At 70.5% G+C, this 115,343-nt stretch carries 90 protein-coding genes and 12 pseudogenes (1 of these 102 running past the window's edge); 50 read left to right on the top strand and 52 right to left on the bottom strand.

Annotated elements, in window-relative coordinates; genetic code table 11:
* Both ACZ42A_RS24270 and ACZ42A_RS24275 read left to right on the top strand, forming a co-directional pair.
* The coding region (locus ACZ42A_RS24270; RefSeq protein ID WP_468529348.1) for a sensor histidine kinase at positions 1-1,110 on the top strand (1,110 nt) is incomplete at its 5' end.
* A gap of 169 nt (positions 1,111-1,279) precedes the next feature.
* Positions 1,280-1,930, top strand: a pseudogene (locus tag ACZ42A_RS24275) (hypothetical protein).
* A gap of 46 nt (positions 1,931-1,976) precedes the next feature.
* Here ACZ42A_RS24275 and ACZ42A_RS24280 read toward each other — a convergent pair.
* The 3 genes from ACZ42A_RS24280 to tap form a co-directional block, all read right to left on the bottom strand.
* Complete coding sequence (locus ACZ42A_RS24280; protein WP_468529349.1) at positions 1,977-2,501, bottom strand: hypothetical protein; 525 nt, start codon at positions 2,499-2,501, stop codon at positions 1,977-1,979.
* 83 nt (positions 2,502-2,584) lie between these two features.
* On the bottom strand, positions 2,585-3,142 hold the full coding sequence (tpg, locus tag ACZ42A_RS24285; protein ID WP_468529350.1) for a telomere-protecting terminal protein Tpg: 558 nt from the start codon (positions 3,140-3,142) through the stop codon (positions 2,585-2,587).
* Positions 3,143-3,151: 9 nt separating this feature from the next.
* Positions 3,152-5,410, bottom strand: coding sequence for a telomere-associated protein Tap (gene tap, locus ACZ42A_RS24290; RefSeq protein ID WP_468529351.1), 2,259 nt, complete (start codon positions 5,408-5,410; stop codon positions 3,152-3,154).
* A gap of 321 nt (positions 5,411-5,731) precedes the next feature.
* Between tap and ACZ42A_RS24295 the strand changes: the two are divergent.
* Positions 5,732-6,178, top strand: a pseudogene (locus ACZ42A_RS24295) (PAS domain-containing protein); the annotation flags it as partial.
* Positions 6,179-6,226: 48 nt separating this feature from the next.
* Here the strand turns inward: ACZ42A_RS24295 and ACZ42A_RS24300 are convergent.
* From ACZ42A_RS24300 to ACZ42A_RS24310, 3 genes and pseudogenes are all read right to left on the bottom strand, one after another.
* Entirely contained in the window at positions 6,227-6,682 is a 456-nt protein-coding gene (locus tag ACZ42A_RS24300) for an nSTAND1 domain-containing NTPase (protein WP_468529352.1), read from the bottom strand.
* 55 nt (positions 6,683-6,737) lie between these two features.
* Positions 6,738-6,905, bottom strand: a pseudogene (locus tag ACZ42A_RS24305) (nSTAND1 domain-containing NTPase); the annotation flags it as partial.
* Positions 6,906-7,022: 117 nt separating this feature from the next.
* The gene (locus ACZ42A_RS24310; RefSeq protein WP_468529353.1) at positions 7,023-7,898 is read right to left on the bottom strand and encodes an alpha/beta fold hydrolase; all 876 of its coding nucleotides are present in this window, start codon (positions 7,896-7,898) and stop codon (positions 7,023-7,025) included.
* A 991-nt stretch (positions 7,899-8,889) separates the two neighbouring features.
* Between ACZ42A_RS24310 and ACZ42A_RS24315 the strand changes: the two genes are divergently transcribed.
* Positions 8,890-9,213 (top strand): hypothetical protein, encoded by a 324-nt coding sequence (locus ACZ42A_RS24315; RefSeq protein ID WP_468529354.1) that lies wholly within the window; start codon positions 8,890-8,892, stop codon positions 9,211-9,213.
* 926 nt (positions 9,214-10,139) lie between these two features.
* Positions 10,140-10,406: pseudogene (locus ACZ42A_RS24320) on the top strand (alcohol dehydrogenase catalytic domain-containing protein); the annotation flags it as partial.
* A 110-nt stretch (positions 10,407-10,516) separates the two neighbouring features.
* On the opposite strand, the gene ACZ42A_RS24325 reads toward ACZ42A_RS24320, so the two are convergent.
* The 4 genes from ACZ42A_RS24325 to ACZ42A_RS24340 all read right to left on the bottom strand — a co-directional run bounded on the left by ACZ42A_RS24325 (position 10,517) and on the right by ACZ42A_RS24340 (position 14,288).
* Positions 10,517-11,662 carry an RNA polymerase sigma factor gene (locus ACZ42A_RS24325; protein ID WP_468529355.1) on the bottom strand — a complete coding sequence of 382 codons (1,146 nt, stop codon included), beginning with the start codon at positions 11,660-11,662 and terminating at the stop codon, positions 10,517-10,519.
* Positions 11,659-12,078, bottom strand: coding sequence for a YciI family protein (locus ACZ42A_RS24330; protein ID WP_468529356.1), 420 nt, complete (start codon positions 12,076-12,078; stop codon positions 11,659-11,661). Before ACZ42A_RS24330 ends, ACZ42A_RS24325 begins: the two co-directional genes overlap by 4 nt.
* Positions 12,079-12,608: 530 nt before the next feature.
* A complete protein-coding gene (locus tag ACZ42A_RS24335) occupies positions 12,609-13,613 on the bottom strand; it encodes a MerR family transcriptional regulator (protein ID WP_468529357.1) in 1,005 nt (334 codons plus the stop codon).
* A gap of 3 nt (positions 13,614-13,616) precedes the next feature.
* Positions 13,617-14,288 (bottom strand): HEAT repeat domain-containing protein, encoded by a 672-nt coding sequence (locus ACZ42A_RS24340; RefSeq protein ID WP_468529609.1) that lies wholly within the window; start codon positions 14,286-14,288, stop codon positions 13,617-13,619.
* Positions 14,289-14,999: 711 nt separating this feature from the next.
* Between ACZ42A_RS24340 and ACZ42A_RS24345 the strand changes: the two genes are divergently transcribed.
* From ACZ42A_RS24345 to ACZ42A_RS24385, 9 genes are all read left to right on the top strand, one after another.
* Positions 15,000-15,530, top strand: a complete 531-nt coding sequence (locus ACZ42A_RS24345; protein WP_390629419.1) for a GNAT family N-acetyltransferase — start codon at positions 15,000-15,002, stop codon at positions 15,528-15,530.
* A gap of 1,006 nt (positions 15,531-16,536) precedes the next feature.
* Complete coding sequence (locus ACZ42A_RS24350) at positions 16,537-17,919, top strand: M64 family metallopeptidase (RefSeq protein WP_468529358.1); 1,383 nt, start codon at positions 16,537-16,539, stop codon at positions 17,917-17,919.
* A 374-nt stretch (positions 17,920-18,293) separates the two neighbouring features.
* Positions 18,294-18,728, top strand: a complete 435-nt coding sequence (locus ACZ42A_RS24355; RefSeq protein WP_468529359.1) for a hypothetical protein — start codon at positions 18,294-18,296, stop codon at positions 18,726-18,728.
* Positions 18,729-19,321: 593 nt separating this feature from the next.
* The gene (locus ACZ42A_RS24360) at positions 19,322-20,539 is read left to right on the top strand and encodes an NAD(P)/FAD-dependent oxidoreductase (RefSeq protein ID WP_468529360.1); all 1,218 of its coding nucleotides are present in this window, start codon (positions 19,322-19,324) and stop codon (positions 20,537-20,539) included.
* Positions 20,540-20,631: 92 nt separating this feature from the next.
* Entirely contained in the window at positions 20,632-21,528 is an 897-nt protein-coding gene (locus tag ACZ42A_RS24365; RefSeq protein ID WP_468529361.1) for an RNA polymerase sigma-70 factor, read from the top strand.
* A gap of 108 nt (positions 21,529-21,636) precedes the next feature.
* On the top strand, positions 21,637-22,704 hold the full coding sequence (locus ACZ42A_RS24370) for an NADP-dependent oxidoreductase (RefSeq protein WP_468529362.1): 1,068 nt from the start codon (positions 21,637-21,639) through the stop codon (positions 22,702-22,704).
* A gap of 853 nt (positions 22,705-23,557) precedes the next feature.
* A complete protein-coding gene (locus ACZ42A_RS24375; RefSeq protein WP_468529363.1) occupies positions 23,558-23,860 on the top strand; it encodes a hypothetical protein in 303 nt (100 codons plus the stop codon).
* A gap of 1,061 nt (positions 23,861-24,921) precedes the next feature.
* Complete coding sequence (locus tag ACZ42A_RS24380) at positions 24,922-25,704, top strand: polysaccharide deacetylase family protein (protein ID WP_468529364.1); 783 nt, start codon at positions 24,922-24,924, stop codon at positions 25,702-25,704.
* Between the two features lie 118 nt (positions 25,705-25,822).
* Positions 25,823-26,251 (top strand): VOC family protein, encoded by a 429-nt coding sequence (locus tag ACZ42A_RS24385; RefSeq protein WP_468529365.1) that lies wholly within the window; start codon positions 25,823-25,825, stop codon positions 26,249-26,251.
* Positions 26,252-26,269: 18 nt separating this feature from the next.
* Here the strand turns inward: ACZ42A_RS24385 and ACZ42A_RS24390 are convergent.
* Positions 26,270-26,484 (bottom strand): annotated as a pseudogene (locus ACZ42A_RS24390) (transposase); the annotation flags it as partial.
* A 54-nt stretch (positions 26,485-26,538) separates the two neighbouring features.
* Positions 26,539-28,467, bottom strand: coding sequence for a hypothetical protein (locus ACZ42A_RS24395; protein ID WP_468529366.1), 1,929 nt, complete (start codon positions 28,465-28,467; stop codon positions 26,539-26,541).
* A 630-nt stretch (positions 28,468-29,097) separates the two neighbouring features.
* Here ACZ42A_RS24395 and ACZ42A_RS24400 point away from each other — a divergent pair.
* The 3 genes from ACZ42A_RS24400 (at position 29,098) to ACZ42A_RS24410 (ending at position 30,519) form a co-directional block, all read left to right on the top strand.
* On the top strand, positions 29,098-30,015 hold the full coding sequence (locus ACZ42A_RS24400; RefSeq protein ID WP_468529367.1) for an alpha/beta hydrolase: 918 nt from the start codon (positions 29,098-29,100) through the stop codon (positions 30,013-30,015).
* Between the two features lie 211 nt (positions 30,016-30,226).
* Positions 30,227-30,349, top strand: coding sequence for a hypothetical protein (locus ACZ42A_RS24405; protein WP_468529368.1), 123 nt, complete (start codon positions 30,227-30,229; stop codon positions 30,347-30,349).
* A 5-nt stretch (positions 30,350-30,354) separates the two neighbouring features.
* Positions 30,355-30,519 carry a DUF6069 family protein gene (locus tag ACZ42A_RS24410; RefSeq protein ID WP_468529610.1) on the top strand — a complete coding sequence of 55 codons (165 nt, stop codon included), beginning with the start codon at positions 30,355-30,357 and terminating at the stop codon, positions 30,517-30,519.
* Between the two features lie 164 nt (positions 30,520-30,683).
* On the opposite strand, the gene ACZ42A_RS24415 is transcribed toward ACZ42A_RS24410, so the two are convergent.
* Positions 30,684-31,235 carry a DUF4232 domain-containing protein gene (locus ACZ42A_RS24415; RefSeq protein WP_468529369.1) on the bottom strand — a complete coding sequence of 184 codons (552 nt, stop codon included), beginning with the start codon at positions 31,233-31,235 and terminating at the stop codon, positions 30,684-30,686.
* 685 nt (positions 31,236-31,920) lie between these two features.
* Between ACZ42A_RS24415 and ACZ42A_RS24420 the strand changes: the two genes are divergently transcribed.
* On the top strand, positions 31,921-34,053 hold the full coding sequence (locus tag ACZ42A_RS24420; RefSeq protein WP_468529370.1) for a cellulose binding domain-containing protein: 2,133 nt from the start codon (positions 31,921-31,923) through the stop codon (positions 34,051-34,053).
* 88 nt (positions 34,054-34,141) lie between these two features.
* On the opposite strand, the gene ACZ42A_RS24425 is transcribed toward ACZ42A_RS24420, so the two are convergent.
* Positions 34,142-34,477: a hypothetical protein gene (locus ACZ42A_RS24425; RefSeq protein WP_468529371.1), complete on the bottom strand. Its 336-nt coding sequence runs from the start codon at positions 34,475-34,477 to the stop codon at positions 34,142-34,144.
* A gap of 405 nt (positions 34,478-34,882) precedes the next feature.
* Complete coding sequence (locus ACZ42A_RS24430; protein WP_468529372.1) at positions 34,883-35,413, bottom strand: hypothetical protein; 531 nt, start codon at positions 35,411-35,413, stop codon at positions 34,883-34,885.
* Positions 35,414-35,505: 92 nt separating this feature from the next.
* Between ACZ42A_RS24430 and ACZ42A_RS24435 the strand changes: the two are divergent.
* The 3 genes and pseudogenes from ACZ42A_RS24435 to ACZ42A_RS24445 all read left to right on the top strand — a co-directional run.
* Positions 35,506-36,291: pseudogene (locus ACZ42A_RS24435) on the top strand (aminomethyl transferase family protein); the annotation flags it as partial.
* Positions 36,281-36,874 (top strand): sarcosine oxidase subunit gamma, encoded by a 594-nt coding sequence (locus tag ACZ42A_RS24440; protein ID WP_468529373.1) that lies wholly within the window; start codon positions 36,281-36,283, stop codon positions 36,872-36,874. The pseudogene ACZ42A_RS24435 and the gene ACZ42A_RS24440, both read left to right, overlap by 11 nt.
* A gap of 49 nt (positions 36,875-36,923) precedes the next feature.
* Positions 36,924-37,478 (top strand): annotated as a pseudogene (locus ACZ42A_RS24445) (formyltetrahydrofolate deformylase); the annotation flags it as partial.
* A 71-nt stretch (positions 37,479-37,549) separates the two neighbouring features.
* Here the strand turns inward: ACZ42A_RS24445 and ACZ42A_RS24450 are convergent.
* Both ACZ42A_RS24450 and ACZ42A_RS24455 read right to left on the bottom strand, forming a co-directional pair.
* Complete coding sequence (locus ACZ42A_RS24450) at positions 37,550-37,942, bottom strand: VOC family protein (RefSeq protein ID WP_468529374.1); 393 nt, start codon at positions 37,940-37,942, stop codon at positions 37,550-37,552.
* Positions 37,939-38,241 (bottom strand): ArsR/SmtB family transcription factor, encoded by a 303-nt coding sequence (locus ACZ42A_RS24455; protein ID WP_468529375.1) that lies wholly within the window; start codon positions 38,239-38,241, stop codon positions 37,939-37,941. Before ACZ42A_RS24455 ends, ACZ42A_RS24450 begins: the two co-directional genes overlap by 4 nt.
* A 166-nt stretch (positions 38,242-38,407) precedes the next feature.
* Between ACZ42A_RS24455 and ACZ42A_RS24460 the strand changes: the two genes are divergently transcribed.
* Positions 38,408-38,815 (top strand): hypothetical protein, encoded by a 408-nt coding sequence (locus ACZ42A_RS24460; RefSeq protein ID WP_468529376.1) that lies wholly within the window; start codon positions 38,408-38,410, stop codon positions 38,813-38,815.
* A complete protein-coding gene (locus ACZ42A_RS24465; RefSeq protein ID WP_468529377.1) occupies positions 38,812-42,612 on the top strand; it encodes a type VII secretion system-associated protein in 3,801 nt (1,266 codons plus the stop codon). The genes ACZ42A_RS24460 and ACZ42A_RS24465 overlap by 4 nt, the downstream gene beginning before the upstream one ends.
* A 70-nt stretch (positions 42,613-42,682) precedes the next feature.
* On the opposite strand, the gene ACZ42A_RS24470 is transcribed toward ACZ42A_RS24465, so the two are convergent.
* A complete protein-coding gene (locus tag ACZ42A_RS24470; RefSeq protein ID WP_468529378.1) occupies positions 42,683-43,705 on the bottom strand; it encodes a trypsin-like serine peptidase in 1,023 nt (340 codons plus the stop codon).
* Positions 43,706-43,957: 252 nt separating this feature from the next.
* Between ACZ42A_RS24470 and ACZ42A_RS24475 the strand changes: the two genes are divergently transcribed.
* Together ACZ42A_RS24475 and ACZ42A_RS24480 are read left to right on the top strand one after the other, a co-directional pair.
* A complete protein-coding gene (locus ACZ42A_RS24475) occupies positions 43,958-44,980 on the top strand; it encodes a hypothetical protein (RefSeq protein ID WP_468529379.1) in 1,023 nt (340 codons plus the stop codon).
* A gap of 3 nt (positions 44,981-44,983) precedes the next feature.
* Complete coding sequence (locus ACZ42A_RS24480) at positions 44,984-45,517, top strand: hypothetical protein (protein ID WP_468529380.1); 534 nt, start codon at positions 44,984-44,986, stop codon at positions 45,515-45,517.
* Between the two features lie 30 nt (positions 45,518-45,547).
* On the opposite strand, the gene ACZ42A_RS24485 is transcribed toward ACZ42A_RS24480, so the two are convergent.
* Together ACZ42A_RS24485 and ACZ42A_RS24490 are read right to left on the bottom strand one after the other, a co-directional pair.
* Complete coding sequence (locus tag ACZ42A_RS24485) at positions 45,548-46,387, bottom strand: class I SAM-dependent methyltransferase (protein ID WP_468529381.1); 840 nt, start codon at positions 46,385-46,387, stop codon at positions 45,548-45,550.
* Positions 46,388-46,416: 29 nt separating this feature from the next.
* Positions 46,417-46,845 (bottom strand): winged helix-turn-helix transcriptional regulator, encoded by a 429-nt coding sequence (locus ACZ42A_RS24490; protein ID WP_468529382.1) that lies wholly within the window; start codon positions 46,843-46,845, stop codon positions 46,417-46,419.
* Positions 46,846-46,903: 58 nt separating this feature from the next.
* Between ACZ42A_RS24490 and ACZ42A_RS24495 the strand changes: the two genes are divergently transcribed.
* The 3 genes from ACZ42A_RS24495 to ACZ42A_RS24505 all read left to right on the top strand — a co-directional run bounded on the left by ACZ42A_RS24495 (position 46,904) and on the right by ACZ42A_RS24505 (position 50,584).
* On the top strand, positions 46,904-47,839 hold the full coding sequence (locus tag ACZ42A_RS24495; protein ID WP_468529383.1) for an MBL fold metallo-hydrolase: 936 nt from the start codon (positions 46,904-46,906) through the stop codon (positions 47,837-47,839).
* 89 nt (positions 47,840-47,928) lie between these two features.
* The gene (locus ACZ42A_RS24500) at positions 47,929-49,212 is read left to right on the top strand and encodes a serine hydrolase domain-containing protein (RefSeq protein WP_468529384.1); all 1,284 of its coding nucleotides are present in this window, start codon (positions 47,929-47,931) and stop codon (positions 49,210-49,212) included.
* Positions 49,213-49,591: 379 nt separating this feature from the next.
* On the top strand, positions 49,592-50,584 hold the full coding sequence (locus ACZ42A_RS24505) for a serine/threonine-protein kinase (protein ID WP_468529385.1): 993 nt from the start codon (positions 49,592-49,594) through the stop codon (positions 50,582-50,584).
* A gap of 61 nt (positions 50,585-50,645) precedes the next feature.
* Here ACZ42A_RS24505 and ACZ42A_RS24510 read toward each other — a convergent pair whose 3' ends face one another.
* From ACZ42A_RS24510 to ACZ42A_RS24530, 5 genes are all read right to left on the bottom strand, one after another.
* A complete protein-coding gene (locus ACZ42A_RS24510) occupies positions 50,646-50,888 on the bottom strand; it encodes a response regulator transcription factor (protein WP_468529386.1) in 243 nt (80 codons plus the stop codon).
* A gap of 166 nt (positions 50,889-51,054) precedes the next feature.
* The gene (locus ACZ42A_RS24515; protein ID WP_468529387.1) at positions 51,055-53,484 is read right to left on the bottom strand and encodes a SpoIIE family protein phosphatase; all 2,430 of its coding nucleotides are present in this window, start codon (positions 53,482-53,484) and stop codon (positions 51,055-51,057) included.
* 114 nt (positions 53,485-53,598) lie between these two features.
* Positions 53,599-54,294, bottom strand: a complete 696-nt coding sequence (locus ACZ42A_RS24520; RefSeq protein ID WP_468529388.1) for a 4'-phosphopantetheinyl transferase family protein — start codon at positions 54,292-54,294, stop codon at positions 53,599-53,601.
* Positions 54,295-54,304: 10 nt separating this feature from the next.
* The gene (locus ACZ42A_RS24525) at positions 54,305-58,900 is read right to left on the bottom strand and encodes a type I polyketide synthase (protein ID WP_468529389.1); all 4,596 of its coding nucleotides are present in this window, start codon (positions 58,898-58,900) and stop codon (positions 54,305-54,307) included.
* On the bottom strand, positions 58,897-61,197 hold the full coding sequence (locus ACZ42A_RS24530) for an MMPL family transporter (protein ID WP_468529390.1): 2,301 nt from the start codon (positions 61,195-61,197) through the stop codon (positions 58,897-58,899). Before ACZ42A_RS24530 ends, ACZ42A_RS24525 begins: the two co-directional genes overlap by 4 nt.
* 373 nt (positions 61,198-61,570) lie before the next feature.
* Here ACZ42A_RS24530 and ACZ42A_RS24535 point away from each other — a divergent pair, with 373 nt between their 5' ends.
* The gene (locus tag ACZ42A_RS24535; protein ID WP_468529391.1) at positions 61,571-61,990 is read left to right on the top strand and encodes a hypothetical protein; all 420 of its coding nucleotides are present in this window, start codon (positions 61,571-61,573) and stop codon (positions 61,988-61,990) included.
* Positions 61,991-62,096: 106 nt separating this feature from the next.
* Here the strand turns inward: ACZ42A_RS24535 and ACZ42A_RS24540 are convergent, their stop codons facing one another.
* On the bottom strand, positions 62,097-62,867 hold the full coding sequence (locus tag ACZ42A_RS24540; RefSeq protein WP_468529392.1) for a hypothetical protein: 771 nt from the start codon (positions 62,865-62,867) through the stop codon (positions 62,097-62,099).
* 444 nt (positions 62,868-63,311) lie between these two features.
* Between ACZ42A_RS24540 and ACZ42A_RS24545 the strand changes: the two genes are divergently transcribed.
* Positions 63,312-63,731: a hypothetical protein gene (locus ACZ42A_RS24545; RefSeq protein WP_468529393.1), complete on the top strand. Its 420-nt coding sequence runs from the start codon at positions 63,312-63,314 to the stop codon at positions 63,729-63,731.
* 122 nt (positions 63,732-63,853) lie between these two features.
* Here the strand turns inward: ACZ42A_RS24545 and ACZ42A_RS24550 are convergent, their stop codons facing one another.
* The 3 genes from ACZ42A_RS24550 to ACZ42A_RS24560 form a co-directional block, all read right to left on the bottom strand.
* A complete protein-coding gene (locus ACZ42A_RS24550; protein WP_468529394.1) occupies positions 63,854-65,674 on the bottom strand; it encodes a DUF6777 domain-containing protein in 1,821 nt (606 codons plus the stop codon).
* A 363-nt stretch (positions 65,675-66,037) separates the two neighbouring features.
* Positions 66,038-66,655, bottom strand: a complete 618-nt coding sequence (locus ACZ42A_RS24555) for a hypothetical protein (RefSeq protein ID WP_468529395.1) — start codon at positions 66,653-66,655, stop codon at positions 66,038-66,040.
* 14 nt (positions 66,656-66,669) lie between these two features.
* The gene (locus ACZ42A_RS24560; protein ID WP_468529396.1) at positions 66,670-66,822 is read right to left on the bottom strand and encodes a hypothetical protein; all 153 of its coding nucleotides are present in this window, start codon (positions 66,820-66,822) and stop codon (positions 66,670-66,672) included.
* A gap of 187 nt (positions 66,823-67,009) precedes the next feature.
* Here ACZ42A_RS24560 and ACZ42A_RS24565 point away from each other — a divergent pair, with 187 nt between their 5' ends.
* Positions 67,010-69,070 (top strand): flavin monoamine oxidase family protein, encoded by a 2,061-nt coding sequence (locus ACZ42A_RS24565; RefSeq protein ID WP_468529397.1) that lies wholly within the window; start codon positions 67,010-67,012, stop codon positions 69,068-69,070.
* Between the two features lie 107 nt (positions 69,071-69,177).
* On the opposite strand, the gene ACZ42A_RS24570 is transcribed toward ACZ42A_RS24565, so the two are convergent.
* A complete protein-coding gene (locus tag ACZ42A_RS24570; RefSeq protein ID WP_468529398.1) occupies positions 69,178-69,462 on the bottom strand; it encodes a transposase in 285 nt (94 codons plus the stop codon).
* 58 nt (positions 69,463-69,520) lie between these two features.
* Here ACZ42A_RS24570 and ACZ42A_RS24575 point away from each other — a divergent pair, with 58 nt between their 5' ends.
* Positions 69,521-70,213 (top strand): hypothetical protein, encoded by a 693-nt coding sequence (locus ACZ42A_RS24575; RefSeq protein WP_468529399.1) that lies wholly within the window; start codon positions 69,521-69,523, stop codon positions 70,211-70,213.
* Between the two features lie 281 nt (positions 70,214-70,494).
* Positions 70,495-71,898, top strand: coding sequence for an FAD-binding oxidoreductase (locus tag ACZ42A_RS24580; protein WP_468529400.1), 1,404 nt, complete (start codon positions 70,495-70,497; stop codon positions 71,896-71,898).
* A 267-nt stretch (positions 71,899-72,165) separates the two neighbouring features.
* Here ACZ42A_RS24580 and ACZ42A_RS24585 read toward each other — a convergent pair whose 3' ends face one another.
* The 8 genes and pseudogenes from ACZ42A_RS24585 to ACZ42A_RS24620 form a co-directional block, all read right to left on the bottom strand.
* Positions 72,166-72,639 carry a hypothetical protein gene (locus tag ACZ42A_RS24585; RefSeq protein WP_468529401.1) on the bottom strand — a complete coding sequence of 158 codons (474 nt, stop codon included), beginning with the start codon at positions 72,637-72,639 and terminating at the stop codon, positions 72,166-72,168.
* Between the two features lie 77 nt (positions 72,640-72,716).
* A complete protein-coding gene (locus ACZ42A_RS24590; RefSeq protein WP_468529402.1) occupies positions 72,717-73,658 on the bottom strand; it encodes a GNAT family N-acetyltransferase in 942 nt (313 codons plus the stop codon).
* A gap of 116 nt (positions 73,659-73,774) precedes the next feature.
* Positions 73,775-74,455, bottom strand: a pseudogene (locus tag ACZ42A_RS24595) (polysaccharide deacetylase family protein); the annotation flags it as partial.
* 53 nt (positions 74,456-74,508) lie between these two features.
* On the bottom strand, positions 74,509-75,198 hold the full coding sequence (locus ACZ42A_RS24600) for a glycoside hydrolase family 11 protein (RefSeq protein WP_468529403.1): 690 nt from the start codon (positions 75,196-75,198) through the stop codon (positions 74,509-74,511).
* 430 nt (positions 75,199-75,628) lie between these two features.
* Positions 75,629-76,186, bottom strand: a pseudogene (locus ACZ42A_RS24605) (TetR/AcrR family transcriptional regulator).
* Between the two features lie 10 nt (positions 76,187-76,196).
* The gene (locus ACZ42A_RS24610) at positions 76,197-76,778 is read right to left on the bottom strand and encodes a sugar O-acetyltransferase (RefSeq protein WP_468529404.1); all 582 of its coding nucleotides are present in this window, start codon (positions 76,776-76,778) and stop codon (positions 76,197-76,199) included.
* Positions 76,779-77,161: 383 nt separating this feature from the next.
* Positions 77,162-78,151, bottom strand: a complete 990-nt coding sequence (locus ACZ42A_RS24615) for a pirin family protein (RefSeq protein WP_468529405.1) — start codon at positions 78,149-78,151, stop codon at positions 77,162-77,164.
* 134 nt (positions 78,152-78,285) lie between these two features.
* Positions 78,286-78,753 (bottom strand): MarR family winged helix-turn-helix transcriptional regulator, encoded by a 468-nt coding sequence (locus tag ACZ42A_RS24620; protein WP_468529406.1) that lies wholly within the window; start codon positions 78,751-78,753, stop codon positions 78,286-78,288.
* Between the two features lie 194 nt (positions 78,754-78,947).
* On the opposite strand from ACZ42A_RS24620, the gene ACZ42A_RS24625 reads away from it, so the two are divergent.
* Positions 78,948-79,325, top strand: coding sequence for a DoxX family protein (locus ACZ42A_RS24625; RefSeq protein WP_468529407.1), 378 nt, complete (start codon positions 78,948-78,950; stop codon positions 79,323-79,325).
* 29 nt (positions 79,326-79,354) lie between these two features.
* Positions 79,355-80,326: a pirin family protein gene (locus ACZ42A_RS24630; protein ID WP_468529408.1), complete on the top strand. Its 972-nt coding sequence runs from the start codon at positions 79,355-79,357 to the stop codon at positions 80,324-80,326.
* A 74-nt stretch (positions 80,327-80,400) separates the two neighbouring features.
* Here ACZ42A_RS24630 and ACZ42A_RS24635 read toward each other — a convergent pair whose 3' ends face one another.
* Together ACZ42A_RS24635 and ACZ42A_RS24640 are read right to left on the bottom strand one after the other, a co-directional pair.
* Entirely contained in the window at positions 80,401-81,111 is a 711-nt protein-coding gene (locus tag ACZ42A_RS24635) for a GntR family transcriptional regulator (RefSeq protein ID WP_468529409.1), read from the bottom strand.
* A 71-nt stretch (positions 81,112-81,182) separates the two neighbouring features.
* Positions 81,183-81,650 carry a LysR substrate-binding domain-containing protein gene (locus tag ACZ42A_RS24640; protein ID WP_468529410.1) on the bottom strand — a complete coding sequence of 156 codons (468 nt, stop codon included), beginning with the start codon at positions 81,648-81,650 and terminating at the stop codon, positions 81,183-81,185.
* Positions 81,651-81,716: 66 nt separating this feature from the next.
* Here ACZ42A_RS24640 and ACZ42A_RS24645 point away from each other — a divergent pair, with 66 nt between their 5' ends.
* The 3 genes and pseudogenes from ACZ42A_RS24645 to ACZ42A_RS24655 all read left to right on the top strand — a co-directional run bounded on the left by ACZ42A_RS24645 (position 81,717) and on the right by ACZ42A_RS24655 (position 83,499).
* Positions 81,717-82,313 carry a short chain dehydrogenase gene (locus ACZ42A_RS24645; protein WP_468529611.1) on the top strand — a complete coding sequence of 199 codons (597 nt, stop codon included), beginning with the start codon at positions 81,717-81,719 and terminating at the stop codon, positions 82,311-82,313.
* A gap of 33 nt (positions 82,314-82,346) precedes the next feature.
* Positions 82,347-82,802 (top strand): annotated as a pseudogene (locus ACZ42A_RS24650) (amino acid permease); the annotation flags it as partial.
* Between the two features lie 289 nt (positions 82,803-83,091).
* On the top strand, positions 83,092-83,499 hold the full coding sequence (locus tag ACZ42A_RS24655) for a hypothetical protein (protein ID WP_468529411.1): 408 nt from the start codon (positions 83,092-83,094) through the stop codon (positions 83,497-83,499).
* 41 nt (positions 83,500-83,540) lie between these two features.
* Here the strand turns inward: ACZ42A_RS24655 and ACZ42A_RS24660 are convergent.
* The 3 genes and pseudogenes from ACZ42A_RS24660 to ACZ42A_RS24670 form a co-directional block, all read right to left on the bottom strand.
* A pseudogene (locus tag ACZ42A_RS24660) lies at positions 83,541-84,019 on the bottom strand (SDR family oxidoreductase).
* 107 nt (positions 84,020-84,126) lie between these two features.
* Positions 84,127-85,077, bottom strand: a complete 951-nt coding sequence (locus ACZ42A_RS24665; protein WP_468529412.1) for an NmrA/HSCARG family protein — start codon at positions 85,075-85,077, stop codon at positions 84,127-84,129.
* A gap of 540 nt (positions 85,078-85,617) precedes the next feature.
* Positions 85,618-86,007 carry a VOC family protein gene (locus ACZ42A_RS24670; RefSeq protein WP_468529413.1) on the bottom strand — a complete coding sequence of 130 codons (390 nt, stop codon included), beginning with the start codon at positions 86,005-86,007 and terminating at the stop codon, positions 85,618-85,620.
* Between the two features lie 267 nt (positions 86,008-86,274).
* Between ACZ42A_RS24670 and ACZ42A_RS24675 the strand changes: the two genes are divergently transcribed.
* Positions 86,275-87,141 carry an AraC family transcriptional regulator gene (locus tag ACZ42A_RS24675; protein ID WP_468529414.1) on the top strand — a complete coding sequence of 289 codons (867 nt, stop codon included), beginning with the start codon at positions 86,275-86,277 and terminating at the stop codon, positions 87,139-87,141.
* Between the two features lie 140 nt (positions 87,142-87,281).
* Entirely contained in the window at positions 87,282-88,583 is a 1,302-nt protein-coding gene (locus ACZ42A_RS24680; protein WP_468529415.1) for an SgcJ/EcaC family oxidoreductase, read from the top strand.
* Between the two features lie 10 nt (positions 88,584-88,593).
* On the opposite strand, the gene ACZ42A_RS24685 is transcribed toward ACZ42A_RS24680, so the two are convergent.
* Positions 88,594-89,259, bottom strand: coding sequence for a TetR/AcrR family transcriptional regulator (locus tag ACZ42A_RS24685; protein ID WP_468529416.1), 666 nt, complete (start codon positions 89,257-89,259; stop codon positions 88,594-88,596).
* A gap of 71 nt (positions 89,260-89,330) precedes the next feature.
* On the opposite strand from ACZ42A_RS24685, the gene ACZ42A_RS24690 reads away from it, so the two are divergent.
* The gene (locus ACZ42A_RS24690; protein ID WP_468529417.1) at positions 89,331-91,505 is read left to right on the top strand and encodes an MMPL family transporter; all 2,175 of its coding nucleotides are present in this window, start codon (positions 89,331-89,333) and stop codon (positions 91,503-91,505) included.
* 38 nt (positions 91,506-91,543) lie between these two features.
* Here the strand turns inward: ACZ42A_RS24690 and ACZ42A_RS24695 are convergent, their stop codons facing one another.
* Positions 91,544-94,285: a hypothetical protein gene (locus ACZ42A_RS24695; protein ID WP_468529418.1), complete on the bottom strand. Its 2,742-nt coding sequence runs from the start codon at positions 94,283-94,285 to the stop codon at positions 91,544-91,546.
* A gap of 318 nt (positions 94,286-94,603) precedes the next feature.
* On the opposite strand from ACZ42A_RS24695, the gene katG reads away from it, so the two are divergent.
* Positions 94,604-96,793, top strand: a complete 2,190-nt coding sequence (katG, locus tag ACZ42A_RS24700) for a catalase/peroxidase HPI (protein WP_468529419.1) — start codon at positions 94,604-94,606, stop codon at positions 96,791-96,793.
* A gap of 164 nt (positions 96,794-96,957) precedes the next feature.
* Positions 96,958-98,049 (top strand): DUF2235 domain-containing protein, encoded by a 1,092-nt coding sequence (locus ACZ42A_RS24705; RefSeq protein WP_468529420.1) that lies wholly within the window; start codon positions 96,958-96,960, stop codon positions 98,047-98,049.
* On the opposite strand, the gene ACZ42A_RS24710 is transcribed toward ACZ42A_RS24705, so the two are convergent.
* Entirely contained in the window at positions 98,030-98,356 is a 327-nt protein-coding gene (locus ACZ42A_RS24710; protein WP_468529421.1) for a DUF5958 family protein, read from the bottom strand. The genes ACZ42A_RS24705 and ACZ42A_RS24710 overlap by 20 nt on opposite strands.
* Before the next feature lie 288 nt (positions 98,357-98,644).
* On the opposite strand from ACZ42A_RS24710, the gene ACZ42A_RS24715 reads away from it, so the two are divergent.
* The 3 genes from ACZ42A_RS24715 to ACZ42A_RS24725 all read left to right on the top strand — a co-directional run bounded on the left by ACZ42A_RS24715 (position 98,645) and on the right by ACZ42A_RS24725 (position 102,704).
* A complete protein-coding gene (locus ACZ42A_RS24715; protein ID WP_468529422.1) occupies positions 98,645-100,099 on the top strand; it encodes a hypothetical protein in 1,455 nt (484 codons plus the stop codon).
* A 49-nt stretch (positions 100,100-100,148) separates the two neighbouring features.
* On the top strand, positions 100,149-101,531 hold the full coding sequence (locus tag ACZ42A_RS24720; RefSeq protein WP_468529423.1) for an FG-GAP-like repeat-containing protein: 1,383 nt from the start codon (positions 100,149-100,151) through the stop codon (positions 101,529-101,531).
* A 603-nt stretch (positions 101,532-102,134) separates the two neighbouring features.
* Entirely contained in the window at positions 102,135-102,704 is a 570-nt protein-coding gene (locus tag ACZ42A_RS24725) for a cysteine hydrolase family protein (protein WP_468529612.1), read from the top strand.
* A gap of 506 nt (positions 102,705-103,210) precedes the next feature.
* On the opposite strand, the gene ACZ42A_RS24730 is transcribed toward ACZ42A_RS24725, so the two are convergent.
* The 5 genes from ACZ42A_RS24730 to ACZ42A_RS24750 form a co-directional block, all read right to left on the bottom strand.
* A complete protein-coding gene (locus ACZ42A_RS24730) occupies positions 103,211-104,644 on the bottom strand; it encodes an FAD-dependent oxidoreductase (RefSeq protein WP_468529424.1) in 1,434 nt (477 codons plus the stop codon).
* Positions 104,645-104,763: 119 nt separating this feature from the next.
* Complete coding sequence (locus ACZ42A_RS24735) at positions 104,764-106,803, bottom strand: ATP-binding protein (protein ID WP_468529425.1); 2,040 nt, start codon at positions 106,801-106,803, stop codon at positions 104,764-104,766.
* 111 nt (positions 106,804-106,914) lie between these two features.
* Positions 106,915-107,379, bottom strand: a complete 465-nt coding sequence (locus ACZ42A_RS24740; protein WP_468529426.1) for an SRPBCC family protein — start codon at positions 107,377-107,379, stop codon at positions 106,915-106,917.
* Positions 107,380-107,434: 55 nt separating this feature from the next.
* Positions 107,435-108,778 carry a carotenoid oxygenase family protein gene (locus ACZ42A_RS24745; protein ID WP_468529427.1) on the bottom strand — a complete coding sequence of 448 codons (1,344 nt, stop codon included), beginning with the start codon at positions 108,776-108,778 and terminating at the stop codon, positions 107,435-107,437.
* Entirely contained in the window at positions 108,775-110,193 is a 1,419-nt protein-coding gene (locus ACZ42A_RS24750) for an MFS transporter (RefSeq protein WP_468529428.1), read from the bottom strand. Before ACZ42A_RS24750 ends, ACZ42A_RS24745 begins: the two co-directional genes overlap by 4 nt.
* 250 nt (positions 110,194-110,443) lie before the next feature.
* On the opposite strand from ACZ42A_RS24750, the gene ACZ42A_RS24755 reads away from it, so the two are divergent.
* Positions 110,444-112,495, top strand: a complete 2,052-nt coding sequence (locus ACZ42A_RS24755; RefSeq protein WP_468529429.1) for an ATP-binding protein — start codon at positions 110,444-110,446, stop codon at positions 112,493-112,495.
* Between the two features lie 65 nt (positions 112,496-112,560).
* Here the strand turns inward: ACZ42A_RS24755 and ACZ42A_RS24760 are convergent.
* Positions 112,561-113,064 (bottom strand): annotated as a pseudogene (locus tag ACZ42A_RS24760) (transposase); the annotation flags it as partial.
* Positions 113,065-113,268: 204 nt separating this feature from the next.
* Between ACZ42A_RS24760 and ACZ42A_RS24765 the strand changes: the two are divergent.
* From ACZ42A_RS24765 to ACZ42A_RS24775, 3 genes are all read left to right on the top strand, one after another.
* Positions 113,269-113,970: a type 1 glutamine amidotransferase domain-containing protein gene (locus ACZ42A_RS24765; protein WP_468529430.1), complete on the top strand. Its 702-nt coding sequence runs from the start codon at positions 113,269-113,271 to the stop codon at positions 113,968-113,970.
* A 116-nt stretch (positions 113,971-114,086) separates the two neighbouring features.
* The gene (locus ACZ42A_RS24770) at positions 114,087-114,569 is read left to right on the top strand and encodes a VOC family protein (protein WP_468529431.1); all 483 of its coding nucleotides are present in this window, start codon (positions 114,087-114,089) and stop codon (positions 114,567-114,569) included.
* A protein-coding gene (locus tag ACZ42A_RS24775) for a YncE family protein (RefSeq protein ID WP_468529432.1) crosses the window boundary here: on the top strand, positions 114,566-115,343 show its 5' portion. 251 nt of this gene lie beyond the right edge of the window; only the first 778 of its 1,029 coding nucleotides appear in the window; its start codon is at positions 114,566-114,568; the stop codon falls past the right edge of the window. The genes ACZ42A_RS24770 and ACZ42A_RS24775 overlap by 4 nt, the downstream gene beginning before the upstream one ends.

Genomic DNA, 115,343 nt, shown 5'->3' on the forward strand with positions numbered 1-115,343 from the left:
GCGCAAGATGACCCCGGCGGCGGTAGCGACCGGACCGCCGGTCAGAAGGCAATCGATCCGACCCTCGAACGCGGCGCCTTGCTCACCGTCGGAGGCGCCTGGGCGGGGCGGGCGGCCGCGCTGGCCGCGGCCGTACTGATCGCTGTCACCTTCGGATGGGGCCCGGGCGCCACGCAGGACGAGTCCGTCCCGCTCTTCGCGGCGGCGACGGCACTCGTGGTGCTGCAGGCCGCCGCGTTCCGGTGGGCGCCGCGCCGGGAAGCGGCCGTGGGCATCGGCCTTGCGGCGGTGGCGCTCACGCTGTGGCCCCAGCCGCTGGTGCCCGCCGCGTCGATCTACGAACGGGTCGGCATGGGCGCCTTCTGGTTCCTGCCCACCCTGGGAGCAGCCGCCGTGGGCGGATACCCCCGGCTGATGGAACACCGCAGACGCCAGGCCGTCCGGGAAGCCCGCCACAGCCAGCAGCTCGAACTCGCCCACGACCTCCACGACTTCGTCGCCCACGACATCAGCGGCATCGTGGCACAGGCCCAGGCCGCCCGCTTCGTGGCCGAACAGCATCCGCAGGCGGTGACCGGGGCACTGGAACGGATCGAACGGGCCGGCCTCGCAGCACTGGCTTCCATCGACCGCACGATCCACATGCTGCGGGACTCGGGCCACGAGGCCGGCGGCACATCCCTCCCAAGCACGGGCCAACTCACCGAACTCGTAAGGCGGTTCGACGAGACCGGCCACACCCGGGCCCGCATCCACATCGCCCCCGAAGCAGAGACCGCCCTGTCCCGCGAGACCGCCGCCACCGTCCACCGCGTCGTGACGGAAGCACTCACGAACGTCCGCCGCCACGCCCCCGACGCAACCCGCGTCGAAGTAGCCCTCACACTCGCCGACAAGACCGTCCAGCTCAGCGTCACCAACAACACCGGCCGCAACCATACCCGCACACGCCAACACAGCAGGACCGGCCAGACCGGCAGAACCGGCGGAACGGGACTATTCGCCGTCACCGAACGCGTCCGCGTCATGAACGGAACCCTCCACACCACCCGGCGTCACGGCACCTGGCGCCTCACCGTCACCCTCCCCGCCACCGGAGACACGGCATGACCACCACCCGCATCCTGATCGCCGACGACCAGGACGACATCCGCAGCGGCTTCCGGCTGATCCTCAACTCACAACCCGACATGACCGTCGTCGGCGAAGCCGCCAACGGCGGTCCGTGGCCGCCGACGGCGCCACCGCCATCAGCCTCGCCCGTACCCTGCGCCCCGACATCGTCCTCGCCGACATCCGCATGCCACGCCTCGACGGCCTCGAAGTCACCCGCCAACTCGCCGCCACCACCCGAGTCGTGGTCGTCACCACCTTCGACCTGTCCGTGTTCCGCTTCCTGGAGATCCGCCGCAGCCGCGAGCCGGTCCCGGCCGACTTCGTCCACGGTTTCGGCGCGCTGATCGCCCGCACCCTCTCCGACCTCACCCCCGCGGAGCGGCACGTGCTGCGCTCGATCAGCCTGCTGGACTCCTTCGACCTGACCCTCGCCACCGCCGGCCTCGTCCACGAGGCCCCCGTCCAGCGGCTGATCGAGCGGCCCTTCGTCCGCGAGAACCCCTTCGGGCTGGGGCCCCTATCAGCTGCACGGCCTGATCCGCAGCGCCGACGACGCCACCGACGACCGCTGGACCGACCGCGACTGGCACCAAGCCGCCGAGCGCGCCCTGCACAGCCTCGGCGCCCAATGGACAGCCACCGAGGCCACCGGCCGGGACCGGAGGCGGCCACGACCGCAAAGAGCCGAAGGCAAGAGCCGCAAGCAGGTTGTCCTCGCCCTTGCTCGCCGCCGCCTCGATGTCCTGTGGGCCTCATCCGTGATCAACAGACCTTCGCGGCCCAGCCACCTCGGCACCATCTCGCTGCCTGCTGATCCTGCTGTCGTGAAGGACTCCTGTCGGCTGCCACCATGACGCGTCTCAGCCCTTGAAGAGAGGATCGTAGGGCTCGCCCTGCGGCGTGAAGATGAGGACGAAGTCCTTTCCGATTCCGAGCACCACCTCCCGCAAGCGGGCCAAGACGTCCTCTTCGGTGGCAAGGGCAAGGCCAAGGGCCGCGGCGGCACGGTCCCGTCGGGCCACGAGGTCTGGCATGTCCTCCAGGTACTCGGCTGCGAGCTTGCGACTCTCCTCCGCGGTGAACGCTTGGCAGCCGCGCCACCATGGGGCGACCAGCAGGAGCCGCAGGAGTTCGGGCAGGCCGATCGCGATCAGCGCCGCACTTCCTTCGGAGTCCGCGTACAGGACAGGACGTTCCTCGCCACCTTCGCCGCAGAAGAAGAAGGTGCCCCCGGCGCCGTCGCCGGCGAATCCCTCTAGCGCGGCGCCCGAGGCGAGGGGGACCTCCTCGATATGGTCGCCTCGGTGCAGGTCGAAATCGCCCGGCCAAGCGAGGAAACGGGCAGCCTTCTCCTGCTCGCGGACGGCCGTGATCAACGATTTCATGCGCGGAACCTGACGCCCGCCCGTTGACAAGCATCATTGGGAATCAGTCACACCGGGCTCGCAGGCTGTTCGGGGCACGCCCGCTACAGCTCGAACTCCAGGTGCTCGATGTCCGTGAAGCGGACCTCCTCCAGTTGGCCTGCGCGGCGGCCGTTGTCCTGGAAGTAGATCTCCTTGAGCGCTTCGGCGGCGATCTTCTTGAGTTCTTGTTCGCTGGCGTCGGCCTCGTGGGCATCGAAGAGGCGGGCGGCGAACCGCGGCGGCAGCGCCACCGTGAGATGGCGGAGTCGGGCGTCGTCCGTCGTGCCGACCGGCGCGGTGTAGCCGATCCGGGCGAAGGTGTCGATGACGATGCCGCCGGTCGTCGCCGCCTTCTGCCGCGCCCTGGCGCGGATCTGCGGCTGCCACCGCTTCCTCACCTCACGCTCCAGGCGCGCGGCGAGGTCCGGGCGCGGCTTCTTGATCTGGTTCTTCACGTACCGTTCGACGGTGCGCTGGGAGATGCGCAGCATCTGGGCGACCGGCTTGGTGCCCTTCAACTGCTTGACCAGGTACCTCATCTGGGCACCCGCGCTCTTGGGCGCCGGGCGAGTGAACGCCTTCTGCACCGCGGCGTCCAGGCCGTCCCCGAACAGGTCCATCGCCCTCTCCTACTCCCCGTTGTCGACGCCGGTGACGGTGCCGTCCTTGATGTACCGGGCGAGGTTGAGCTCCGGGGCGTTGAACCGCTCGCGGACCTCTTCACCCCACAGGACGGTCTGGGTGCCCTCCCACTTCACCAGGCCCGGGTTCACTCCGAGCTTGAAGCCGCCGGGCAGCGGCTTGCCGTCCCGGTACGGCAGGAAGTCCAGCGGCGATTCGCCGTTGGCCGCGTACACGACGCAGTCGGACAGGATCGCGATCGGGTACTGGCCGGTGAACGCCGCGTGGCGCACGATCTTGCGGTGCAGGTTGACCCGCGTGCGCGAGATGACCGCCGCGCGGATGTCCGGCCGCCACGTCGGCCGGGACAGCGCCCGCCACGGCTCGCCCGGCCGCCAGCCCTCGCCGCGCGGGCGCTCGCGCAGCTTGCCCAGGCCACCCTTGACCGTCGCCTTGATCGCCGAGACTACGATCGCCAGCTGCGGGTCACGCTCCTTATAGCCGTCCATCGCCGCCAGGAAGTCGGCCGGCGCCATATCCGCGTGCACGCCGAGGTCGGCCATCGTGGCTAGGTAGGCGTCGCGCAGCCGGTTGTACCAGCCGTCCAGGTAGCGGCCGTTCTCGTAGCGGACGTACGCCGCGATCGGCGCGACGTCGTAGCCCAGCTCCACCGCGTACGCGACCGTCGGCGTGGCGTACCAGGCCGGGCCCTCGGGGCGCTCGCCGGTCGGGGTGAACGGGCTGGGCAGCAGCGAGCCGTCCAGCCCCACCCACTCTTTGCCGGCCTTCACGCGGGACAGGTCGACGTGGGACAGGTCCACCAGCCACGACCCGGGCAGCTTCGGGTCGAACACGGGGTTCTCGACGTGGGTGGGCGCGCCGAGACCGACGATGAGGCCGTTGGCGCCGGCGGCGAAGGCCATGTTCACGTCGATGCCGACCAGGTGCCGCAGGGTGCACTCGCCGTCGGTCATCGGCCGCGCCCAGTCGTACGCCTCCTCGAACAGCTTCTCGCCGGGGCCGCGGACGTGGAAGCGCGGCAGGTCCGCCAGGAGCGGGTGGCCGTCGGGGGCCTCGCAGGGGGCGCAGTCCACCGGGTCCTTGCCCAGCGAGCCGGGGTTGTGCTCGGAGTGCCGTCGGCCGTCGGCGTCGGGCTCGGAGGCGCGGGTCGGCGGGTGCAGCGCGGTCATCAGCTCCAGGCCGGTGACGGCGGTGGAGCCGCGCGGAGTGATCACCCGGTACGCGTACACGCCCAGGAGCCGGGCGAGTTCCACCGACGGGAGCTGTGCGGCGTTGCCCCAGTGGCGGGAGTCGAGCGCGTGCCAGGACGGGATGCACAACTGCACGCAGGAACGCTCCGAGCCGGTGGCCGGGCGGTAGATCCGCGCCCACGGCCCGAACCCGCGCTTCGTCAGCTTCCAGTCGGCGCGTGCCAGTTGCTTGACGACCTTGTGGCCCTCCGGGATTCGCCCGGCGAGCCGCTCCTCGTCGGTGAGGGCGACCGGCAGGCCGTAGCGCTTCAGCGCGGCCTCGGTGAGTACGAGCAGCGGGTCGGCGTCCTTGCCCGGGCCGGACAGCTTCGGCTGCCCGAGCTTGGCCTCGGTGAGCGTCCACTCCACCAGGGCCGGGATGCTCTTGGCGGGCACGTCCAGGACAAGGCCGCCGGTGCAGTACGCCAGGACCTGGCCGTCGGCGTCGACGTCGATGACCGCGAGCGGCCCGTTGGCGAAGCGGGGGTCGGTGCCGCGCGCCGGGGTGCCGGCGGGGACCTTCTTCGCGCTCGCGCGGCGCGACGTCGATGACGAGCTGGACGACCTGGTGGTGTGTGCCGGACCCGCCGCAGCGGCCGGGGCGGGAACGGCGGCGGGACGGGATTGGGTGGTCTCAGCAGTAGTCATGGCCGCGGCCTCGGACGTCTGCCCTGTGGACAGAGTCCGCGCTTGTGGTGCCGGGGCTGCTGTGCTGGTGAGCGTCTCGGGCACCGCCGTGTCCTGCGCGGGCTGGGCGGGGTTGGCGTCGACGGGGAATCGCTCCGCCCAGGCGTCGAGGAGTCGCTGGTATGCCTGGCGGCGCGGGGGGCGCGGCTCGGAGCGGCCGGCCTCCCAGTTCTTCACGGTCTGCGTTGTCGTCTGCAGTGCCTGCGCGAGCCGGGCCTGAGTGACTCCTGCCGCTTCGCGCAGTCGTGTCCGCTCGGCGGGCTCGGGCAGCTCCGGCTCTCCCGCGAGCAGTGCGTCCACGGCTGCGAACAGCTCATCTTCCGTCGGCATGCTCCACCTCCATCTGGACCCTACCGCAACTTACCCTTAGATTTGCGCTTGATTTGACCTTGAATTTTCCCTCAGCTTTGTAATCAAGGTTGGGGAGGTCGGTAACCGAAGCCGAAGCCGCTTCGTAATGTGATCTCTCGCATCGAAGGTTGAGCATTCTCAGCGAAGGTTGGGCGCCGATTCGTGAGCGGCCGGACAGACGGAGGCTGGGTGAGGCCCCGCAGGCCTCAAGGCCTGCGATGTGCCCCGCTGTCTCAACCTCGTGGCTGACGCTCAGCCTCACATGAGAGGTCACGCCATCGAGGGGCGCGGCAGCTTGTCGAGGGGACCTTGGCCCTCATCGTCGTTCTCGACGCGCAGCTGCGCCATCTGTATGTGAACCCGGCATGGGTCCGGGTCAGTGGCGTGCCCGCCACCGCGTTCCTGGGACGAACGCTCGGGGAAGTACTGCCGGACCTCCAGAGCCCGGACGACGCCCCGTACGAGGTACTCGCGGACGGGCAACCTCGGGAGGCAACCATCGCCGGAACGACGAGGGTCTCCTCGCCGCTGGGGCAGAGGCTCTGGCGAGCGGTCTACCACCGAGTGGATCTTCCGGGACAGGATGCGTGTCTGTGCGGGATCAGCGTGGAGATCAGTAGCCTGCGCCGCTACCTGGACGACCTGGAGACGGCGCATCAGCGGCTTGCCTGCTGGATGCCGCGGCCACGCGCATCGGCACCACCCTCGACATCGAAACCACGTGCCAGGAGCTGGTCGATTTCCTGACCCCCGCGCTGGCCGACACGGCCGCGGTGGGAATCGTCGAAGAGGAGTTCACCGGTGCTCCCCCACCTCCACCCCCATCGTCCAAGAAGCGCCGGTCAAGTCCGGGGTCGTACTCAACCGCCGGAGGGGCTTGAGCGGTTCGGTGATGACGGCGTGCAGCTGGTCCTGGGTCATGGGCGTGAGCGGAAGTGTCGCGCCGCGCTTGAGCGCGGGGCCCAGGTGCGGGTGGCTCAGTGCGTCGTCCATGAGGTCGGCGCGCAGGGTGACGAGGACCCGCAGACCGGCCTGCCGCTGCTTCGGGAACAGTAGCTCGAGGGCATCGAGGATCTCGGGTTCCGGGCGGTTCAGCAGTGCTTCGGCCTGGTCGAGTACGACCAGCAGCCGTTCCGCCGGCCGCCCTGTGACCCGGTGGAAGGCATCCGCGAGCCCTAACTCGCCCAGGCGGTGGTCTACTTGGTCGACGTTCTGCGTGCGCAATGGGCCGTGCTCTCCCGACGTCGCCATCTCGAACAGTGTCGGTGGCGAGCGCTGCCGGCAGGGACGAGAATCGTGTGGCGTTCGCCGACAGAATCCGGTAGCCGTCCTTTCTCATCCTGGGCACCACACCGGCCAGTGCGAGCGAGGACTTGCCGCAGCCCGGCGGCCCGTACACCGTCACCGTGGGCTGATCGCCCCGCAGGGCGGTGACGACTCGCTCGATGTCGTCGCCCCGGCGGAAGAAGACATCGGCTTCATGAGAGTTGAGCGGCGGATGTTCACAGCTTCAGGAGGCGCCGGCGCAGAGCGCTGTTCGATTCCCGGTCCAGCCGGTTGGTCGCAGCTGGGCTGCTCGATTTCGCCATCGTCACCGGATGTGGGCCAGCAGGGTGCGCAGGACGGCCTCCGCGTGTGTCCAGAGCAAGGATCCCGCGGCGGCGGGAAGCAGGTGCCGTGTCGCCGTCGGGATCATCTCAGTGAGCGATTCACCCAGATCCGGAGAGTGGACCGGGCTGGTGTCCTGCTGTCCGTACCAGAGGTCGACCGGGACGGCGATGTCGGCGGGGTCGAATGGCCAGCGGTCCATCGTCAGGACCGTGTCGCGGGCATAGCCTGCCGGGCCCTGGCTGAATGCCTCCTCCATCGCGCGCCGGAACGCGTGCTGGAAGACTGGGTTGGTGTATACGGCTCGATCTGTCTCGGGGCTTGTTGTGGTGATCAGATCCCATAGTGTGTCGGCGCTGCCGAAGTCGGCGAATGAGGCCTCAGCAGCTTCGGGGTCGGCCGCGACGGTGTCCACCATGTCCTTTACCTGCGGGCTCAGCGTGTGGGTGAAGCGAGGGTGGGCGAGTTCGTCGCTGCCGGATACCACGGCCACCGCGTTCACCAGATCGTTGGCCGCCAGGGCGAGGGCGAAGGGTGCTCCCTGCGAGAAGCCCACCGCCGCCGGCGCTCGCAGGGCCCGCTTTTGGATGAGGTGCCCGATGTCGGTGGCCCAGCTGGTCAGAGTTCGGGCAGGTGCTGGGTCGGAGGCGCCGAGGCCGGGCCGGTCCACGCTGATGAGCCGGATTCCGGCCGAGTCCACGACACCGCCGCCGAAACCGAGCCACCTGCTGGTGGCCGCCCCTGGGCACACCAGTACCGGGGTGCCGTCGGCCGGTCCCCATTCCGCCCAGCCCAGGAGTCGACCATCCAGCAGTCGGGTCTGCCCGAGCCGCGCTGGTTCCCACACTCCGTAGTCCATGATCCGTATTATCTCCTGCCTGCATCCACGCAGTGGCGGCCCCCAACAGGCTGCGGCAGGGAGAAAGGGAGCAGCGCTCGGCGCTGCGGAGTCCATACTGTTTGCTGAGGGCGGATGGACGTGACGGAAGTTGCCCGGAAACGACTGTTGGCTACGGCGGTTGGGGCGACAGTACTGGGCCGTTGAAGAGCGTGCTCCGGCTGGAGGAGCTGTTAATTTCTCGTCGGTCGCGGACATCGCGGTGCTGTCGGTCGACACGAACGTCGGGGCGATGCGCGTTGACGCGCAGCCGCGGCGGGCGCCGAGTGTCCGGGGTGCGGAGCGTGGTCCGGTCGTGTTCGCGGCTTCTACCTCCGGTTTCCCACTGATGTACCCAGCAGCGGAGGAAGCGTTGTCGTCCGGCTGTGGGTGCGTCGGTTTCGTCTGCTGGAACACCGCATGCGCGCGTCGTACCTTCGTCGAACAGATACCTGGCTGACTCGCAGACACGGTCAGCGGACCGAGCGGCTGCGTTCCCCCCTGGCCGCGGTGGAGCTCGCCTTGGCGGGCCGGGCGGGCGCCCGCCCGGCCCGCGTTATCGGGTGTCTGTCAGCCGCAGCACGGTCCTTCGCCTGATCGACGCTCTTCGGCAAGCCCGATGTGCCCGTGGCAGGGGGTGGTGGGTGTCGACGAGTACGCCACCCACAAGGGACGCCACTGCGGCACTGTCCTGGTGGACGTCGAAACCCGTCGTCCCGTCGATCTGCTGCCCGACCAGGAGGCGTCCAGCCTGGCTAGCGCAGCGGCCTGGTGCCGACGTTGTGCCGCGATCACGCCCCCCTTCCTCGCCGAGGGCGCTGCGATCGGGGCCCGCAGGCGACCGACCTGGTTGGGGAGTCGGAACAAATCCTATGAACGTGCCCGCTGGCGAGGGGGTGGGAAATAGGCTTGGCAGCGCGGTCGTCGGGCATAGACCGCTGCGCTTGTGCTGTCGCCATTGATGGGAGCCGGAATGGGCTATTTAGACGGCATAGAACCACGCCTCAGGAAGACGTTGGAGCTTCGCAGACTCTCCCTCCACGAGCGGGCAGACAGGAGGGACTACTTCGACGTGTACTGGAATGACGGCCTCAAGTACGCTCCCAACGACCGGGGACTCCCTGTCGGGGTCCTAAGCGTGTCCGCCTTGCGCCCCCGCGGCTTCATGCAGCGCAAGGTTGAGTTCTGGTGGGTCACCGTTTCGACGCCCGTGGTCCATGAGGTCGCCAGCAGGCTTCCTGACATCAACGAAGCCATCCGCGTGTTTCTTCTCCATCTCCCTGACCGATACTCCTGAACCAACCACTGGCGGTGGCCTTGGAGTCCCCTGCGGGTCCGGCGCGCCGACGGGAGGGTGGATGAGGCGTGCTGGACGTGCTTGACGGGCAGCACCGGGCAGGACACGACTGGGTGTTGGACAGACACCATCTGCTGTCCCTGCCACAGGTACGGCCGGCCAAGGCGCTGGGCCTGGGGGAGTCTGTTGAGTTCGTCGACCGTTACGAGCGGGGGTGTCCGTGCTGCCGGGCGGTCTGGTGCGATGGGCGGCCCGCCGCCCCACCCGCACACGCTTGAGTGCAGCCTGCGCGCCGGGCTCCGCTCGCCGGGTGGGCAGGGTCCGGCTCTGGGCTGTGCGCGGTCAGGGGCACCGGACGTGCGGTGACACCGATCGTGGCCGGTCGTTCACGGGGCATGCTCAATCGACGCACCACGGCCACGGCCCTCCCCCCGGGCACCGCCCTCGCCACAGCCGCCCCTGCCGCGGCCGGTGGCATCCTGCCGATCGGCTCCCCGCCTTCGGCACCTCCCGCGCCAGCCATCACACCGGCGCCTGCGCCGACGGCGTCGCCACCCACGGCACCGGGGCCCGCCGACGGCAACCTCGCCGGCCCTCCCCCTCGGCTGCGCTCTCGACCAGTGCGGCGGCGCTGGCTTGCTCGTGCTGAACGACGAGTGCGCGGCGGCTTGGGCTGAAGAAGTAGAGGGCGTGAACGAACTGACGCTGGAGCAACGAGAAGGCGTTCTCTTCGACCAGGTTGTGTCATGCGTTTTCGATTCCGGCCCCCTGAGCGGACGGCTCCGTGTAGGTCGTCGGCGTCGAGACACTGGGCAGAGAAGCGGAGACTGCTCAGCCTTCGGATGAGGGCACCTGGTCGAGTTGAGGTCGTTCCGCAGGCGGAGTAGCGGACCGGGTGGCGGTGGCGGCCCGCGGCGGGCGAGGTCCGCGTCCGAGTGCGCGCTGGCGGTGTGAACCCGGCCGACGTCACGCTGCGCGACGGTTTGCTCGCTGACCGGTCCAAGGAACTCGTGCCGCTGTTCATCCCCGGCATGGACGTCGCCAGCACGCTCGATGAGCCCGGCCCCGACCTGCCGGATGGCTTCCCGCTGCCGGTGGGAGACGTTGTCGTCGCTGTGGTCGGCAATCATCACGGCGGTCACGGCGGCTACAGGCCCTACGTCGTGGTCCCGGCCGCCTCGGTCACCGCGTAACCCGCGGGAGTCGGCTACCCGCAGGCAGCGTCGTTTCCGATGAACGCGCTGCACGCCGCTGTGGCCATTGGGCCGCGTCGTGTGCTGCGGGGAGTTCCGGGCGGGAGCTGTCAGCGGCGTCGTTGGGCGTTGAGCCGGGCGGCCTGGCGTGTCAGGTGGTCGCGTTCGGCGAGGTTGGGGGCCTTTCGGGCCGCCTCGGCGTAGAGCCGTGCCGCTGTCGCCAGGTCGCCGTCGCGCTCGTGGAGGTAGGCGGCCACCGCGGCGTGGCGGGGCAGTGAGGCGTCCAGGGCCGCGAGCGCGGCCAGGCCGGCGCGTGGTCCGTCGGCTTCGCCGACGGCGACGGCGCGGTTGAGGCGGACGACCGGGCTGTCGGTCAGGCGTGCGAGTTCGTCGTACCACTCGACGATCTGTACCCAGTCGGTCTCGTCGGCGGTTGGGGCGTCGGCGTGGAGGGCGGCGATGGCGGCCTGGGCCTGAAACTCGCCCAGCCGGTCGCGCGCGAGGGCGGCCTGCAGGATCTCGATGCCCTCGGCGATCAGGTTGGTGTCCCACCGGCTGCGGTCCTGTTCGGCGAGGGGGACCAGGCTGCCGTCGGGTGCGGTGCGGGCGGCGCGCCGGGCGTGGTGGAGGAGCATGAGGGCGAGCAGTCCGGCCACCTCGGGGTGGCCGATCTGGGTGGCGAGCTGCCGGGTGAGGCGGATGGCTTCGGCGGCGAGGTCGACGTCGCCGGAGTAACCCTCGTTGAAGACCAGGTAGAGGACGCGCAGCACGGTGGCGACGTCGCCGGGCTGGTCGAAGCGCACGCCGGCCACGGTGCGCTTGGCACGGCTGATGCGCTGGGCCATGGTGGCCTCGGGCACCAGGTAGGCCTGGGCGATCTGGCGGGTGGTGAGCCCGCCGACGGCGCGCAGGGTGAGTGCGATGGCGGACGCCGGGGTCAGTGACGGGTGGGCACACAGGAAGTAGAGCTGGAGCGTGTCGTCCGCTGAGGGTCCGGCTCCGGGCGCCGGCTGCTCGTCGACGAGGTCCTCACGGCGGCGGCGGGCAGCGTCGGAGCGGGCCTGGTCGAGGAACTTGCGCCAGGCCACGGTGACCAGCCAGCCCTTGGCGTCTCGCGGCGGGTCGGCGGGCCAGACGCGGACCGCCTCGAGAAGCGCGTCCTGTACGGCGTCCTCGGCCGCCGCGAAGTCGGCTCCGCGGCGGACGAGGATGGTGAGCACGCTCGGTGTGAGGCTGCGGAGCAGGGCCTCGTTCATCGGTGGGGGCACTCCGTGGTGGTGGGCGAGGCGGTGAGGAAGGGGCGCACTTCGAGCCATTCGTGGATGGGCTTGCCGCCCGCTCCGGGGGCGGCCGACAGTTCCCCGGCCAGTTCGATGGCGCGCTCGTAGCTGTCGACGTCGATCACCATCCAGCCGGCGATGAGGTCCTTGGTCTCGGCGAAGGGTCCGTCGGTGACCGGCGGGCGGCCCTCGCCGTCGTAGCGGACCCATGTCCCCTCGGGGGCGAGCGCCTGGCCGTCGACGAATTCGCCGGTCTTCTCCAGCCGGGCCGCGAAGTCGTTCATGTACTGCACGTGGGCGGAGATCTCCTCCGGCGTCCACTGGTCCATGGGGACGTCGTTCACCGGAGCCGGGGCACCGCGGTAGTGCTTGAGCAGCAGGTACTTGGCCATCGTGTGTCTCCTCGGTGCTGGTGCGACCCATTGTGGTCGCGTTCACCTCGGGGACGGAGCCAGTCATGGGTTCTCGACATCGCCGTGGCGATTTTTTTGGCTCTCGTGGATGAGCCTGGGTGAGCCGTTTCGCGGTGTCCGGGTCCACGGCGGGCGTGGCGCGAGGGCGAGACGGGGTGAGGCCTTCCAAGGTCAGCAGCGGCCAGGCATCGGATCGTGGTGGATGCCGATCCATTCGGCGGAGCGGTTCGTCGCTGTTCAGCCGTTGTCGTCGACTCGGGTTCTCGGGCGTGGCCCGGTGTTGCGGAGGTTGTATTCGGCGAGGCCGGCCTGGTCGTCGGTGGTGGTGTAGGGAGGGCCGCGCCGATGGTCAGTGCGAACAGGTCGCAGATGCGGCGGGGATTGCCTCCGGTGGCCTCGGCTTCGTGAAGGAGGTGGTCCTCGCGGAGGCGGCGCTGGGGATGCCGAGCACGTCGTTGATCCAGATGTGGCTGACGGGTTCTATGCCCTTGTCACCTTCTACGCCCTTGTCACCGTGCGTCGCGTAGCAGAAGAAGGTACGCCGCAGTCAGCGCAACAGCACGGTCGACATCATGCGACAGCTCGACCAGGGCACGTGACGCCCTCGTCCCCGGGATGCCCGCCAGCGCCTGGGTCAGCCGTCCGCGTGCAGGCGCTTCTGTAGTGTCGTGGGCGAGGCGGTCGACGAGCCTGCTCGCGATCTCATCCGCCGCCGCGGTGTCGCTCACCAGGACGCTCAGTGCATCGGCTGCATCGGTGTCGTTCCTGCCCTCCACGATCATGTCGATGAGCGTCGGGACCGCATCGGCCACACCACGTGTCCCGAGCGCCACAGCCGCATACCCACGGACCACGACGTCGGGGTGCGCGAGGGCATCCCGCAGCTGCGCGGCAGCCTCCCCGCCCGGCATCTCCACCAGGCACTGAACGGCATGTTCCCGCACCGCGGCCACCGGTGAGCCGAGGCCCTCCGCCAGCAGTGCCGTGGCGCCATCACCCAATCGCGCCAGCGCCCATCGAAGGGCTCCGGCCACGTTCGGGTCTGTCTCGCTCAGTACCGCCTCGACCAGCGCCTCCACCGGCACCGGAACCGTGTCGACCGAGGAAAGGGCCGCACGCTGGCGCGCGTCGGCGCTCTTCGACTCCAGTGCCTGCAGCAGCGCAACGACCTGGAGGACGTCCTCCCAGCCGGCGGGGTCTGCGGCATCGATCCGGCGCAGCCGCGTGAGCAGGTCGGTCTCCGCAGCGATGCGTTCGCGCGTCTGACGGATGAGGTCGCCGACGAGCGTCGAGGGCGTGAAGCCGGGATCGTCAAGCGCACATCCGATCTCACGCAGCGACAGCCCGAGCGACCGCAGGCTCTCGATATGGAAGATCCGCTGGATGTCCTCCCCGGAGTACTCCCGATAGCCGGAGCCCGTACGACCCGAAGGTCGCACCAGACCGAGCGACTCATAATGCCGCAGCATGCGGGCACTGACCCCGGACCGTCGCGCCACCTCGCCAATCAGCACGCCCTATCGTCCCTCCCGGCCGGACCCGCCGAGGGCCACGACGCGCTTCGCCTCCTCGATCGCGAACCCGAATCCGGCGTCCGGGTCGCGCAGCAGCCGTTGCGTCGCGAGCGCGTGCGCGCGTATGCGCAGGTCAGGAGCCGTCGCCGCAGCAAGCAGAGCCGGCACACTCACTTCACCCAGCGCGACCAGCGCCCGGCTCAGACTCAGCTGCGTCTCCCGCCCACCACGCCCGAGCTGCGTCACCAGCACCGTGGCCAACGCGGCCTCCTCACCTTCCGGTACGAGCACGACGGCGGCCCGCCAGGCGCTCCGCGCGACCTCGTCGTCGGCGTCGGACAGAAGCGTCCGTGTGATCGCCGGCCACGCCTGCCGGTCCCCGATCTTGGACAGCGTGTGCAGCGCCTGGCTCCGTGCCTGCGCACACTCCGAGCGGACTTCGCGGAGCAGCCCCGGAAGCGTCACGGACACCGGGTGGCGAGTGAGCGCCCAGGTCAGCATGTCACGGACGAAGAATTCAGGCTCGACCGCGCATCGCTCGATGAGCTTGCCGACGAAGCGCGGGTCAGGCGCCGTGCCGACCGCCAGAGTAGCCCGCAGGCGCACGGACGCGCGGCCGTCCTCCAGCCCGTGGAGCGCTCGAACCGCATCCGTGTCCTGTCTCGTGATCGTCATCAAGACCACCTCCTCGGCACACAGTGAAGACCCTGTCACCGTGTCAAGGTCAAACAGAGCCCGTCGCGCGAGCACCAGTCACCTGCTGCGTCCCGAGCCTGGCCATTGAGCGTCGTGTAGTTGCCGAACCCAAGGAGGTGACCCGCCAGTTATCCACGTAGGCGAAGCGTGCTCAACCGGATCCCGGACGGCCGCGAACACCCCGCCCCGCTCTGGAAAGCCCAGTTCAGCGGCGCCTTCACCGCCCTGCACGCCAACACGATGCTCCGCAGTCCCAACAGCGGCGGTGATCTCGGACTGCCGCGAGGAGCCTGGACCGGGGGCCGGGGGGGCGACCGAACACCGCGGCGGGAGAGGGTTGTTCGTGCACCGTGCAGGGCTGCCGATGCCGTGCACGGGACGTCGGCTGCACGTCGGTCCATGGCGAGACCACCGCCCTCCCCTGCCCTCTGCGGGGAACGGCCCTGCCGCCTCGCCATCCCCGGCCGCCAAATGCCGCCGCTGTGCGCGTCCGGGGTGTCTGAGCAGGTGTCAATCGTCATTTACTGTTGGCCGTTGAGCCTGATACGGACCCGGTCAGGCGGCTGTGGGCGCGTGCGTAGTGGGGCGAAGCGGGTGTTGCGACGACCGTTGATCAGCCCGGGGTGTTTGATGTGCGGTGCTCAGGATATTCGCTGGTCGCCGCTTGCTGGTGGTGTTCATACTGCCGCAATGGATCCGGTGACTCTTGAGACCGACCGTCTGGTGCTACGGGCCTTCACACCTGCCGACGTGGATGCGGTGTACGAAGCCTGCCAGGACGAGGACATCCAGTTCTACACCCCGGTGCCGGTGCCGTACCGGCGTGCGGACGCGGAGAAGCTCGTCGGCGAGAAGCTGCCCGCTCAGTGGGCCGAGGACAGGGACTACACCCTCGGCGCGTTCCGCAAGGACACCGGCGCCCTGGTCGGCTCGTACTGCCTGACCCTCATCAGCCGCGGCGTCTGGGAGCTCGGCTACTGGGCGGTCAAGGAGCAGCGCGGCCGCGGGTACTCGGTGGAGGCCGCTCGGGCCCTGTGCGACTGGGGCTGGGCCACGCTCGACGTGCACCGCATCGAGTGGTGGGCCATGGCCGGGAACACCGGCTCGCGTGCCGTCGCCGAGAAACTTGGCTTCACCGTCGAAGGGACACTGCGCAATCGCGGCATCGCCAACGATGGCAAGCCGCACGACTGGTGGGTGGGCGGACTGCTGAGGCCCTGATGCTCGGGCCGATGCTTCGCCGGCTGCGTTGGCTCTTCTGCAGGGAGGTTCCCAGTTCGGACAGTTCCCGCAGAAGAGCCACACCATTGATCATCGGCGGGCAGCCGTGACGTGGCGGTGGCCGCACGGGTTCTTCGAGCGTGACCCACGCACCGGGCTCCCGCACGCCGCGCCCACCGAGCTGTACGGCATCGCCCGCTCCACGATCTCCCGCGCCATCGGGGAGATCCGCCCGTCGTTGGCCGTGCGTGGCTTCGCAGTCCCCGACGACTCCCGCGTACGACTTCGGACCCTGGCGGACGTGTTCTCCTACGCCGAGGCCGCGGGGATCCGGTTGCGGATCGATGGCGCCGAGACCCAGGTTCGCCGCCCGAAGGCAGGCAGGCCCGGACGGCGGGCCTTTGTCTCCGGCGAGAAGAAGCAGACGAGGGCTACCGAGGGCTGGCCAACGGGTTCCCCGACCAGATCAGCGCCCCGTCGAAGAAGCCGAAGGGGACGCGCCGCTCGGCCAGCGGTACGTCTGGCGGGAGATGCGCCGACGGCAGTCCTCAGAGCGGATCTGCGTCGAGCACGCCACGCCGAATTGCGGCAGTGGCGCCCGCTCCAGCGCTACACCGGCCCACGCGAGGACCACGCCGAGACCCACCCGGCGATCGCTTCGCTGGTTTCGGACCGTTCGGCTCGCCGACCGACCCGCCGCAAGCCGAGCACCGAGCTCGTGCTCGCCCGGCAGGCCGCCTGCTGATCAACCACCAGCCGTCCGGCCAGGCCGGCACGCCCAGACCTCAATCGCGGACCAAGTTACGGGCTGACGCAACGTCAATTAGCCTGCGCTACTGTCGAACCCGGCGCCCCGTGTCTTGTCCGGATCGTCCATCATGCTCTCTCCTTCACGCCACTCCCCCACCCTGAGGCGTTGTGCGGCATCACCAAGTCCCCTAACTTAAGTGCGAAGTTACCTTCACTTAAGTCCGCACTTAATCCCTCTGGCGTCAAGGAGGATCCCTTGCGCAGATCCAGCACATCCATCCGCAGACCGTGGGCGATAACCGCTGCGGCCGCTGCCTTCGTGTGCGTTCTCGCCGCCCCATCCGGCAATGCCGCGGCGCAGCCGACCCCCGACCAGGTCCAAGTGGAGATACCCGGCCCGGAGCACTCCGGGCCAGAGCCGCTCTCCCAGGCGCACGTCGAGGCCGGAGCCGGGTACGCCTGGGTTCCCCGGCAGGGCAAGCAGACCAAGCCGTCGCGCGACCTCTCGTCGGCCGAGACGCTGGCCGACGGCGCCGTCACCAAGGTCGTCGACAACGGCCCCACCGCGTACCGCCTCGACATCGTCTTCGTAGGCGACGGGTACACCGCGGGCGAACTGGCGCAATTCCACGCGGACGTCAGGGCACGCTGGGCGGAAATCGCGGCTGTCGAGCCGTACAGGACGTACACGGGTCTTTTCAATGTGTGGGCGGTGGACGCGGTATCACGCCAGTCCGGTGTCTCCGGCGATCCGAGTGCGGACGTGGTGCGGGACACGGCCCTTGGCGCCTACTTCTGGTGCGCCAACTACGAACGGCTGCTCTGCGTCGACCAGGCCAAGGTCGACTCGTACGTCGACAACGCCCCCGACGTCGACCTGGTGATGATGCTCGCGAACAGCAGCAAGTACGGCGGCGCCGGCTACAACACACCGAGTCCGACGCTCGGTTACGAGGGCATCGCCACATCCTCCGCCCGCAACGCCCTGTCCGGTCAGGTCGCCGTCCACGAGACAGGCCACTCACTCGGCAAGCTCGCGGACGAGTACTTCTATCCCGACACCCCCGGCTACGAGCGCTATACCGGGCCCGAGCCTCACGAGTCCAACATCTCGAGACTGACCGCCGCGCAGATGCACAGAGCCCGCACCAAGTGGTACCGCTGGCTCGGCGAGACTTCGCCGGACGGCGGTGTGGTCGGTGCGTATATAGGCGGCGGGTACTACGTGACCGGCCTCAACCGGCCGACGGACGGCTCGCTGATGCGCTTCAATGGCAAGCCCTTCAATCTGCCCGGAGTCGAGGCGATGATCGCCGGTTTCCACCGGCATGCCACCGCCGCGCGCGCCCTCACGCCGACCGAGCGGCCGCTGCGCCCCGGGGACCGTGCGCGCATCCTCCTGACCCACCCCACAGGGTCGGACGCACGTCCTCTGGAGGTGCGGTGGTACCTCGACGGCGAGCTACTGAAGACACCGGCGAGGGATGACGCGATGCAGGTTCCCGAACTGCGACTCGACAGACGCCACTCGCAACCGCACCACCTGACGGCGGTGGTCACTGACCCAACCGAATCGGTCCGCGATCCTGCCATCGCCAAGACGCTACGGACGACTCTGACCTGGAAGGTCCACCCCTGACAGCAGAGATCGACGGGAGCGAAGCGGCCTCAGCGCGAATTGTCCGCGCTGGGGCCCCAGCGCCTCTCCAGACATGAGCAGTCTGGCCGCTCCGTCGGCTTGCCCCGCTGCTTCCAGCAAGAGGTACGCACGAGACTTGTGGCGGTGGTGTCGGGCCCACGCCTCCAGGCCGCCCAGCGAGGCGCCGCCGTGCTCGTCGCGCAACGGGCGCGCCACCTGGCGATGGAGCTCTACAGGCCCCGCAGCGACTGCACGGCCGGGCGGGGGATGCTGCGGACGGCGCTGGAATCGGGCAGCGGACCACTGCGTCCACCCGATGGCCCGGCGAGGAGCGGGCCGACGCCTGCTACACCCAGATCCGCAGTGCGCTCACCATGACATTTCCCGACGGCGAACCGGTCGCCGAGTTCATGCTGCACATCCACGACGACGGCACCGCCGGGCTGGCGCTGGCACGACGAGCCCTTCGACGCGGTGAACCCGTGACGACCTGGGTTCGCTGCCTCTGGGACGAGGAAGACGTCTGGTTCTACTTCGAGTTGGACGCCGATGGCTATGTGATCCGGCAAGTCGAGTTGCAGGAGCCCCGAAGCAAGGCTCTGGCCGCTGCCTCGCTGGCCGAGTGGCAAGAAGCCCAAAGAGACGGCCGGTCAGCTGAATACGAGAGCGTCTACGGTCTGACCGCGGAACCACCCATCTCCGAGTGGGAAGGGCACGACCCGCAGGCGTTGTCGGCCGATGAGTTCGAGATCGTTTGGTCGACCGCCCGCGGTGAGCTTCAGGATCGTCAGCGGCACCTCTCTTCCTGACCACGTCCACCGCTGCGGCTTCCGACCAGGAAAGTGCCATCTTCAATGCGAAACCGGCTGTCAAGTGTCTCGCCAGCCTGACAAGGTCCTGCTCAGGCGGCATCACCCTCGCCATGATCCATGAGACGCGCCAACCGCACCGCCCACACGTCTTCGCGACGCCTCGTCACTGCCCCCAGCAAGTCGCGGTCGAACCTGTCACCCCGCAGGTCATCCGCCTCGCCCCTGCAAGATCTGATGAGACGGGACAGAAGAAGACGACCGAGGCGGTACGCGTGTCAGCGCGTGGTCTCGCCCGCGGACCGGCGACTGCTCCACGGCCGGGTTCCTCGGCGTACCTCGACCGCGCCAGACGGCGTCCCGCCCCCCACCACAGCAGCCTGCTGGCCGTCGGTGCTCGCGGACGCGGGCCCCGAAGTCGCCGGAACCGCGATCGGGGCCACCGTCGCCTGCCCCTCGAAACCGCACACCGCCGTGGTCACAGCTCTGGCAGCGCCCAGTGAAGTGATCTGACTCACAGCCCACTCCGTCCTGTCACAGCCGCCGATGGCGCGGTGACTTAAGGCCGAGCACCTGAAAACGGAGGAGGCACCATGACAGGGAACATGCATGTAGTCGTGATCGGTGGCGGATATGCGGGCGTGATGGCCGCGAACCGGCTGACGCAGCGCGACGACGTGACCGTGACGCTGGTCAACCCGCGCCCGGACCTCGTCCACCGGGTCCGCCTGCACCAGCTGGTGGGCGGGTCCGACGACGCGGTCGTCGCCTACCAGGACGTCCTGGCCGAACGCGTCCGGCTGGTGGTCGACACGGTGACCCGGATCGGCGCAGCCGAGCGCAACGTGACGCTCGCGGTCGGCGGCACACTCGACTACGACTACCTGATCTACGCCGTAGGCAGCGGCAGCGCCGAACCGAGCGTGCCCGGAGCGGCTGAGTTCGCCTACCCGCTCGCCACCCTGGAGGAGGCCCAGCGGCTGCGGGCGGTCCTCGACGCCGTGCCCGCGACGGCCCCGGTGACGGTGGTCGGCGCCGGTCCCACCGGCATCGAGACCGCCGCCGAGCTGGCGGAGACCGGCCGCCGGGTGACCTTGGTGTGCGGCGGCGTTCTCGGGCCGTACCTGCACACCCGGGGCCGGCGTTCGGTCGCCAAGCGGCTGGCCAAGCTCGGTGTGACGGTGATCGACGGCTCTGACACGAAGGTGACGGCCGTGTCCCGCGGCAGCGTGCGGCTCGCGAACGGCCGTGAGCTGCCGAGCGAGGTCACCGTCTGGACCGCCGGCTTCGGCGTTCCCGACCTGGCCGCGCGCAGCGGGCTGAGCACCGACTCCGTGGGCCGCCTGCTCACGGACGAAACGCTGACGAGCGTGGACGACGAGCGGATCCTCGCGGCCGGGGACTCGGCAGCACCGTCGAACCAGCCGCTGCGGATGAGTTGCCTGAACGCGACGCCGCTGGGCGCGCGGGCTGCCGACACGGTGCTGAGCCGACTCTCGGGCGAGCAGCCGGAGCCCATCCACCAGGGGTTCTACGCCCAGTGCATCAGCCTCGGCCGGAGCGCCGGCATCTACCAGTTCGCCAACCGGTCGGACGTCGCCGTGTGGCTGCACATCAACGAAGGTCTGGGCGCAATGATCAAGGAGATGGTCTGCAAGAGCATCCCCGGGCACCTGTCCGGAGAGGCACACAAGCCCGGTTCGTTCCGCCTGCACCGCGCGCCCGGAGGCGTCGCCAAGCGCCGGCAGCTGCTGCACGCCAACGGCGCCCACCAGGCCAAGGCACCGGCCGCCCCTGACCGGACGGCCTGACCGGTGCGTGCCGCGAGGGTCCCGCTGTGGACGCACGCGAACGCGGTCGGCCGCCAAGGCCGCACGCGAAGGACGACGAGAAGGGACGAGAGTTGAGCGACGACGCCACCGCCCCGATGACCGAGGCGTTCCTCGCCCACCGCAGCCTCCTGTTCACGGTCGCCTACGAGGTGCTCGGATCGGCGGCCGACGCCGAGGACGTCCTCCAGGAGAGCTGGCTGCAATGGGTCAAGGCCGACCGGGGGCAGGTGCGCGACCGGCGCGCCTTCCTGGTCCGGATCACCACCCGCCAGGCGCTCAACCGGCTGCGCACCATCAAGCGCCACCGGGAGGCATACGTCGGCCCCTGGCTGCCCGAGCCGCTGCTCACCGCGCCGGACGTGGCCGAGGACGTCGAGCTTGCCGAGAGCGTGTCGATGGCGCTGATGCTCGTCCTGGAGACGCTGTCGCCGACCGAGCGGGCCGTCTTCGTACTGCGCGAGGTGTTCGACATCGGCTACGACGAGATCGCGGCCGCCGTCGACAAGAGCCCCGCGGCCGTACGCCAGATCGCCCACCGCGCCCGCCGGCACGTCGATGCCCGGCGCCCCCGCCAGGTGGTCTCCTCGCACGAGGGCCAGGCGGTCCTGGAGTCGTTCCGGCGTGCCGTGGAGACCGGGGACCCGCAAGCCCTCCTTGGGGTGCTCGCCCCCGAGGTCGTCCTGATGAGCGACGGCGGCGGTTTCAAGCACGCTGCGCTGCGGCCGGTCACCGGCGCCGAGCGGGTGGTCCGTATGTTCGCCGGCGGCATGGGCAAGTTCGAAGGCAAGTTCACCACCGAGCCGACGCTGGTCAACGGCCACCCGGCCCTGCTCGTGCGCATGGGCGGCGAGATCGACGGTGTCATGGCGATCAGTGTCGAGGACGGCCTCATCACCGGCCTCTACTACGTCCGCAACCCCGAGAAACTCTCGCACGTCACTTCCGCGACCCCGCTCACCCTGCGCTGAACACCACCGGCCCCCGACGGGCGGAGATCAGCCCTTCCAAGGCCCCTCTGCCCAGGGGACCCGGAGAGATATCCGATGAGCCATGCAAGCGAGCGAAAGGGAGAAGTCATGAAGGCAGTGCGCTACCACTCCTACGGCGGCAGCGGCGTCCTCGTCTACGAGGAGGCAGACCGGCCGGTGGCGGGTGTGGGCCACGTAGTGGTGCAGGTGGCCGGCACCTCGTACAACGACGCGGACTCCGGCCTCCGCGCGGGCTTGCGACAGGACCTGCTCCCCCTGGCCTTCCCGCACATTCCCGGCCTCGACCTGTCCGGAGTCATCACCGAGGTCGGCGAGGGCGTGCCCGACTGGAGCGTGGGGGACGCGGTGGTCGCGCTCCTGCCGGCGGACGCGCCCGGCGCGGCAGCCGAATACGTCGCCGCACCCGCCGAGGCGCTGGCCCGCGCTCCCCGCACCGTCGAGCTGGCCGACGCCGCTGCCCTGCCCCTCGTCGGGCTGACGGCATGGCAGGCCCTGTTCGAACACGCCGGCCTCAAGCCCGGGCAGAACATCCTGATCAACGGGGCAGGCAGCGCGGTGGGCGGGTACGCCGTCCAGCTCGCCGCGCAGACCGGTGCCACCGTGACCGCGACCGCCGGTGCGCGCAGCCGCGACCGAGTCCGCTCCTACGGCGCGGACCGGGTCGTCGACTACGCCGTGACCCCCGTCGTGCAGGCGCTGACCGGGCAGCACTTCGACGTGGTGCTGCAGCTGGCTCCCGCCAGCCCTGAGGAAAACGCGCAGCTGGTAGACCTGGTCGCCGACGGCGGAGCCTTCGTCAGCGTCACCACTCCCGGCCCACAGGATGCCGGGCGCGGGGTGCGCACGGTGCACGTGTTCGTGCGCAGCGACGCCACCCAGCTCGCCGGCCTAGTCGCCCGCGTCGACGCCGGAGATCTGAAGATCGAGGTGGCCCAGCGGCTGTCGCTGGCCGACCTGGCCACGGTCCACGCCCGCGCCGCCGGCCGGTTCGCCCGCATCGCCGAGCTGGCCGCCCAGGTCGAGGGCGGAGACCTGGCCGAACGACTGCGTGCCGACCAGGCCGCCGCGGTCCGCGCCCCGGCTGCCGCCGGAGAACTGGCCGGCAAGACCGTTCTGACCCCCATGTCGCCGGCCAACGCCGCTCCCCACCCCTGAGCCCATAGCCCGCCGAGTCAACCCCATTGCTCGCCCGTTCCATCCGGCTCGGCCGAGACCGTGAGGAAGTGCCACGTTCGTGAGACTGAGCGGCTGTGCCACCGACCTGAGACAGCGGAAGCACCGCTGGTCAGCGAGCACAGCCTGTGCCACGGATCGCGAGACCCTACATCCGGGGATCGCTCGGCCTGCTCGTCCTCCAACTGGCATGAGCGGGCCGATGTCCGCCCGCTCCTCGCGGATGACCCGGCGCAGGAGTATGGGAGCTTTATGTCGGTATTGTCATGTACTTCCGCAGCTTCGGGGCGAACGGGCGAGGCCAGGCCGCCAAGCGCCTGCGAGTGCGCGCGGGCGCCTTCCGATCGGTGCGGCACACCGGGCTCGTCCCGGCGCCGAACGTCTCCTCCTGACAGTGATCGCCGACCGCCGCGGAGGCGATGGACGCCGGTCCGGGCGGCGCTCCCGACCCCTCCGATCCCCGGCAGCGCGGCGGCGGACCGCAGCACCCAGGCGCCGACACACCGAACATGATCGGCAAGAAGGCCGACGTGCCGTAGTCCCCGCAGCTTGTCGGCCGCGGCCTGCCCACCGACCTGAAAAGGTTCGGGATGCGACGCGCGCCATCAGGCGGCCAAGCCCCGCAACAGGCGTGCTGCCGTCTGTCAAGCCACGCGATCCCGGGGCGTTACGCCATCCGATTCCCAGGGCTTACTGGATGCGGGCTCACGCCCATCAACGGCCCGCCGGACCACGGCCCCCGGCCGAGTGGCTCGATGGACATGTGCCGTCAGGGGCCGTGAACCGACAGGGCCGTTCAACGCCCCTCCACCATCCCCTCCAGAGGAGAACTGTCATGTCCCACCCCTTCCAGGCGCGGCGCTTCGTCCTTTTCACCGCCTCGGCGGCCATGGTCGCAGGATGCGCACTGATGCCCACCGGCGCATTCGCCGCTACCCCGGAGACACCACACGCGGTCACGGTCGACGCCGCCCACCCCACGGCCGATGACCAGGCCGAACCAACCGACGAGAGCGACCCCCCTGACGACCGGGAATCCGATATGCCCCGCACAGGGAACACCGTCCCAGAGATCACCGATGCCTTCTTCAGGGACAAGGTCCCCGATCAGTTCATGAACGCGGCAGGCCACCCCTGAGCTGAGCGGGCCTGGGATATCACGGCCGCCGAACCTTCCCTGCGGGAACGTTGGGCAGTCGTCGCGTCGAGCCGGCCTGGCGCGCCATCGCCGCCGGCCGCGACGCCTGCCCCGGCCGGCTCACCACATGCCCGGAATCCATGGCCTGGACCACGAGGGTCCGCATCTGAGCAGGCCAGCCTCATGGACCAGGCGCCGACCGGCATGATCAGTCACCCTTGCACGGCTGTCCTGGAGTGCCAGGCACACCACGCGCCGACTGCTCCGACCGCCCGGCGTCGGCCGAGAAATCCGCGCCACCATCGTGCACCCTGCACCCGCCGCCGGGCACCGGGGCGCGGACCGCCCGCCAGAGCATCAACCGGCCGGCACCATCACCGGCTACGACCTGTCCGGTCGATCAAATCCGCAGCCAGACGGCGAGACAGGTTGGAGCGCTCGAGCCGGCGGCAGCGATCCAACGTGTACACCAGGCCCGCAGCGCGGGCACAGGGGCTCCCCCGCGGCGTCTCGCCCTGGGATGGTGGTCACATGGGCCGCTCCCACCCTCGTGCTTCACATTCGCAGGCCTGGCGAGGAAGACCCGCCGATGTGGCCGCTCGATGTCCGTGACGACGACGGCGATCTCCTCACCGGCCTCGAAGTCCTCCGGCGGACCAGCCGCAGGCCGGCCGTTGCCCTCTCGGAAGGGGGCCAGCCCCACGACTCCACCCCCAAGGCCGACGAAGACGCCGATGGGCAACACCCTGTCGACCATCCCGCGCAGTCCTTGGCCCACTACGGTCCGGTCGGCGAAGGCTTGGAAGGGATCAGGCTCAAGGGAGCGCAAGGACAGCCTGGCCTCTGCGTTGCCCGTTGGAGATCCACTGCTGGAAGTAACGGGGCGAGACGTGCGGCGATCGCGTCGCCGGCCTGCCACGCCATGCTCTCCGCCCTCCTTGCGGTCTTTGCGGCCGTCGTCGCAATGGCTCGCTCGCTTGATTGCTCCGTCCGTTTGCACTGCGTGGCCGGCCACCGTGTCAGCGCAGCGGCACGCCCCAGCCCTGCTACAGATCCCCTCTGTGATCACACACCGCGCCCTGCTGCACACGGCCTGCGCCCTCGCCGCAGCTACCGTTCTGACCGCCTGCGGCACAGCGGCGGCCCCCGCGAAGCCAAAACCGTCGCCGAGCCCGTCACCGAGTCCGTCGCCGTCCTGGGCCAAGCCCCACCCGGTGGACTGCCGCAAGGCCAGGTGCGTGGCGCTGACCTTCGACGCCGGCCCCGACCGCTACACGGCCCGCCTGCTGGACATCCTCAAAGCCAAACGCGTCAATGCGACCTTCTTCCTGCTCGGCAAGTCCGGCGTGGTCCGCCACCCCGACCTCGTACGCAGGCAGGCAGCGGAAGGACACGAACTGGCCAACCACACCTGGACCCACCCCCGCCTCACCGGACTCCCGGAAGCCGAGATCCGCCGCCAGCTCACCCTCGTCCAGGAGAAGATCGAACAGCTCACGGGCCGCGCACCCTCCCTCATGCGCCCGCCGCAGGGACGCACCGACCAGCGGGTGGCGGCTGTCAGCCGCTCACTCGGCCTCGCGCAGATCATGTGGACCGTCACTGCCAACGACTACCGCGACCACGACCCGCAGGTCATCACACAGCGCGTACTGGCAGGCGCCGGGCGCCACGGGATCATCCTGCTGCACGACGTCTACCCCGGCACCGTCCCGGCCGTCCCCGCGATCATCGACGGTCTCCGCGAACGCGGCCTCACCCCCGTCACCGTCACCCAGCTGTTCGCCCCTCACAAACCCCGGCCAGGACACGCCTACTGGAACGCACCACACACGAACCCTTAGGGGATGCCGCTGGGAACATGCCGGACTCGCGGACACTGCAGCGGCTGGCCAGGCCCCCGGCAACGTGCGGATGCCTACCGGGAGATGAGCAACAGAGACCTCCTGCTAGGGTGCGTCGATGTCGTCGATCAAGCAGTTTCAAGTCACCTTCGACTGCGCAGAACCGGAGCGCGTCGCTCGTTTTTGGTGCGAGGTGTTGGGGTACGTCGTATCGCCGCCGCCGAAGGGGTTTGCTACTTGGGACGATTTCGATCGCTCGCGGCCGCCTGAGGATCAGGGTTCGTGGTTCGCATGCAGTGATCCCTCGGGTGTGGGCCCGCGACTGTTCTTTCAGCGCGTTCCCGAAGGGAAGGTCGTCAAGAATCGGCTGCATCTCGACGTGCGGGTCGGCACCGGGCTTGTGGGTGAAGAGCGCCTGGCCGCGCTTGAGGCCGAGTGCGCACGACTGGTCGCGCTCGGCGCGGTACGGGTGCGACTGCTGTATGACGGCCATGATTCGTGCATCGTGATGCAGGACATCGAGGGCAACGAGTTCTGTCTCGACTGAGCTTCCTCCCGGCCTCTCTCAAAGAATGCCGTCGCCCTTCAGGCGGCGGTCGCGAAGGATCTTCCAGGTCTTCATCCGCGCGAGGTCGTGCTCGACGCGGGCCCGGATCTTGCGGTGGGAGGTGTCGTGCTCCTCCTTCCAAGCAGGCCCAGTTCGGTCTGGCCGCGTTCGCGGTGGTGCGGGATGACCAGGCCGGTGCCCCGATAGCCACCGTCCGCGATGACTGTGGTCCGGCACGGCGTCCTTGCGTGACCAGCAGTTACGGGGCAGCCCTCAGGGCGTGACCTTCACTTCGCAGTCAGGAGCTCCTCTATCGTGCCGCGCTCTGGGTGGTGCGGGTCGCGGCCCGCCAGCCGCCCGTACAGCCGCTGCCAGGCATCTTCGTCCGTCGTCGGCAGGTGCGTACGGACCAGGGCCGTGAGCTGCTCCACCGCTTCCCCGATCTGCGGAGGAGCGTCCGATCGGCACCGGGCGTCACCGAGGTGGCGCAGCACGCACGGGCCCTGACCCACGCGCCGCAGAAGGTCCTCGGGGGTGATGAGGCCCTCCGTGAGCAGATCATCGAGGTGACCGGTCGTCTTCTCCTGATCGGCGCTGTACCCCAGCCCGGCCCGCAGCGTGCCCCCGTCCGTGATCCAGTTCCTCGCGTAGGAGCGGTGCCTGCGGTAGTCGCGGCGTATCGCGTCGATGTGGCGGGCCGCGACGTCGGGCGGTGTGCCGGGACGGTTGACCATCTGTGGCCAGTACCGGAAGGGTTCACGGGTGTGCTCTGCTTCCAGGTGGTCCCAGTCGGGGTTCGGGAAGATTTCCATCAACCGGTCGGCGGCGTCCGCGCCGGCCTGTGGGCCGAGGCGGCGCAGGCGTGAGGCGAGCTTCTGCGTGGTCAGCTCCTTGTCGGCCCGGGCGCGAAGGGCCGCGAGCGGGTCGGCGGCGGTCAGCGCCTTCTCGCAGATGCGGGTGACCGCCGGGCTCACGAGTCCGGTGGCGAGCAGTGCAGACAACCGGGCCGGTCCCGCGTGCCGCAGCAGGTTGAGGCAGCCTGTCAGTTGCTCCGGCATTTTGAACTTCGACCGGTGGGTGCTGGCGAACGCCGCCTCTATGAGTTCCGGCTCGACGGCGTGGAGGCAGTCGGGGAGCGCACTCCACGGGATGCGGTCGACGTGTGGTGCGAGCCGCACCGATGGGTCGGTTAGGGCTGCGCGGCGTTCCTCGGCACAGACGTAGAAGTGGAGGTCCAGGACGGCGAGGTGAATCTCCGGATCGCCGCATGCCAGGAGCCGCAGCGCGGTGCCCCGGGTCAGGTCGATACCGCGGGCGATCACCAGCAGGGCCTCACGGTTCTGGCTGCGCAGGAGATGCTCCAGGACGGCTCTGGGTGTGCCGTGGCGTATGGCGACGACGTACTGCGCCAGCAGAGTGCCCGTGCCGGGCGGCAGTTCAGGCATCAGGGCGTCCAGGACATCGGCGTCGCAGCGCAGCAGCACCTCGCCCGTCGGCCACCACCACCGAGCGTCGAACAGCTGGTCCTCGATTTTCCGGCCCGTCGGTTTGCGGTCCGGCAGCAGACGGGCGGGGGCGACCGCCACTGTGTCCTGGGACCGTTGCACCAGCGCAGGCCAGCTGAGCAGTGCGTCCGGGCCTTGGACGCCGGGCCGACAGAGGGCGTCCACCGTGGTGAGCAGCTTGAGCCAAGCCGTCGGGTTCGTCCCCAGTGAGCTCGTGAGGTGCGTCCGGAGATGCCGCTCGAAGACGCGGCATGCCCGGCTGTAGTCGGAATGCACCCGCATCGGCATCGTCCAGCGTGCTGGGTACGCCTCGATGACGTCCGCTGCCTTGAGCGTCCCGGCCTCGTAGGCCGCCGACAGCCGGCGGACGTGAGCCCAGCGGCGGTCGGGGGCGAGTTGGTCGGCCGCTACGTCGCGCCGCAGCTGCTCGAGTGCCTCGACTCCGTCAGCTGGAGGAGTCGGGTGGAGCACATGGGCGTCCGTTGGCAGGTCGCAGCGGCGCCATGCCTCGGCCAGCCATTCGGGGCGGCCGACGGACCGGGGGTACCGGTTCGGATGCGTACGCCCCAGAAAGCGCACGACCTCGAGATCCGTGGGCAGCGGAGGGGCGCCCTCGTTCTGTTCGGCCGCCAGGCGACGCAGGAGGTCAATTGCGGCCACCGCCGCTCTGTGGACCTCCTCGTACGGTGCGTCGTACGAACGGGCTCCCATGACGTGTCTCCCCCAATGGTTGTTCTCTGGATCAAGAACAGTTCACCACGGAGGTCTGACAGCAGCAGTTCGGGACCCAAGTCACCGTCAGAAAAATCGGTCTAGGCTTCCCATATCACCACGGCTCCGGTGCGCCATCACCACCGGCGGCGGGCCGTCCGTGCGCCCCCGCCCGCCCGCCACAGCGACAAGGGCCGGGCGCTGCATGCCGGGCAGGAAGCGTTCGACACCATCGACTTCGGTTGACGCGGGGCCTCCGTCCTGCGCGGCAGGGCAGAAGCCTGGACACCGATCCGGGCGCTGCTCAGACGCAGTCGAGCCGCTCCGGCGCAAGCCGTCCGAGGCGGGCACCGCGGCGCCGGCGTCTGGCCACTCCCAATGGCCGCTCTGCTGTGCTTTTCGCTCGGAGGTCAGCGCTGCGCTTGCTGACGGCGGACACGGGCCTCGACGCGCGCGGGGGTGATGACCAACGGCGGCGGCTACCAAGGCAGAACCGAGACCGGGTACTGGTCCTCGAACGGCATCACCCGCTTGTGGATGCACCGAACCGACGACCAGGACACCCTCGACCTTCCGGCGCCGCACGTTGGCGATAGCGTGGAGTTGAGACCCGAGTGATGAGGAGGGCGCGTGCGATTCGCGCTGGACGCACTGTTCGCCGACGTGCCCGCGGAGCAGATCGATGAAGCTCGTGACTTCTACAAGTCGAGGGCGGCAGGCCGTGGCCCCAGCACACTGGAGGAGCTGAAGGAGGCTCGAGCGAGGAGGTCTGTGGTTTCTGCCGCCGATCCGCCTGCCGTCGAGGAGACGATCGAAGCCGCGGAAGCGCGCGTCCCTGTCAGGATCTTCACGCCTGTCGGCGGTCCGCCGCGGGGCGTCTACCTGGACATACACGGCGGCGGCTTCTACATGGACTCCGCAGCGCGAGGAGACAAGCGCAACCGCGAGCTCGCAGACGCCCTGCAACTCGCCATTGTCAGCGTCGACTATCGGCTGGCCCCTGAGCACCCCTGGCCGGCGGCACCCGACGACTGCGAAGCAGCGGCACTCTGGCTCGTCGAAGAAGCCGATGCCCGCTTCGGAACGTCCCGACTTGCGATCGGCGGGAGCTCCGCGGGAGCCACACTCGCCCTGGCGACCCTGCTCCGGCTGAGAGACAGAGGTGCCGTGGGCCGATTCACCGGCGCTGCACTCCAATTCGGCACCTACGACTTGAGCGCACGGACCCCGGCCGGTCGCCGCATCGCGGACGAATACTTCATCCAGGCGTACGCCGGCCATGTGGAAGACCGCACTCTTCCCGATATCTCTCCCATCTACGGCGTCCTTCGCGGGCTTCCCCCAACGCTGCTGATCGTCGGAAGCGCAGACGTGTTACTGGAAGACAACCTGGCGCTGGCAGGTCGGTTGTCAGCGGCCGGCAATGACGTCGAGCTCCGGGTCTACCCCGAGTCACCCCACGGCTTCACCAGCCACCCCACGGCAATGGCCAGGACGGCGCTCAGCGGCGTCAACTCCTGGCTGCATAACCGGATTACGGAATCGTAGGGCAGGCGCCCAGTCGACACCGGCGGGGTTCAAGTTCTCGAGCGTGCCGACTTTTTGCCACCGCCTCTGACGCACCATCCGGCGCCGATCCGGTCGTGGACTGCCCACTTTCCGATCTTGTTCGGAATCGGTCGATTCCTGAACGCCGCTACCCCCCCTGGCCGACCGTCTGGTCGAGGCCGCTGATGCCCTGCAGGCCCATCTGGCACGCATGGGGGCAGTGGCGGGGGCGCTCCACGCTTCCGGCCCGGTCCTCGCCGCCGTGCTCGTCTGGCTGATCGCCGACCGCTTCTACTGGCCGTCCTGGAGCGGTTCACGCCGCGAGCGCGCGTAATCTGGATTGCTACGGCGTCCACTGTCCTCGCCGTGTCCTTACTCCCCCTGACGGGGTCCGGAATGGCCGGCGGAACCCGTACGTCGCTGGCACTGATGCACCTGACCGTGGCAGCCGTCCTCATCCCGGGACTGGTCGGTCCCCGAACCCGGACCAAGACTCGGTCCTGAGCCCGGAGAAGGGCGTACGACAGGCCTGTGTCGGTTTCTGACGGTTCGGCAACAAGGCGTTCAGGGCCAGGCCGAGCGCGCCGAGTGGTCCTCCATGCCCTCGCGGCAGTGCTGGCGCAGTGGCCCCCCTGGGGATGGTGTGGCTTGGGCTGTGGTGTGGGATCTCAGCGGAACACGGGGCTGACGTAGTTGCCGGGGTGTGTGGCCGCTTCCTGCTGTTGGACCGGCCCCCACCACCAGCGAAGTTCCTTGGCCTTCTTGCTGCCGGGTGGAGTGATGGCCACGACCCCGGGGTCGATGATGTTGCCGTCGCTCTCATCCGCGGAGAGGAATGTCACCGTGAACCGCGCGGTGGCCCCGGGGTTGAGCTTGACGGTCTTGGGCTTCTCCGACCTCTGTTCGAAGAGCGTCTCGGTTATCACGCCCTGGGTTTCCGTCCCCATCTTCAGGGTCACCTCTGGGTAGCCCCGCAGCGTGCAGGCGTGTGATCCGGTGTTCTTCATCGACACAAAGGCGTCTACCTGGCGTCCTGCGGTGTCCCTGCCACCCGGTTGTGCCGATCCGCCAGAGGTCCAGTCCAGGTCGAGGTTGGTGGTGCGGCACGTAGCCGGCTGTGCAGTTGAGGGCTGAGTGGCGCCCAGGGCCGAGGCCGCCGTGATCGCGAGGGCGCCGGCGAAGGCGAGGGCCGCCGCGCGCAGGTGGTGGATGTGCACCATGTGTGGCCTCCAAGCGCAGGTGAACTCTTCTCGGTGCGGTGGGACGTCGGGACAGTGGACTGCCGTGTCTGGTCACGCTCGGGGCTTGCAGACCTCGGTGAGTGCAGGCCCCGCCCTCTTCTCGAGTAAAGACGTTCCACGCGCGTCGGAGCGGTGCCGAGATGGTCCGAATGGGTGAACTCGGCCCCTAACGGGTTCCAACCCAAGCCCCCGGGTGGCGGGCTGGTCCCGCCAGCGGCATCATGCGCCCCTGCAGTTGTGCGGTCCGCCGGCGGGCGCGGCCCTTGGGGCCTACGCCGGGCTGGCCTACGCCGGGCCTACGCCGAACCTGCGCCGGGTACCGCAATGTCGATCACGGGGCCGCTGCGGGGCGGGAGTAGGGCGTGCGTCTGGCGGCGAGTGTCTCCGCCGACGGCCGGCGGTGGCCGAACGTGCCGGACGTCGTATGACCTCGCGCGTGATCAAGCCCTCTCGAGCCAGCCAGTCCCGGTGCATGCGTTGACAGAACGTCACACCACTTCCATCATGGGAGCGCTCCCATCCGCGGCATCCGGCCGCGCACCGTTTTCCCTGCCACCGGCGCGGAACGTCCTGCTGCCGCGTCGGCACTTCGCCCGTCCGGCGGCATGGTTGGGCGGCACGCGCTGCCCCGCCCCGTGCCGCCGGACCCCGAGGGAGGACTCCCATGCCCTTACCGCACAGACCCGGGCGGCCGGCCGCTGCCGGCCGTCGCCCCTTCGCGCGTACCGCGACCGTTCTCGTCGCCGCGCTCGCCCTGCTGTCCCCGCTGGGCGCCACCGGTCCCGCCTCCGCCGAGCCGCAGGCGGCCACCGCCGCGGACGCCGTCGTCCGGGTCAACACGCAGGCGGCCCTGGGCCGGCTCTCCGACGTCGCTCGCGGCGTCAACGCCGCCATCTGGGACTCGCACATGAACGACCCCGAGGTCGCCAGCCTGATGGAGGCGGCCGACGTGGGGGCGATGCGCTACCCGGGCGGCTCGTACGCGGACATCTACCACTGGGAGACGCACACCGCGCCCGGAGGGTACGTCGCCCCGGGCACCGGCTTCGACGCCTTCATGGGCACCGTCCGCGCCACCGGAGCGCAGCCGATCCTGATCGCCAACTATGGCTCGGGCACGCCCGAGGAGGCGGCCGGCTGGGTCCGGTACGCGAACGTCACCAAGGACTACGACGCGAAGTACTGGGAGATAGGCAACGAGATCTACGGCAACGGCCACTACGGCAGCGGCTGGGAGCACGACGAGCACGAGGACAAGAGCCCCCGGGAGTACGCCCGCCAGGTCCGCGCCTATGCCACGGCCATGAAGGCCGTCGACCCGACCATCAAGATCGGCGCGGTGCTCACGACCCCTGGCCACTGGCCGGACGGCGTCGTCGGCGAAGGCGATGCGGGCGACTGGAACCACACCGTGCTCTCCCAAGTCACCGACGTGATCGACTTCGTGAGCGTCCACTGGTACGCGGGCGGCTCCGCCACCACCGCCGAGGACGCCATGACCCGGCTGACCAGACTGCCCGGTGAACTGCGCGAGGTGCGCAACCAGCTCGACCGGTACGCGGGCGCCGACTCACCGCGCATCGGCATCGCCCTCACCGAGATCAACACCAACACCGGCGGCGCCCGGCTCACCGCCCGCCCCAACGGCCTCTTCGCCGCCGACGCGTTCATGACGGCACTGGAGAACGGCGTCTTCACCGTCGACTGGTGGAACACCCACAACGGCCCGGGCCAGATCACCACCGTCGACGGCGAGACGGACTACGGCGACATGGGGATGCTCTCCAGCGGCTCCTGCACCGGTGACGTCTGCGAACCGGCGCCGAACACGCCGTTCCACCCCTACTACGGCATGAAGATGACCAGCGAACTGGGCACCGCGGGCGACACCATGGTCGCCGCCGCGTCCTCGGAGCAGGACGTCTCCGCACATGCCGTGCACCGTCGCGACGGACGCCTGAGCGTCCTGCTCATCAACAAGAACGCGGACGCCGCACGGACCGTGGACCTCGAGTACGCGGGCTTCACCCCATCCGCCGCCGCACCCGAGGTGAGCCGCTACGCGCGCGGCGACAGCGACATCACCGACGTGACCGGTGGCGAGGCATCCGCCTCCCAAGTCACCGTGCCGCCCTACGCGATGCTCACCGTCACCCTCACCCCGCAAGCGGGCACCGGGCCCGCCGCCTCGGACGCCGGAACCCCGGGCACCCCGAAACTGGAGGCGGTGACCGACACCACCGCACATCTGTCCTGGGAGGGCGCGCAGGGAGCCGCCCGCTACCTGGTCCAGGAGCGCGACGGCGCGCACACCCGCGTGATCGGCGAGACCACCGGCACGTCCGTGACCCTGCGGAACCTGCCCCCGGGCAGCACCCACACCGTCAATGTCCTGGCCGCCGACGCCTCGGGGCGGCTCTCCGCTCCGTCCAGTCCGCTGACCTTCACCACCGGGACACCGCTGGACGCCACCTGCGCGGTGACTTACCACCGCGACACGAGCTGGGGCAACGGCTTCGTGGCCACGGTCACCGTCCGCAACCTCTCGGACACCCCGATCACCGGCTGGACGGTGGACTGGGACTGGCCGACCGACCGTCAATCGGTGTCCTCCGGCTGGAACGCCACGTTCCACCAGACCGGTCGGCACGTCCGGGTGACCGCCCCCGAGGGCGCGGGGCCGCTGGCCCCGGACGCCGGTTCTACGGCCTCGTTCGGATTCGTCGGCGCCAACGACGGACCCAACCCCGATCCCACGGTCTTCCGCCTCAACGGCACCGTCTGCTCGGGCGGCTGACGACCGGTCCGCCCGGGACCGGGGCGCAAGCTTGACCTGCTCCCGGGCGGGCCCGGCCAGGAGGGGACGCTCCTCGGCGCCTACCGCGTCACTCCGGGTGGGCGACTGCTTCCTTCTGGAGCTGCACCGCCGCCAGCAGACTCAGCTTCGGCTCCGCCTGGCGAAGCGCCTTCACCGCCGCGACCGAGGCGATGTCGCCGTCGAAGCCGACAGCGGTCAGCCGGTCGCGGACCCAACGGGCGCGCACCTCGGCTTCGGTGGCCTCGGCGGTGTTCTCGACGAGTGCGGCGGCGCGTTCGAGGCCCGGGCGCTCCTCGGGCGATGCCTCGGCCAGCGCCTGACGGAGGGCCGCTGCGGCCATGTCCACGTCCCGGATGACCAGCACGTGGTTGTGCTTGCTGTTCAGTGCTGCGAATGGTGCCATGTGGATCACCCTGACTGTCCTGTCGCCTGCGCGGCAAGGGACTTGAGGATCATCAGAGGCTCGCCCCCCCATATGCACTCGACTGCCAGGGCCTGTGCGGGGCCCCTGGCAGTCGTTGTCAGGAGAGGGCCTTTACCTGCCGGCGACGCCGGTGGGAAGGAGCGTCCGAAGCGAAGTGACCGGATGTCCTACTTCGAACGATCCGAGGAGGCCGTCGACGAGGGGCGCGCCGGGTGCCCCGGTGGACGGGGCAGGGGGCGCAGCGGCCTGGGCGGCGGGGGCGGGCGCGAGGAGGGCAACGGCCATGACGGAGACACAGGCGAACTTCTTGATCATGTTTGGCCCAACGACTGCCGCCGCCGCAGGGAAACGCTCATCGGCCGTCCGTCCGCCTCAGGTCACCCATCAGGAAGACAGCGAGCGACAATCGTACGGCGAACCGGTGCCGCGGGCGGTGCACAGGAAGCACCCCTCCCAGTGCGGGAGCGCGCTGAGGATGCGATGCCGTGCGCAGGAGGCCACCGCGCGTTCGTCCGGTGCGGGGAAGCCTCCCGCGAGGTGAGGGTCCTCCGTCGGCACGAAGGACTCGACCAGGGCCTTGAACTGGCGCAGGTAGTCCTGTGCGAAGGGAGGGTTGTAACCCAGCTCGCTCCAACGGTGGCGGCTCAACGCGAGTTCGGTGGCCCGCAGCACGAAGTCCTTCGACCGGGCGCGTTCCTGCGGAGTTACGCCCCAGTCGATCTCCCGCAGGTCGAATCCGACAGCTCCTCGCCCCATCACGTTCTGGTCCTGCAGTGTCAGAAAGGCCGCGAAGCGGTAGTCCCACACCTCGTCCGCAAGATCGGAGACGGCCAGCATCAGCACGTTGATGAACACCTCTGTGCCGCCGTTGGACAGGGACAGACACTGTTCTCCGTAACCGAATTGGTTCCCCACCCGGCTACCGTACGGCGCGTGGGGACGGCCCGCACCGGGAGGAAGGGCGGCGACGGCGGCCCGGCTGTGGCGCAGGGAGCCGGTAGTGATCAATGGAGGAGTGGCTCCAGACGGAGTGGCCCGACCTGCGCGTGCACCTCACCTCCGTCACCGAGCACTGGGTGACCATCCCCCTGGTCGGGCCCCGCTCCCGCGAGGTGCTGGCCTTGGTCGCTCCCGATCTGGACGTCGACAACGACGCTTTCCCGTTCATGTCCTGGCGCGACGCCACCGTCGCGGGCATCCCGGCGCGGGTGTGCCGCATCAGCTTCTCCGGTGAACTCGCCTACGAGATCAACGTCCCCGCCTGGCACGGCATCAGCGTGTGGAGAGCCCTGTACGAGGCCGGCAACCCGTTCGGCCTCACCCCGTACGGCACCGAGACCATGCACGTGCTGCGCGCGGAGAAGGCGTACCCGATCATCGGGCAGGACACCGACGGCACCGTCACCCCGCAGGACCTGGGGATGTCGTGGGTCGTGTCCAAGAAGAAGCCGGACTTCGTCGGCAAGCGGTCCTTCTCCCGCGAGGAGAACCGGCGCGCCGACCACAAGCAGCTGGTGGGCCTGCTGCCGACCGACGAGGGGGTCCTGCTGCCCGAGGGCGCCCAGATCATCGCCACCAGAAGCATCCCGGAACCGCCGGTGCCCATGCTGGGCCACGTCACCTCCAGCTACCGCAGCGACGCCCTGCGGCGGACGTTCGCGCTGGCCCTGGTGCGCTCCGGAACCGAGCGCATCGGCGAAACCCTCTACGTCCCGCTGGACGGCCGGACCGTCCCGGTGACCGTGACCGACCCCGTGCTCTTCGACAAGGAGGGAGCTCGCCGTGACGGTTGAGACGCCCACTCGCTTCAGCCCGCTGGCCGCTTGGCAGGACAGCCTGGCGCAGCTGCCCACCGGGGTGCGGGTGCGGGAACTGCCCTTCCTGACCCAGCTCACCCTGCGGGTGCGGCCCGGCAGCACTGCGGCGAAGGCCGTCGAGGCCGTGCTGGGCAGCACACTGCCGGGCCCGGTGAGCGCCGAGATGTCCGGCGACGTCAAGGTGCTGTGGATGGGCCCGGACGAATGGCTGCTGGTGGCCCCCGACGGCCGGCGGGACGACCTGCCGGCACGACTGCGGTCGGCCATCGGGGACGAGTTCGCCACCGTCACCGACGTCTCGGCCCAGCGCACGACGCTGGCGCTGTCCGGGAGCCTGGTCCGCACGGTGCTGGCCCACGGCTGTGCCATCGATCTGGACCCGCGGGTGACGCCCGTCGGCTCGTGTCTGAACACGCTGCTGGCACAGGCCCCGGTCACGCTGGTGGTGCGGGGCGAGGCCGCCTCCAGCGTCTGGCTGCTGGTCCGCTCCTCGTTCGCGTCCTACCTGGCCACCTGGCTCGTCGACGCCTGCACCGAATACCGGGGAAGCGCCGGATGAGCATCAGCGTCGCTCGCCCTCAACGTCGTCGAGTGCTGTGGAGCCGTTCATGACCCGCGAGTTCGTCCTCACCCTCAGCTGTCCCGAACGACCCGGCATCCTGCACGCCGTGACGTCGTTTCTGCTCCGGCACGGATGTGACATCACCGAACACCAGCAGTTCGACGACACCGACCACGGCATCGTGTTCCTGCGCACCGGCTTCACCGCCCTCGACGCGGGGACCGCCGTGGACCGTCTGCGGGACGCCTTCGCACCCGTGGCCGCGGAGTTCGGGATGGAATGGCAGCTCAGGGACAGCGCTCTCAAGCCGCGCGTCCTGGTGATGGTGTCGAAGTCCGACCACTGCCTGGCCGACCTGCTCTACCGGTGGCGCAGCGGCGCCCTGGACGCCGAGATCGTCCTGGTGGTCTCCAACCATCCCGACCTTCAGCCGCTGGCCGCGGCCCAGGGCGTACCGTTCGAGCACATCCCGGTCACTCCCGACACCAAGGCGAGCTTCGCCGGAGCCAAGCCCTACCACCAGGCCCACCGCCGCGGGGTGAAACTCGTCGGCGCCACTGCTCACTACGTCACCGCCGACCTGGACGAAGGACCGATCATCCGTGGTCTTCAGCTGACCGGTTGCCGGGGGCTCCGCAGGCGGCCGCAGGCATACCGACGGCAGGCGGCCGCCTACCGGGGCTTTGTCGCGATCTGGATCAGGTTGCCGCAGGTGTCGTCGAAGACGGCGGTGGTGACGGGGCCCATCTCCAGGGGTTCCTGGGTGAAGCGGACACCGAGGTCGCGGAGGCGCTCGTACTCCGCCTGCACGTCGTCGACGGCGAACTGGGCGAGCGGGATACCGTCCGCGATGAGCGCGTCGCGGTAGGTCTTGACGGCCGGGTGGCCGGCGGGCTCGAGGAGGAGTTCGGTGCCCTCGGGCTCCTCGGGGGAGACGACGGTCAGCCAGCGGTCCTTCTCGCCCACCGGGACGTCGTACTTCTTCACGAAGCCGAGGATCTCGGTGTAGAAGTGCTCGGCCTTGGCCTGGTCGTCGACGAAGACGCTGGTCAGGTGGATCTTCATGGGGTGCTCTCCTTCGGTCCGGACGCCTCCGGCGCGAGCCATCGCTCGGTTATCCGCCGCAGCGGGGCCGTGTTCAGGTCGTGGAACTTGTAGCGGCCCTCCCGCCTGGTCTCGACGAGCCCGGCGGCCTCCAGCACGGCGAGGTGCTGGGAGATCGCCTGGCGGGATATGCCGAGCTGGTGCTTCATGCTCAGGCGTGCGCAGATCTCGAACAGGGTCTGTCCGGACTTCTCCGCGAGCTCATCGAGGATGGTGCGGCGGGTGGGGTCGGCCAAGGCTTTGAAAACGTCGTCGGCCACACCCTCAGAATAGGCAACCTTTCGCTTGCCTATCAAGTCGAGGCGGGCCTCTTCGCTTGTGGATCCGGCGGCTCCCGTCTCATCGTCGTCACCGTTACCGTTGGCCTGTGAGCACCGGCGCGCGCCGCTCCGGGCGACGCCGGCCGAGTGGAGCGGGGGTCGCCCTATGGATGCCAGTCCGACCGCAGCAGAGATCACTCCCTACGCCGTGACCGCGATCGGTGCCTACGGGACCGCGGTGCTCACTCGGGCCAGGGATCAGGCGGCGGACGCCACGGTGTCGCTCGGGAGGGAGATCCTTCAGCGGTTCGCGCGGCGGAGCCGGCATCGGCAGGAGCTGGAGTCCGCGGTCCGCGCCGTCGCGGAGGATCCTCAGGACCCCGACCTCCAGGCTGGTCTGCGCGGCCGGTTGCGCCGGATCCTGGAAGCGGACTCCGAGCTGGCCGCCGAACTCGGGGCGCTGTTGGCCCAGTCGGGCGTACGCGTCACGGCTCAGGGTGAGCGTTCCGTGGGTGTCGGGCACATGACCGGCGGCATCGTGGTCACCGGGGACAACAACCGGATCAGCAGGTGACGTCCGGCGTCTCTCCCTCGGGCGACCGAGGCGACCGCTGGGTGGCGGCCGAGCGCATCATCGACTCGGTCGTGGTGACCGGTGACGGGAACATCGTCATCTACTACGCCGACGGCGGACATGCCGAACCCGTCGCTCCCGCCTCCCGCACCGAGGCCGAGCGGCTGCTGTTCGGGCCGGAGCCGGCCGCGCCGACCTCACGGCCATGGACCTGGCTGACCCCCGAGGCGGGACTGCATCCCCTCGTGCGCCGGCCCGAGGAAGCCGATCTGGTCGCATGGGCACGCGACGGCCGTGGAACCGCGTTGCGACTCGTCTGCGCCGCCTCCGGTCAGGGCAAGACCACCCTGGCCCGGCAAGTCTGTGCGCGGCTGCGTGAGCTGGGATGGACCGCCGGTGTCCTGGACCTGGAGCGACTCCCGGCTGCCCATGGCGCCGGCCCGGAAGCGATGGCCGGGTCACTCGCCCGGTCGGCCCGGCGCTGGGACCGTCAACTCGCCGCCGTCGCGGCTCTTCCCCGCCTGTCCGGACGGGCACTGCTCGTGGTCGACTCCGCCGAAGTCCACCGGTCGCGGATCGAGGAGCTGATCCGTACGGTGACCGAACTCCCCGCCGAGCAGGACGTCCCCCCGGTGAAGCTGCTCCTGCTCGCCCGGGACACCGGGGAATGGTGGGAGGAACTCTCCGTCGGCAGCCACCGCCATCACTGGATCGAGCGGCGTGTCACGCGGCTGGCGCCCGTCACGGAGGGGATGGGCACCGCCGAGCTGGACGAGACGTGGCGGGACGCGACCTCGGGGTTCATCCGGGCCGCGGAGCAGGCGGGCATGCGCCTCTCCCCCGGATCGGCGCGCTCGGCCGGCGACGGCCGCCCCACCGTCGTACGCACCACCCTGGATCTGTACGCCGCCGCGCTCCTGCGCGTCCTCGACGCCGTGGAAGGCCGGGCCGCGTCGCTGGAACACCGGGATCACCCGATCACCGGGCTGATCGAGCACGAACAGCGTTACGTGGCCGGGGTGTTCGGCTCCGCCGGGGTGCCCGTCGGCCATGACCGCGCGCGCCTGCTCCTCGCGCTGGTCTGCCTGTACGCCCCGCCGGACGAGCCGGCCGCGCTGCGGACGCTGCGGCGTATCGAGACGACCGCGACGGACGACGAACTCGCCAGGCAGGCGAGGCAGTTGCAGGCCCTCTACCCGAGCGGTGACCGGTCGCTGTGGCGGGCGCCCGGGCCGGACCGCCTGGCCGACGCGGTGCTGCACGCGCTGGCGGCCGCCGGCCGCTCGGACACCGACGCCGAGCGGCTGTTGCGGACCCTGTGTGCGACGGACGACTGGTTCGAAGGCAGGGACTGCGCCCGCGTCCTGATCAGAGCCCTGGCGACGGCGGACGAGGACCCGGCCGCCTCGACGACGGTCTCCCAGCGCATCGGCGGGGCCGTGAGCACGCTGATCCTCGAGCACCCGCGGGGCTATGTGCCCACCGCACTGGAGACGGCCGCGGACCGGTTCGAGCGGCAGATCCGCGCAGCGGTCACCGGGCGCGGCACCGCTGCTCCCGCGTCCCGGCTGGGCGTGGGGGAGATCGAGGCGCTCGACCTCCTTCTCGGCTCCACGGCGGGCAGCGACAGCCGGGCCAGGATCGCCGTCGCGGTCTGCGAACGTCTCGTCCATGCCGCGCCGGAACCATGGCAGGGCACCGGCCCCTGGCAGGCGAGCGACCGGCTGATGAAACTCGTCCGGTACGCCCGTGCGCTGCGGCGGACCGATGACCTCCGGGGCGCCTCTCGCGCGGCGAGCGAGGCGGTGACGCTGGCGCGCCGGATGCGGGAGAGCGGTGACGCCGCGGTCAACGGACGTATCGCGCAGCGACTGTCACAGGCGAGCGTCGAACTGGCGGCGGCCGGCATGGACGACGCTGCGCTCGAGATCAGTTCCGCCGCCGTGGACGGTGCCTGGGCGTCGCTGTCCTCACCCGATCCCCTGGGCGCCGCGGAGCGAGCGGCGATCCTCAGCAGGCAGGCACAGCGGCTGTACGCCGTCGGGGAGGCGCACGCCGCCGCCGGTTGCTCCGCGGAAGCGCTGGCGCTGTACGGCGAGGCGGCGGAGCGGAAGCCCGGTCACCACGAACTGGAGCTGACCGGTGCGCAGGCCGACTACGGCATGAAGCTGCGGGCGGCACAGCGTCCACGACAGGCGGAGCCTCATCTCGCCGGCGCTCTCGCCGCCTACCGGCGGCACCTCGCGGCCGGCGACAGGCCAGGCATCCGCCACGGACTGGTGCAGGTGCTGCGCGCGTACGCGGCGGTCCTGCGTGATCTCGGGCGGACGAGCCAGGCGATCGCCCGTGCCGAGGAGGCCGTGGCACTTCAGCGCTCACTGGCCGCGGACGACCTCGACGCCACCGTGGGCCTCGCGGCCGCGCTCAACCTGCTGGGGGCCTTACTGGCCGAGACGGGCTCTACCGAGACGGCGCGTGACCACTTGGAGGAGGCCGTCGGCACGCTGCGCGGAATGCGCGGCGGGCCCGCCGTGACGCGTGAACTGGCGGGCGCGCTGACCAATCTCGGTGCCGTGTACGACGAGTTGGGCGACCCTGCGCGGGCGGTGAACCTTCTCGAGGAGGCGCTGGTCCTCAAGGAGGCGCACGGGACCCGTCTCGACGGTGCGGCCGACGACATCAGGGCCACGGCACACAACCTCTCGCTGGCCCTGCGCCGGACGGGAGACGACGCACGGGCCCAGGCGGTGCGCGCCCGATACCTGAATCCCCGGGAGGACCCGCCACCCCGTCCCACCGTGCGCACAGCGGCGGAGGTCAGGGCCGAGATCCCGCCGGTGACCGAGGAGTTGAGGGCCGCGGCCCGGCGGATGCCCGGTGGGTATCTGTACGCCATCGACCCCGCCTTCGATCCACAGGGCGAGGTGCCCGGCCACGGGATCCACGGCGCGTTCCATGTCGACGTCGACGGCGAGATCACCGGCTTCGAGGCCAACGAACGCTACCGTCCCTCGCCCGTCGCGCTGGGCTTTCCGGCGCCCACGGATGCCGTGGACGAGGCCGTCCAGCTGGCCGTGACCGGCTACGGTTCCGCAGCGGCCTTGGAACGTGCGCTCAGGTCGGCCACGGTCGCGGTGGCCGAAGGGATCCCTGCCGAGACGGCAGCCCGGGAGACACAGGTCTTCACCGCGCCCGGCCACGTTCCCGAGGGGATCGCGACCGCCCTGGTGTCCGGCGAGGACCTGCTGGCGTCGCTCCCGGTGGACGCGGTGATCCACATCAACCCCGCCTCCCCGGTCGGTTATCGCTTCGACCGGGCCGTCCGGGGAGGCCCGGAAGACGCGGCGGGCGAGGGGCCGCCCCGCACGGCGCCCCCTCCCCCGCCGCCACCTCCGACCGCTCCTCCTCCCCCGCCGCCACCTCCGACCGCTCCCCCGCCCGGCGCCGCGGAGGACGACATCGCCCGGCTGTGCGCCCGGTACGCCGACGGTGAGCCCGTCCTCGGGCTGCTCGCGGCCGCCCTCCGCAGAAGCCGCGTCTGGTACATCACGGCAGGCGGCGACCGCCGGAACCTCAGCATCGCGCAGATGTACGACGGGCGTCAGGCCGTCTTCGTCTACAGCTCGCGTGCGTACGCCTCGACCGAGGTGCTGAACTTCGATGAGGGGGCGCGGTTGTCCGAAGCGATGATGAGCGAGCTCCTGACGGACATTCCTCCTTCGACCTACGTGGTCGTCAACAACGAGGGACCGCATCCGCTGCAGATTCCCGCCTCGGCTCTGCTGGCCTACGGCTGATCCCACGCTTGGCACGGGGCGCCTGGCGGATGCCGGCCGGGTCAGGCGCCCCACCTCGCCCCGCTGTCGGCTAGGAGGTCTGGGCCTTGTCGTACAGGGCCTTCGCGTCGTTGCCGAAGTACGGGCCGAACATGCGGTTCGGCAGGAACGTGTAGCCGAAGCTGTTCACCGAGACCTGCAGGCCCGCGCCGGTCGCCTCGTTGAAGCCGGTGAACCACGGGCCGCCGCTGGAGCCGCCCGTCATGTTGCAGGCGAGGCTGTGGTCCTGCGAGAAGAGGAAGTCCTTCGAGCTGTTGCCGCTGCAGTAGATCAGCTTCGTCCCGTCGTACGGGGAGGCGGCCGGGAACCCGAAGGCGTACATCGGCTTGTTGTAGCCGCCGTTGAACTGGATGCCCTGCGCGCCGACGACCGAGGTGAGCGTCCGGCCGTTCAGGGGCGCGACGACCGCGGCGCCGACGTCGTGGTTGATGTCCTCGCTCGCCTCCCACTGCGGGGTGGTGAGCGTCTTGGTCGCGGTCCACTGGCCGTAGGGCGCGTTGCCGTTGTCGTAGGCAGGCACGAAGACCCAGTTGGTGTGCCAGCTGCCCTGGTACTTGACGCAGTGTCCGGCGGTGATGACGGTACTGGCGTTCTGGCTGGTCACGGCGTTGCCGGAGCAGGAAGCGGTGCGGCCCTGGAACGTGAAGAACACCCGGCCCGACGTCTTCACGACCGCGCCGCCGGAGGTCCATGGGCCACCGGCCTGCGGGAAGGCGGCAGGGGCGGCCGTGGGCTCGACGGTCGTCGTCCGTGCGCCGGTGGCTTTGGGGGCCGCGAGCCGCTTGGCGGCCTGCGGGGTCACCAGCAGATCGAGCGGGGTGGCGCCGCGCATGCGCTCGGCGGTCCAGAAGGTGCGGGACGTGTGCTGTTCGGCGACGGAGGGGGTACGGGCCGGTATGGCGTGTTCCGAAGTGGCCTGGGTCGATGCGGTGTTGGCCGTGTTGGTCTCGGTCGCCTTGGTGTCGGCGTTGGCCGCGCCGGCCTCGACGAGGCCGCCGGTGAACAGGGCTGCGACAGCCAGCAGAGTGCCCGCGGCAGTGCGATGGCGTCTCACGCATGTCTCCTTCTGCCGTGCCCTGACGTCCGCGTCCGGGCAGGGTGGGGGTACGAAGAGCGGTGCGGATAGACGTGCGTGAGGCAGCGTGCCACGGAAAAGACCTGCTTGTCAGGGGCGCGTCAACAGAAATTTCTCCATCCGGTCGGGCCGAACCCGCCCACGCAACCGAACAGCCGTCCGAGCCGTCCCTTGTTGAGGGCGCAGGGGAACCCGGGCATCGGAGGGAGTGCTGTGGCATCGAGGAGGCGTGTGGCGATCGGCGTCGCCGCGGCACTGGCCCTGGTGACGGCCGTCGGATGCGCGGTGGCCATCGCGGGGGACGATGGCCGGCGGCTGTTGCCCCGTGACGGACACGACCCGCTGCGCGGTTCGGCCGCCGCGCAGGAGTGGGTCGCCCACGGTGACCACGCCGCCGTCATCCGCGTCACCCGCGAAGCCGCGGCCGACCCCGGTCCGAGGGACGGCGACTACATCCCCCGAACGGTCATCGCGACCGTCACCCAGGTCATCTGGTCGAGGCCGGGAGCGCCACGGCTGCCCGAAGAGATCACCCTGCGGGCGAAGGGCTGGTACACCACCTCCTGGGGCGGCCGGGAGGAGGCCGCGCGCGAGGGGGCGCCCCGCCTGGAGCCGGGCCACACCTACCTCGTCGCCGTCACCGGCCTGGAGAGCGGAGTCGAACTGATCGGTGACGACGCGGCCCTGCCCTACGACGCCGCGACCTTCGGCCGCGGGGAGTTCGAGGGCCGCCCCGTCAGCCCGAACGCGTACCGCAGGGCCGTCCGGGACCTGCCCGAGGACGCGGTGGCCGAGTTCGCCATCGGTGAGACGTACAACCCGAGAACCGCGCGCGACGTCCAGCGCCTGCTGAAGAGCACCTCGCCCCTGAACCTGTACCGACAGGCTGCTCTGAACGGCCTGTACACGGACGTGAACCTGGACCGCGAGCCGGACGCCCACGCGGACGAGGGCACGGCCGACCTCCCCGGACGAATCCGCCGCAGCGTCTCCGCACTCGATTCCGGGACCGACTACTTCCTGTCGGTCGCCTGCTCCGGGCGCGGCACGGCGATCACGCTCCGACTCACGGTCGACGGCACGACAGCCACGCGCCGACTGCCCTGCAACACGGGCAACGAGCTGGTGTCCGTCAAGCGGCCACGTGGCGCGGTGACGTACGAGATCGCCTCCGCGGAGCCCGACATCGGCGCGGTCGCGTGGAACCTGTCGGAGGCCCCGCAGGCACCCCGGTCCACGACGAGGGCGGAGTGACACGTGTCCGATCTGGACTTCTACGCCCACGTCGCCGCCCACCGCGATGTTCTCGGGGCGGGAATCGGCTCCTCTCCAGGCCACTGGGAGGCCGCTCTCGGCCCCGACCACCTCGATGTTCCCTCCGGCGGGCTGCTGCGGCGGGACTACGGTCTCGTGGAGGTCACGTTCTCGCCCACGGTGGACGGTGCCCTGTCCTGCACGGGGTTCGCCGTGCAGACGCACCGCCTCATCCACGACCAGTCCCCCGACACGGTGCCCGCGCGTCTCGCGCGCGAGTACGGAATCTTCCAGCCGCGGGTGAGGTACGAGGAGCTGCGAGCCGCCATCCTGTCGACGGGCCGCACCGTCCGGCCCCAGGACCCATCCGGCCATGTGCACCGCTACTCGGTGACCGGATCCGGTGTCCGCGTCTACGTCATCGCCGACCCCGACCCGTACGACTCCGGCGGCCACGATCCGGACGACCCGGACGAGCACCAGACAGGTGACGTGTGGTCCCTCCATGTCTCGCCCGCCGGCCCAACTCCCCTGTAAGCGGGCGGCGGCACGGTCCGTCGGACGGCGTCACCGCCGGTGTGACACTGCCAACTCGATGAGACAGCGCTTGGTCACCCGGCCGCCGTACCGCCCGTCGATCAGGCCCGCGATGGACCCCAGCAGTCCGTTCCTGGCGGCGTCCGGGAGAGCTCGGTGGCCGGAGTAGGTCCGCAACAGCTCCAGATACTCCGACGTGGTGTAGGTGAGATCCTGCTCGTGGCGACGGAAGACCGTGGGGCCGAACCGACCGCTTCGCGTCACCTCCTCCTCATGGTCCGAGCCGTGGACGTCGGCGGCCGCGGGAGGCCGCAGCCCGGGCGGCGTCTCCGGGTCGAAGCGCTCGTAGCAGCGCTGGACCTCGATGAAGAACTCCTCGGTGCCGCCCCTCACATGCTGGCTGCGCACCACAGCGAGCGCTCCGCCCGGACGCAGCGCATCGGCGGCCTTGGCCATCCGCACCGCCGGGTCGATCCAGTGGAACGCCGAGGCCGAGAGAACCGCGTCGAACGGCTCCTCCGGTAGTGGCCAGCTCTCGAACTCCGCCGTCACCACCTCCACCGCCGTGGTCCCGGCCAGGTTACGGCGGGCGACCGCGGCCATGCGCGGTCCCGCCTCGACGGCCGTGATCCGGCAGCCCCGCCCGGCCAGAGGCACCGTCGCCTGGCCGGTCCCGCAGCCCACCTCCAGCAAGCGGCTGCCGGGGCAGGCACCCGCGAGCTCCACGAGGTCGTCGTACAGCTCCGGCGGATATCCGGGCCTGGCTCGGTCGTACAGCTCCGCGTCTTCGTCGAACGTCCGGCTCAGGCGCACGCGCCGGGACTCTTCGGGCCTGTCGTCGCGTTTCGCGTGCGTGGTGTTGTCGGGCATACGGAGCAGGCTAGGCGATGTTCACCCGCTCACAAGCTCGACGGATCTGGGGACCGGCCGAGCGCGTCCCGTCGCGCCGTACCCCACTCCCACATGCTGCGCACCACCGGTTCCAGCGCCCGGCCCTGGCTGGTCAGGACGTAGCGGACGCGGGGAGGCCAACCGGGGGTGCGGTGGCGTTCGATGACGCCCGTGCTGGTCAACTGGGCCAGCCGGTCGGAGAGGACCTTGTCGGAGAGGGCGGGCAGGGCGGCGGACAGTTCGGAGTATGTGGCCTGACCTCGGCGCAGGAACTCGCGCAGTACCAGCGGTGTCCACCGGCCGCTCAGCGTGGCGAGGGTGATGTCGACGGGGCAGCGCGGTTCGTCGCGCGGCGGGACGAGAGCGCTGTCCGGACAGTCCGCCAGCGGTCCGTCCCGGTCGTCCACCGGTGCGTGGCCAACCGTTTGGTGAGTCACGAAGGCCCCTCCTAACGTCCGTCGCGAACAGCCCGCCCGTTTCCCGCCAGGGGGCCTTGTGCGCATCCATCACCTCAACTGCGGTTCTCTTCGCAGGATTCCACCGCTCGGCGAAGGACTCACGGAACGTTCGGCAGGCGCCGCGAGCCGTGAACTGGCCGTCGTCTGCCATTGCCTGCTCATCGAGACGGACTCGGACGGGCTGGTCCTGGTGGACACCGGCCTCGGCACCGCCGACTTACAGCACCCCGACCGGTCGCTGGGCGCGGACTGGGTGGCCTACGCCCAGCCCGCGCTGGACCCCGGGGAGAGCGCGCTGCGGCAGGTCGTACGCCTCGGATACGCGCCGCGGGACGTGCGGCACATCGTCCTCACCCACCTGCATCGCGACCACACGGGAGGTCTTCCGGACTTCCCGCACGCACGCGTGCATGTGCACCCCGACGAGTACCGGGCCGTCACCGACCCCACGGCACCGCACCACCGGCACAGCCTCGACCGCTTCATGCCGGCGCACCGGGCGCACGGCCCGCTGCTGACGCCCGCCCTCGTGGACGGGCGTACGGAGTGGTTCGGCTTCCCGGGCGTGGCACGGCCGCAGGGGATGGCGTACGAGCTGCTGCTGGTGCCGCTGCCCGGCCACTCGGCGGGACACGCGGGCGTGGCCGTGCGCGACGGCGCCGGAAAGTGGCTGGTGCACGCGGGCGACGCGTACATGTACCACGGCGAGATCGAGCAAGCCCCGTCTCTCTCCCACCCCGCCCTCGAGCCGGTCCAGCAGGGCGCACAGACCGACGTCACGGCTCGCGTCGCCACCCGCGACCGACTGCGCGGCCTGCGCCGCGACCGGACGGAAGAGGTCACCGTCTTCAGCGCACACGACCCGTGGGAGTTCGCCCGCCTCGCGGCCCTCCCGAGCCAGGCTGTCCCTCATGCGGTCTCGGTCGTAGCGGCGGTTTCCCAACTCGCCCCGCGTGCCTGGAACCGATCGTGATGTTCGGCACTCACACTCCATGAGTGCCCGCGGCTGACCACCGCCGTGCGCTGTGCCGAACCAGTCGAAGAAGAGATCGAGGAATCATCGTGTCCCTGTTCCAGCACCGACGTCTGGCTGTGAGCGTCACCGTCATCGCAGCGCTCACCGGGGGACTCGCGCCGGTCGCGAGTGCGTCGGCCGCTCCCGTCGCGCCCCGTGACATCCACGCCACCGCAGGCACCGCCAACGCGTCGGCCGCTCCCGCTCCCGACATGGAGGGAGTCGTCACCGCGCTGAACGCGGCGATGGCCAAGGGCGCGCCGGGCGCCATGGCGCGCTACTCCGGGCCCGACGGGGTCCAGAGCCGTGCCGTCGGTGTCCGCGACAGAGTCTCGGGGGCGCCCATGGACATCCACGCGCGGTTCAGGATCGGCAGTGTCAGCAAGACGTTCTCGTCTGTCGTGCTGCTGCAGCTGGTGGACGAGGGCAAGCTGGAGCTGGACCGTTCGGTCAATCAGTACCTGCCCGGGCTGCTGCCCGACAACCGCATCACGGTCCGTCATCTGCTCACGCACCGCAGCGGCTTGGCCGACTACACGAACGCCATGTTCAACCAGACGGTGCCCGGCTTCGAAGCCGTGCGCAACCGGGTGTTCAGCTACCAGGAGCTCGTCGACCTGTCCCTCGCCGAGCCCCGGACCACCGAGCCCGGCGCCGCGTACAAGTACTCGAACACCAACTTCGTGGTGGTCGGCATGCTCATCGAGAAGCTGACGGGGCGTCCGGTCGCCGAGGCGTACCAGCAGCGCATCATCAAGCCGCTGGGGCTGCGCCACACCTCGTACGTGCACCCGGACACGCGTATCAGGGGCATGCACGTACGGGGCTACCTGCACCCCGACGAGGCGGGCGCGCCGCTCGTGGACTCCACCCAGCAGACCGTGTCCTGGGCCCAGTCCGCCGGGGCGTTCATCTCCAGCCCCGCCGACCTCAACACCTTCACCAGCGCGCTCATGCGCGGCCGGCTGCTGTCCCCGGCCATGCTGGAGGCCATGACGACGGTGACGCCGACGGATACGACCAACACCCGGTTCTACGGGCTCGGTCTGCGGCGTTACGACCTGTCCTGCGGTACGCAGGTGTACGGCCACACCGGCACGGTGCAGGGTTACTACACGTACGCCTTCTCGACCCGCGACGGAAGCCGCAGCCTCTCGGCGCTGGCGAACACCTCCAACCGCGGCGAGGTCAACACGGTGCTCGGCGGGACGCTGGAGGCGGCGTTCTGCGGGAAGAAGCCGACGGCCGCGCCGTCCGCCCGCGCCGCCACGCCGTCCGCGCGTGCCACCGTGTCGCTGCCCGCCGAGCGCGATCTGCCCGAACGGCACTGAGTTCGCGACCTCCTGAGGCCAAGGCACGAGCAGGCGCGGCCGAGGAATCTGTCGAGCAGGTTCCTCGGTGCGGTGGTGCGTACACCGGTGGTGGGGTGGGCCGACTGCGCTTCACCCACTCCCCCGCCGCGCCCCTGCGACCCGGCCCTGACGAGTCCGGCCGCGGTGCGCGACCGGATCGCCGCTCAGGGCTACGAGCAGTGCCTCCGCGACGCGTGAAGGGAGGGCTCGCGGTGGAGAGAGTGGATAGAATCGCGGGTAGGAAGAGCAGCCTGGCGCATAGGGTCGGCACCTTCCGCCCACGGGCACCGCCCGGTGTTCGATTCGTCGCCGGGTCGGCCCGGTGAGGGGGTGCCTGATCGGGATGGCACCGAATGACATGAGCGTGTACACGGGTCGGCCCTCCGGCCTGATCGGGACGCAGATCGCGAGTTACCGGATCGAGCGTGTGATCGGCCGCGGTGGCATGGCCGTCGTCTACCGTGCGAGGGACCTGCGCCTGGACCGTACGGTGGCGCTCAAGCTGATCGCCCCGGAGCGCGCCCGCGACGACACCTTCCGGCGCCGCTTCACGCACGAGTCACGGGTGGCCGCGGCGATCGACCACCCGCACATCGTGCCGATCTACGAAGCCGGTGAGACCAACGGCGTCCTCTACATCGCCATGCGATACGTCTCCGGTCAGGATCTGCGGGCCATGCTGGACCGCGAGGGTGCGCTCCCCGTCGCGACCGCCCTGCGCATCGCCGCCCAGGTGGCATCCGCACTCGACGCGGCCCACGAGCACGATCTGGTGCACCGGGATGTCAAGCCCGGCAACATCCTGGTGGCCGCGGGTACCGACAGCGACCACCCCGAACACGTCTATCTCACGGACTTCGGACTGACGAAGAAGGCGCAGTCGCTCACCGGGTTCACCACCGCCGGCGAGTTCGTCGGCACGGTCGACTACATGGCGCCGGAACAGATCTCAGGTCGGCCGGTGGACGGCAGGTGCGATCTCTACAGCCTCGCGTGTGTGGTCTACGAATGCCTCACCGGGGGGCCGCTCTTCCAGCGCGACGAGGACATCGCGCTGCTGTGGGCGCACCAGTACGACCAGCCGCCTCCGCTGACCGAGCGGCGCCCGGAGATCGCGCCCGCCGCCGACGAGGTCATGGCGAAGGCCCTGGCGAAGATCCCCGAGGACCGCTACGGCTCCTGCCTGGAATTCGTGTCCGCCCTCCGCGTCGCCACCCGGAGCGGCGCCGGCGAGCGCGCACCCTCTCGGGCGGCTCCCCGGCCTTCCGCCATCGTGCGGAGCCTCGGGCCGCCACCGGAGCCTCCGGCCTGGGCCCGGCCGGTTTTCCGCGGCCCGCACGGTGGTCCGTAGGCCGCTTCGGCTCCGGTGTCGCGGGGGGGTGCCAGATGTCACCGGACATGGTGGCCGGGCGTCACAGGCCCAGGGAGATGGCCAGCCGGGTCAGTTCCGCCGTGCTGTTGATGTTCAGCTTCGCCCGGATGCGGCGGAGGTAGGCGTCGACCGTGTGCTTGGAGAGCCCCATGTGGCGGGCCGTCTGCAGGTAGGTGCGTCCGGCGGCGATGTGCCGCAGGGTCTCCCGTTCGCGCGGGGCCAGCTCGGGTGCGGGGGCTTCGACGTGCGGGGTGACGTGCGGAGTGGTCAGGGTGAGGCTCATGGAAATCTCTCCGAGGGCCCGGCTCTGTCGTCCCTGCTCACGGCCTCGGAAGCGTGGGAGACATATGCCGGAATGTCGCAATTTGTCCTCTTGTTCAAAAGCCTGCCCTCGGGACTTCATGACGGCGTCCGCGGACTGTCACAGGCGTGTCACAGAGGCCCCGTCCTCAGTACGCGACGAGGGACTGCTCGGCCCAGATGGTCTTGCCGACGGGGGCGTGCCGGGTGCCCCAGCGCTGGGCGAGCTGGGCGACCAGCAGCAGCCCGCGCCCTCCCTCGTCGAAGGTCCGGGCCCGCCGCATGTGCGGGGCGGTACTGCTCGAGTCGGAGACTTCGCAGATCAGGGTGCTGTCCTCGTGGATCAGCCGCAGCTGGATGGGCGGCCGGCCGTAGCGGATGGCGTTGGTGACCAGTTCGCTGACCATCAGCTCGGTGACGAAGCCGGCGTCCTCGAGTCCCCAGGCCGCCAGCTGGTCGGTGCTGCGCCGACGGGCCTCGGAGACGACGGAAGGGTCGGACGGCAGGTCCCAGACGGCGACCCGGTCGGCGTGGAGGACCCTGGTGCGGGCGACGAGCAAGGCGACGTCGTCTTCGGGACGGTGGGTCAGCAGACCTGTCAGGACCCGGTCGCAGACGGTGTCCAGCGTGGAGAAGGGGCGGGAGAGAGCCGCGAACATCTCGTCCAGGGCCTCGTCGATGTCGTGGTCGCGGGCCTGCAGCAGACCGTCCGTGTACAGGGCGAGGATGCTGCCCTCCGGAAGTTCGGTCTCGAGGGTCTCGAAGGGCAGACCCCCCAGGCCCAGCGGCGGGCCGACCGGGGCGTCGAGGAGGTACACGGAGCCCTCGGGCGAGACCACGGCGGGCGGCGGATGGCCGGCCCGGGCGAGCGTGCAGCTGCGGGAGACCGGGTCGTAGACCACGTACAGGCAGGTGGTGCCGATGCCCCCGGCGGCCTCCCCCGCGTCTTCCATGCCGGCCTCGTCGGCGGACAGATGGATGATGAGGTCGTCGAGGTGGGTGAGCAGCTCGTCGGGCGGCAGGTCGACGTCGGCCAGGGTGCGTACGGCGGTGCGCAGCCGGCCCATGGTGGCGGCGGCCCGCATACCGTGGCCGACGACGTCACCCACCACCAGGGCCACCCGCGCTCCCGACAGCGGGATCACGTCGAACCAGTCGCCGCCCACGCCGGACTCGGTGCTGGCGGGCAGGTAGCGGGAGGCGATCTCGAGGGCCGTCTGAGCGGGGAGCGTCTGCGGGAGCAGGCTGCGCTGCAGGGTCATGGTGTTGGTGCGCTCCCGGCTGTGGCGGCGCGCGTTGTGAATGCTGACGGCCGCCCGGGTCGTGAGTTCCTCGGCCAGCCACAGGTCTTCCGGCTCGAAGGGCTCCCGGCGCTGGTGACGGCCGAAGATGGCCATACCGAGCGCGACACCGCCGGCACGCAGCGGCACCACCATCATCGAGTGGGTCCCGTACTGGCGGATCCAGGCGGCCTCGGGGTCCTGGTCCACCCATCGGGCGACGGCCGGGTCGTTCGGCCCGTACACAGCGCCACGGCCGGCCATCAGACACTCGGCGGGAGGGGACAGCGGCGGATGGACGGTCGTCCCTCCGGCCCCGACCGGGAACTCCGGGCTACCCTCCAGGACCGACCGCACGGCGGTACGGCGCACGGTGACCGGCCCCGGCGCCCCGGGAGGCGGCTCGTCACCGCGTGGCGCGGGGACGAGCAGGTCGACGGCCACGAAGTCGGCGAGCCGCGGGACGGCGACCTCGGAAAGTTCCTGCGCGGTGCGGGCGCTGTCCGGGGTGGTGCCGATGCGGGCGTCGGCATCGTTCAGCAGGGACGTCTGCCGCTGGGTCCGCTCGAGTCCGGTCCTGTCGTGCGCGGCCAGGCACACGCCGCGCACCCGGCCGTCCTGGTCCCGCAAGGGGGCCAGCGAGGTCGCCCACTCCTGCTCCGTGCTCGTACCCGTGGGACGGACGAAGGCCGCCACATGCTGCGGCTCGCCGGTCTCCAGCGCCAGGCGCATCCTCCGTTCCGTCTCGTCGCTCACGGGATCCGGCGCGATGTCCGGCAGCCGCAGCCCGCGCATCGCGGCCTCCGGGAGGGACAGCGCGCGCTCCATGCCGGCGTTCGCCCGCACCAGTCGCAGGTCCGCGTCGAAGACCGCCAGGAAGCAGGGGGACTGGGTGAACACCCATTCCCTCATCGGCTCGTCCCAGGGCGTACGCGGCCCGCCTGGCACGGGTGACACCACGAGCCACTTTCCGGCGCCGCCGGTGGACGTCCAGTGGTGCGCGAGCAGTCCCACGTCCAGCCGGTGGCCGTCCCGGTGCCGCAGCGGCACGGTGCCGCTCCACCGCTCCTGTCCGGGCGGGGCCGACCATGCCGTGTCGGTGACGGCACCGGCGAGCAGACGGGCGGCGGGCAGCCCGATGACCTCGGAGCTCACATAGCCGAGCAGTCGGCGGGCACCCTCGCTCCACCCGGTCACGATGCCCTGCTCGTTGATGGTGGCCGTGGCGGTGTCCGCCGGCTCACGGGAGGTGGTCGTCTCCTCCGGCCGCTCTCCAGGAGAGATGGGAAGTCGTTCCATCGCCGCTCATCTCGCCCTCTCTAGTTCCTTCGCCGCTGTCCCTGGGAACCGGCACGGCAAAGGACTCCACTACCAGCATGATCCGGCGGGCCCGGGAGCACCAACGCAGTGCTGTCACGAGGGCGTCCCGAGAGTGCGGCCGTCCGCCCGCGGGGGCGCGAGGACCAGGGCGAGGACCGCGTCTCCCGCCTGCCGCACCATCGCGCGGCGCCGTCCGCCGAGGACGGTCGGCCGAAGGCCGTGGATCAGGATGCGGCGCGGCGCGGAGCCGAAGAGGCCGCTTCTGTCGGCCTTGACCGCGGCTTCCTTCAGGGCCCAGGCGGCGGCCATGGCCTCGGGCCGGTCGGCACCGTATTCCGTGTCGACAAGGCGGCGTTCCCCGGGCGAGAGGATGTGGTCCGCGGCCCGGCGTACCGCGGCGGCCGCGTTGATCTCGCACAGGTCCACGCCGACCGGTTCCGGTGCGAGGGCCGCGGCGATGTGGCGGGCGGTGTGGCTGATGGAGACGTGCACGGCGGGCACCGCGCTGCCGCCGACCACGACGTGCGGGCTGCCGTCGGCACGCGGGAGGATCTCCACGTCGCTCGCCGGCGCGGCGCCGGCCTCGCCGACCAGGCGCTTGGCGAGCAGCCGGCCGGCCGTCCACTCGGCCCGCCGCCAGGCCGGCAGCGCGTGGAGCACGTGCTGCTCGGCCGGGGACAGCGGCGGTTTCGGTGCCTGGTGGAGGTCGGCGCGCCGGACCACGATGACTCCGGCTCCGCCCCATCGGTGGACCTGGCCCGGCGCGATCGCCTCGAAGGTTGTGTGCATGGCGGCGGGGTCAGGCGGCGGAGGCCAGGTCCGGGTGCCGCAACTCGTGCGCGAGCGCGGTCACCGTGCGACGGATCTGGTCGGGCGAGTGGTCGCGGGTGATGAAGAAGCGCAACCGGGCCAGTTCCTCGGGTACGGCCGGATAGAGGATGGGGTTGACGCTGATGCCCTGCTGGAAGAGGGCCTCCGCGAGGCGCAGTGTCCGCGACGAGTCCCCGACGATGCACGGGACGATCGGTGTGTCGTGGCTGTCCCCGGTGTCGACGCCGGCCTGCCGCGCGAGGCCGGCGAAAAGCGCGGAGTTGGCGGAGAGCCGCGCCACGCGCTGCGGCTCCGCACGCAGCAGCCGCACGGCGGTCAGGGACGCGGCGGTGTCGGCCGGGGTCATGCCGGCGCTGTAGACGAAGCCCGGAACGGTGTACCGGAGGTACTCGACGACCGAGCGGGTCGCGGCGACATAGCCACCGCAGCTCGCCAGTGCCTTGGACAGCGTGCCCGACCACAGGTCGACGGCCGAGGAGTCGATGCCGAAGTACTCGCCGATGCCGCGTCCCGTCGCGCCGATCGCGCCGATGCTGTGCGCCTCGTCGATCATCAGCAGCGCGCCGTGCCGGCGCTTGACCTCGACGAGGGCGGGCAGATCGGCGATGTCGCCGTCCATGCTGTACACGCCCTCGATGACGACGAGCACGCGCCGGTACTGGTGGCGGACCTGGGTGAGCAGGGCGTCGAGAGCGGCCGCGTCGTTGTGCGGGAAGGGCCGCCGGGTCGCGCCGGAGAGCTTGCACCCCTGCAGGATGCTGTCGTGGGCGAGGGAGTCGTGGACGACGAGGTCCCCCGGTCCCACCAGGTGCCCGATCACGGTGACGTTGGTGGCATGGCCGTTGGCCAGAGTGATCGCGGCCTCGCAGCCGAGCAGATCGGCGACTTCGGCCTCGAGCTCCACGTGGAGCCCCCGGCTGCCGGACAGCAGCCGGCTGGCGGACACCGATGTGCCGTAGCGGTCGATCGCCTCCTGGGCGGCCCGGGTCACCTCGGGGTGCGTCGCCATGCCCAGGTAGTTGTAGCTGGAGAAGGAGAGCAGTTCCCGGCCGTCGACGACGGTCGTGTCCGCCATGCCGCGGTCGTGGACGACGAAGTACGGATTGCGCAGCCCCATCCGCGCGAGCGTGCCGATGCGCTCGCTGTGGGCGGTGACTTCCGGGAAGCACTCGATCCGCGTCTGCTCTTCCGGTGGCGAGGCGGCCGGTGCGGGTGGGGCCGGGCGCGGGTCGGCGGGCGTGGGGGCCGCGTGCAGGCGGGTCGGCGGCGACGGTTCGGCATCGTCGTCGGCGGCGCGGCGTCCGGCGACGGCTGCCGGTACGGCGTCCGCGGAGTCACGCGCGATCATCGCGGCGATGCTCCCGATGGTCGGCCGGTCGGCGGCCGTTTCGTCGAACGTCCACCGTGGCCACTGCCGTTTGAGGGAGGTGAACAGGTCGGTCAGCATCAACGAGTCGAAGCCGAGGTCGTCGATCAGCAGCTGGTCGTCGCGCAGATGGCTCACCGGGAACGCGCTGATCCGGGCCACGTGGGCGAGCACGGTGCCGGTGACCTCGTCGATGTCTCCGGTCGGTGAAGGCTCCTCGTCGGCTGGTGCCCGCGAGGCGGAGTCGGCGGGGGCAGCGGGGTGCTGCGCGGGGAGCGCCTCGGTGAGGCGGGCGAGCAGCGTCGTCTGCTGCCGCACCAGCCGGAGCATTTCGTTCAGCGGGTCGTTCACGGGGGTCTCCTCGTGTGCTGCGGGCTGCGGCGGGAGGGAGGCGGTGGAGGTGTTCTCGGTCGTGGGGCGCCGGGCCGAGACCCAGTAGGACCGGGTGTCGAGCCTGGCCACCGGAAGGTCCAGCAGACGGCGGTCTTCCTTGGGAACCAGGGCCCGCGGGTCGACCGGGGCGCCCAGGACGGCGAGCCGGGCGAGGGCCCGGACGAAGCCACGTCCGCTGTCGGGCGCCGACCCGTCGGCGGAGACGAGGTGTACGTCGTCGTGGCCGGTGAGACTGCGGCGGACCGAGGTGAGGAGCGAGCCGCCCCCGGTCACCTGGAGGAAGACGCGGGCGCCCGCGTCGTAGGCCGTGCGGACCGCGTCGTCGAAGTGGACCGGCGCGGAGGCGTGCCGGGCCCACAGCTCGCGCAGCAGGTCGGGGTGGGTGCAGACCTGCGCGTTCACGGACGAGACGAAGGGCAGGACGGGGCTGCCGATGGGGCGGTCGGCGAGGTCCGCGCGCATGGTCTTCTCGGCGGAGGCGAGCCGCGGCGAGTGGAAGGCGTTCGACACCTCGAGCGCCACGGTGACGATCCCCGCCTCGGCGCAGGCGTGCCGCATGGCGGCCAGGCCCTGCGGCGTGCCGCTGACCACGACCTGCCGCGGCCCGTTGAAGCAGGCCGGCCAGACGTCGTCGATGCCGTCGAGGAGCCGGCGGCAGGTCTCCTTGTCGCTCTGCACGGCCATCATGCCGCCCCGCGGGCCGGTCTCGGCCCGCCGGAGGGCCGCGCCCCGGTGGGCCAGCAGCCGGATGGTGTCCTCGTCGGTGAGGGCTCCGGCAGCGGCGGCCGCGGCGAACTCTCCGACGCTGTGGCCGAGGGTGAGGTCGGGGGTGATGCCGCAGTCGGCGAGGAGGCGGGTGACGGCGATCTGGACGGTGCCGAGCAGTGGCTGGCACACCTCGGTGGCGGCGAGCCGCTGCCGGAGCGCCTCATCGTCGCCAAGTGCGCTCGCGGCCTTGCCGTACAGCAGGTCGGCGGGGTCGACGCCGCTGTCCCGGTGGGCCACGGCACCGAGGGCGTCGACGGCCGCCCGGTAGCCGGTGAACCTGTCGTGGAGGTCCCGCAGCATGCCCGGTCGCTGACTGCCCTGACCGGGGAAGAGGAAGGCGATGCGGCGCTGGGCGTCCGGCAGAGGGGCGTCGGCGGCGTACGCCCCGTCGCCGAGGTCGCCCCGGGCGCCGTCGGCGAGCTGCCGGCGGGCCCGGCGCAGCCGCTGGGTGAACTCGTCCGTGCCGGCGGCCACGATCGCGAGCCGGGCCGTCAGCGGCTCACGCGCGCCGAGAGTGTGGGCCAGTGCCGCGATCGGCATGCCGGGCGCGCGGTCCACCGTGTCGAGTACGTCGCCGATGTGCCGGTCCAGCAGCTCGGGGTTGCCGGCCGAGAGCAGGACGAGGTGAGGTTCGGTACGTTCAGAGCCGCGCCCGGCGGCTGGGGCGGGCCGCTCCTCCAGCACGACATGGACGTTCGTGCCGCCGAAACCGAACGAGCTGACGGCGGCACGCCGCGGGGTGCCCGCGCTCGGCCATGGCCGGGCGGTGTGGGCGAAGCGCAGGCCCGCCGCGGAGATGTCCAGGTCCGGGCGGGGTGTGGTCTCCGGCTGCGGCACGATCGTGCGGTGGTGGACGACCAGGGCCGTCTTGATCAGTGCCGCGATGCCCGCCGCGGACAGGGAGTGCCCGATGAGCGCCTTGCCGGAGGCGAGGTAGCACAGAGCGGGGTCCTCGTCGGGGTAGTCGGTGCGCAGTCGGCGCAGCGCCTCGACCTCGGCGCGGTCGCCGGCGGCGGTGCCGGTCCCGTGGGCCTCGAGGAAACCCACGGCGGAGGGCGGAACTCCGGCGTCGGCGTAAGCCCGGCGCATGGCGCGCAGTTGGCCTTCGGGGGTGGGGACCAGGGGTCCGGGGGACGCGCCGTCGTTGGCCGAGCCGATGCCCTTGATCACGGCGTAGACGCGGTCACCGTCGGCGAGCGCGTCGGGCAGCGGCCGTATGACGACGGCACCCGCACCCTCGCCGAGGACGAAGCCGTCGGCCCGCTCGTCGAAGGGGCGGCACACCCCGGTGGCCGACAGCGCGCGGAGCTTGGAGAAGCCGATCAGGCTGTCCGGGGTGAGGTTGAGGTACACGCCGCCGACGATGGCGATCCGGCAGGTGCCCTGGCGCAGATGGGCGATCGCCTGGTCGAGGGCGACGAGTGAGCCGGAGCAGGCGGCGTCGACGGCGAAGCTGGGGCCGCCGAGGCCGAACTGCCGACTGACGGTGCCGGCCGCCATGTTGAGCAGGCTCCCGGGCAGGGTGAAGGTCTGGATGGCGCCGAGCCGCCCTGCTTCTTCCCTGACGGCGTCGAGTCCGCCGGGGTGGTCCGGGGCCCGCCGCGCCTCGTCGGCCAGGGCGAGGGCCCGGACGGGGGCCGTCATGAGGTCCTTGTAGTCGGACACCGACAGTCCGAAGAAGACCCCGGTGTTCTCCCGGTCGAAGTCGCCGCGGCCCAGCCCCGCGTCGTCGAGTGCCTCGCGGGTGATGTCGAGCATCAGCCGGTGCTGCGGGTCCATGGCACGGGCGCGAGCGGGCGGTATCCCGTAGTGCAGGGCGTCGAAGCGGTCCACGTCGTCCAGGAAGGCGACCTGGTCGGTGTACGCGGCGTTGTGGGCCGACCGGTTTCCGGGTGCGTGGAAGGTCTCGTGGTTCCACCGCTCCCCCGGCACGGCGGCGAACTGCCGTTCACCGCTCATCAGGAGCTTCCAGTACGAGCGGATGTCGGGGGCGCCGGGAAAGCGGCAGCCGAGTCCGACGATGGCGATGTCGGTCATGACGGGTCTTCCTTGTCGAAGTCGACGGGCCCTGGGCAGACGGCGACCGGGGCGGTGGGGACGGGGGCGACGGGGACGGGACGTGCGGGCTGGTGGTCAGGGCCGCGTGGGGGCGGGGGTATGGAAGGTGGTGGTGCGGGCGGAGGGTGGGCGGGCCGGCGCGGCGTCCTGCGTCCGAGCGGCCGCGGCGCCCACCAGTTCAGGCCGCCCGCCAGGCGCATGAGGGCCGGTACGAGGACGCCCCGCACGAGCGTGGCGTCGAGCAGAACGCCGAGACCCGCGCCGATCCCGAAGAACTGCAGGAGGGAGACCTGCGAGGTGCCGAAGCTGAGGAGGGTGAACGCGAGCAGGGCGCCGGCGGTCGTGACGATGCCGCCCGTGCGGGCGATGCCCGTGACGATCGAGCGGGCGTTGTCCTGCCCGGCGTCGTGCGCCTCCTTGATGCGCGCGAGGACGAACACCTCGTAGTCCACCGAGAGCCCGAAGACGATGCAGAACAGCAGGACCGGCATGGTCGTACTGAGGGGTCCGGGCGTGAAGCCGAGCAGGTCGTGCAGATGGCCCAGTTGGAAGATCCACACCATCGCTCCGAGGACCGCCGCGAGGCTCAGCGCGTTGAGCGCGATCGCCTTCAGTGGCAGGAGAAGGCTGCGGGTGAAGCCGAACAGCAGCAGGAACGTGGTGAGGGTGATCAGGGAGAGAGCGAGCGGAATCCGGTCCTTCACCGTGTCCTTGGCGTCGACCAGTACCGCGCTCGGTCCGCCGACGAGGACGTCGGTACCCGCCGGAGCGGGGGTCGCGCGGATCTCGTGCACGAGCTGCTGAGCGGCCCGGGACTGGGGGTCGACCAGGGGCACCACGGAGAGCCGGACCGGGCCGTCGCCGGCGGGCCTGGCCACGGACCCGGCAGAGGCGGGGACCGCCGCCCGCTCGCCGTGCCGGAAGGTGCCGTCGGGGCCCACGACCTGGGCGACGTCCGGGAGCGCGGACAGCCGGCGGGCGTAGTCCTGCTGCGCCGACGGGGATGCCGTACCCGTGGTGACGACCGTGAGCGCGCCGGAGCCCTTGGCGTCGAACTCGCCGCGCACCAGGTCTCCGGTCTGGCGGGCGGCCGCGCTCACCGGCAGTGCACGGTCGTCGGGGGTGGCGAAACCGGCCTGCGTGAACGGTCCGGCGAGCACCACGAGCAGGCCGATCACCGGCAGCGCCGCGATCAGCGGGCGGCGTACGACGACCCGCGCCAGCCCCTCCCAGAAGCGTGACCGTGAGCCGGTGTGGACTCGACGGCGCCAGGGCACCGACCACGCGTTCACGCGCTGTCCGAGCAGCGCGAGCAGAGCCGGCAGTACGGTCACGGCGCTCACCGCCGCGATCGCCACCACGGCGATGCCCGCGTAGGCGAAGGAGCGCAGGAAGTACGGCGGGAACACCAGCAGCGTCGCCAGCGCGGCGGAGACGGTCGCGGCGCTGAAGGCGATCGTGTGGCCCGCGGTGCGTACGGTGCGCAGGGCGGCGTCGCGCGGGATGTGTCCGCCGGCGAGTTCCTCACGGAACCGCGAGACGACCAGCAGGCCGTAGTCGATGCCCAGCCCCAGGCCGAGTGCCGTGGTGAGGTTCAGCGCGAACACGGACACATCGGTGACGCTGCCGAGAACGTTCAGGACCAGCAGCGTCCCGGCGACGGCCAGCACCCCGATCAGCAGGGGCAGAGCCGCGGCCACCACGCTCCCGAACACCAGGACCAGCAGGATCAGTGTGCCGGGCAGGACGACGGCCTCGGCCCGCTTCAGGTCGGACTCCGAGAGGTCCTGGAGCTCGGCGTCGACGAGCGCCGTCCCTCCCACATGGACTGTCAGGGGCGACTGGGCCGCGGTCGGCGTGGTCAGCTCCTCGCTCAGCCGCTCGGCCCGCGCTCCGAGCTGTTCGCCCTCGCCGTCCACGTGCGCGACCAGCATGGCCGCCCGGCCGTCCCGGCTGCGCAGCTCCGCCGCGCCGTCGGTCCAGTACGAGGTCACGGCGCTGACATGCGGCTGGGCGGCGAGGCGTCTGGTCAGGTCCTCGCCCGCGCTGCGGACGGCCGGGTCGTCGACGGAACCGCTGCGGGCCTGGGCGACGACGACCAGGTTGGCGGACGCTCCCGAGTGCTCGGCCGCCACGGCCGCGGCACGGCTGGACTCGGAGCGGGGATCGTCGTATCCCTGCGTCTTCAGCCGGCCTGTCGCTTCCGCGCCGAACACAACGGACAGCACGAGGAACGCGAGCGCGGCGAGGAGGACGAGTCGGGGACGACGGGTCACGAATCCCCCTGCACGACGAGGCATAGAGGCCTCCGATCCGGATGGCGTTTCGGTCCTGCTCTTGTGCAGGACGGTCGATTGCCACCGTGCGCAGGTGGATGGATCAGGCCGTAGTCCCGGCAATTCGTTACTTGACAAGGGCCGATGTATCGGCTCGGAAGGCCTCACTCCGGCGCGGCGACAGCTTTTACCAAGATCGGTTCTCTGCGTCAAGCCACGTATTCGAGTGGCGTGACCCACGTTGCCCGGCAGGGTTTATTGGAAGCACGCCCTCACCGGGAACCCCCGGAGAACACGAGGCGGAGAAATTGCCCCGAGGACATTCCACGGGGTGGTTCAAAAAATCACTCAGACACTGAATTGGAGAATTCCCATGATCGAGCGTATCTGGACCCGTCGCATGGTTCTGGCCGGAGCTTCCGTGGCGCTGGTGGGTGGCGGTATCGCACTGCCGGCGACCGCCATGGCCGCCCCCGCCCCGACGCAGGCCGTCGCCCTCACTCCGGCCGACAGCGCCGACGGCATCGGCACCGGCGGTGACGCCAATGCCGAGAATACGACCGTCGGCGGTGAGGCCACCGGCGGTGCTGCCAACAGCGGTGTCGGCAGCTGCAAGGGCAAGTGCGAGATCAAGACCGGTAACGCCACCGGCGGGAACGCCAGTGCCGACGCCATCAACCAGGGTGATGCCACCGCCGTGGGCGGTGACGGTACCGGCACGGGCGGCAAGGTGACCAAGCAGGAGATCAAGGACCAGGTCAAGAAGGATCTGAAGGCGAAGCTCGGCAAGTGAGAGGGCTGGCTGACAGCCCCGACACAGCAGACGCCGGAGAGGCCCATGGCCTCTCCGGCGTCTGTGCTGTGCTCCTGACGCTCACCGCGTCCTGCTGAGGCCTTTCTCAGGCCTGGCCGCCCGTGGCTGTCGCGTCACCGGTCACGGCGGTCGCGTCACCCTGGTTGATGGCGTCGGCGGAGGCATCGCCGCTTGTCGCGTTGCCCGTGGTGCACCGGCCGATGCAGGTGCCGATGCCGGTGTCGGCGGAGCCGGAGGTGGCTTCGCCGCCGACGGTGTTGTTCTCGGCGTTGGCATCGCCGCTGATGGCGGTGGCGTCGCCGCCGGAACCGCCGTCCTTGCCCTCGCCCTTGTCGTCTTCGGCCGTCGCGCTCTGCCCGACCAGCGTCACGGGCCCGAAGCTGGAGGACCTCAGCACGTCCTCGGTCCGGACCGTGTTGACACTGCCGTCGCACAGACCGGCGCAGCCGTTGAAGGCACCGTCCCCGACAGCGGTGTTGGTGCTGAGGCCGCAGAGGCCCGTGCACTCGCTGAACGCGCCGCCTCCGACAGCGGTGTTCACGCTGCCGCCACACAGGCCCTCGCACACGCCGGAGGCACGGTTGCCCACGGCGGTGTTGGTGCTGTTCTCACAGAGGCCCAGGCAGTCGGCCGAGACGCCGTGACCCACGGCGGTGTTGGTGCTGCCGGAGCAGATGCCGAGACATCCGCCTGAGTGGTGGGCCGTATGGAGGTAACTGCTGTGGGCGAGGGTGGTGATGCCGTACTGAGGCACTGCCGGTGCGGCCATCGCGGTCGCAGGGAGGGCCATGCCGCCGGCCAGTGCCACGGAAGCCGTGGCCAGCACGATACGACGGGCCCAGGAACGCTTGTTCATCGGAATTCTCCGGGATTCGTGTGCGAAGTCTTCGCCCGCGCCGAGCGGGTGGGCGCCGAGGCAGTCGGTCGGATACGTCCGGTTGAGTGCCGGCGCCGGTGGATCCCCTGAGGGCTGATGCGAGGTTGACATTAACGTGCGGATCATGCCGCGAGCCGGATCTTGTGAAGTGCGGCGTGTTCTCCCCCCGGCCTGCCACCCCATACGGCCGAAGGCCGCGCCGTATGTCACACGCCCTGAGCCGGTCGGCGGCGACTTTTATCAAGATCGGCTCTCTGCGTCAAGCCACGTATTCGAGTGGCGTGACGCACGTTCTCCCACAGGGTTTATTGGAAGTACCTCCTCACCGGGGAATCCCGGAGAACGCGAGGCGGAGAAATTACCCCGAGGACATTCCGCGGGGTGGTTCAAAAAATCATTCAGACACTGAATTGGAGAATTCCCATGATCGAGCGTATCTGGACCCGTCGCATGGTTCTGGCCGGAGCTTCCGTGGCGCTGGTGGGTGGCGGTATCGCACTGCCGGCGACCGCCATGGCCGCCCCCGCCCCGACGCAGGCCGTCGCCCTCACTCCGGCCGACAGCGCCGACGGCATCGGCACCGGCGGCGGCGCCAATGCCGAGAATACGACCGTCGGCGGGACCGCCACCGGCGGTGCTGCCAACTCCGGCGTCGGCGAGTGCAAGGGCAAGTGCACCATCACCACCGGTAACGCCACCGGCGGGAGCGCCAGCGCCGACGCCATCAACCAGGGTGACGCCACCGCCGTGGGCGGTGACGGTACCGGCAAGGGTGGCACGGTCGACAAGAAGGAGATCAAGGAGCAGTTCAAGAAGGATCTTAAGGCGAAGCTCGGCAAGTGAGGGGCGGGTTGACAGCCCCGACACAGCAGACGCCGGAGAGGCTCACAGCCTCTCCGGCGTCTCTTTGTGCTGTGCGGGGTCGTCCGCGCCGACCGCTCCTTCGCCCTGCCCCAGATCGCATATCAAGCGGGGCCCGCGGGGCCCTCCGCCGGGTTGGGGTCGCCGGGGTTGGGCTCGACCGGGTCGGGTTCGACCGGGTTCGGCTCTCCCGGGTTGGGGTTCTCGTTGGGCGCGGGGACGTCATTGTTCGGCGCGGGCGCGGGTTCGTCAGGGTTGAGGTTCGGGGCGGGGTCGCCGTTCTCGTTGGGCTTCGGTGCCGGGTCGGCGGGGTTCGGGTTCGGGTTGGGGTTCGGGTTGGGGTTCGGGTTGGGGTTCGGGTTGGGGTCAGCCGGGTCTGTGTCGGGTGTGGTGTCCTCAGGGTTCAGGTTCGGTGCGGGATCGTCGCCGGTGTCGGGCTTCGGTGCGGGGTCGTTTGGGTTGAGGTTGGGGTTGTCGTCGACGTCGGAGTCGTCTTCGGTGTTGGGCTGCGGTGCGGGGTCGTTGGGGTTGACGTTGGGATCGCCGTCGTTGGTGCCCGGGTCGCCGTCAGGGTCGATGGGGTCGGCAGGGTCCGGCTCGCCACCGTCACCCGGCTCGCCCTCATCCTGGCCATCGCCCGGCTTGACGTCCTCGCCGTCGCCCTTGCCGTCCTCGCCGTCCGTCCCGTCCTCGCCGTCGCCCTTGCCGTCCTCACCGTCCTCGCCGTCGCCCTTGCCGTCCTCACCGTCCTTGCCGTCGCCCTTGCCGTCCTTCCCGTCCTTGCCGTCGCCCTTGCCATCCGTCCCGTCCTTGCCGTCGCCCTTGCCGTCCTCGCCGTCCTTCCCGTCCTTGCCGTCGCCCTTGCCATCCGTCCCGTCCTTGCCGTCGCCCTTGCCGTCCTCACCTTCCTTGCCGTCGCCCTTGCCATCGCCCGGCTTGCCTTCGTCCTTGCCGTCCTTGCCGTCCTTCCCGTCCTTCCCGTCCTTGCCGTCCTTCCCGTCCTTGCCGTCCTTCCCGTCCCCCTTGCCATCGCCCGGCTTGCCTTCGTCCTTGCCGTCACCCGGCTTGCCGTCGTCCGGCTTCCCATCGCCAGGCTTGCCGTCATCCGGCTTGTGGTCCCGCGAGCCGGTGTCGGGCTTGGGTTCCTGCGGCTCGTTCGCAGGCGGCAGTGGCCAGTGCTTCTCCGGCGGAGTGGTCTTCTTGTCGCTGTCGCCATGGTCACCCGAGGGGCGGCGGACCCAGTCCCGGTCCTCCTGGTCGAAGATCACGAATTCCTTGACCTCAGTGGTCGAGCGGTTGACGACGACCACGTTCTGCGGCTGGTATCCGGACCAGGCGTCCCCCTTCTGCTTGGGCGTGCCCTTCTGGGCGACCGCCCCGGTGAGCGGGTTGCCACAGGCGCAGCGCACCTGCGGCTCTCCGTGGCCGTCGACGAGGACGGCCGTACCGGCCTGGAGCACGGCCTGGTAGCTGGTGGGGGCGCCGTCGCGGTATCCGTGGTTGGTGATCCGGGTGTCGGACCGCAGCTGTACGGGCGTCAGCGACTGCAGATGGTCGGCGACCGCGGACTCCTTGATGCCCAGAACCGAGGCGAAGGCCTTGTTCCTGGCCTGGTCGGCGCTCAGATAACGGATCTGCTTCTCCACGTCGCAGCTGGCGGTGTTCTGGGTCCCGCCGTAGAGGCCGGGTTCCGACCCCGCCACGCTGCGGAGGGCGTTGCTCTCGGTGGGAGGTTCGCTGGGCGCGGCGGCCGGCATCGACGAGGTCGTGTTCGCGGTCGACGGGGTGAACGGGTCCGGCCCGCTCGAGTCTGTGGGCTGCAGGATGACCTCGCTGGCCTGGGCCGGTCCGCCGCCCGGGCGGATGAGGGCGATGGCCAGGACGACACCGACGACCAGGATGATGATCCCGGTGATCCGCGGCACGGAGCGCCACCAGGGGCCGTGCCCTCCTCCGCCAGGTCGCTGCTTCGGGCCGCCCGGCCCGCCCGGACCACCTGGTCCGCGCGGCCTGCCGCCGCTGGGTGGCGGGGGCGGCGGAGGTCCGCCCGGTCCGGTCGGAGTGCGCCCGGCGAGAGGGCCGGACGGAGGCCCGGTGGGACGCTCTGACAACGGTTCGGAACTCACGGCTTCCCCTCCCGCCGGGCGTAGGGATCGCGTACTAGGAAGCCTCACGACAGCTTCATGGCACTTTGTCTGGGTTTCACCCCTTTAGACCATTGTGCGCTTCTGATCCGGCCAACACATTTCGCCCACCCGGAGGCGCACGCGCACCGGGTCAGCGCCGGGTCAGTGGTGTTCCCCCGGCCAGTCCACGATCTCCGTCGGCGCCGGGGTGTCCCGGGCGGCCGGTCGCGTCGGCGGCGGGGTCTCGCCGGCGGGATGTGCCGGCGGCGTCGACGGGGCCTTCTCGGCGGACGGGTCGGACGTGACGGCGTAGGTTCCGATCCGTGCGCCGTCGCAGTACACCCAGCGCTCCTGCTCGGCGTCGTACAGCCACGCCGTCTCCCCGTCGATCACCAATCCGGCCCGCAGCCCGTATGTCCGCCGCCGGAAGGCTTCGCCGTCCGTCTTTCCCGCCGCTATGTCACCCACGGCCAGCGCGTAGCGGTCGAGCAAGTCCTTCACCCGGGCCAGCAGCGGGCGCGGGTCGGCCGTACGGTCGGGCGGTGCTCCGGCCATGGGCGGGGTCTGCGGCACGGCGACCAGCAGCCGGCCGTCGACCCAGGCCGACCAGCCGTTGTGGCACACGATGCGACCCCAGTCACCGCGCCGTTCGACCAGCTGGACGGGGAGAAGCGGGTCGAGCGGCACGGTCGGCCGGGACACGTCCGGAGCCTCCCAGGCGTCCAGTCCGTCGCTCGGTACGACATGGGTCGGCAGGAAGCCGACGTCGGAGGTGGCCATGTCTTCCGCTTCCGTTACTTCCGCATGATCGCGGACTCGTGACGCCACGAGGGGTCGCGTCCGATGTGACGCACCCGGCCCGGGGCCACGACCAGGGCGTCCCCCTCGGTCCCGAGCACGAGTTCCGGCGGGGGCGGCGTTGCAGACCGCTCTGCCGCGTCTGGCATGTCTGGAATTTTAGCTTTGTGCACTTTCCGCCGCCCGATGGCGACAGCGGGCTGCCGCCGGCCAGGTCAAGAGCCCGCAAGAGCCGTCAAGAGAAGGCGCCGCGTTCACACCGGTCGAGGGGTTTACGGTCCTCGTCCGTGTGAAGGCACTTCCTGGGCCTGGGGCGTACGCCAACAGTGGTCCGCGATGAGCACACAGGACATCAGCACCTCAGACGTCAGCACGCCGGCCACGAAGAACGCGCACGCATCGAGCGAAGAGCAACTCCACGTCGATGCTTCACACACCTTTCTCCCCTCGCCCCCATCGGACCGCGCACGGCCCTCGCGGCGTTCCGTGGTCACGGTCGCCGGTGCCTCCGCGATCGCCGCCGGGCTCACCGCCGCCTCCGCCGCACCCGCGACCGCGCTGAGCCCGGCCACCGCCCCCTCGACAGTGCCGGCCGCGGTGCCACCCGGCGTCGGCAGCCAGGCGCTCACCACGGTCGCCCGCGCCATCACCGTCTACGACGAGCACGACACATCGCTCGTCCCGACCTATGTGAAGGCGATCGAGAACGGCCTGCCCCCGAGCCGGGGGAAGGCGACGAAGCGGGTCCTGATCGTCGGCGCCGGACCGGCGGGTCTGCTCGCCGCCGACCTGCTCAACCGCGCGGGTCACGATGTCGTCGTGATCGAGGCCAACGGCAACCGCGTCGGCGGCCGCATCAAGACCTTCCGCAAGGGCGGCCACGAGAACGGGACGCAGCCCTTCGCCGACCCCAAGCAGTACGCCGAAGCCGGGGCCATGCGGCTGCCCGACAGCCATCCGCTCCTCATGACGCTGCTCGAGAAGTTCGACCTGCCGCGCCAGGAGTTCCTCCTGGTGGACGTGGAAGTCGAGAACCCGACGAAGCGGGCCAACCGCACCTGGATCCACGTCAACGGCGTGCACGTGCGCCGGGCCGACTACGAGAAGAACCCCGAGAAGGTCAACGACACCTTCGGCGTCACGGGCCCCAACCGCACGAAGACCGCCTCCGCCATCCTCGCGGAGGCCCTCGAACCCGCCCACCGACTCATCCGGGGCAAGGAGGGAACGGCCCTCGTCAACGGTTGGGTCGAGGTCCTCCAGAGGTACGGCCACTGGTCCATGTACCGGTACCTCACCGAAGTCGCCAAGCTCGACACCCGGACCATCGACCTGGTCGGCACGATCCAGAACCTGACCTCACGGCTGCACCTCTCGTTCCTGCACAGCTTCCTGTCCAGCGCGCTGATCGACCCCAAGACCAAGTTCTGGGAGATCAAGGGCGGCACCGCGGCGCTCGTCGACGCGCTGTACGCGCCCGTGAAGGGCAAGGTACGGCTCGACCGGCGCGCCGTACGCGTCGATCACGGCGGCGGCAAGGTGAGAGTGCACACCGTCTCCGAGGACTGCCAGACCGGCCACGGGGGTGTCACGGAAGTCTTCGAGGGCGACGAGGCGATCATCACCGTTCCCTTCTCCGGCCTGCGCCATGTGGCCTTCGATCCCCCGCTGAGCTACGGCAAGCGCCGGGCCATCACGGAGCTGCACTACGATGCCGCGACCAAGGTGCTGCTGGAGTTCTCCCGCCGCTGGTGGGAGTTCACCGAGGAGCAGTGGAAGGAAGCGCTGAACTCCATCGAGGACGGCCTCTACCACAGGTACGAGGCGGGCAAGGTCGACGACGGCACGTATCTCGGCGCGCACCGGTCCGTGAAGGACCTTGGGGTCACGATCTCCGACGAATACAAGAAGTGCTTCGCGGCCTTCCGCCCCGCCATGAGCAGCGAGCCCGAAGCCGCTCACGTCCGCGGCGGTGGCTCCGTGAGCGACAACGCCAACCGCTTCATGTACTTCGAGCACGCCCACCCCATGGAGGGCAGCGAGGGAGGCGTCATGCTCGCCTCCTACAGCTGGTCCGACGACGCCCTCAAGTGGGACGCGTACGCCGACGAGGAGCGCTATCTGCGCGCGCTCGCCGGAGTCCAGGCCGTCTTCGGCCGGCGCTGCGAGGTCTTCTTCACCACCAAGTGCCGGACCCAGTCGTGGATGCGCGACCACTACGCCTACGGTGAGGCGTCCGTGCTCTTCCCCGGCCAGCACGCGGAGCTGTTCCCCGACATCCCCACCTCGGAAGGTCCGCTCCATTTCGCGGGCGACCACACCTCCATCAAGCCCGCCTGGATCGAAGGCGCCCTCGAGTCCGCCGTCCGGACGGCGCTGAAGGTCCACACGGGCTGACCCAGACAGTGGAGCCCAGTGCCGCCCTTCCACCGCACTGGGCTCCCCGAACACCCTCGGCCGACGACGCTGCCGGCGCCGACAGGGGCTAGGTAGCGTCTTGGCGATCACATGTGGAGCCGGATGCGGGTGCTGGCCAGGGTGACGACGGCGAGATAGCGGCCGGGCTGCTTCTGATAGCGGGCAGCGATGCCTCGCCACTGCTTGAGACGGTGGAAGCAGCGTTCGACGACGTTGCGGCGCCGGTAGAAGGCCCTGTCGAAGCCGCGGGGTCGTTCGCGGCGCCGTCGTCGGCCCGCGAGCTGGTCGACACGCTCGGGAATGGTCGCCGTGATTCCCCGTCTGCGTAGGTAGGCGCGGAAGGTGCGGGCCGAGTAGCCCTTGTCGGCCACCACCCGATCCGATAACACCCCGCGCCACACTGGCTCATAGAGGCCATAGCCTCCGCCTGTGACCAACAGCCGCAGCCGGATCGAGAATCCCCGCCCCCACGAGCTACCTCACTATCAAGCGCTTCTGAACGGTACAGATTGGGCGTCCCTCGCCACCGCGCGCGGGACAGGCGAATCCCTGCCGACAACGCTGGCACGCATCCTCAGCCCCGACCCCGTCGTCAGGGCGGCCGCCACCGACAACGCGCTCAGGGAAGTGACCCACCAGAACACCATCTACGAAGCCACCGTGCCCGTAGCGCTCTACGCCGCCGCCATCCTCAACCACCCGGCCATCGCGGCAGACGACTTCGGCCACGATGCCGGCAGCCACCGCCCCACCCTCGTGAGACTGCTCAAGTGGCTCAGCGACACCGCGTACGACGCCGACGACGAGTGCGCCGCCATCGGCGAACGCCACTTTGGCAAGGCGTTCCTCGACGAGTACGGGGAGATGCGCGAGTTCCGAGACCTGCGCCCGGCGATCTTCTCCGCTGTTCATCCCCTTCTCAGCCACGACAACGCGGACGTACGCGACGCGGCCCTGGTCGCGGCGATCCCCCTCGCAGAGCATCCCGTCCTCACCGCGCACCGGGTCGAGCTGGTCGGCCACGCCCGTCGTCTGCTGGCCACCAGCACCGACCGCTACAACCGAGACCGCGGACGACATCGCAGCCCGCGAGCGTTACGCCCGTCTCAAGGCGGAACGTGATTCCTGGTGGGCGGCCGACGGGACAGGCGGCTACTCCGAAGACCCACCGTTCTGACTCAGGGGCACGCAGCACCCCCAGGCATGCGCTGATCACCCAGCGTGGCCACACCAACAAGCTGAGCCAGAACACGAGAACGGACAGCACGTGCTCGCCGTTTTGGGAAGCAAGCGGCGACGAGGTGCGATCGAGCCGGACCTTGCCGCAAATGCAGGGGCGTCCGCTCCGGCATAGCGTGGAACGAGGACCAGCTCTCATCGCGCACCCGGGAGAGGTGAGGCCCATGCCGAGCGAGCAGACAGAGGCACGCGAACGGGCCCTGGCCGAACGGCTCCGGTCCTCGCTGCGGGGCGAGGTGATCGACCGCCGTCACCCCGGTTACGACGAGGCGCGGGCCGTATGGAACGGGCTGATCGACCGCCGGCCCGCGGTGATCGCCCGGTGCGCCGGGACGGCCGACGTCGTCGAGGCTGTGGAGGCCGCACGCGAGCACCGGCCGGTCGTGAGCATCCGCGGCGGCGGGCACCAGGTCGCGGGGAGCGGTGTGTGCGACGACGGCCTGGTGATCGACTTGTCGGACATGAAGGGCGTGCACGTCGACCCCTCGGCCCGCACCGCGCGCGCCCAGGCGGGCGTGACCTGGGGCGAACTGGACCGTGAGACCCAGCTGCACGGGCTGGTCACGCCTGGCGGGGAGATTTCGGCGACCGGGATCGCGGGTCTCACGCTCGGCGGCGGCTTCGGGTTCGTGATGCGGACGTTCGGGCTGAGCTGCGACAGCGTCCGCTCGCTGGAGATCGTCACCGCGGACGGCATGGTGCGCACGGCGAGCCGTGAGGAGGAGCCCGACATGTTCTGGGCGGCGCGCGGCGGGGGCCGGGGCCTGGGCGTCGTCACGTCCTTCGAGTTTGGCCTTCATGTGCTCGGTCCGGAGGTGACCGGGGTGCTGGTTCTCCACCCCTACGAGCGCGCCGAGGAAGTGCTGCGGGCCTGGCGGGACGCTGCGTACACCGCTCCGGAGACGGTCACGCCGGAGCTCCTGCTCTGGAGCGTCCCCGCCGACCCCAACATCCCGCAGGAACTGCACCGATCGAATTGCGTGATGGTCGGCGCCGTGTACGGCGGCCCGCCGGGTGACGGCGCCACCGCCGCGCTGGCGCCGCAGCGCGAACTGGGTCCGCCCCTCATGGACCTGAGCGGAACCGTGCCGTACGTCGCGCTGCAGAGCGCGAATACCTGGCGGTTTCCCGACGGCGAACGCTACTTCATGAAGTCGCACTTCATGGAGGAACTGACGGACGAGGCCATCCGGACTCTGGTGGACTGGGACTCCCGGCGGCCGACTCCGGAGAGCCTGATCGTCATCCGCACCCTGGGCGGCGCTGTGGCGCGCGTGGGCCCCGATGACAGCGCGTTCGCGCACCGGTCCGCGCGCTACAACGTGAGCATCGACGCGGGCTGGCGTGACCCCGCCCTGGACGAGGCCGCGATCGGGTGGGCGCGCTCGGCATGGGACGCGATGAAGCCGTTCTCGAGCGGCGGGACGTACGTCAACTTCGCCGGGCTCGGCGAGGACGCGAGCGAGCTGCGGGGCGCGGTCTTCGGCTCGCACGAGGAGCGGCTCCAGCGCACCCGCGCCACGTACGACCCGGAGGGCCTGTTCGCACCAGCCGCGCGCAGGCCGTAACCCGGCAGAGGAAGACCCGGGCCGCGTCCATGCACTGGCACGATGCATAGACCGCCTACGGTTCGCCGATCCGGGTCCTCACCTGCTCGAGCGCCTCCGGCTCGGGCCTTCTACCGGCGCCGCAACGTCGTCGAACGCTGCTTCCACCATCTCAGGCAGTGGCGAGGCATCGCTACCCGCTATCAGAAGCAGCCCGGCCGCTACCTCGCCGCCATCACCCTGGCCAGCACCCGCATCCGGCTCCACATGTGATCACCAAGACGCTACCTAGCGCAAGTGGTGCTGCGCCCAATCGGAGACGCCGCTCAGCCGGGCGGCAGCACGGGCGGGGTCGCCCGTTGCCGTAGGTTGGTCCACCTCGAAGTCATGGCCGGTCAGGCCGCTCTCTTCCTCGACGATGCGAGCGATGCGGTAGGCCAGTTCCATCACCGCCGACGCCGCCGTCCCCGAGTGGCGGTAGGCGACCTCGATGTTGGCTGTGTCCCCACAGTAGTCAAGCTGCACGCGTCCCGGCGGACCGACCGTCTCCAGGGTCAGGCTGTAGAGGTACTCCTCGGACTCGACGGGTCCGGTCTCCCGCGACACCCGGTCCAGGATGCGTTCCCACTCGGCCCGCTGTGCGTCGGTGAGTCGGAGCCGGGGCAGGTCGGCATCGGGATCGAAGCCGGCGTTGAGGCGGTCGAGCGTCTCGTGAAGCGTCAGGCCCGGCTGAACCCGCACGAGCGTTATGTCATAGGTCACCAGGTGAATCTACGAAACTTCCCGCTCCGCGGCGACGACGTTGCCGACGCGGTGCCGGGCCATGAATGGATCGCGGATCACGACGTGGGCGACGAGTAGATCACGCGAACCTGCGCGGTCCGGTAACCGGCGCGGGTGAAGGCCGCCGCCATGGGCGCGTTGCCCGTGTCCGTCGTAGCGGTGATCAACTCGGCGCCCGACCGCGCGTGCACGCGGGTGATCTCCGCCAGCAGGTCGTCGACATAACCGTGGCCGCGGAACTCGGGGACGACGCCCAGGTAGCCGACGTTACGGTGGTAGGGGGTCGCCGAGGGGACGGCCAGCCCCGCGACCTTCCCGTCAAGCGTGCGGGCCAGGCGCCACCACGCGCGCTCGCCGGGGCAGCCGAGGTAGAAGTCCATTTCCTCCCGCGCGGTGGCCTCGGCGCCCATCGCGGCGAGCTTTCTGCGGGTCTCGTGGTCCAGACTGCCCACCGCGACCTGCCGGAAGACCCGCAGAAACTCCTCGTCGGTGCCTTCGGTGAAGACCAGACGGCCACTGGCGGCCGGGACGCCGGCCTCGGGCGTCCACTCCAGGCGCCACCGCTCCACCTCGTCGGTGAGCCCGGCGGCCAGTGCGGCGTCGCGCCGCCAGGCCAGGGCGGCCACGGCGGCCGCGTCGTCGCGCCAGCCGACGGGCAGCGTCAGGTTGTAGAGCGGCGGAGCGGGTGCACCCTGCGCGGCAAAGGTCTTCTGACCCGCCTTCAGCAGCTCGGCCCCGACCGCCGCACGGTCGGTGACCCGGGTGTCCACCTGCAGGCAGTCCAGGGCGACGGGATGCTCATCGGCCGGGCGGCCCCACCACAGGGCACGTGCCACCACCTGGTCGCCTTCCTCGGCGATCCAGGTCCACTCCGGCCGGTACATGCCCTGGTGCAGCTCATCGAGGTAGCGCTCGGCGGGGATCGAGCCGACGGCGTCGTCGACCGGTATGGCTGCCACCCGGCCGGCTTCCGCTTCGGTGATGGAACGAAAGATCATGCAGCGACAGTACGTCGACTGTGGTGCGCCCGCCCCCGTTTATCAGCCAGGTCACAGGCCGGTCCACATCTCCGGTCCAGGCCTCAAGTGGGGGGCGGGCGACGGATCCGCTGTCAGGGGGCCACCGCGCGGCCGGTCTGCGGGGAGATCCTGCCGGTGCACAGGCCCTTGCTCGCCAGTGTCTGCGCGATGCGCGGGATCGCGGCGAGCGTGTTCGCGGACCACTCGTGCATGAGGATGGTCTGCCCGTTGGTCAGCCGGGCGGCCGCCTGCACGATGGCGTCGGTGCCGGCGCCGTTCCAGTCCTGGGAGTCGACGTCCCAAAGCACCTGGGTCAGGCCGTACTTGGCCGCGACCGTCCGTACCGTGGTGTTGGTCTCACCGTAAGGCGGACGGAACAGGTTCGGCGTGCCGCCGCCCGCTGCCGCGATGGCCTGCTGGGTCCGGGAGATCTCGGAGTCGATCTGCCACTGGCTCAGCTGGGTCAGGTGCGGGTGGGTGTAGCTGTGGTTGCCGACCCACATGCCGGCGTTGACCTGGGCCCGGACCTGGGCGGGGTAGGCGGCGGCGTACTGGCCCTGGTTGAACATCGTGGCTCGCAACCCGTGCTGCCTGAGCGCGTTGAGCAGGGCCGGGGTGTGGGTGTTGGACGGGCCGTCGTCGAAGGTGAGCCCGACGTACCCGGTGCAGGCGGCCGCGTGCGCCGGGGTGGCGTCCACGGCGGACGTGACCGTGCTCGCCACGGCCGTCGCGGCGACGGCCAGTCCCATGGCCAGGGAGCGGGGTGCGGTGCGCATGCGGGTCGGTCCTCTCCGAGGGGTTTCGGCTGTCGGCGTGTGGGACGGGAAGTTCACCCGCTCACAGTGATGTTGGAGCTTCCGCTGCTCTGGTAGCCCTCGGTGGCGAGGATCATGTAGTAGCTGAAGCTGCCCAGCCTCATTCCGGCGCGGGCCCAGGCGTCGAAGTGGTTGCCGGTGGTGATGGTTCCGCCCGTCCGCTTCGACTGCCGGACGCTCCAGTACTGGTTGAAGGTCTTGATGCCTTCCACGGAGGGGGCGTTGTACCGCGTGGTCTGGTAGATGTCGTACGTGCCGCCGTCGCTGGTGACGGTGCCCTTGTACGTTCCGGTCGGCCGGTAGGTGCCCCAGTTGTCGACGATGTAGTACTCCACGAGCGGGTTCGCCGTCCAGCCGTAGAGCGTCAGGTAGCCGTTGCCGGACGGTGCGAAGCCGCCCGAGTAGCGGACCGTCCTGCGTCCGCCGTTGCTCCAGCCCTTGCCGGCCACGAAGTTCCCGCAGTTGGTCCAGTTGGTGCGGTAGCTGCCTCCGGATGCCAGGGTCATGGAGACCGACCCGCCGCCGTCGGTCCAGAACGAGTAGTAGAAGCCGTTGTTCATGCCGGTCTGGTTGGTGGTGATGGTCGTGTCCGCGTGGGCGGTGGCGGGCAGCAGCAGACCGGACGCGGACGTGGCCAGCGTCAGGGCTCCGGCGCGGCCGATGAAGCCCCTGCGGCTCATGGGGCGATCGAGGGCGTTGTCCATGCTTCCTCCTGGTGAGGGCTGGATGAGGAGATGTCCGCGCCATGCCGGCGCGGTGCAACCGTTACGCGAGGCCGATCGCTGGAGAGTATGAGCCCGGCTCGGAAGGGCGGTCAATGAGTCTGTTTCCGAAACTTCTCCGAATGTTCGTTGGCGATCATCCAGGTCATCGCTCGAAATAATTCGGACTGCTTGAGTGGAAGCGTCGGCGGCTTGAATGCGCGCTGGTAGGCGGACTTGAACCGCTACCAGGCGCATCTGAAGCGCAGGTGTTTTGGAGCCGCGCCGAGCGCGATGCCTTGCGGCTGACAGGTGACGACGCGCGCGGCATCGATGTGCCGACACAACGCTCGCCATTCATCTCGAAAGTTTCGACATACAGAAACGCGTGAGCCCGTGCGGCACAGCGGTCAGGTCTGTGCCGCACGGGCGGCTAGTGGGCCCGCCGGCCGGTGGTGGTGACGCGGGTGACGGCCTCGAGGGTGAGGGCGCGGTCGTGGGGGGGCCGGGGACAGGGCGCGATGCAGGGTCAGACCCTCGATGAGTGCGTCCAGTTGGCGAGCCGTGTCGGGGTCGAAGGCTTTTCCAGGTGGGTGCGGCTGCTCGCCATCCATTCCTGGGTGAGTTCCCGGTAGGAGGGTTGGCGTGCGGCGAGTGTGTAGAGCTCCTGGGTGAGGATGAGGTCGCGCTGGCTTCCCTCGGACAGCGTGTGGATGAGGTCGGCCACCGCCGCTCTGGCCTGGTCGCGGTCGGCCGGCGGCGCGAGGTGGGCGTCGAACAGCGCGACGATGTGGTCGGTGAAGTGGCGGAACGCCTCGCGGAGCAGGTCGTCGATGCCGCTGAAGTGGTAGGTCATCGAGCCCAGGGGCACACCGGCGCGTGCGGCGATCTTGCGGTGGGAGACTCCGGCGACGCCGTCGTCGGTGATGAGGTCGAGGGTGGCGGCGACGATGCGTGCGCGGCGCTGGGGGTCGGTGCGTCCGGTGGCCATGGCAGCACCGTCACAGATTCCGGACCGGCCGGGCGGGGTTGCCGACGGCGACGACGTTCGCGGGGACGTCCTTGGTGACGACGGCGCCCGCGCCGACGACGGAGTTGTCGCCGATGGTCACGCCGGGCAGGACGATGGCGCCGCCGCCGATCCAGACGTTGTCGCCGATCGTGATCGGCTGGGCGGCCTCCAGCTTGTCGCGGCGCGGCTGCGGCTCGAGGGGGTGGGTGGGGGTGAGCAGTTGGACGTTGGGGCCGATCTGGCAGTCCTCGCCGATGGTGATGGCCGCGACGTCCAGCGCGGTGAGGTGGTAGTTGACGAAGGTGCGCGCGCCGATCGTGATGTTGCTGCCGTAGTCGACGTACAGCGGCGGTCGCACATGCGCCTCCTCCCCCAGCAAACCGAGCAGTTCGACGAGGAGCGGCCGGGCGGCGTCGGCGTCCTCGGCGTAGGCGGCCTGATAGCGGGTGGCCAGGCGGACGGCCTGCTGCTGGCGGCGGGCGATCTCGGGATCGTCGGCGATGTTGAGGTCGCCCGCGAGCATGCGTTCCAGGTTCGTACGCGGGTCGTTCGCGAAGTGGTCCGTCAGCATGCGTACGTTCGTACGCTCCGGAGCGTACGAACGTACACTCGGGCCGGTCGCAGGCTGGCGCGTCCGGGGAGCGGGTGGACTACGAGGCCTGCTTCTCCAGGTGCTCGACAATGCGGTCCGCCACAGAGGCGAAGGTGCGGAGTTCCTCGGGAGTCAAGGGCTCGATGAACAGGCGGCGCACCGCGCCACATGGCGGGGCGCGGCCTCCGCGATCACCTCCCGTCCCTGCGGGGTGTAGTCGGCGGCGGACAGACAGGACTCCGACTGCAAGCACCGGGACAGCCGGCCGCCGAGCTTCTCCCACACGCGCATCATGCTTCGCCAGCAGTCGCGCTCGACGGGGGTGAGCCACCTTGGTGGTTGTTCGTTCATGTGCCCGGGCTTCAGTGACGCGGAGGGTTTTTGCGCGGCCTGATGGTGGCGTTCGGCAGGGCAGGCGCGGGAAGGCGGCCCCCGGGATAGCCCTCGACGACGCCGAAGCGATCGGAGGAGGCCTCCCAGTCCTCCCGGGCCCGGACGATGTCCTCGTGGCTGCGGCCGACGAAGTTCCACCACATGACGATCTCCTCCTCGAACGGAGTGCCGCCGAGCAGGATCGTCCGCGCCGGACCGTCCGACTCGTTCACCAGCGTCAGAGCGTCGGCGCCGGGGTGGACGTACCCCAGCTCCGCCGGGTGCAGCGCGGTGTCGGCCACGCGGACGTCCCCGCTGTCCACCAGGACGCCGTGCTCGAAGGCGGGGTCCACGGCGAGGGTGATCGTCGCACGCGGCGCGAGGACGACCTCGGCACCGAGCAGCGGTGTGAAGGTCCGCACCGGGGAGGTGTCGCCGGCGAGTGAGCCCAGGAAGACCCTGATCTCGGCCCCGTCGACCCGCAGGGGCTCGGGGACGTGGTGCTGGAAGGCGCGTTCGGTGTTCCGGTGTTCCTCGGGCAGTGCCACCCACAGCTGGACGCCGTGGAGGATGTCGGTGCGCGGGGTGGAGACCTCGGCGTGGGCGATGCCGTAACCGCCGGTCATGAGGTTCATCTCGCCGGGCCGGATGAGGGCGCGGGTCCCGAGGCTGTCGAGGTGCTCGATCTCCCCGCTGAACAGCCAGCTCACGGTCTGCAGGCCGGTGTGCGGATGCGGTGGAACGTCCATGCCGCTCGTCGTGGCGACGTCGGTCGGACCGTAGTGATCGGCGAAGCACCATGCGCCGATCAGGGGGCGCGTACGGTGCGGCAGGGTGCGGCGAACGGTCATCGCGCGCGGGCCGCCCAGGGGTACCTCGCGCGCGGAGACCACGTCGACGCGCGGCACCTCCGCCGGCCGCCTCTCGTCGACCGGCGCGCCGCATCGCACCGTCGCGGGCTCGGTTTCCACATTGCTCACCGCGAGCACCTCCGACCCAATTTGGTTGTCACATCAACCATCATGGCATGACGCTGCGGCGAACGCCACGGCGGGCGCGGCCGCGCCGGTTCCGTGAAGACTTGCCGACCGCCCCACGGCGGCCGGAAGCCGACTCAGGGCTGGTCCTCCTCCAGCTTCGCGACCACACGCTCGGAGATCTCACCCAGCGTCCGCAGTTCCGCCGGAGTCACATGGTCGAGGAACAGCGAACGCACCGCCTCGACGTGGAGCGGAGCGGCCGCCTCGATCGCCGCACGACCCGCCTCGGTGATGACGACGAAGGCGCCACGGGCGTCCTCCAGGCACTCCTCGCGCACGACCAGCCCCCGCCCGGCCATCCGCGCGATGTGGTGGGACATCCGGCTCTTCTCCCACTCCAGCGCGCGGGCCAGATCCTGATAACGCTGCCGCCCCTCGGGCACGTCCGTCAGGTGGACCAGCACCGCGAAGTCGGCAGCCGACAGGTTCGACTCCGTCTGCAGCAGACGTGACAACCGGCCCCCGAGCTTCTCGTGCAAGCGGACGAAGCTCCGCCACGCGTGCTGTTCCTCCGACGTCAACCACCGCACCGACTTCTCCATACGGAAAGTGTAAACGTCGTTGACGGATCACCTAAATCCTCCAAAGCCAGCCGAAGCGACCCACGCCGAGGGGACGATCGAAGCCAAGCGGTAAGTTGACGCGTCATCTTTCACTGACCTAGGTTGGATGACGTATCAATCACTGACTGCGGGACCCCTCAGAAGGACCGCACACCCCATCCCAAGAGGTATCTGTGAACGTCGCCCTGTGGGCTGTCGCGGCCCTGCTCGCCCTGGTCTTCCTCGCTTCCGGCGCCGCCAAGCTCGCCCAGTCGAAGGAGAAGCTCCTCGCCTCCCCGTCCATGGGCTGGGCCGAGGCCTTCCCGCCCGGGCTGATCAAGACGATCGGTCTCCTGGAGGTGCTCGCCGCGATCGGGCTGATCCTGCCCGCGGCGGTGGACATAGCCCCGGACCTCGTCCCGCTGGCCGCTTCCGGCCTCGCGCTGACCATGTTCGGCGCCGCGATCACGCACGGCCGGCGCGGGGAGGCCCAGTCGGTCGTCGTGAACGCGATCCTGCTCGCCCTGACCGTCTTCGTGGCCTGGGGCCGCTTCGGACCGCACGCCTTCTGACAGCCACCGCAGAGAGACGGGAGAAACCCATGCCCGCGATCACCGTGGACGACGTGCTCGTCCTGCCGCGCCTGCCGAAGCCGGACCCTGCCGGCACGGTCCACCGGCCCGTCCGCCGCCTGACAACGGCACAACACGGCTTCGAGGGCGAGGGCTTCCCGGTGCGCCGCGCCTTCGCCGGGGTGCCCTTGCCGGAGCTGGATCCGTTCGTGCACATGGACCACGTGGGCGAGGTCGAGCAGGCGCCGGGAGAGCCCATGGGCACCCCGTGGCACCCGCACCGCGGTTTCGAGACCGTCACCTACCTCATGGACGGCGCTCTGGAGCACCAGGACTCCAACGGTGGCGGCGGACGGCTCTCCGACGGAGACACCCAGTGGATGACCGCGGGCTCCGGGATCCTGCACATCGAGCAGCCTCCGGAGCACCTGGTCATGAGCGGCGGGGTGTTCCACGGCGTCCAGCTGTGGGTCAACCTGCCGCGGGCCCAGAAGATGAGCCCGCCGCGCTACCAGGACATCCGCGGCAAGCGCACCGGACTGGTCACCACCCCCGACGGCGGCGCGCTGATCCGGGTGATCGCCGGGGAGATCGCCGGGCAAACCGGCCCGGGCGTCACCCACACCCCGATCACCGTCGCCCACCTCACTGTCGAGCCCGGTGCCCAGGTCGACCTGCCGTGGAACCCCGCGTACAACGCGCTGGTCTACGCCCTGGCGGGTCACGGCACCGTCGGCGCCGAAGCCCGTCCGATCCGGGAGGGCCGGCTCGCCACCTTCGGTGCGGGGGACGCGCTGCGTCTCACCGCCGACCGGGTCCAGGAGTCCCGCTCCCCCAAGCTGGAGCTGTTCGTGCTGGGCGGCCTCCCCCTGCGGGAACCGGTCTTCCACTACGGGCCGTTCGTGATGAACACCCGCGAAGAGGTCCGGCAGGCCTTCGCGGACTACGAGGCGGGCCGCCTGGGCGTCGTCCCCGCCCAGCACCTCCCGCACACGTCCTGAACCCGCTGTTCAGGACAGCACCCACGACGTTGGCGTCCTCGCGCGCTGAACCCCCTCGACAAGGCCAGGGGCCATCAGGCCCGCCCGTCCTCCGTGGTGCGCCTGCGCTCGGCGAGCAGTTCGAGGAGTTCGTCGGCGCTCGCCCGGGTGTGGCGTTCCACCTCGGTCGCGATGGCGTCGGGGTCGCCGCCGAGGATCGCGTCGATCAGCCGTTCGTGGACGTGCTGGGCCCGGTCGGGGTCGGACCGGGTGCTCTCGTCGACGGTGATGGCGATGTTGATCTGCGCTTCCACGGTGGGCCAGATCCGCTTCAGCATGACGTTGTCGGAGGCGTCCCAGATGGTGCGGTGCAGGGCGATGTGGGCCTGGTGAAGGCGGCCGGAGTCCCGCGCCCGGTGCGCGGCCCGGTACTCCTGCCAGGCGCTCTTCAGTTTCGCCGTCCGGGAGCCGTCGGGATCGTCGGCGAGTCCCCGCGCGGCGAGGGTCTCCAGGGCGACCCGGACGGCCGCCGTGTCGGTGATGAACTTCTCGTCGATCGCGGTGACGACGACGCCGCGGTACGGCTGCTGTTCCAGGAGCCCTTCGTGGATGAGCTGGTAGATGGCCTCACGCAGGGTGGGGCGGCTGACACCCAGCTGCTGAGCGATGTGAACCTCGCGCAGGGGCTGACCGGCCTGGAGCTCCCCGGCCACGATCGCCCTGCGCAGTTCGTCCACCACCGCGTCCCGGCGGGTCTGGGTGGTGACCGGCCTCGGGCCGGCGGGCCGGGCGGCGCGCTCGCTCATGAATCCTCCGCAGATTGTCAGACCGCATTCTAGGAGACACGCGTACGGAGTCCCGAAGGCGACGGCGACGACTACGGCTGTGCGCCCACGTGGTCGGTCATGCCCCGGACGTGGTCGAGAAACGTGCGGGTGGCGGGATGCGTGGCGATGCGTGGCCAGGCCAGGCGGACGGTGACCGGGGGCGCGTCCGCCAGGGGCAGATAGCGGACGCCTGGGTGTGGATGGCTGTGTTCGGTGGCTTCCGCGGTGACGCCGACCGCGTCTCCCGTGGCGATCACGGTGAGCCACTCGTCGACGTTGGCCACCTCGAACGTGGGGGGCCGCTGCCCGTCGGGCCAGAGGCCGGTCGTGGTGGCGGCGGTGGCACACAGGACGACCGGCCGGTCGGCGAGGTCGGCCAGCCGCACCACCGCGCGGCGGGCGAGCGGATCGCCTTCGGGCACCGCGACCAGGCGCCGCTCCCGGTACAGCGGCCGCACCTCAAGGCCGGCGTCCGGGGAAGGCGCCGTACGCAGGAAGGCCGCGTAACTCTGGAGCATAAATGCTCCCCAGAAGGCATTTCTCCCGCCCGGTGGGCCGGGCATAACGTCGCGGCCATGAAGCCTCTGAAGATTCTGCTCATCGGCGCCGGCGGCACCCTCGGCACCGCCGTCCACAAGGCCTTGAGCGCACGCGGGCACGAGATCCTCACGGTGGGCCGCAAGAGTGGTGACCTCCGCCACGACTTCACCGACCCGGCACAGACCGCCGAACTCTACGAGCGGGCCGGCCGCGTGGACGCCGTGGTCAGCGCCGCGGGTTCCACGCCGTACAAACCGGTCACCGAGCTGACCCCCGAGGACTACCTGGCCGCCTTCCACGGCAAGGTGCTCAGCCAGATCGACCTGGTGCGGCAGGGGATTCCCCGGATCGCCGAGCGGGGCTCGTTCACCCTGATCACGGGCGTACTGGCGAGGGAGCCCATCCCGACGGGGTCCGCCGCCTCCATGGCCAACGGCGCGGTGGAGGCGTTCGTACGCGCCGCGGCGATCGAGATCGCCCCGCAGCGGATCAACGCGGTCAGTCCGACGGTGTTCACCGAGAGCCTCGCCACGTACGGGGACTTCTTCCCGGGCATGCCGCCCGTCGACGTCGCCGACGTGGCGCAGGCGTACGTCCGTTCCGTCGAGGGAGCGCATACCGGGCAGGTCTACGCCCTCTAGAGCTCTGGAGCCCCTCGAACTCTGGAGCCACCTTTGAGCTGTGGAGCCCCTTGCCACAGTCCGGGTCCCTGCGGAAGCAGGCGCCTGCAGATCGGCTTCCTCGGCGCCCTCGACTGGCGCGACGCCGGTGTCACCCCCGGCGACTGGGCCGGCCTGACCACCAGCGACTGGGCCTCCTCCCCGTTCTTCTCGGCCCTGGGCGCCGCCGGATTCGGTGCCTTCGCGACCGTGCTGCTCATCGACGCGGCCGTCTCGCCCGCGGGCAACGGCTGGGTCACCCTCGGCAGTGCCGCCCGCGCCTCCTACGCCTTCGCCGCGGAAGGCTACGCCCCGCCCGCGCTGAGCCGCATCAACAAGCACGGCATCCCCTGGATCTCCCTCACCATCGCCCTCGTCATCAGCGCCGTGTTCCTGCTGCCCTTCCCCAGCTGGTACCAGCTCGTCTCGGTCATCTCCGCCAGCCTGGCGCTCAGCTACCTCATGGGCAGCGCCGTCACCCCCGTCCTGCGCCGCACCTCCCCCGCCGTCCCCCGCACCTGGCGGCTGCCCGCCAATCGGCCTCTGGGCACCCACCGGCTTCGCCGCGGGCCTGTTCATCGTCTACGCCTGCGGCTTCACCTCGCTCGTCCAGCTGCTGGTCATCACCTTCGCGGGCTGCGCCGTCTACGGCGCGTACACCTCTGTCGTCAACGGCTGGCTGCCGCGCCGCACCGGACAGGCCCTCTCGCTGGCCTTCCTCATCGCGTGGATCCTCATCACGGTGCGCGGCGGATGGTTCATGAACGTCACCGACAGCGCACGGGAGGGCGGTTGGGGCTTCCCGCTGTACTTCACCACGATGACCGCGGCGATCGGGCTCTACGTCGTCGCGCTGCGGGTGGCCAGTACCCGCGAGGGGCGCCGGCACCTGGACGCGGGCGTCTGGCTCATCGCGACCCTGCTCGCCGTCCTCGCCCTCTCCTACTACGGCGAGTTCGGCCCGCTCGGCACGCCCGGCGTCCAGGACCCGTACGACCTCCTCATCCTGCTGGCCGTCTCCCTGGCCGCCTACTGGTGGTCCCAGCGCAGCGGCTTCCGCACGCAGCAGCTCGACCGGGCGCTGGCGGAGGACTACCCGTCGGTCGCCGCGCAGGCGGCCACCGGTTCCCCGGCGCGTCCCACGCCGATCGGCCCGGCCCGCAGCTGACGGGCTGACCCCCGGTCGCTGCCTCATGCGCCGCGGACGACTCACTTGATCGTCGCGCCCTTCAGGAAGGCGGACTCGGGGCCGGCGAGGTAGGCGATGAGTCCGGTCAGCTCCTCGGGGGAGGCGAAGCGGCCGGCCGGAGTGAGCCGGGTCATCAGCGCGACGAGGTCGTCCGACGCGGTGGCGTCGGTCGCCACCGGGCCGGGCTGGACGTTGTTCACCGTGATCGCCCTCGGTCCCGGTTCCCGGGCGAGCGCTCGGGTGAAGCCGCCGATGGCCGCTTTGGTGAGGGAGTACGTCGTGCCGTACGGAAGGGGCATCCGCTCGGCGAAGACGCTGCCGATCGAGATGATCCTCCCGCCGTCGCCCATGTGCCGCAGTGCCTCCTGCGTGGCCACCCACACCGAGCGCAGGTGGCGACGACCCGGTCGAAGTCCTCGTCAGTGAGGTCCCCTATCGGTCCGAGCGACCCGGTCCCGGCGTTGTTCACCAGAATGTCCAGGCGGCCGAAGGCCTCCACGGTGCCGGTGACCGACGCGCGGACGGACCAGGGCGACCCTGCCGTCGAGCGATCCGCTCGTGGTGCCGGCTAAGCCTTCGACGGCCGGCGTACGCGTCGCTCCCATCTCAACCCACCTCGATCTTCGAGGAGTTCTCGGCCAGCCAGGCGTCGAAGCTCTTCAGCGCCGGGTTGATCTCCCGCAGCCGGGTCAGGTCGCGGGCGCCGGTGAACTCCCGGTCGAAGTCGCCGTAGTACTGGAACATGTTGGCGATCTCCGCGGCCGCGGGGATGTCGAGGGTGCGGAAGACGTCGTACGGCACGGACTGGAAGCGGACCGGCTCGCCGAGCACGGCGCCCAGCTTCTCCGCGTACTGGGCACCGGTCAGGTGGTCGCCGGCCAGACTGACGGTCTCGCCGATGAAGCGCTCGCCGCCCTTGAGGATCGCGTACGCCGTCCGGCCGATGTCGGCCACGTCCACCCCGGAGAGGAGCTTGCCGTCCTCGAACGGCATGGTGAGGGCCAGTACGCCGTCCTCGGCGCGCCGGGGCGCGAAGGTCTGCAGGAAGCCCTGGAAGAAGAAGGTGGTGTTCAGGAACGTCGTCGGCACGCCGGCTTCCGTGAACAGCTTGTTGCCCTCGCCCTTGGCGTCGAAGTGCGGGACGTTGTACTCGCCCTGCAGGACGGGCATCCGCTCGTCGTCCAGCGGGAGCAGTTCGCGGGTGTCCTCCAGCGTCGACCAGACGACGTGGCGCAGGCCCGTCGCCTTGGCGGCGCGCACCAGGACGTTGATCTCCTCCGTCTCCTTCTCGGCCGAGCCGTGTGCCCAGAAGTTGGTGACGAGGAAGGCGCCGTAGGCCCCCTCGAACGCCTTGTGCACGCTCGGCTCGTCGTGGAAGTCCGCCTGGACGACCTCGGCGCCGAGCTCGGCCAGTTCCACGGCGGCGGGCGAGGCGGGGTTCCGGGTGAGCGCGCGGACCGAGAAGCCCGCGTCGGGATCGGCGAGGATCGCCCGTACGACGCTGCCGCCCTGCGCCCCCGTGGCTCCGGTGACCGCGATGACCTTCTTGTCGTTCATGGCAGTTGCTTTCTGTCTGAGGAGTTCCGTCTAAGAAGTTCTGACAAGACGAGGCGTCTGGTTGACGCATCAACTTCAGCCTAGGCCGACAATGGTTGACACATCAACTCAGCGCGCTGGATCGAGCCAAGATCATTGGGTGTGACTGACGCCGGGAGCTGCACTGGCCGCACTACAAGGTCATCCGTGACCGCATCGGCGCGCTGCGGGGCTGGCCGCCGGTCCGCAAGGAGGAGTACGTGGCCGAGATCGAGCACGGCTCCCTCTAGATCGGCACGAAGGTGATCCCGATGGTCCGCGACATCCTCGCCGGCTGACACGGCGAACGGAGAAGACGACATGGACACCACTGCCCCGGGCGACTTTTCCGGTCACCGCCACGCAGGCCGCGGCGGAGGCCGGCGTGCACTGCGCGGCGGCACACTCGTCATCGACGCGATGAACTACTGGTGGGAGGTCGACGGCGTCCGCGACGACCTCGTCACGGTCGCGCACCTCGTCGACCACACCGGCTTCGCCCCGTCGTCACTCGAGCGCCGGTCAGTCCTCCTGGAGCACGGAGAGGACGTTCCCGGCGGGGTCGGTGAACCACGCGATCGCCGCGGGGCCGTTGTCGCCCCGCACGATGCCCTTGTCGTCGTGGTCGAATCCGGGGTAGCGCTCCAGGGTCACACCGCGCCGCTCCAGATCGGCGACGGCGGTCTCGATGTCGTCCACCGGGAAGTTGAGGACGGTGAACGTCGCGGGGGTGTGCGTGTCCTTGGGGTACACGAAGACACGCCCGCCGCCCCCGAGGTTGAGGATCAGCGTCGACATGTCCCCCTCCCGGTCCTCCTCCACCCGGAGGCCGAGCGTCTCGCCGTAGAACCGGCGGGCCTCGCCGAGGTCGTCGACCGAGAAGCTGCTGAACGCCTGCGATTGTCCGAGCATGCTGTGTATCTCCTTCGCGTGAGCCGTGTGCACCGTGTGGACTCGGTGGACTTATCAGGTCACACCGCGCGCCACCGTCCGACCGCACGCCACGCGGGCGGCGGCCGGATGGTCGTACGCCCTTCACCCTCACGAAACACTGACCCCGCCGGTGGCCCCGCCGGTGATCAGTGCCCTGCACACCCGACTTCATCGGGCACAGGATGTCGGGCCCGGCCGGATGTGCGGTGCCTACGTTGGTGATCGCACAAAGGAAGGAGACCGGGGATGCTGGAGCGGCTCAACCAGGTCATGGAGCACATCGAGGACCACCTCGACCAGTCGGTCGACGTGGCCGTGCTGGCGCGGATCGCGGCCACCTCGGAGTATCACCTGCGCCGGATGTTCTCCGCACTCGCGGGCATGCCGCTGTCGGAGTACGTCCGGCGCCGGCGGCTCACCGTCGCGGGTGCCGAGGTGCTCAGCGGACGTGACGCGCTGCTGGATATCGCGGTGCGGTACGGCTACGGCTCGGGCGAGGCGTTCGCGCGGGCGTTCCGCGCCATGCACGGCATCGGGCCGGGCGAGGCCCGCCGTACCGGCGCCGCGCTCGTCTCCCAGCCCCGGCTCACCTTCCGCCTCACCGTCGAAGGGAACAGCAGCATGCGTTACCGCGTATCCGACCGGCCGGCCTTCACCGTCGTCGGTTTCAAGGCCCGGGTGCCTCTGGTGCACATTGGGCCGAACCAGGCGATCATCGATTTCGTCCGCGGGATCGAACCGCAGGCCGTGGAGCGCCTGGAGAAGCTGTCGGACCAGGAGCCGCAGGGCATCGTCGCGGTCTGCGACGACCTGGATCCGAGCCGGGCCGAGGGCACGGAGCTCGACTACTACCACGGCGTGATCACGTCCGAGGCCGCCCCCGAGGGCACGACCGCCCTGGCCGTCCCGGCCGGCACCTGGGCCGTCTTCACCACCTCCGGGCCCGCACCGCAGGCCATCCAGGAGCTGTGGCGCGACGTGTTCACGGAGTGGTTCCCGTCCAACCCGTACCGCGGCCGCCCCGGCCCGGAGATCCTGCGTACCCGCCTGTCGCCGGACGGGACGCGGGCCGACGCGGAGCTGTGGCTTCCGGTGGAGCGGGAGCAGGGCTGAGGACAGGGCGCACCATGGGCTTCTCCAAACAGCGTTGACTAGAGTCCGACTCTAGTGAAATGTTGCGGCGGTACCCCTTCGGTGCCGGGGCCGCTGCAACACCGCGGCACGGCCCGCGACTTCGCGCAGAAAGAGAGCTCATGAAGGTTCTACTCATCGGCGCCGACGGTTACATCGGCTCCGCCGTGGCCGATCACCTGGAGCGGGCGGGGCATCAGGTCGTCGCGCTCGTCCGTGCCGCCGGGAGCCGTGCGGGCCGGAAGCGGGAGCAGCGTACGGGCGACCTGACCCAGCCCTCCTCGCTGACCCGGGCCGTGACTCCGGACATCGACGCGGTGATCCACCTGGCGACGCCGACCGGTGACGCCGCCGTGGACGCCGCGGCCGTGGACGCGCTGACGTCGCCGCTGCGCGGGACCGGGCGGACCTTCGTCTATACCAGCGGGGTCTGGGTCCTCGGCGCCACGGGGCCCGTCGCCGTCGCCGAGGACGCGCCCACCGATCCGCTGCCCATCGTCGGGTACCGTCCGCGCATCGAGCGGCAGGTGCGGGACACCGCGGGCGACGGCGTGCGGGCGGTCGTGATCCGCCCGGGCATCGTGCACGGCCGCGGCGGCGGGATCCCGGCCCTGCTGGTGGATCTCGCGCGCAAGCACGAGGGCCCCCGGTACGTCGGGGACGACGGTGTCCGCTGGCCGATGGTGCACATGGACGATCTGGCCGACCTGTTCGTCCTCGCCGTGGAGCGCGCCGACGGCGGCACCGTCTGGCACGGCGTCGCGGAACCCGCCGTCCCCGTCCGCGACATGGCCGCCGCCGCGGGGCGCGCGGCCGGTGTCGAAGCGCCCCCGCGCCTGTGGGCGAGGGACGAGGCCGCCGCCTCCCTGGGCGACGACTTCGCGGAGGCGCTCGCCCTGGACCAGAGCGTCAGCGGCGACGCCGCCCGCGAGGCGCTCGGCTGGGAGCCCCGCCGCATCGGCGCGGTCACCGACCTCCGCCACGGGTCGTATCGGAGCTTCGAGGTGTTCGGGGGCGTCGACGACGTTCCGCGGGAGATCGACGCGATCACCCGGCTGGTGGCGGAGGTGGAGCGCACCCAACAGGCCGGACTGGCCGAGGAGTTCATGGGCCTCTTCGGTACGGAGGACCCGGTGTGGACCACGGCCCACGGCAGGCGCCTGTCGGGGTGGGACGAGATCAGCACCTTCACCCACCAGGTGCTTCCTGGCGCGGCGGCGCGGTCCACCGCCACGTACGACATCGAACGCGTGCTGTTCATACGGCCCGATGTGGCCGCCGTCAACGTGCGGCAACGGCCCGTCGGTCACGACGGCCGCCCGCTCGCCGACCAGCCCGAGGGCCGGCCGTTCTACATCCTGGCCAGGGGCGACGCCGGCTGGCGGATCGCAGCGGCCCAGAACACACAGGTGATCGAAGGCTGACGCAAGCTCTTCAGGGCGTGAGGAGTTGGCGCACGAGGGAGTCGGCGGCCCACTCCCGCCACTCCTCCGGCGCCCATCCCCGCTCGTGGACCAGGAGGGTGTACGTCTCGGGGGCGAGTACGGCGAGCGCGATGTCGGCGGCGCGATCCGGGTCCGTGCCGGGCCGGAGCGCCGACTTCGCGTCGAGCGCTTCGGCGAAGCGGAGCTGCACGGTGCGGCGCTGTTCGATGTTGGTGCGCCACAGCTCGGCGATCTCCGGATCGGTCGCCGCGGCCGACCGGACCACCTCCAGCAGCGGGGCGACCCGCGCCAGGATCAGCGCGGCACCGGCCACTTGGAGCCGTACCTGCTCGGCGGGAGGCGCGGCCAGCGCCTCGGCCACCCACGGGCGGTCGAGCGTCGCGACGGGCTCGGTGTCACCGGCGATCTCGATGTCAAGGAGCTCGGAGAGGATCGCCCGTTTCGTGGCGAAGGTGAAGTAGAGCGTCTGCACCGCCATCCCGGCCCGCTCCGCGATGGCCTTCATGGTGGTCGCCGTATAGCCGTGCGCGGTGAACAGATCCCGCGCCGCGGCCAGCATGCGCGCCCGGTTCGCCGCGGTCCTGGCGAGCCGCGTCCCCGTCTTCTTCCCGGAATTCCCCGGCTTTCCCGCATTTCCCGAGTTTCCCGTAGCCATCCGCCGCCCGTTCCTTCGTGACTGGTCACCGACTCTAGTGGGAATCTCACTAGAGTTTCACTCTAGCGAAAATGGGTCTCATGCTGCTCGACTCCCTCGCACGCCGGCTCGTCCGCCCGCACCGCGCCGTCCTGGCCGTGACCGCGCTGCTCACGATCGCCGCCGGGCTGCTCGGTTCGGGGCTGGAGAAGCATCTGTCGTACGGCGGCTACACCGATGACGCCTTCGCGTCGGTCCGCGCCGACCGCCTGCTGGCCGAACGATTCGGCGCCGGCTCCCCCAATCTGGTCCTGGTGGTCCGGGCCGACACCGACCTCGCGCGCCCCGCGACGGCCGCGGCGGGGCGGACCCTCGTCGCACGCGTCACGCGCTCGCCCGACGTCGTCTCCGTCCAGTCGCCGTGGCACAGCGGCGATCCGGCGCTGCGGGCCGAGCACGGCCGTACCGGGCTCGTGCTGATCCGGCTCGGCGGCGACGAGGACAGCGTCCACCACGCCGCGCAGCGTCTCGTCCCCCGTCTGACAGGGCGACAGGGGCCGCTGAGCGTCGAGGCGACCGGCTCCGCCAGGGTCAACGCGGAGGTCGAGCGGCAGAGCGCGGAGGACCTGACCCGAGCGGAACTGATCGCCGCCCCGCTCACCCTCCTCATCCTTCTCATCGCGTTCGGATCGCTGACGACGGCCGCGCTGCCGGTGCTCGTCGGAGTGGTCTCCGTGACCGGCACCCTGGCCGTGCTGCGGCTGCTCACCGAGGTCACTCCGGTCTCCGTCTTCGCGATGAACCTCACCACCGCCCTCGGGTTCGGCCTGGCCGTCGACTACAGCCTCTTCGTCGTGAACCGGTACCGCGAGGAACTCGCCCGCGGGCTCGGCACCACCGAGGCGATCGTGGTGAGCCTGCGTACCGCGGGCCGTACGGTCGCGTTCTCGGCGCTGACCGTCATGCTCTCGCTGGCCGCGCTGCTCGTGTTCCCCTTGTACTTCCTGCGGTCGCTCGCCTACGCCGGAATCGCCGTCGTCGCCCTCTCGGCGCTCGCCACCCTGCTGGTCATGCCCCCGTTGCTCGCCCTCATCGGCGGCCGGCTCGACCGGCTGGACCCCTTGGCCCGACTGCGCCGCCGGACGGGCGGAGGCCTGTGGCACCGGCTCGCCCTCGGGGTGATGCGCCGCCCCGTCGCGGTCGGCACCGCCGCCTCGGTCGTACTGATCGCCCTGGCGATCCCCTTCACCCAGGCGAAGTTCGGGCTCATGGACGACCGGGTCCTCCCCCGCGACAGTCCCGCACAGGTCGCCGCCGACACGGTACGGCGCGAGTTCGCCGACGCACGCGTCTCCCCGGTCGTGATCACCGTCACCGGACTCGACACCTCCCGGGCGGACACCGACCTGACCGACTACGCGCGACGGCTCTCCCGCCTCGCGCACACGGAACGGGTCGACACCGCTGTCGGCTCCTTCGCCGGCGGCCGGCAGGTCGCACCGCCACGGGAGGGCTTCCGGAACGGGGCCGACGCCTGGCTCTCCCTGCGCTCCACGGCGGACCCCAACTCCTTGGCCGCCGAGCGTCAGATCCGTGCCGTCCGCGCCCTCGCGGCACCGGGCACCGCGCTGGTGGGCGGCGACGCGGCGACCCTGACGGACACCAAGGACGTCCTGGCCGACCGGCTCCCCTGGGCCCTGCTGATCATCACCGCCAGCATGCTGATCCTGCTCTTCCTGTTCTCCGGCAGCGTGGTGATCCCCGTCAAACAGCTCGTCCTCAACCTGCTGAGCCTGACCGCCTCCTTCGGGGCCATGGTCTTCGTCTTCCAGGAAGGACGGCTGAAGTGGCTCGTCGGCGACTTCGTCCACACCGGATGGCTGGAGCTGACCGTCCCGCTCCTGATGTTCTGCGTGGCCTTCGGCCTGGCCATGGACTACAGCGTCTTCCTGCTCGCCCGGATCAGGGAGGAGTACGCGGCGACCGGCGACAACACCCGTGCGGTGGCGTTCGGCATGGAACGCAGCGGCCGGCTCATCACCGCGGCGGCGCTGATCGTGGCGACCGTGCTGGGGGCCATGGCCACATCGGAACTGGCGGTCCTCAAACTCCTCGGCGTCGGGCTTGCCCTGGCCGTCCTCGTGGACGCGACGATCGTCCGCGGCCTGCTGGTCCCGGCCGCCATGCGGCTGCTCGGCCACCGGAACTGGTGGGCTCCCGGGCCGCTGCGCCGGCTCCATGCCCGTCTGGGCCTGAAGGACGAGTGACCCGCCGCGGGTGCGGCGGGTCCGGAGACGCGTTGCCGTCAGCTCACCGGCTTGTACCCGAGGACGAACGTGGCCGGCAGGCCGCTGCCCGGGTTGCCCGGAGTGCTCGGCTTGGCGAGGGAGTACACCGGGGCGTTCACCGCCCGCAGTGCGTCCAGCGCCTTGGCCTCTCCCGCCGCCGCTCCGTAGTAGAGGTGGAACTCTCCCACGAGCCCGGCGCCGGGATCACCGGGTACGGGCTCCACCGGGACGTGGACGTCGAGGACCGTCCCCTGGTCGTAGGGACCGGCGTCGGTGAAGGATCCCTCATGGTGGAGCTTGGGCCGCCCGGAGCCCGGGTCGGGTCCGGCCAGTCCGTAGTCGCTGGCGAACTCCACGTTGGGGTGGTCCGCCTGGAGAGTGACGTACTCCTTGGTCGCGGTCGGTTCCACGTCCCAGTCGACGACCCGCCGGTAGGTGATGTGCGGCTGCTCGCCGGGCGGTGCCAGTGACGTCACCGTGACGGAGACGTCGTACAGCTCGGGACGTGCCGAGGGCTTGTACTCGTGCGTGACGTACACCGGGTGGTCGGTGCCGGCCAGCCGCACGGTCGACCTGGCGGTGGTCGGCGTAGTGGTGAACTCGGTCACCTCGGCGTTCGCCGACAGTCCGTGGACCCCGTGGGACCAGCCGCTCCACTGGCCGACGCCTCCCGGCGGGGTGACCTGGACGCCCCATCCCTCGCAGTGGCAGGCGACGGCGGAGACGGCCTCGTAGTCGGTGGGCCTGTGCCGCAGGCCCACCTGGGTGGTCCGGGTGCCGGCGCTGGGCGTGCCGCCCGGGGTGATGAGGTTCCCGCCGGGCTGTACGCCGATCCGCACGTCACTGGCACCGACCGAACCACCGAACAGCGAGGTGTACTCGGTCTCCCAGCGACCCTCCTCCTCGTCGTCGCCCGGGCGGCCGTGGCTGATCATCAGCGTGACCACGTTGCAGGCGCCGCCGATCCGGGTGTCGAGGGTCTTGTCCTCTTCCCGCGCGCTCTTGTCGTCGGCGAAGCACCGCCGGGGAATCGTCTCCCAGTTGACGACGGTGAAGGTCAGCCGCTTGTCGTCGTCCTGCATGGTGCGTACGGCCATGTTCCACAGCTTGGCCGGATCGGCCTGGCCGACGAGGTCGACGTAGTGCACTCCGCCGCCCTCGACCGTCCACTTCCCCGAGGCCTTGCCGTCGGCCGGCAGGGTGATGGTCTCGTGGTCGGGGCGGGCCACCGGGAAGGTGGCGTCCGAGCCGGAGCCGCCGAGGGCACCGCACCACTGGGACACGTCTCCATCCTGGTAGCGCCAGTACGAGCCGTGGTCCGCGGCCGTGCCGCCGCCGCACAGGTGGTAGTTGGCGACGCCGAAGACGCGGAACTCCTCGTGGACGTCGCGGTGGTAGTCGTCGGTGATCATGTCTCGGATCTCGGTCGCGCCGTCGGGGAACCAGGCGTCGTCGATCCGCTCCCACGAGTGCCTGATCGCGTCCTGGCCGAACCGCTCGTCGAGGAACTCGGCGAAGATGAAGGCGCCGTACTGGCGTCCCGTGCCGAAGCCGTCCTGCTGGGTCAGTTCCTCCTCGGGCCGCTCGAAGAACTCGGGCAGAGCGTGGGCGTAGTCGTAACGGCTGGAGACCGGGACCGCGGGGTCGGCCGCGAGCGCCTGGTGGGCACCCCACTCCGCGGTGGCCTCCATCCAGGCGTTGAGACTGCGCATGTTGAAGACGAGCCGCCAGCCGATGTACTTGTACTGCATCGAGTGGAACAGTTCGTGCCGCGGCAGATAGAACTCCTCCGCCTCCTGGCCCGTGCTGAACTTCGTCCCGATGTGGATGATGTTCGCGTCGGCGAGCTCGAAGGGCTGGACGAAGCCGACGTTCGGCTCGACATGGGTCGAACCGAGGAAGACGGCGACCTTCTTGTCGGTGTCCTCGCGAGGCTTGTAGCCCATCGACGTGTACGTGCTCCACGCCTGTTCCAGCGAACGGGACATCCGGTCCACGTAGTTGGGGACGCCGTTGTCCTGGACGTCTCCCTGGGCGGGTGTGCCGGCCCCGTCGTACGGGTTCACGTTGTGCTCGCCGCCGACGCTGTAGAACACCGAGAAGTTGGCCGTCTGGTGCACGCACTCGAACTCGCCCGGCAACTGACCCTTCCGCCCGCACTCGGTGAGCGGGGCGAGCGCGGCCTGCTGACGATCCGCCTCGGCGGACGCGTCCTGCGGCTGCCTCGCGATCAGCGGTGCCAGTACGTCGGCGTGGGCCATGCGGTTCTGGATACTGCGCCGCACCGGATGCTCGAGCCGGTCCAGTTCACGCCCGAGGGTCATGGCGAGGATGGTGCGCTGTTCCTCCGGCAGGTCCTTGTCCCGGTAGCGGGCGGGCACTCCGCCTTGGTAACCGAGCTTGGCGTAGGCGTGGTTGACGAACGCCTCCTCGTTGAGGCGCCCGGATCGCAGGTCCTCGAGCATCAGCCGGACGCCGGGTGCGAAGTCCTCGTACGACTCCGGCTCCGGGGTCGGCGGAGGCTCCTCGGCGGTGGTGCGCGGTGCGGGGTCGTAGGCCGGTTGCTCGTACGCGGCCGGGGCGGGCGGCGCGAACGGCGCGGCCTGCTTGTCGAGCGCGGAGCCCGGAGCGTGGTCGTCGGTCCCGGCCGCCGCCGTCGGCTGGCACAGCGTCACGGCCAGGGAAGCGACGGCGAGCGCCGCGAGGGCGGTGCGGGGTCTGTGCTTCGCCGTGCGTAAGGCACCTGAGAAACGCCACATGGCAGATCCCCCCAGATTCTGCGGCCCCTGTCGGCTGTGTGACGGCAGGTGGCCATGGACGCGGTGGTGCAGAGGGTAGAGGGCGCCACGCGTTCTGAACATGGCCCTGACAACATCGCTTTCCTTCCCGCACACTTCCGGCCTGGTCCATCAGCCTCCGGCCGCCCCGCTGCTCCCAGCGGGTGAAAAAGAGCCACCCTTTTCGCGCCTTTGTTATACGGGATGCTCTGCGTGTTTCGTAGCGGTGCGGTCTGCGGTGCGCGACCATACGGACGCCGACCGGCAGAAAGAAAGACCGAGACAGGAAGAAGGACGGGCATGTCCGGCAGCGAAAGCGAGAACCCAGCAATCCCCTCGCCGACCCCCACCCCGACTCGGCCCAAGACGAACCGGGACTGGTGGCCGAATCAGCTGGACCTTCAGGTTCTCCACCAGCACTCGCCCCACGCCAATCCGATGGACGAGGATTTCGACTATCCGAGGGAATTCGCGACCCTCGACGTCGAGGCGCTGAAGCGGGACGTCTTCGAGGTGATGACCGCGTCCCAGGACTGGTGGCCCGCCGACTACGGCCACTACGGGCCGCTCTTCATCCGGATGAGCTGGCACGCGGCGGGAACGTACCGCGTCGCCGACGGCCGGGGCGGCGGCGGCAGCGGCGCCCAGCGCTTCGCGCCCCTCAACAGCTGGCCGGACAACGCGAGCCTCGACAAGGCCCGCCGGCTGCTCTGGCCGGTGAAGCAGAAGTACGGCCGGAAAATCTCCTGGGCCGATCTTCTGGTGTTCGCCGGCAACTGCGCCATGGAATCAATGGGGTTCAAGACGTTCGGTTTCGGCTTCGGGCGAGAGGACATCTGGGAACCCGAGGAAATCTTCTGGGGGCCCGAGGACATCTGGCTCGGAGATGAGCGCTACAGCGGTGACAGGGAACTCGCCCCGCCTTTCGGTGCCGTGCAGATGGGACTCATCTACGTCAATCCGGAGGGGCCCAACGGCAACCCGGATCCGGTGGCGGCCGCCCGGGACATTCGCGAGACATTCGGCCGTATGGCGATGAACGACGAGGAGACGGTCGCGCTCATCGTCGGCGGCCACACCTTCGGCAAATGCCATGGTGCGGTCGACGCCAGCTACATCGGCCCGGAACCCGAGGCCGCCCCCCTCGAGCAGCAGGGCATCGGCTGGCGGAACACCTACGGCAGCGGCAAGGGCCCCGACGCGCTCACCAGCGGGCTCGAGGGCGCGTGGACCAACGAGCCGACGAGGTGGGACAACGGGTACCTGGACAACCTGTTCAGGTACGACTGGGAGCTGACGACGAGCCCCGCCGGCGCGAAGCAGTGGACGCCCAAGGATCCGGCGGCCCGGGACACCGTGCCCGATGCCCATGATCCGTCGAAGCGGCACGCCCCCATGATGCTGACGACAGACCTAGCGCTGAAGGTGGACCCGGTCTACGCGCCGATCGCCAAGAGGTTCCACGAGAACCCGGACGAGCTCGCGGTGGCGTTCGGCAAGGCGTGGTACAAGCTGTTGCACCGCGACATGGGTCCGGTCTCGCGCTACCTCGGCCCGTGGATTCCCGAGCCGCAGCTGTGGCAGGACCCCGTCCCCGCGGTCGACCACGAACTGATCGCCGATGACGACATCGCCAGCCTCAAGAGCAGGATCCTCGCCTCGGGGCTGTCCATCCCGCAGCTGGTCACCACCGCCTGGGCGGCGGCGGCGAGCTTCCGCGGCACCGACAAGCGGGGCGGGGCCAACGGGGCCCGGATCCGGCTCGCGCCGCAGAAGGACTGGGAAATCAACAACCTTCCCGAGGTGGCCGAGACGGTGCGAGCCCTCGAGGGGATCCAGCAGGAGTTCAACCAGTCACAGACCGGCAGGAAGAAGGTCTCCCTCGCGGACCTGATCGTCCTGGGCGGGTGTGCTGCCGTCGAGCAGGCCGCGCGGAACGCCGGGCACGACATCACGGTCCCGGTCGCACCGGGGCGGACGGACGCCTCGCAGGAGCAGACCGACGTGGCGTCGTTCGCCGTGCTCGAACCCAAGGCGGACGCGTTCCGCAACTATCTCCGGGCGGGAGAGAAGCTGTCGCCGGAGACCCTCATGCTGGACCGGGCCAACCTGCTGACCCTGACCGCCCCCGAGATGACGGTGCTGATCGGCGGCATGCGGGCCCTGAACACCGGCTTCAAGGGGGCCCGCCACGGCGTCTTCACCCACCGGCCGGAGACCCTGACCACCGACTTCTTCGTCAACCTGCTCGACATGGGCACGGAGTGGAAGGCGTCGGCCTCGGACGAGAACGTCTACGAAGGCCTGGACCGCGCCACGGGCGAGGTCAAGTGGACCGCCACCGCCGTCGACCTCGTCTTCGGTGCGCACTCCCAGCTGCGGGGGATCGCAGAGGTCTACGCGTCGCAGGACGCGGGAGAGAAGTTCGTGCGTGACTTCGTGGCCGCGTGGAACAAGGTGATGAACCTCGACCGGTTCGACCTCTCCTGAACCCGATGTCCTGGTCGGCCGACGAGCGGCCGACCAGGACGGCGGCCAGGATCGTCGTCGGTGGTCGCGTGTTCAACGACGTGTCCGTCACAGGTGCTCGGGTTGCGATGGCCCCCGATGGCTCGCCGAGCCAACGGGGACCTTTCTTCCTATTATGGGAATGAATGCCGGAAATGCCCCCGGAGACGGTGATGGGCAAGAACATCGTGGTGTGCCTGGACGGGACGGGCAATCAGCTCAAGGCCCGCGGCAACACCAACGTCGTCAAGCTCTACCAGATGCTCGATCTGCACGACCCCGCCACACAGATCGCCTACTACGACCCGGGCGTCGGCACCTTCTCCGCCGTAGGCGCCTGGTCACTCCCCGCCCGCAAGCTCTCCAAACTGTTCGGGCTCGCCTTCGGCTCCGGGCTCAAGGCGAACCTCGCCGAGGCCTACACCTACCTGATGCACCATTACGAACCCGGCGACCGCATCTACCTCTTCGGCTTCAGCCGCGGCGCCTACACCGCCCGGGCTCTCGCGGGCATGCTCAAGGCCGTCGGCCTGCTCCGCCCCGGCTCGGAGAACCTCGTCCCGTACGCCATCGCCGTCTACACCAAGAACCGGGACTGGACCGACGACGACTGGAGGCAACTGCACCAGTTCGCCGGAGCGTTCAGCAGGAAGGTCGACAAACGGACCGGCATCCCCGTCCACTTCATGGGGCTGTGGGACTCGGTGAAGGCCGCCGGACTGCTGCGCTGGAACCTGCGGTGGCTCTACACCAGGCGCATCCCCAACGCCGGCCGCGTCCGGCACGCCGTCTCCATCGACGAGAAACGCCGGCCCTACGAGGACTACCTCGTCCTGCCCCCGAAGAAGCCCGGGGATCCCGGCCCGGTGATCGAGGAGGTCTGGTTCGCCGGAGTCCACTCCGACGTGGGCGGCACCTTCGAGGACGACCCCAAGCTGTCCACCATCGCCCTGAAGTGGGTCGTGGACGGCGCGCTCGACGCCGAACTCCTGCTCAAAAAGGGGGCGTACGCGAAACACCTCACGTTCGACTCCGGCCACGCGCTCGGCGAGGTGCACCGCATGGGAGCGGTCTGGGCCCTGCTCACCTACCGGCACCGCCGTGTCCCCGACGACGCCGAGGTGCACGAGAGCGTAAGGCTGCGCGTCCAGTCCGACGCCGACTACGGACGACGCATCCCGAAAGGCGTGACATGGGCCGACAAGGACTGGCTGATCCTCAACTCCCGAGCCCCTTGACACCCGGGTCAGGCGGGAGCGCCGGGCACCGGTGAGGGACGGCCGCCCGTCGCCATGACGCCGAGGGGTTGGCCGTGGTCTTCACACCGGACCGCGCCACCCCCGCACGGCCGTCCGCAGCTGTCATGTGCGCCTGCATCGCATAGCCGGCGACTTCCTGCAGTACCTCCTGCTGACGTGTCGGGGCGAGGCCGGAGAACCAGCCCACACCAGCGTCCAACGTGCGGCGTCCTTGGACGATCTCGTTGACAACCCGCTCGATCTCGCGCCGGAAGGTGCGGCCGTCGTCGCTGCTCGTCTCGGTCACCGCTTGATGGTTTCACGATGCCGGTTCCGGGCGAAGGCTGGTGGCGCACCCAAGAGCCGCGCGGGCGGAACCGGGAACAGTCCGCTCCGGCGATCTGGCAGCTCTCCAAGGCGGGCATCACGACGGCAGGCATCGCCGAGGTAACGACACACCAGCCCCACACCGCAAAAGTTCGCCGAACTCCCGTACAACCCTCCGGCCCCTCCAGTGGTCTCCTGCTCGCACACCCTTACGGCAGTGGGGCGCGCGCCCCACTCGGCGCGGGCCCTCCTCCCTCCTGGAGACGCCTTGCGCACACGTCCGCTCCTGATGGCCGCTTGCCTTCTCGCCTGCGGCCTGACTCCGCTCGCCCTGGCGGTGCCCGCCGCCCACGCGGCGAACCCAGCGGCTCCGTACGACTTCAACGGCGACGGGTACCGCGACCTCGCGGTCGGCGCGCCGGGTGCCACGGTCGGCGGCAAGACGAAGGCGGGGGCGGTGTCCGTCGTCTACGGCTCGTCCACCGGCCTGAGGACGACGAAGTACCAGACCATCACCCAGAACTCGACCGGTGTCCCCGGCAGCGCGGAGACCTCGGACGCCTTCGGCAAGGCGGTCACGTCGGCGGACCTGGACCGCGACGGCTACGCGGACCTGGTCGTCGGCGCCCCGGGCGAGGACATCGGCTACGAGGTCAATCCCGACCCCGACGACGGCACGGTCGTGATCGTCTGGGGCGGCTCGGCGGGCCTGTCCGGCGCCTCGACCGTCGAGAACATCATCTCCAACGACCGCGACCACTACGGACAGGCCCTGACCGCCGGGGACTTCGACGGCGACGGGGACGACGACGTCGCGGTGGGCGCCACAGGGAACTCCAACATCCAGATCATGAAGGGCCCGTTCGCCCGGTCCGGCGAGCATATGAGCGGTTCCACGTCCGCGGGCATGGGCCACGGGTCGCGGCCGTTCGACGACACGTACGGCGTCGAGTACCTGTCCTCGGGCGACGTGCTGGGCGCCGGCTTCGACAGTCTCATCGTCCACGGCCGCGCCAAGGGCACCGACGACGCGATCACGGCCTGGGCCGACGGCCGGATCACCAACTTCACCGACTGGCTGGAGTACCTCCCGGGCGGCTACGTCTCCTCGGTCGCCGACGTCAACAAGGACGGTTACGCCGACATCGTGGCCGGCAACCACCGGGAGAGCGCGGCCGATCCCTCGGGCGCACTCGGCGGCAAGGTCACCCTCGTGTACGGCGCTCCGGAGGCCCAGTTCACCGAGACCCGCAAGACCGCCTCGTACACCCAGGCCACGACGGGCGTCCCCGGCACCTCGGAGTCCGGCGACGGCTTCGGCGGAGGTGTCTCGCTCGGCGACATCAACGGCGACGGACACGCGGACCTCGCCGTCGGGGCGACGTACGAGTCCTTCGGCACCTCGGAGGACACCGGCACGGTGACGATCCTCCACGGCAGCAAGACCGGATTCTCGGCAACCGGCGCGCTCACCCTCTCCCAGTCCACGTCAGGCGTCCCCGGCACCTCGGAGGACAACGACCGCTTCGGCGGCCGCGTCCTGCTCGCCGACACGGTCAAGGACGGCAAGGCGCACCTCACGGTCGCGGGCCCGGGCGAGGACGGGGGTGACGGCGCGGTCTGGTTCTTCAAGGGCCTGACGAACGGTTCGGTGTTCGGCCCGTCCGCCACCGGCGTCTCCACCTCGGGCGCCCCGGCGTTCGGCACGACGCTGGGCAGCTGAGCCCTCTTCCCTCTCTCACCTGTTTGCATCTCCGACAGAGGACATCTTCATGCGCAAGCGCACGGTAACGGCCCTCGCCGCCCTCCTGGCGGCGACGGTCACACCACTGACCCTCACCACCCCGGCCTCGGCCGCCGCGGCCAAGTACGCCGACGACTTCAACGGCGACGGCTACCGCGACTACGCCGTCTTCTCGTACGGCCCGGACCACACCAGCAAGGGCGGCGGCGTCCTGGTCACCTTCGGCACGGCCAACGGTCCCGGCACGAAGACCCAGTTCATCGACCAGGCGAGCCCCGGCGTCCCCGGCGCCGACGAGACGGACGACCTCTTCGGCGAGGTCCGCACCGCCGCCGACTTCAACAAGGACGGCTACGGCGACCTCGCGGTGGCCGCCACCGGCGAGAACGTCGACGGCCGCGAGGACCAGGGCGCCGTCACCGTCCTCTGGGGCGGCGCGAGCGGCCTCTCCGGCGGCCTCGCGATCCCCAACAAGGGCCCCAGGCAGTCGTACGCCCGCATGGGATCCGACCTCGCCACCGGCGACTTCAACGGCGACGGCAAGACGGACCTGGCCCTCGTCAACGCGCACAAGACGTACGTCTACCGCGGCGCGATCAGCAAGTCGGGCGTGTACGGATCGGTCTCGGCCCTGGACAAGGAATCGTCCAGCTTCTACTCGACGGCCGTGATCGCGGGCAAGGTGAACGGCGACGGCAAGACCGACCTCGTCATCATCGGCGACGTCGTCACCGACACGTACATCGCCTCGGACGCCTGGTTCATCTCGGGCGGCCAGACCAAGCTCTACCCCGGCAAGACGCTCCGCCTGGAGCGCCAGGACGGCAACGGCGGCGAGTCCGACCGGGGCGGCGACGGCGTCATCAACGACTTCAACAAGGACGGCTACGGCGACATCGCCATCGGCACACCGCTGTATGACAAGTGGAAGGGCCGCGTCACGGTCTGGTACGGCACGTCCTCCGGCCCGGACAGGAACGCCCGCTTCACCCAGGCCACCTCCGGCATCGAGGGCACCCCGGAGACGTACGACTCCCTCGGCGACTCGATCTCGGCCGGCGACATCAACGGCGACGGCTACCGGGATCTGGCGATCGGCGTCTACGGGGAGGCCCTCGGCGGCCAGGAGTACGCGGGCGGGGTCCACGTCCTGTACGGGCGGGCCTCCGGCCTCTCGGCCACGGGTTCGCAGTGGTTCGCCCGCAACACCGCAGGCGTTCCGGGCGACTTGAAGATGGACGACTTCTTCGGCAGCACGGTGCGGCTGCGCGACACCAACCGGGACGGCAAGGCGGACCTGCACGTCGAGGGTGGTTACGGCTCGGTGGTGCTGCGGGGTTCGTCGTCGGGGGTGACGACCTCCGGGGCCACGGTCGTGGAGGGTGACGTGGTCAAGGGGATGCTTCAGTAGCGGTCGCGTATGTGATGCGAGGGGGTTTCCGGCATTGGGGGCGTTGCGCAGCTCGCCGACGGCGGTGTGGGACATCGAGGCGATGGCCCCCAGGTCGCGGTCGCTGCGGTGCTCGGACCAGGACAGCACGCGCACCAGCGCCGTGCGGCGGCGGCTGCGGGCCTGCCTGAGCAGCCCTTCGAGCCGGGCGACTTCGGCGCCCTCGCGGCCCAGCAGGTCCTCGACCGCCGGGCGGTCGGCCTCGCGCCAGGGCGACCAGGGCGCCAGCACCGGCGACCACACCGAAGGACAGCTTCACCAGGTCGAACAGCGTCTTCGAGTCGATACGTCGCTCGGGTTTGAGTTCCCGAGCGCCGAGCAGGTCCCATCCGGTGTAGAACACGGTCGCGGCCACAAGGATCGCGGCGGTGAAGGCCAGGACAGGCGTGCTGCTGCCCACTCCCGCTCGCCTCATGGCCACCGCCGCAGACCCGCACGGCCTTGTACACACCGGTCATGGGCGCACTGCGGCGCGACGCTGATGACGATCTCCGAAACCTCCACCGCAGCTCGGTTGATCCACCAGACTTGCTCGTGTTCACGAACGGAGAAGGGACGGCAAGCATGGCGAACAGCGCACTTCTGGTTATGGACGTCCAACGGGACGTCGTGGCCGTCGCAGACGACGGTTCCGGATATCTTCCGCGCTTGCGCAGGGCGATCGACGGTGCCCGGGCTGCCGGCATCCCCGTGATCTACGTGGTGCTCCGGTTACGGCCGGGTGACCCAGAAGTCAGCCCTCGCAACAAGGTGATGACAAACGCCGTGCGGGCCGGCCTGTTCACCGAGGGCGCCCCTGGCACCGAGATTCATGACGACGTTGCGCCCCAGCAGGGTGACGTGGTGGTTACCAAGAGGCGGGGGAGCGCGTTCTCGGGCAGCGACCTCGACCTGGTACTCCGAGCCCGAGATATCGACAGCCTCGTTCTCACCGGCATCGCCACCAGCGCTGTAGTGCTGTCCACCCTGTGGCACGCCATCGACCTGGACTTCGGCCTCACCGTCCTGGCGGATGCCTGCCTCGACACCGACCCCGAGGTGCACCAAGTACTCACCGAGAAGCTGTTCCCGCAGTGGGCAGATGTCCTCGCCGTCGAGGACTGGCTCAAGGCCGTCGCACCGCAACAGAAGTAGAGATGGCTTTTGGCGACATTGTCCGTGAAACCACCTCGAGCAACCCCCGCGGGCCGGCGGGGACGGAACCACGGGGCTGCCGCCATCGTCTCACCGGCGCCTCCCTCGCTGCGAGGGCCGGCGCCTCCCGGGGACGGTGGGCCCCTTTTTTCGTCATTGGCCCCAGAAAGCCGTGCTGTGTCGGGAGGTGCGCTGCCGCAGCAAAGCGCCATCCCCGTCACCACCGTCACCACCGTCACCTGCCGGGAGGACGCGCCCACATCGAACGCGCCCTCGTGCTCGACCTTGAGGCCGGGGTCGAGCGGCTGCGTCTCGGGCCGGTCAGCGCGTAGGACGTCGACCACCCTTCCGTGCCGAGCCGAACCCCGGTCACCCCACGGCCTGCCGGCCGTGCGGACCGTCCGCGCCCGGGCCCCACGCGGGCCGGCCGTCCGCCGACGGCGTCTGCGCCCCGCGCCACCGCGACCCGGCTCAGGGCACGAACCGCCGCCGGAGTGCCGGGAGGCTCACGCGGCCGTGCCCGCGATGGCGGTCAGGAGTTCGGCGCGGGAGGGGCCCGGATCGGAGTAGTGCGGTGCCTTGCGGCCGAGTTCGGCGACCTTTTCCGCCAGGGCGGGGTCGGTGAACGTCTCCTCGGCGGTGGCCAGCAGCGTGCCCGTGTCCGCGAAGGCGCGCAGCAGGTCCGGATCCCGCAGCTTCGCGGTGTCCAGCGCCCTCTTGAAGTGCCAGTCGCGGTCCCTGGTCTCGTACGGGGCGGGGACGTCGCGTATCGCGGCGTCGATCTCGGCGAGCCGGTGCCGGTCCCACTCCGCCAGGCCCTGCTGCATCGGGGACAGCGAGGCCCGGGTGATCTCGTCGAACCGGAGGGCGAGCTTCTCCGGGTCGCCGGTGCCCTCCGTGCGCAGGAGGTCGCGCAGGAGGGTGGCGTGCAGGGCACCCATGGACATGCCCAGGCCGAAGAGGGGGTTGGTGGTCGCCCAGGCGTCACCGATGCTCAGCAGGCCGGTCGCCGCCGGCAGACCGTCGATCACGAACTGCCGGTGCCTGGTCTCCATGCCGGACATGGCCATGATCCCGCTCATCGGCTCGCCCTCCTCGGCCAGGTGGGCGATGTCGGGGAAGAGCGCCACCGTCCGGTGCCAGGCGCCGGGTTCGCGCAGGGCCCGCAGTGCGCGATCGCCTCCGGACACCCCCAGGGAGACCGCCCACGTTCCGGAGTCGCCCTCGATGGCGACGGTCGACACGGTGTCGTAGTGCGCCACCCGCCACACCGGCCACTTCGGCAGCCTGCCGTCGGCGGACCGGAAGTACCGGGTGTAGGCGAGGAATCCGGTCTCGGCCCGCTCCTCCACCGGCCCGGGAGCGCCGAGGTCCCGGAGCATCCGGCCCACAGGCGAGTTCCGGCCGCCCGCGTCGACGACCAGGTCGGCGTGCACGACGTCACCGCCCCGGGTGAGCACCCCGGCGACATGCGGCCGTCCCGGCACCCGCTCCTGGCCGGCCAGCAGGGCGGAGACGGCCGTGTCGCGGCGGACGGTCAGCCCTGGGACGCGGGCGGCCACGGCGGTGAGCGCGGCCTCGACGACCGGGCGGCGTGCGGCCATCATGGCGAACCGCTCGTCGCCCGGGCGCCGGCCGCCGATCGCGTCCAGCTCCCAGGCGCCGGCGAGCAGATTGCACGGCACCCCACCCAGCGCCGTCAACTCGGAGACCACCTCCGGAAGTTCGTCCGCCAGTGTCCGGAACGCCGCCGGCAGCAGGATGTGCGGATGCCGGAACTGGTTGACCCCGTGCCGCTCCCACGCGTCCCACGCCCGTTCCGGGCCGCCCTCGGGAGCGCCCGGGTCCCGGTCGAGCACGGTGACCCGGTGCCCCTCCCGGGCCAGCAGCATCGCGGCCGTCAGGCCGACGGGTCCGGCTCCCACCACGACTGTGTCCATCTCAGTGCCTCCTGGTATCGATTCAGCGACAGGAGCCACCCTCGGTCCGCGCGGCGCTCACCCACCAGACAGGTCCGGTGCCCGCGACTGCTCGCTTGTGCTCACTTTGGTGACCGGTGTCAGCGGGTGCCCGTCCCGTGGATCTCCCGGCGCCACAGCGCGTCGCACATCCGCGTGATGCCGGTGCCCAGGTGCCTGCGGTAGGTGCTGAAGGGCAGCCCCAGTCGTGCGGCGACCGCCTCCTGGGTGGGCGCACCGTGCAGATAGGTCGCCGCCACCGCCCGGTGGTACTTCTCGCCGCCCCGCTCCGCGCGCAGCGCGTCGACGGCCCGGGTCAGCAGTTCCCGCAGCTCGATCCCCTGCCCGGCGGCCACCCTGCTGCGGGCGAGCGGGTTCATCGAGAGGTTCTCCGCCCGGGACAGCCCGCGCAGCGCGTCCCGTACCGCCGCGTCGAACTCCGGCCGGGACAGTACGGCGAACTCGGTGCCCGGCCCGGGCGTCGCCGGTTCGGGCACTCCGGGCACGCCCGACAGCATCAGCCGGGTCTTCTCCTCCGCCCAGGCACGGATCGATTGCGCCCGCCAGTCGCTCGTGTACAGGTCGTACGTGAGCCGGCCGACCCGCGGTCGGTCCTCGATCGGCGTCAGTCCGAGGCTCGTCAGGTAGGGCCGCCAAAAGTCTCCGGACCGTATGGCGACGTACGACCAGGCCAGCCCTCCGTCGGAGCGGGCGACCTCGGCCAGGGCCCGCCACTGGTGGAGATCCTCGACCGGCGAGATCTTCGGGTGGTCCGGCGAGGTCACGGAGAAGCGGGCCACGGCCAGATGCTCGCCGGAGCGCAGGGCGGCCGTGCTCCGGGCGTGCTCCCAGGCCGCCGCGACCACGGGGTCGACCTCCTCGCCGCAGGGCTCGGCCAGCCGCAGCCAGGCCGAGAAACCCACGATTCGGCCGTCCCGCGTGGACCGGCAGACCCGGAACGCCTCCGGCTGCCTGTCCAGCCAGAACCGCGCGACGGCCGCCGACGAGGGCCCTTCGACCTCGGTCGCGAGGCCCAGGACCGTGTGGTGGTCGGCCGGTTCGCAGGCGGTCAGTTGCACCTCGCCCTCGCCGCGCCAGCTGTTGTAGGCGGCCATGTGCCGGTCGGTCCGGTACAGGTACATGAACGCGCCCACGGCGGCGAGCATCCCGCTCTCGGGAGCTGTCCGGATCTGTTCGAACAGGTGGCGGCTGAGTCGGTTGTGCAACTCGGCGTACCCTTCGGGGTCTCGCCAGCGCAGGTCCGCCTCCAGCACCGCACGCACCACATCGTGCGGGAACAGGCCGCTGCGGGCGGACTCGACGAAGGGCAGGCCACGCAGCCAGGCGAACATCGGCGCCGCTTCGTCCCCCAGTACGGCACGCAGCAGCGTCTCCGTGGTCAGGTACGCGTGGGCGCACACTTCCAGGGCCCGGCGGTGCACCGGTGACGGGACCTCACCGACCAGTCGTGGAAGCAGGGTGGCGATCGCGTCCCGGCCGGGTTCCCAGCCGGCCGATCCGGTCGCGTCCCGCTCCGCCACCGCCGCGGCGAGTGCCAGGGCGAGGGGATGTCCGCCGGTGAAGGCGAGCAGGGCGGGCCGTGTCTCCCGCGGCACGCCACGGGCTCGCAGGAAGGCGGTCGCCTCGTCCGGGGTGAGGTTGCGCAGGGCCACTGTGCGCAGCAGCTCCAGCCACCCCGGGTCGGACGTCCACCCGGCGTCCGGTGGCTGTCGCCCGGCGATGACCACGAGTGCGCCGGCCGGCAACCGGACCAGGAACCGGTCCCGTAGCCAGCCCTCGAGGCCCTGGCAGCGCTCGAAGGTGTCGACGAGCAGGACGGCCCGCTCTTCGGCGAGCACCGCCCCGGCCTCCTTCTCGAACGCCTCGGGCGTGGGCTCGACGAGCCGGCCGTCCACCTCGACCACGTCGCGTCCCGCCGCCCGCGCCTCGGCCGCGAAGCGGCGCAGCAGCATGGACTTCCCGATGCCGCCGGGCCCGTGCACGTACAGCACCGCGGGTGCCTTCGCGTCACCGGACAGCGCGGAGCGGAAGACGCCCAGCTCGGCCGCTCTCCCCGCGAAGAGCCGGTCCCGCGCCCGCTGTACCCGGTCCCCAACCCTGGTGGTTCCGTCGCCGCTCATGGCCCCCCTCTTCCGATCAACGGAAGACTCACATCGCGAAGGGCCCGTCGGCAAACCGACGGGCCCTCGTGCGTGCGACGGGCGACGGGTCTAAGGCCTGGCCGTCCCGGTCTAAGACCTGGCCGTCCCGGCTCGGTCATCGCAGCGCGCGGCGGCGGCCCTCAGGGCCTCCAGCCATGCGACGAGGGACCCCTCCAGGGCCGCGCGCATCCCCTCCGGGTCGGCTTCCACCGGTGCGCCCGCCCAGGATTCGAGGGTGGTGACGGCCGTGCCGTCGGCGGTGGGCTCGAAGGTCCAGACGTGGATGCCGTCGATGCCGTGGGCGGGGCCGCCCCACACGGTGCGGCGCAGGGGTCGTACTTCCAGCACGCGTGAGCTGATGCTCATGCCGGCCGTCTCCCAGTCGAAGACGGCGCCCTCGGAGAAGTCCCCGGTCAGGCGGGCTTTGTCGATGCCCTCGTGCCAGTCCGGCCAGGCGTCGACGTCGGTGTGCAACGCCCAGAGTGTTTCGGGAGTGGCCTCGATGGTGGTGGTCAGCTCGACGACGACGGGGGCCGAGCGGTCGATGTCCTTCACGACTTCCTTCTCTGTACGTCGGTTCTGCGGGGGGGGGTGCGGGTCCTGCGAGGGGTCAGTCCCGGTCGGCGACCCATGAGCCGTGGATTCCGGCGGCGACCCGGCGCGGCAGGTGCACGGTGGCGACGGGAGCGGCCGTGATGTCGGTGGCGTCCAGGACGAGGAGCTGGGAGGCGTCCGCGTGCAGGTCGCTGACGACGGTCAGCAGATAGCCGTCGTCCTCCGAGGTGCCGTGCTCGGCGGGGACGAAGACCGCCTCGCTGGGCAGCCGCCCGTCGCCGACGTTCAGGAGGGAACGGGCACCGGTGATCCGGTCGTACTTGACAACGCCGAAGTTGCCGGCACCGCGGTCGTCCGGGAAGGCGATCGCGTACTGGTAGCGGTGCCTGCGGCCGGCCAGTTCCTCGTTGATGGTGGGGAACTCCACGACCAGGTCGTCGACGTTCTCTTCGCGCACGGTGCCGGCGGTCAGGTCGACGACCCACTGTCGGTTGAGGGAACGGGAGTTGGGGGTGGCCCCGCGCTCCGGTGAGCCCACCCACCAGTTCCACGACCGCCGGAAGCCCTCCCGGTCCACGGTGGGGCCCTCCAGCACGATGCGCCCCCGTTCGTCCTCGTAGGCGTTGGCCGCGTGCAGCATCGATCCGGGTTCGATGCCGAACCACCGGACCTTCGCGGCCCCGCCCGCCCCGCGCGGCAGCACCCCGATCCGGGCCGGCTGCTCGTCCTTCCAGGCGTAAGGGATGCCCGAGGTCTCGGTCGGGTCGAAGGTCACCGTTCCCTCGACGAACACCACGTACCGCTCGGTGACGGCGAAATCGTGCTTGAGCGACGGTCCGGCATCCGGGACGTCCTCGCTGTGCAGCAGTTCTCCCTTCTCCGAGGCGACGTGGTACGTCAGGTACGGCGGGAAGGGGGACGAGCTGAAGAAGTGCAGTTCGCCGCTGACCGGGTCCTGCTTGGGGTGGGCGGTCATGACGTTGGTCAGCTTGCCGTCGAAGTCGTACGGCCCGACCGTCTCCAGCCGCGGCGTCAGCTCGAAGGGGAGGTTGGATTCGCACAGCGCCAGCAGCCGCCCGGCGTGCTCGATGACGTGGGTACCGGCGGTGCTGGCCGTCAGGTCGGGGCCCTTCTCGGTCATGTAGGGCGCTCCGTCCAGGGCCGGTGTGCGGACCCAGCGGTTGCGGTACCACTCGGCGCGCCCCTCGCGCAGCCGAATGCCGTGCACCATACCGCTGCCCTTGAACCAGTGGGTGGGGGTGACACCCGGCTTGGGGTTGTGGCCGTTGCGTATCAACCGCCCGGACAGTTCGGGGGGCAGATGTCCCTCGACGCGCAGGTCATGGGCGGTGATCTCGTCGACGTGCGGGGTGTAGTGGCCGGTCAGGTAGGGCTTCATGAGGGTTCCCTTTCTCCGGCGCCCTGGGGGGCGCCGGTCGTTTTGCGGGCGCCGATCCTGTGATGGACGCCGGCACCGATGGCGGTCAGTACGGCGATGAGGGCCGCGCCGACGAGGGCACGGCGGTAGCCGTGCGCCAGTGCTGCCGGACCGGCGGCCGTGCCGGCCGCCGGTGCGGCGAGGGAGGCGAGGACGGCGAGGCCCAGTGCCCCGCCGACCTGTCGCGTGGTGTTGACGAGCCCGCCCGCCACCCCCGTGTGCGTCGCGTCCACGCCAGTCACGCCGAGCGCGGTCAGCGGCACGAAGGCGAGGCCCAGGCCGAGGCCGATCAGGACGGTCGGGCCGAGCAGATCGGTCAGGAAGGCACCGTCGAGAGGGAGGCGGGCCAGCCAGAACAGTCCCGCGGCGAGGACGACGAGGCCGGGCACGAGCGTTCCGCGCAGCCGTCCGGCCAGGGTGGAGGCCGCCATGAGTGCTCCGGCCAGGGGCAGTTGGGTGAGCCCGGCCGTCAGCGGCCCGTAGCCGAGGACCTTCTGCTGGTAGAGCGGCAGGAAGAAGAACGTGCCGACCCACACCGTGCCGAGCGGCAGCATGAGCAGGTTGCCCGCCACGACCGACCGGTTGCGCAGGAGCACGGGAGGTATCAGCGGGTCCTCCGCACGGCGTTCGATCGAGACAAGGGTCAGCAGCAGGAAGATCCCGGCCGCCGGCACCAGATCGCGCACGACGGACCCGTCCCGTGAGCCGAAGCCGTACACGAGCAGGAGCAGACCGGTGGTCATGGCCAGGGCGCCCGGCAGATCGAGCGAACCGGTGCGGTCGCGGGCGTCACGGGGGACGAGGCTCGGCACGGACAGCAGAACGGGGACGGCGGCGACCGCGCTCACCGCGAAGACCGACCACCAGCCCAGGGCATCGGTCAGCACCCCACCGAGCAGGACGCCCGCCGCACCGCCCGCCGCCGAGGCCGCTCCCCACAGGCCGAGTGCCCGGCCGCGGACCGGACCCGGCGGGGACTGCGCCAGCAGGAGCGCCAGGGCGGCCGGTGACAGAACGGCGGCGCCGGCACCCTGTACCGCCCGCGCGGCGATGAGCGCACCGGTCCCCGAGGGAATGCCCGCCGCGAGTGATCCGGCGGTGAACAGGACGAGCCCGGCGACGAAGACCCTGCGACGGCCGAACAGGTCGGCCAGCCGTCCGCCCACCGGCAGCAGCGCGCCGAAGGCGAGGAGATAGGCGTTCACGACCCAGGTCAGTCCGGTCTGCCCGGCGCCGAGATCGCGTCCGACGGCGGGCAACGCCACGTTCACGACGGACGTGTTGAGGACTACGAGGAACTGTGCCGAGGTGAACAGGGCGAGGGCGGCACCGGCGCGGCGCGCGGGTGCGTACGGCACGTGTGTGGGAGCGGGCATGACGACCTTTCGTGCTGCCGCCGACCGGACAGCCGCCCCGATCGAGGCTTCCCCGAACCGCCGCGTCGGCAAGGCCCATGCTGTTCCGGTTCGGGGAGCGTCCCCAGACCGGTCAGGTGCTCACTCCTGCTCAGTGGTGCTCGCCTGTGCCCGGTGGTACGCCCGCGTGTCGACGTACGGTGTGTCTTGTCGTGCCGACGCACAAGTACGCCAGGACACAGGGGGTTTCAGGGCGATGGCGATGGAGCGGGTGCCGGGAAGTCTGGCGGAGCGGCTGATCTCCGCGCGGGACAGGGCGTTCGTCGGACGGTCGGCCGAGCTGGCACGCTTCCGGGCCGCGCTGCGGCGGGAGCCGGGCGCGGGGGCCGTCCTCTACGTGCACGGTCCCGGAGGAGTCGGCAAGTCGGCGCTGCTGAGGCGTTTCGCCGATGAGGCCCGCGACGCGGCCCGCATCGTCGTCGAGGTCGACGGCCGGCTCATCGACCCCTCGCCGCTCGGCTTCGAGTTCGAGGCGGCGAGGGCGGCCGGCGCGGAGCCCGGGGACGACATCGTCCTCCTCGTCGACGCGTTCGAGCGGTGTCAGGGTCTGGAGGGCTGGCTTCGGGACAGGTTCCTGCCGCGCCTGCCCGAGCGTGCCGTCGTGGTGATCGCGGGCCGACTGCCACCGAGTACGGCGTGGACGGTCGACCTCGCCTGGAGCGAGGCCCTGGAAGTCCTCCCGCTCGCACCACTCGACCCGGCCGCCTCCGCAGCCCTGCTGGAGCGCAAGGGGGTGGCCACCGCCCTGCGCGCACCGGTGCTGTCCTTCGCCGGCGGCCACCCCCTGGCACTGACCCTCGCGGCATCGGTCGCCGTCAGCGACGCCGGCCCGCGGGCGACGTGGGAGCCGACCCCGGATGTCATCGCGGCCCTGCTCGCCGCGCTGGTGGGTGATCTGCCCTCCCCCACGCACCGCATGGCGCTGGAGACGGCCGCCCACACCATGACGACGACCGAGGGACTGCTGAAGGCGGTGATCGGCGAGGCGGACGCCGGACCGATGTTCACCTGGCTGCGCGGCCTGCCGTTCGCCCAGTACGGCCGCCGCGGACTCTTCCTCCACGACCTCGTCCGCGAGGTGCTCGACCGCGACCTGCGCTGGCGCGACCCGCAGGGCTACGAGCAGATGCACCGGCGGGCCGGCCACCATCTGCTGGCCCAGGTCCGCACGTCGTCCGGCTCCGAGGTGATGAGCGCGGTGCGAGCGCTCACCTACCTCAAGCGGTACGGCCCGATGGCGCCCTACTTCCAGGACCTGGACCAGGAAGGGGACGTCTACGAGGACACCCTGCGCCCCGAGGACCACGACACCCTGGTCAGGATGGCCGAGGAGGTCGAGGGCGAGCGCTCGGCCCGGATCGTGGACCACTGGCTGGCGCACCAGCCCTCGGCGTTCCTGGTGTACCGGCGGACCGACACCGGCGCGACCGTCGCCTTCATGACCTGGCTGCGGCTGACCCGGCGGGGTGAGGAGGCCGACGCCGACCCGGTGGTGTCGGCGGCCTGGGACCACGTCGAGCGCAACGCCCCGCTGCGCCCGGGCGAGCATCTCCTGCTCTGCCGCTTCATGGTGGACCCGGAGACGTACGGCGGGATCTCCCACGTCGGCCACCTCATGCAACTGCGTATCTGCGTCGACTGGATCAGGTCCCAGGGGCTGGGCTGGTCCTTCATCCTCAGCCCCGACGCCACGCTGTGGTCTCCCCTGATGTCCCACCTGGGGCACCGTCCGGTCTTCGACACACCGTGGGACCGCGAGCGCACCTTCACGATGTTCGCCTGCGACTGGCGGGTCACCCCGCTGGAGATCTGGTTCGACCGCACCCAGCCGGGGGCCCTCTCCGACACGCCCGTGACGCCGGCCACCGACCGGCCGGCCGGAGAGACCCTCGCCCGGGCCGACTTCGACCGGGCGGTCCGCGACGCCCTGCGCGCCCTGCACCACCCCGACGACCTGCGCGCCAACCCGCTGCTTTCCTGCCGCACGGTCGCCGTCGAGGCCGAGTACGGAAACACCGATCCGGTGGACGCGCTGAGGCGCCTGCTCACCGAGGCGGTCGCCGGGCTCCTCGACGAACCCCGTGGCGCCAAAGCGCACAGGGCAATGGTGACGACCTTCCTGGAACGGCCACGCACCCAGGAGGCGTCCGCACAGCGGCTCGGCCTGCCTTACAGCACCTATCGGCGGCACCTGGCGCACGGTGTGCAGCGCGTGTGCGAGCTGCTGTGGCGCAGGGAGATGAGCGGGGCATCATCCGGCTGACCATGATGACGACGATGACGTCCGACTGCGGCAGGCCGTGGATGAGCTTCGGCTTCGCATCGCCCGGCCCTCTTGTCGTAGCGGGTTGCGATGGCCCGGGAGTTCTTGAGCCGGTTAATCGTTCGCTCGACCTCGTTGCGGCGTTTGTAGATCTCGCTGTCGAAGCCGGTGGGCCGGCCCCCCTTGCTGCCGCGCCGTTTGCGGTTGGCCGCTGGTCCTTCGGTTCGGGGATGGTGTGCTTGATCTGGCGTCTTCGCAGGTGGCGGCGGTTGCGGCATGAGCTGTATGCCTTGTCGCCACCGAGGTGGTCTTCGTCAGGGCGGTGGTGCCGGGCGCCGACCTTTTCTCGGGACGCGCGGCTTCTTCTTACGTGCCCCCGCCGCATACTGATGGGCACGGCAGGACGTCGAGTCGACGCTCACCATGCTCCGGTCGATCCGGCCCGCGAGGTCGGCGTCGGCCTGGACGGCATGCAGGATCCGGTCCCACGTGCCGGCCGCCGACCAGCGCCGATGCCGTTCATAGACGGTCTTCCAGCTGCCGAAACGCTCGGGAAGGTCCCGCCACGGTGTCGTCCCGACGTCGGCAGGCGTGGCTCCAGCCGGACCCACTGGGCATTCGCACACCCCGAGTCATAACAATTCTTATGGCGCTCGAGATGTGCCTGGATGATTGGTGATGGATTCTGGGGTTGTCCCCACAGCCGCCGGATCCCGGCGGCACGCGGCTCGCCGCGTGACATCCCGTTCCCCACGACAAGGTCAGGCACATCCATGTCGAAGATCCTTATGGTCATCTCCGCCGCCACCACCCTGCAGCTGGCTGACGGGTCAACTCACCCCACCGGCTTCTGGGCCGAGGAGGTCGCCGCCTCCCACCGCGTCCTCAAGGCCGCCGGCGTGGAGGTGGACATCGCCACCCCGGGCGGCGTGAAGCCCACCGTCGACGCGCTCAGCCTCAGCGAGCAGGGCGGCGTCTCCGCCGCGGACGCGGAGGAGTTCGAGGCGTACCTCGCCGGCATCGCGAATGAACTCGCCACACCGCTGGCCCTCTCCGACGTCACCATCGGCGACTACGACGCGATCTACATCCCGGGCGGGCACGCCCCGATGGCCGATCTCGCTCGGGATGCCGACCTGGGCCGGCTCCTGAACGAAGCAGACGCCCAGGGCAGGACCGTGGCCGCCCTGTGCCACGGTGTCGCCGGTCTGCTGAGCGCGTCCAAGGCTGACGGCAGCTTCACGTTCGCCGGCCGTGACCTGACCTCGTTCACCGACGAGGAGGAGCGCCAGGGCGGCCTCGGCGAGAACACGCCGTTCTTCGTCGAGTCCCGGCTGCGCGAGCGGGGAGCGGTCCCGCGCACGGGTGCCGCCTGGAGCAACACGGTCGTCGTCGACGGCAACCTCATCACGGGCCAGAACCCGCAGTCGAGCACGGCGACGGCCGAGTCCGTCCTCAAGGCCCTCTCCGCCTGAACCAGGGCGCTGAGCCCGATCCGACGGCCGGGAGCCACCGCCGCTCCCGGCCGTCGGATCAGTTCCACCAGCACCGCGCACCCAGCGCCAGTCCCGCCTGCGAAAGAGGGAAGCCCGTGCCAATTCCTGTCCTCAACCGGGGCCTTGACCACATCGCCATCCGCGCCTACGACCTGGATGCCTCCGTCGCCTTCTACACCGAGGGGCTGGGTTTCCGCTTCGTCCGGGAGTGGACTCTCGGCGGCGGCGCGACCCGCGTCGCGTTCCTCGATGCCGGTGACGACCGTCTCATCGAGCTGTTCGACGCAGGCTCCACCCCGCCCGGTGGGGCGTCGCAGCCGCTTGATCCCGCGCACCGGCCCACCGACGCCGAGCGTGGCCGTGTGGCCGCGCTGGTCCACTTCGCCATCCGTACGGACGACGCCCCCGCCCTCTTCGAGCGTGCGCTCGCCGCCGGCGCCCGCCCGTTCGCCGGACCGATGAAGATAACGACCGACGCCCCGTACCCGATGAGCTTCCAGGCCGCTTTCGTCTACGGTCCGAACGACGAGGTGATCGAGTTCATCGACCGGGAGACCGGCGAGGGCAGCCGGCGATGAACGGCGGAGAGCGGGAGCGGCCCGTCCTGGCCGTGGTCACCTCCACCGGGGCGGCGCTGCGTTTCTTCGACGGCCTGACCTACGACCCGCTGGGCGACCTTCCCGTCCTGGCCCAGCCGCACGAGATCGCCGTCGACGCGGGGGCCGGCGTCCTGTACGTCTCGCACACCTACCGCTCCGGGGTCTACACCGACCCGGGCGAGAAGGCCCACGAGATCTCCGTCGTCGACCCTCACGAGCGCAAGGTCGTGGGGGTGGTGTCGCTCGCACCGGAGGTGGCGCCGCACGGCCTCGCCCTCGACCAGGACCGCGGACTGCTGTACGCGACCGTCGAAGCCGGGGCCGCCGGCGGCGGAGCGATCGCGGTGATCGACACCGCCACCCGCAAGCAGGTCGACCGGATCGAGGTCGGTGCCCGGGGCCCTCACTGGTTCGCCATCACGCCGGACGGCGCAAAAGGCTACGCGACCAACAAGGCCGACCCGTTCATCTCCGTGATCGACCTCGCCGAACGGACCCTGGCCGGGCGGATCTCCGCACCGTATGGGACGGAGGAGGTCACGGTCTCGCCTGACGGCCACCGCGCCTACGCGGCCGGCATGGCACTGCACCGCTACGACGCACACGCCTCCGCCCCGGCCACGCTGCTCGTCATCGACACCGCCGGCGACCGTGTCGTCGCACACGCACCGCTGGCCGCTCCCGGATGCCCGGTGCACGTCGCCGCGGACGGCCGTGTCCTGATCGGCCTCGCACCCACCGGCCCCGGGGGAG

The organism is Streptomyces sp. NPDC030838 (assembly GCF_055572035.1).

What these genes read in the sequence shown, in the direction of transcription:
- ACZ42A_RS24280 (WP_468529349.1), bottom strand. Translation starts at nt 2,501, where the DNA reads ATGAAATCGTTGATCACGGCCGTCCGCGAGCAGGAGAAGGCTGCCCGT.
- tpg (WP_468529350.1), bottom strand. Translation starts at nt 3,142, where the DNA reads ATGGACCTGTTCGGGGACGGCCTGGACGCCGCGGTGCAGAAGGCGTTC.
- tap (WP_468529351.1), bottom strand. Translation starts at nt 5,410, where the DNA reads ATGCCGACGGAAGATGAGCTGTTCGCAGCCGTGGACGCACTGCTCGCG.
- ACZ42A_RS24300 (WP_468529352.1), bottom strand. Translation starts at nt 6,682, where the DNA reads ATGGCGACGTCGGGAGAGCACGGCCCATTGCGCACGCAGAACGTCGAC.
- ACZ42A_RS24310 (WP_468529353.1), bottom strand. Translation starts at nt 7,898, where the DNA reads ATGGACTACGGAGTGTGGGAACCAGCGCGGCTCGGGCAGACCCGACTG.
- ACZ42A_RS24315 (WP_468529354.1), top strand. Translation starts at nt 8,890, where the DNA reads ATGGGCTATTTAGACGGCATAGAACCACGCCTCAGGAAGACGTTGGAG.
- ACZ42A_RS24325 (WP_468529355.1), bottom strand. Translation starts at nt 11,662, where the DNA reads ATGAACGAGGCCCTGCTCCGCAGCCTCACACCGAGCGTGCTCACCATC.
- ACZ42A_RS24330 (WP_468529356.1), bottom strand. Translation starts at nt 12,078, where the DNA reads ATGGCCAAGTACCTGCTGCTCAAGCACTACCGCGGTGCCCCGGCTCCG.
- ACZ42A_RS24340 (WP_468529609.1), bottom strand. Translation starts at nt 14,288, where the DNA reads ATGACGATCACGAGACAGGACACGGATGCGGTTCGAGCGCTCCACGGG.
- ACZ42A_RS24345 (WP_390629419.1), top strand. Translation starts at nt 15,000, where the DNA reads ATGGATCCGGTGACTCTTGAGACCGACCGTCTGGTGCTACGGGCCTTC.
- ACZ42A_RS24355 (WP_468529359.1), top strand. Translation starts at nt 18,294, where the DNA reads ATGACATTTCCCGACGGCGAACCGGTCGCCGAGTTCATGCTGCACATC.
- ACZ42A_RS24360 (WP_468529360.1), top strand. Translation starts at nt 19,322, where the DNA reads ATGACAGGGAACATGCATGTAGTCGTGATCGGTGGCGGATATGCGGGC.
- ACZ42A_RS24370 (WP_468529362.1), top strand. Translation starts at nt 21,637, where the DNA reads ATGAAGGCAGTGCGCTACCACTCCTACGGCGGCAGCGGCGTCCTCGTC.
- ACZ42A_RS24375 (WP_468529363.1), top strand. Translation starts at nt 23,558, where the DNA reads ATGTCCCACCCCTTCCAGGCGCGGCGCTTCGTCCTTTTCACCGCCTCG.
- ACZ42A_RS24385 (WP_468529365.1), top strand. Translation starts at nt 25,823, where the DNA reads ATGTCGTCGATCAAGCAGTTTCAAGTCACCTTCGACTGCGCAGAACCG.
- ACZ42A_RS24395 (WP_468529366.1), bottom strand. Translation starts at nt 28,467, where the DNA reads ATGGGAGCCCGTTCGTACGACGCACCGTACGAGGAGGTCCACAGAGCG.
- ACZ42A_RS24405 (WP_468529368.1), top strand. Translation starts at nt 30,227, where the DNA reads ATGGGGGCAGTGGCGGGGGCGCTCCACGCTTCCGGCCCGGTCCTCGCC.
- ACZ42A_RS24415 (WP_468529369.1), bottom strand. Translation starts at nt 31,235, where the DNA reads ATGGTGCACATCCACCACCTGCGCGCGGCGGCCCTCGCCTTCGCCGGC.
- ACZ42A_RS24420 (WP_468529370.1), top strand. Translation starts at nt 31,921, where the DNA reads ATGCCCTTACCGCACAGACCCGGGCGGCCGGCCGCTGCCGGCCGTCGC.
- ACZ42A_RS24425 (WP_468529371.1), bottom strand. Translation starts at nt 34,477, where the DNA reads ATGGCACCATTCGCAGCACTGAACAGCAAGCACAACCACGTGCTGGTC.
- ACZ42A_RS24450 (WP_468529374.1), bottom strand. Translation starts at nt 37,942, where the DNA reads ATGAAGATCCACCTGACCAGCGTCTTCGTCGACGACCAGGCCAAGGCC.
- ACZ42A_RS24460 (WP_468529376.1), top strand. Translation starts at nt 38,408, where the DNA reads ATGGATGCCAGTCCGACCGCAGCAGAGATCACTCCCTACGCCGTGACC.
- ACZ42A_RS24485 (WP_468529381.1), bottom strand. Translation starts at nt 46,387, where the DNA reads ATGCCCGACAACACCACGCACGCGAAACGCGACGACAGGCCCGAAGAG.
- ACZ42A_RS24505 (WP_468529385.1), top strand. Translation starts at nt 49,592, where the DNA reads ATGAGCGTGTACACGGGTCGGCCCTCCGGCCTGATCGGGACGCAGATC.
- ACZ42A_RS24510 (WP_468529386.1), bottom strand. Translation starts at nt 50,888, where the DNA reads ATGAGCCTCACCCTGACCACTCCGCACGTCACCCCGCACGTCGAAGCC.
- ACZ42A_RS24515 (WP_468529387.1), bottom strand. Translation starts at nt 53,484, where the DNA reads ATGGAACGACTTCCCATCTCTCCTGGAGAGCGGCCGGAGGAGACGACC.
- ACZ42A_RS24520 (WP_468529388.1), bottom strand. Translation starts at nt 54,294, where the DNA reads ATGCACACAACCTTCGAGGCGATCGCGCCGGGCCAGGTCCACCGATGG.
- ACZ42A_RS24525 (WP_468529389.1), bottom strand. Translation starts at nt 58,900, where the DNA reads ATGACCGACATCGCCATCGTCGGACTCGGCTGCCGCTTTCCCGGCGCC.
- ACZ42A_RS24535 (WP_468529391.1), top strand. Translation starts at nt 61,571, where the DNA reads ATGATCGAGCGTATCTGGACCCGTCGCATGGTTCTGGCCGGAGCTTCC.
- ACZ42A_RS24540 (WP_468529392.1), bottom strand. Translation starts at nt 62,867, where the DNA reads ATGAACAAGCGTTCCTGGGCCCGTCGTATCGTGCTGGCCACGGCTTCC.
- ACZ42A_RS24545 (WP_468529393.1), top strand. Translation starts at nt 63,312, where the DNA reads ATGATCGAGCGTATCTGGACCCGTCGCATGGTTCTGGCCGGAGCTTCC.
- ACZ42A_RS24555 (WP_468529395.1), bottom strand. Translation starts at nt 66,655, where the DNA reads ATGGCCACCTCCGACGTCGGCTTCCTGCCGACCCATGTCGTACCGAGC.
- ACZ42A_RS24560 (WP_468529396.1), bottom strand. Translation starts at nt 66,822, where the DNA reads ATGCCAGACGCGGCAGAGCGGTCTGCAACGCCGCCCCCGCCGGAACTC.
- ACZ42A_RS24565 (WP_468529397.1), top strand. Translation starts at nt 67,010, where the DNA reads ATGAGCACACAGGACATCAGCACCTCAGACGTCAGCACGCCGGCCACG.
- ACZ42A_RS24580 (WP_468529400.1), top strand. Translation starts at nt 70,495, where the DNA reads ATGCCGAGCGAGCAGACAGAGGCACGCGAACGGGCCCTGGCCGAACGG.
- ACZ42A_RS24590 (WP_468529402.1), bottom strand. Translation starts at nt 73,658, where the DNA reads ATGATCTTTCGTTCCATCACCGAAGCGGAAGCCGGCCGGGTGGCAGCC.
- ACZ42A_RS24600 (WP_468529403.1), bottom strand. Translation starts at nt 75,198, where the DNA reads ATGGACAACGCCCTCGATCGCCCCATGAGCCGCAGGGGCTTCATCGGC.
- ACZ42A_RS24610 (WP_468529404.1), bottom strand. Translation starts at nt 76,778, where the DNA reads ATGCTGACGGACCACTTCGCGAACGACCCGCGTACGAACCTGGAACGC.
- ACZ42A_RS24620 (WP_468529406.1), bottom strand. Translation starts at nt 78,753, where the DNA reads ATGGAGAAGTCGGTGCGGTGGTTGACGTCGGAGGAACAGCACGCGTGG.
- ACZ42A_RS24630 (WP_468529408.1), top strand. Translation starts at nt 79,355, where the DNA reads ATGCCCGCGATCACCGTGGACGACGTGCTCGTCCTGCCGCGCCTGCCG.
- ACZ42A_RS24635 (WP_468529409.1), bottom strand. Translation starts at nt 81,111, where the DNA reads ATGAGCGAGCGCGCCGCCCGGCCCGCCGGCCCGAGGCCGGTCACCACC.
- ACZ42A_RS24640 (WP_468529410.1), bottom strand. Translation starts at nt 81,650, where the DNA reads ATGCTCCAGAGTTACGCGGCCTTCCTGCGTACGGCGCCTTCCCCGGAC.
- ACZ42A_RS24655 (WP_468529411.1), top strand. Translation starts at nt 83,092, where the DNA reads ATGAACGTCACCGACAGCGCACGGGAGGGCGGTTGGGGCTTCCCGCTG.
- ACZ42A_RS24665 (WP_468529412.1), bottom strand. Translation starts at nt 85,077, where the DNA reads ATGAACGACAAGAAGGTCATCGCGGTCACCGGAGCCACGGGGGCGCAG.
- ACZ42A_RS24670 (WP_468529413.1), bottom strand. Translation starts at nt 86,007, where the DNA reads ATGCTCGGACAATCGCAGGCGTTCAGCAGCTTCTCGGTCGACGACCTC.
- ACZ42A_RS24675 (WP_468529414.1), top strand. Translation starts at nt 86,275, where the DNA reads ATGCTGGAGCGGCTCAACCAGGTCATGGAGCACATCGAGGACCACCTC.
- ACZ42A_RS24680 (WP_468529415.1), top strand. Translation starts at nt 87,282, where the DNA reads ATGAAGGTTCTACTCATCGGCGCCGACGGTTACATCGGCTCCGCCGTG.
- ACZ42A_RS24685 (WP_468529416.1), bottom strand. Translation starts at nt 89,259, where the DNA reads ATGGCTACGGGAAACTCGGGAAATGCGGGAAAGCCGGGGAATTCCGGG.
- ACZ42A_RS24690 (WP_468529417.1), top strand. Translation starts at nt 89,331, where the DNA reads ATGGGTCTCATGCTGCTCGACTCCCTCGCACGCCGGCTCGTCCGCCCG.
- ACZ42A_RS24695 (WP_468529418.1), bottom strand. Translation starts at nt 94,285, where the DNA reads ATGTGGCGTTTCTCAGGTGCCTTACGCACGGCGAAGCACAGACCCCGC.
- katG (WP_468529419.1), top strand. Translation starts at nt 94,604, where the DNA reads ATGTCCGGCAGCGAAAGCGAGAACCCAGCAATCCCCTCGCCGACCCCC.
- ACZ42A_RS24705 (WP_468529420.1), top strand. Translation starts at nt 96,958, where the DNA reads ATGCCGGAAATGCCCCCGGAGACGGTGATGGGCAAGAACATCGTGGTG.
- ACZ42A_RS24720 (WP_468529423.1), top strand. Translation starts at nt 100,149, where the DNA reads ATGCGCAAGCGCACGGTAACGGCCCTCGCCGCCCTCCTGGCGGCGACG.
- ACZ42A_RS24725 (WP_468529612.1), top strand. Translation starts at nt 102,135, where the DNA reads ATGGCGAACAGCGCACTTCTGGTTATGGACGTCCAACGGGACGTCGTG.
- ACZ42A_RS24730 (WP_468529424.1), bottom strand. Translation starts at nt 104,644, where the DNA reads ATGGACACAGTCGTGGTGGGAGCCGGACCCGTCGGCCTGACGGCCGCG.
- ACZ42A_RS24735 (WP_468529425.1), bottom strand. Translation starts at nt 106,803, where the DNA reads ATGAGCGGCGACGGAACCACCAGGGTTGGGGACCGGGTACAGCGGGCG.
- ACZ42A_RS24745 (WP_468529427.1), bottom strand. Translation starts at nt 108,778, where the DNA reads ATGAAGCCCTACCTGACCGGCCACTACACCCCGCACGTCGACGAGATC.
- ACZ42A_RS24750 (WP_468529428.1), bottom strand. Translation starts at nt 110,193, where the DNA reads ATGCCCGCTCCCACACACGTGCCGTACGCACCCGCGCGCCGCGCCGGT.
- ACZ42A_RS24765 (WP_468529430.1), top strand. Translation starts at nt 113,269, where the DNA reads ATGTCGAAGATCCTTATGGTCATCTCCGCCGCCACCACCCTGCAGCTG.